Raw genomic sequence first — 115,343 nt, 5'->3', positions numbered from 1 at the left:
TTTGTTAAGTGCCTTTGCACCGTGGGCTGTAACCCTATCATTAGTATTAGGGGGTGTTTATTTGGCTTTTGAAGGGGCAGAAAAAATATATGAATTTTTGGTGCCTCACAAACACGCTACAAAGGATGCTGAAAACGTAAATATATCAGCAGAAGATCAATTACTTCTCGAAAAAAAGAAAATAAAATCGGCCATTTTCACTGATTTCATTTTGTCTGTTGAAATTGTCATTATTGCTTTAGGGACTGTTCTAGGAAAACCTATTTTGTTTCAAGTACTGGTAGTAACTATTGTAGCTTTAATAGCAACTGTAGGAGTTTATGGAATTGTGGCACTTATTGTTAGAATGGATGATTTAGGATACAGGCTTATTCGTTTTAGTAGTAAAGAAAAAAGTGTTTCAAAATTTATAGGAACCTTTTTAGTTAGAGCACTTCCAGTAGTTATTAAAAGCTTATCCATTATAGGGACTATTGCTTTAATTTTAGTAGCAGGAGGTATTTTTGTTCATAATATTGAATTTTTCCATCACTTCTTGGAGGTGCTACCCTCTTTTATAAAAGATTTTATAGTTGGTTTATTGGTAGGCTTTGTAGCACTTTTAATGGTGAAGTTATTTAAAGCTGTAAAAAAGAAACTATTTAAGAATAAAGAAGTAGAAAATTAAGTTAAACGAAGAAATTTAAGTTTTTTAGCTACTTTCTTTTGGATTTTTATTTTTTGGGTTGCGTTTGGCTTTTTTCAAACCTTCGTTTAGCATCCATTCAATTTGGCCATTCGTGCTGCGGAATTCATCCGCAGCCCATTTTTCTATAGCTTTGAGCATATCTTCATTTATTCGCAATGCAAAAGCCTTCTTTTTAGCCATTTGAGTTATTAATTATTTTAAAGACGTTGTAAAATACAAATGTATTGTTTATTGATTTAAAGTACCAGTATTTAGAACAGGAGAAGCGTCTTTATCACCACAAAGTATGACCATGAGATTACTAACCATAGCTGCTTTTCGTTCCTCATCTAAATCTACTATCTCTTTCTTTCCTAATTCTTCGAGAGCCATTTCAACCATGCTTACGGCGCCTTGTACAATTTTATGTCTGGCAGCTACTATGGCTGTAGCTTGTTGACGTTTTAACATGGCGTTTGCAATTTCTTGAGCATAAGCTAAATAGCCAATTCTTGCTTCTAATACCTCAATACCAGCAATAGACAAACGTTCATCAATTTCTTTTTCTAACGTTTCACTAACTTCATTAACACTAGAACGCAATGTAATGTCCTCAGTATGTCCTTCATCTGCAAAATTATCATAAGGGTACATACTTGCTAGTTTACGAACAGCAGCATCAGTTTGCACACGAACAAAGTTTTCATAATTATCTACATCAAAGGCTGCTTTATAAGTATCTTGAACCCTCCAAACCAAAATTGTACTAATCATGATGGGGTTACCAAGCTTGTCGTTCACTTTTAACCGTTCACTATCAAAGTTCCTGGCCCGTAGTGATATTTTCTTTTTTGTATAAAAAGGGTTTATCCAATAGAAACCATTTTTATTAATAGTACCTACATATTTTCCGAAAAGTAATAATACCCTTGAATTGTTTGGTTGTACCATTATAAAACCTGGTGCAATTAAAATAGCAATGATTATAGATAAAATAAAAACGAGACTTTCAGTTATAATAAGAGCAGCTATACCCCCAAAAAACATAATAAAAAAGACGAATAGCATCAGATATCCGTTGGCAGGTGTTATATTTTTTTCTTCTTTCATGATTTGTGTTTTGATTTAAAATGATATTATTTTGATATCATAAAGATATAATTAATGTTTTGATATATCAAAATATTTTACACAAAATGTTTTGCTCACAAATAGATTCGTAGCAATAATTAAAAATTTATATAAAGTAGAAAAAATGAAATGTGAAAAGAGAGTCCCTTAATAAAATTTATTCCTGTATCTAGGAACGAGGGAAACCCTTTATTTCAATATGCGGGGTATTTTTACAGTAGTAATAGCAAGTAATACACTAAAAAAGCAAAAAATAATCAAAATAATACTTTAGAGAGTCTATCTAATCTCTAATTTTCTTCTTACGAAGCTCAAAGTTTTGACCTAAATACACCTTTCGAACCATTTCATCACTAGCCAGTTCTTCAGGTTTACCAGCTTTAAGAATACTACCTTCAAACATTAAATATGTTCTATCTGTAATAGCAAGGGTTTCTTGTACGTTATGATCTGTAATTAAAATACCAATATTTTTTTTAGTAAGCTGTGCTACAATGCGCTGTATATCTTCAACGGCTACGGGGTCTACCCCAGCAAAAGGTTCATCTAATAATATAAAGCTAGGGTCGGTAGCTAGAGCTCGGGCAATCTCTGTACGCCGACGTTCCCCTCCCGATAATAAATCACCGCGGCTTTTACGAATATGACCTAAGCCAAACTCTTCGATGAGCGATTCCATTTTATCATGTTGTTCCTTCTTGCTAAGCTTAGTAAGTTGTAAAACACTTAAAATATTATCTTCAATACTTAGTTTTCTAAAAACAGAAGCTTCTTGTGCTAAATAACCAATACCGTTTTGTGCACGTTTGTACATAGGGTATTTTGTGATCTCAGTGTTATCTATAAAAATATGACCGCCATTGGGCTTTATCAAGCCAACAATCATATAAAAAGATGTGGTTTTTCCAGCACCATTAGGTCCCAAAAGACCAACTATTTCACCTTGGTTTACTTCAAGAGAGACATCCTTAACCACTTTTCGTCCACTGTAGGACTTCATTAAATTTTCGGCTTTTAAAATCATAAGTTATATACTGAACGCTAAAAATAGTAAAATCATATACACTATTATAGCAGATGTTTGAATTTTATTAGTGAAACTCAATCTTGAAAAGTTGCGAAGCAATATCTCCAAAATTGTAAATTGAACTAATCCTGCTTTTCGAGTGGGATCTTTGGGTTTAAGGCCTTGAAGTTTGCTTCGGGAATTTTTTCTATATAATGCCTCGTGAACTAGTTCCAAGGTTATTGTCTTTGTCCTAAAACATTTATTATTTCTTAGCTTCCAGGGCATCCCAAAACTCATAGGCACGACGTAAATGAGGAATAACAATAGTGCCTCCAACTAATGTTGCTATGCTTAAAGCCTCAACCACTTCTTCTTTTTTTAATCCAATTTTATAACTGGTTTCCATGTGGTATTTTATACAATCGTCACAACGTAGAACCGTAGAAGCTACCAACCCCAAAAGTTCTTTGGTTTTAACATCTAAAGCCCCTTCTGCATAAGCATTGGTGTCCAAATTAAAAATACGTTTTATTACTTTATTGTTATCTGCTAAAATTTTATCGTTCATTTTAGAACGATACGCATTAAATTCGTTAACGATATCAGACATGTTGTTTTTCTTTTCTTTTTTGATTTCTAATAACAATTTTAGAAATATAAATACTCACTTGATATAAAATTATAATTGGGATAGCTACAATAACCTGACTGGCAATATCTGGAGGTGTAATAATTGCAGACAAAATTAATACAATAACCAAGGCATATTTTCTGTATTTTTTTAAGAATTCTGGTGTTACTAATCCTATTTTGGTTAAAAAATAAATAATAATAGGGAGTTCGAAAATTAGCCCAGAAGCTAGTGCGGAAGCCCTAACAAGTCCAATGTACGAACTAATGTCAATTTGATTATCAACTTTTGCAGAAATGCTGTAGTTGGCCAAAAAGTTAATTGACAAAGGCGTAACGATGTAATAACCAAATAATACACCTATAAAGAATAGGAAAGATGAAATAACAATAAACCCTCTGGAGTGTTTACGCTCGTTAGAATGCAGCCCAGGACTAATAAATTTCCATAATTGATAAATAACATATGGAAAAGAAATAATGAAACCTCCTAAAATTGCGGTCCATATATCTGCCGAAAATTGCCCAGCCATGGTTCTGTTTTGTATGATCAAGGGAATTTTATCATTACAAAAAGTGGTTTCTATATTTATAAAAGTAGCTGTTCTACATAGAAAATCATAAGTCGGAAAACTCATGTCCAATGGTGCAAAAATAATAGTATCGAAAATAAAACGACTAAAAATAAATGCTAAAGTAGCTACTATGATAACTGCTAAGCAGATTCTAATTAAATGCCACCTTAAATCTTCAAGATGATCTAAAAAAGACATCTCATTTATATCTTTTTTTGCCATTATATAATACCTTCTTTTATTAGATCATGTAAATGAATTACTCCAGCATAGTTCCCATTTTCTTCAACAAGCAATTGGGAAATACCATTGGTTTCCATAACTTCTAAAGCTTCAATAGCCATAGCTTCAGCATTAATACGCTTTGGATTGGCGCTCATGATATCCTTGGCGGTTAGCGAAGAGAAATCGTCTACCTTACTCAACATCCTACGTAAATCGCCATCTGTAATAATACCTGCGATTTTATCATTTTCTACAACCGCAGTAACGCCTAGCATTTTTTCAGTAATTTCTATGATAATATCTTTTATGTTTGTTGTTGGAACCACTTTCGGTTTTTCGTTTACCGATGATATATCTTGAACGCGCAAATAGAGTTTTTTCCCTAAGGCACCACCAGGGTGGTACTTTGCAAAATCATTACTGGAGAAACCACGTAATTCCAATAAACAGACAGCTAAGGCATCACCAATAACTAGCTGGGCCGTTGTGCTTGTTGTTGGAGCTAAGTTATTTGGACACGCTTCTTTTTCAACATAAGCATTTAGAATATAATTAGCTTGTTGTCCTAAAAAGGAGTCTTTGTTACCAGTTATGGCAATCATTTTATTGTTGGCACTTTTTATTAATGGTACTAAAACTTTAATTTCTGGAGTATTTCCACTTTTAGAAATACAAATAACAACATCATCTTTTAGAATAAGTCCTAGGTCGCCATGGATAGCATCTGCAGCATGCATGAAAATTGAGGGTGTACCAGTAGAATTTAGCGTGGCTACAATTTTGTTGGCAATAATGGCACTTTTTCCAATACCTGTAATAATTACACGGCCTTTAGAGTTATAAATAAGCTGTACGGCCTCTGCAAAATCATCGGTTATTAAACCAGCTAAATTTGAAATGGCCTGACTCTCCGCTTCAACAGTTAGTTTTGCGGTTTGTATAATTGAATTTTTGCTATTCAAAATTTATGTCTTTTTAGTTGATGCTTTTAAAGATTTTCTTATCTTTAATGGTATTCAAATTAAATTTTGTTGTAATTTGGGTTTTCGTTACAAAACTAACGAAAAAAAAATGAGGGGATCTCTAAATACACTATTAAATTAATAAGTGAAGTTTTGATATTTTAGTGTGTGATAATAGTAAATAAATTTTTATACAATTCATGTTATTAGCTAAAAGTGACTTGCACTCTGCTCTTAAAAAATATTTTGGATTTAATCAATTCAAGGGCTTGCAAGAAGATGTTGTCGAAAGTGTTTTATCAAAGAATCATACGTTTGTAATTATGCCAACAGGCGGCGGGAAGTCGTTATGCTACCAGTTGCCAGCGTTAATGCAAGATGGCACAGCCATTGTCGTATCACCGTTAATAGCTTTAATGAAAAACCAAGTAGATGCCATTCGGGGCATTTCAAATGAAGAAGGTGTTGCCCATGTGTTAAATTCTTCATTAAATAAAACCGAGGTAAAACGTGTTAAAGAAGATATAGTAAATGGTGTTACAAAATTATTATATGTTGCACCAGAATCTCTAACTAAAGAGGAAAATGTCGAGTTTTTACGTTCTGTGAAGATATCTTTTATGGCGATTGATGAAGCACACTGTATTAGTGAATGGGGACATGATTTTAGACCAGAATATAGGAATTTGCGCCATATTATTGCTAGGATAGGGGATCGTATTCCTATTATTGGTTTAACAGCAACTGCCACGCCAAAAGTTCAGGAAGATATTATAAAGAATTTAGGCATTAGTAATGCAAAAACCTTTAAGGCTTCTTTTAACAGGCCTAATCTATATTATGAAGTTAGACCAAAGACAAAGCATGTAGATGCCGATATCATTCGATTTATAAAACAGAATGAAGGCAAATCGGGTATTGTATATTGCTTAAGTAGAAAACGCGTTGAAGAACTAGCCCAAGTATTACAGGTAAACGGTATTAAAGCAGTGCCATATCATGCTGGCTTGGATGCAAAATCGAGATCTAGTTACCAAGATAAGTTCCTTATGGAAGATGTCGATGTAGTTGTAGCTACGATTGCTTTTGGTATGGGAATAGATAAGCCAGATGTCCGTTTTGTCATTCATCATGATATTCCAAAGAGTATTGAAAGTTATTATCAGGAAACAGGAAGAGCAGGGCGTGATGGTGGTGAAGGACATTGCTTAGCCTATTATGCTTATAAGGACATTGAAAAATTAGAAAAATTCATGTCGGGTAAGCCTGTAGCTGAACAAGAAATCGGACAAGCGCTATTGCAAGAGGTGATTGCGTTTGCTGAAACATCCATCTCTAGAAGAAAATTTATTTTACATTATTTTGGAGAAGAATTTGATAATGCAACTGGCGAAGGTGGAGATATGGATGATAATGTAAGGCACCCAAAAAAGAAACATGAAGCTAAAGAAAGTGTTGTCGTATTATTGGAAACAATAGATAAAACCAACGAAAAATATAAGTCTAAAGATCTTGTAAATGTTATTGTTGGTAAAGAGAATGCCTTAATTAATTCGCATAAAACCAATGAACAACCGTTTTTTGGAAAAGGAAAAGATAAAGACAACAAATATTGGATGGCTTTGTTGAGACAAGTATTGGTTGCTGGCTTTCTTAGAAAGGATATTGAAACGTATGGCGTTATAAAATTAAGTAAATCGGGTAAGTCTTTTATAAAGAGTCCGACGTCGTTTATGATGACAGAAGATCATATATTTGAAGGTGAACAGGAAGATGGCACAATTATTACTGCTGCAAAAAGTGGAGGTGCTGTAGCAGATGAAATATTAATGGGAATGCTTAAAGATTTGCGTAAAAAGAATGCAAAAAAGATGGGGGTTCCTCCATTTGTTATTTTTCAAGACCCTTCACTTGAAGATATGGCTTTAAAATATCCTGTTGACCTAGCTGAACTATCAAATGTTCATGGAGTTGGAGAAGGTAAAGCAAAAAAATACGGTAAAGATTTTGTAGCATTGATTTCTAAATATGTTGAAGAAAACGACGTGGTTCGCCCAGACGATTTGGTGGTAAAATCAACTGGAACTAATTCAGCTAATAAGTTATATATCATTCAAAATATAGATAGAAAATTACCTTTAGAGGATATTGCATCGTCAAAAGGCATGTCTATGGAAGAATTCATTAAAGAAATGGAAGCTATTGTCTATTCTGGAACTAAGTTGAATATCAGTTACTGGATTGATGATGTTTTAGATGAAGACCAGCAAGAAGAAATCCATGAATATTTTATGGAATCTGAATCTGATAATATAGATGCCGCTATTGAAGAATTTGATGGAGATTATGATGATGAAGAGCTGCGTTTGTATCGTATTAAGTTTATTAGTGAAGTGGCGAATTAGATTTCGGTATATAAAATATACAGTAGACAGTACTCAGTATATAGGTCGTTAATCTATTTAATAAAATACTCTATTGCTCTGTTTGTGACAAATACCTCTTCGAGAATCTTAGTTTGATAACATTTATTATTCATTAATAATCAGACTTAAAAATTCATAAATCATAATTCTTAATTCGTAAAACCTAGTTATCTTTGCACTTTCTTAAAAATTAGAACAATGCAAGACGGTTTATACGCAAAATTTAATACAACTAAAGGAGAAATTCTTGTTGCTTTAGAATATCAAAAAACACCAGGTACGGTTGGTAACTTTGTGGCTTTAGCAGAAGGTAATCTTGAAAATAAAGTAAAACCTCAAGGAACACCCTATTACAATGGTTTAAAATTCCATAGAGTGATTCCAGATTTTATGATACAGGGAGGATGTCCACAAGGTTCAGGTTCTGGAAATCCAGGATATCAATTTGACGATGAATTCCACCCAGATTTAAAACATGATGGGCCTGGGGTTTTATCAATGGCAAATGCAGGACCTGGAACCAACGGAAGTCAGTTTTTTATTACACATTTAGAAACGCCATGGTTGGATAATAAGCATACAGTTTTTGGTAAGGTGACAGAAGGACAAAATGTTGTTGATGCTATAACCCAAGGTGATTCTATTGATAGTTTAGAGATAATTCGAGTAGGAAGTGATGCTGAAGCTTATAATGCTGTTGAGGCTTTTAGGACTTTCGAGGGATCCAGAGAAAAAAGATTGGCAGAGGCTAAACAAGCAGCTGAAGCAGAATTAGACAAAATAGCCGCAGGTTTTAATAAAACAGAGAGTGGATTGCGTTATCAAATAATTCAAGAAGGAAACGGGGCAAATGCAGAGACAGGTAAAACAGTATCTGTTCATTATAAAGGACAATTGGCAGATGGCACTGTTTTCGATTCTTCGTATAAACGTAACCAACCAATTGATTTTCCTTTAGGCGTTGGTCAAGTTATTCCTGGATGGGATGAAGGCATTGGTTTATTAAAAATAGGAGATAAAGCACGTTTTGTAATACCAAGTCATTTAGGATATGGAAGTAGAGGTGCTGGCGGTGTTATACCTCCAGATGCAACGCTTATTTTTGATGTTGAGTTAATGGATGTAAAATAATAGAAAATAAATTTTTAGTCCTTGGTACAACATTAAGGATCTTAAAATAGTACAAAGGCATCTAATTTTTTAGATGCTTTTTTTATGGAATTAATTGGGGGTTTTAATTTCAGTATACTGATAAACGAGCTCATTAAAGTCTATAAAATAATTTACTCAAAATATTGATTGGTATTTTTTATATTTGTTTAATGACGGAACAACAATTAGAAAAGCTTAAATATCCCATTGGGCAGTTTGAATGTCCGCAGAATGTCACCGAACAGGATATTAAGAATTGGATTGCCATTTTAGAACATTTTCCAAACCGATTGGAAAACCTTGTTAAAAACTTAACGGACGATCAATTGGATACCGTGTATAGACCTGATGGTTGGACTATAAGACAGGTGGTACACCATGTATCAGATAGTCACCATCATAGTTATACCAGATTTAAATGGGCATTAACGGAGGACAAGCCGCTTATAAAAGCTTATTTCGAAGATAGATGGGCCGAGCTTGTAGATTCTAAATCAGCTCCGATAGATATGTCAATAAACCATATAAAAGCGATACATTTTAAGCTTGTTTATCTATTGAGAACATTATCTCAAGATGATTTGAATAAATCTTTTGTACATCCAGAAACAAAATCAGAAATATTATTAAGCTATAATATCGGAAATTATGCTTGGCATAGCAACCATCATTATGCTCATATAGAGAATTTAATGAAGCAAAATCATTGGATTTAAATTAGTCATGATTAGGCCTTTAAACTTAAATGATACCAAAGAACTTCTGGATATTTACAATTATTATGTATTGAATTCTATAGCTACTTTTGATGATGAGGTTTTATCCCTAGATACTTTTAAAGAAAAAATTACACGTATAAGTACCAATTATCCGTTTATTGTTTTTGAAGAAGACAATAAAATCTTAGGATATGCTTATGGAAGTAAATGGCGTCCGAAGCCTGCATATAAGCATACTGTTGAGTCGACGGTATATGTAAAACATGATGTCTTAGGAAAACAGGTAGGTACTAAGCTATATACAGAGCTATTATCTCAATTAAAAAAACAAAATTATCATATCGTTTTAGGAGGGTTAACATTGCCAAATGACGCCAGTGTGAGGCTTCATGAGAAATTTGGGTTCGAACAGGTAGCTCATTTTAAAGAGGTAGGGCTAAAATTTGGTAAGTGGCTTGATGTTGGCTTTTGGCAATTACGCTTTTAGGTGTTTATCCATTTAATATTGCAACCAATACTAGGTTTTTGTTGAGTAGTATTGTCCCTATTTTCAATTAAACAGTCTAAAGCATTTCTTAAATCATTTCCTGTGAGTGCAATTTCATTGCCTGGACGAGAGTCGTCTAATTGTCCTCTATAAGCTAACTTTAAATTACTATCAAACACATAAAAATCAGGGGTACATGCTGCATCATAAGCCTTTGCAATCTCCTGTGTTTCGTCATATAGATAAGGAAACGGATAGGCTTCATTTTTAGCATGAATGGTCATGTTCTCTGGGCTGTCTTGTGGGTAGTTTACAACATCGTTGCTAGAAATGGCAATAAAACTAATGCCCTTTTCGGCATATGAATTTGCAATTGAAACTATTTCAGGGTTTACGTGAATAACAAAAGGGCAATGATTACATATAAACATAATTACCGTAGCACTGGTTCCTTTTAATTGAGTAAGTGATAAGTGTTTACCAGATATAGTATCAAATAAATTAAACACAGGAGCTTGAGTCCCTAAAGGAAGCATATTGGATGGAGTTCTAGCCATGAAATTTAAGTTTCACCAAAGTTCGTAATTTATTGTCAAATAAGCTTTAAAATGACTACAGAAATTGTTTTTTGCTTTTTGTATATGTTATTTAAATAAAGTGTTATTAAATTTATGATCCATCATTATTAAAATCCATTTAGCAAATTGTATTTTTGAAAAATGAGCAATACAATAACTTTTGAAGATTTCACTAAAGTAGATTTACGAATAGGAACTATTATTGAAGTTAATGATTTCCCTGAAGCAAGAAACCCTGCTTATCAACTAACTATTGATTTCGGTGATCTGGGCATTAAAAGATCATCTGCACAAATTACAACGCTTTATAAAAAAGAGGACTTACTAAAAAAACAAATAGTAGCGGTTGTAAATTTTCCTAAAAAGCAAATTGCCAAGTTTATGAGTGAATGTTTGGTATTAGGAGCAGTAAATGGTAAAGATGTGATACTTTTAAATTCAGAGAATCGAGTAAAAAATGGTACACCAGTAGCTTAATTAATAAAGAATAGGGACAAAAAAACCGCAACAATATTGTTACGGTTTTCCATGATGACTCAGTTTGTTTAGTTTAGTTTATATGTCATCGAAATCTACATCAGTAAAACTTTCGGCAGATTTATGTGAGTCACCATTAGTTGATGATACTTCTGTATTTTCAACTTCGTAGCTCTTTTTAAAATCTTTTTGGTGACGCTCGCTAATAACTTCGTTACCTTTCTTTTCTATAATATAATCAGTCATTTCGGCTAATATATCTTTAAATTCAGAAAAGTCTTCTTTGTAAATATATATCTTATGCTTCTTGTAGTGAAATGATCCATCATCGTTTGTGAACTTTTTACTCTCAGTAATAGTTAAGTAATAATCGTCCGCTTTAGTGGCCCTTACATCAAAGAAGTAGGTACGTCTTCCTGCTCTTAATACTTTCGAAAAAATCTCTTCTCTCTCCATCATATCATTATTGTTCATAGTGTATAGAAATTTGTTTAGTTATCGTTATTTATTATCAAAAATCTAAAAAAAACCGATACTAACCAACAAATTAGGAAGTTTCTTTTTTAAATGTTGTTTTATTTCATTAAATAAAAAAGAACAAAAAGTTATTAGATTGGGGTTTAGTTCGTTCAAGATTCGTTTGAAGTGGTTTCGCTCAATTGTTTTAAGAATAGATGTTTGTAGTACCCATCTATATTTATAAGCGTTTCATGTGTGCCTTCTTGAACAATTTCACCATCATCCAGTACAATAATTTTGTCGGCATTTTTGGCAGATGAAACTCTGTGGCTAACAATAATTGTTGTTTTGCCTTTTGAAATTTTATTAAGATTTTTTAATATTTTTTCTTCAGTCTCTGTATCAACGGCAGACAGACAATCATCAAAAAGTAATATTTTAGGCGATTTTATAATGGCTCTGGCAATAGATACGCGTTGCTTTTGTCCACCAGAAAGTGTTATACCTCGTTCACCTAAAATGGTATCGTAACCTTTATTGAATTTAGCAATGTTTTTGTGTACCTGCGCATTTTTCGCTGCTTGAATAACGTCATCATCCGTGGCGTTTTCTTTTCCAAACTTAATATTGTTCTTTATGGTATCGGAGAATAAAAAAGCATCTTGAGGTACATAGCCAATACTATCTCTTAAATTGTTCAAATTAAGTTTATCTATTTGTATACCATTAATAGTAATCGAACCTTCATTAATATCATAAAGTCTACCAATTAAGTCTAAAATCGTGGATTTTCCAGATCCAGTTTTACCTATAATTGCTAGTGTTTCTCCCGATTTGATATTAAAACTAACCCCTTTTAACGCTTGAATATTTGTATCATCGTAAGTAAAAGTAACATTATTGAAACGAATATCACCAGTAATTTTTGTATCTGTATTTATAGTGTTTTTAATTTCGGGTTCAATTTTTAAAAATTCGTTGATTCGTTTCTGCGATGCTTCAGCCTGTTGTACAATCGAAGTGACCCAACCTACTGTAGCCACTGGCCACGTAAGCATATTTACGTAAATAATGAATTCTGCAATAATACCAATACTTTCAATTTCTCCATTGATATATTGCATGCCACCAATATAGATTACCAATAGATTACTTGCACCAATAAGTAAAATCATCATTGGAAAAAACCAAGCCTGAACTTTGGCTAAACTTATTTGTTTTTCTTTACTCTTCGAAGCAAGTGAATTAAAATTTGTTGATGTTTGTGGCTCAATACCATAGGCTTTAATTACCGAAATGCCGCTAAAAGATTCTTGGGTATATGTAGAAAGTTTAGACAAGTATTCCTGAACAATGGTGCTACGTTTATGTATTTCCTTACTGAGCTTATATATAATGACAGAGAGAATGGGTAATGGTATTATTGTGTATAGTGTTAATTTTGGTGAGGCATTAACCATATAAATAATAACAACAACAAACAATGTAAAAGTATTAATACTATACATGATAGCGGGCCCTGCATACATACGCACCCTCATAACATCTTCGGTGATACGGTTCATTAAATCCCCTGTTCTATTCTTTTTATAAAAATTTAAAGACAGCTTTTGGTATTGGTCATAAATTTCATTTTTTAAATCGAATTCAATATAACGTGATACATTAATTATGGTTTGGCGCATAAAAAAGGTGAGTATGCCGCCTATTATTGCAGCTCCGATAATATAAAGAATAGCTTCTATTAACTCAGCTTTAAAAACCTCTTTGGTAATCAATCCATCTAAAGCCCTTTCTACCAAAATAAAAACTTGTTTGACATAGCGCGGAGTAAAAAGTAGAAAAATTCTAGCTACAACAGTAATTACCATACCTATTAAAAGGTGTGTTTTATATTTTAAAAAGTACTTATTTAGATGTTGTAATTCTTTCATTTACCTAGTCGTATCGGGAGAGCAAATATAATGTATTAATAAGAATAAAATAGAAGTATATATTACAGGTAATTGTTAAATATAGTTTAAAATATTATTCTAATAATAAAAAGAAAATATGAAGTTACTTTTCAAAATAATATTATTTTTGCAGCGGAAAAACAATGAAACACTTTCATATTTTTTAATTTAAGTTCTTTGTAATTATGCTAAATAGAAGACATATTCGTGTAAAAGTAATGCAAACTCTGTATGCCTTTAAGGGAGGCGAGAGTGACGATTTTACTAAAGATCAGAAATTCTTATTATTTAGTATAGATAATATGTACAACTTGTACCTCTTATTAATTTCGCTGCTGCTTGAAGTTCAAAAAAGAGCTGAAGACGATTTACAAAAAAAACAAAAAAAGCATTTAGCGACAAAGGAAGACAAAGATCCCAACAAAAAGTTTATAAATAACCAATTGCTTAAATCTCTGAGAGAGAATTTACAATTGAAAGACCAATTGGACCTTCATAAAATAACTAATTGGGAATTGGATGGTGAATACGTAGATGTTATTTTTAGAGCGATTACCAAAAGTGACCTGTATAAGGATTATATGAAAACCAGGGTTTCCGACTTTAAAGAGGATAAAGAATTTATTGTTGATGTGTTTAAGGACATCATTGCGCCTAATGAAAAACTTTATGAGTACTTAGAGGATAAAAACTTAACTTGGTTGGATGATCTTCCAACAGTAAATACAACTATTTTGAAATTGTTGAGAAAAGTAAAGACAAGTTCACCCGAACATTATTTTACACCCAAATTGTATAAAGATTCGGATGATCAGAAGTATGCAATTGATTTGTTCAAAAAAACACTTTTAAATAGATCGTTAATCAACAAGGAGATTGAAAAGAAAACCAAAAATTGGGACTCAGATCGTATTGCTGATGTCGATTATGTATTATTGCAAATGGCAATTAATGAATTAAAAAACTTTCCATCTATACCAGTAAAAGTGACTATTAATGAATATTTAGAAATAGCCAAAGAATATTCTACACCAAAAAGCAGCATATTTATAAATGGTATTCTAGATAAATTGGTTAAAGAGTACGATGCTGGAGGGAAATTAAATAAAATAGGGAGAGGGCTTATGTAATCTTCTGAACTTGTTTTGATTTTTTAGGAAATAGAAAAAGTCAAGATAAGTTCTTTGTTAAGAAGTTAATAAAAGTTTTTAATAGATTAAATAATTACTATTTTTACATCACAAATGACAAAAAATTTAACAATGAAAAAAATAATATTAGGATTAAGTACATTATGCTTAATCGCATTTACTTCTTGTAAAGAAAATGCAGCTAATAAAATTGATGACAAAAATGTAGCTGAAGCAGCAGTAAGAGATGCGAGCTCATCTAAGTTTCCCGTAATTGAGTTTGATAAGAAAGAACATGATTTTGGTGAAATCGAATCTAAAACAAAAGTTACTACGGTTTTTAACTATAAAAATACAGGAGACGCTCCTTTAGTTATTACAGATATTAAAAGTACTTGTGGATGTACGGTGCCCCAAGATTGGAGTAGAGAGCCTCTAGAGCCAGGAGCATCAGGTAAATTTTCTGTTCAATTTAATGGAAGTGGAACCAATAAAGTTTCTAAAACAATAACGGTTACGGCAAATACGGAAAAGGGATCAGAAACTGTAAAAATTACAGCTTTTGTAAAGCCAGATCCGAATGCAGCCAAAAAACCAGCAACAACAACATCAACAATTCAAGTAAAATAAGATGGGAGAAGGAGGAATAAGCGCATTTATGCCATTTATATTAATGTTTGTAGTTGTATATTTCTTTATGATTGCACCACAAATGAAACGTGCAAAAAAAGAAAAGAAATTTGCAGCCGAATTAAAAAAAGGAGATAGAGTCATTACTAAAAGTGGCCTACATGGTAAAGTCTTGGAGCTAAATGATAAGGATGGGAGCTGTGTTATAGAGACTATGTCTGGTAAAATGAAGTATGAACGCTCGGCTATTTCTATGGAAATGAGTATGAAACTAAATGCACCAGCAAAAAAATAAGATACTTTTTTGAGTATATAAAACAAAAGAGCTTCCAAACAGGAAGCTCTTTTGTTTTTAGGACGAGACGAGGTCTGTATTTTTCTATTTAGCTAAGGGGCTAATGATTTCTACGTTTTGAAATGCGATAGCACCTCTAATCACACCAGATATAACATCTTGCAAAGCTTCAATGATTTGCATTTTTAACTCACTTTTATGATAAATAATACTCACTTCTCTGGCTGGTGTGGGATCATTAAAATGATGAAGGTTTTCTTTCTCTTTATCATTTATATCCAAAGTATGTAAATAAGGTAAGAGCGTCATGCCTAATCCTTCATTTGAAAGTTTTATAAGCGTTTCTATACTACCACTTTCTAGTTGAAACTGATCATCTGTTTGGTTTTTAAATGCTTTGCAAAGGTTGATAACACCATCTCTAAAACAGTGACCATCTTCAAGTAAGAGCATATCATCAATATCTAAATCTGATACATCTATTTTTTTATGCTTATGTAACCTATGGTTTTCGGGAATATAACTTACAAAGGGTTCAAAATAAAGGACGCGTTCTTTAATGTTTTCTTCTTCTAATGGGGTCGCAGCTATAGCAGCATCTATATGTCCGTCGTTAATTTTAGAAATTATTTCTTCTGTAGCCAGTTCCTCTATCTTAAGCTTAACCTTTGGGTGTTTTTTTATAAAATTCTTTAAAAACATAGGGAGTAGGGTAGGCATAACAGTTGGTATAATACCAAGCTTAAACTCGCCACCTATAAAACCTTTTTGCTGGTCTACAATGTCTTGAATTCTATAGGACTCATTAACAATATTTCTTGCCTGGGTCACAATTTTTTTACCAACATCGGTTAATTCAATTGGTTTTTTTGTACGATCAAAAATCAATACATCCAATTGATCCTCAAGTTTTTGTATTTGCATGCTTAATGTTGGTTGCGTGACAAAACATTTTTCTGCTGCTTTGGTGAAATTCTGGTTTTCGGCAACAGCTAAAACATAGTATAATTGGGTAATTGTCATAGTCATTTTATTTAGACTACAAAAATAGAAAAACTATCAATAAAATTTATAGAAACTACTTTTAATTATAAATTAAATTTTTAGAAAAGCTTTAAAGTAAGCCTCGGGCTTTAATTTCTAAATACTTATTGATGGTATCAATGGTAAGATTTTCTGGTGTTGTTAAGATAGAATAGATACCGTATTTTTTTAATTCATTTACGATAAGACGTTTTTCAAATGCGAATTTTTCGGCAATGACTTTATCGTAAACTTGTTGTACTGTTTCTGCCTTTTCACTGATTAAAGTGCTAAGCTCTGTGTTTTTAAAAAAAATAACCACTAATAAATGACTTTTAGAAATAGCCTTTAAATATGATAATTGCCTGTTTAAGCCATCTAGTGTTTCAAAATTGGTATACATTAAAATAAGGCTTCTATGTGTAATATGGCGCTTTATACTTCCGTATAATCGACTAAAGTCACTTTCAAAGAAATCGGTATTAACATTATAGAGTGATTCTAAAATAAGCTGCATTTGCGAGCTTCTTCGTTCTGCAACAACAACATTGTCTATGTGTTTGGAAAATGAAAACATACCAGCTTTATCATGTTTTTTTAAAACAACATTACTTATTACCAGAGCGGCATTAATGGCATAATCCAAAAGACTTAGACCATTAAAAGGCATTTTCATAATACGGCCTTTATCAATAATAGAATAAACTGGTTGTGATTTTTCATCTTGAAACTGATTGACCATCAGCTGATTTTTCTTTGCTGTTGCTTTCCAGTTTATGGTGCGTAAATCATCTCCTAAAACATAGTCTTTGATTTGTTCAAATTCCATGGAATGTCCAAGACGCCTTACTTTTTTTAGACCATATTCTAACGAGTTTTTATTAATATTTAGAAGCTCAAATTTTTTTAATTGCTTAAAACTTGGATAGGTTGGCACCATAGTGCCTTCATCGAATATAAAACGCTTCGCAACTAATTTTATGACGGAGGATGCATACACATTCAAACATCCAAAATGATATTCACCACGTTCTGTTGGCTTTAAATCATACTGAATTAATCTTGATTTACGAGGCGGAATACTTTCCTTAATTTTAAAGTCTCTTACTTGAAATTGTTCAGGAACTTCATCAATAACTTCTAAATAAACTGAAATAGGATAGTTATTGCGAATGGTTAGTTTTATTTGGTTTTTATCACCGTTAGAAAACTTATCAGGAACTACTCTTGAAGCCTCAAGTTTATTTTTTCCAATAAAAACAATTAGAAAATCTAAAAAGAACAAGAGTATGAGGATTAATATGGAAAGTTGGGCTATATTAAATAATAGGGGGATGAAATAACTTAAAGCAAATAATACAACAATGCCAATGCCTGCATAAAAAAAACGGGATTGTATGTAGAATGGTTTAAATAATTTCAAAATTTGTTAAAAGTTAAAAGTTAAAAGTTAAAAGTTTTAGTTGCTCCTCCCTCTGAATGATATTGTGTTGTTTATTTTGACCACTTACCACTTACCACTTACCACTGCAAACTAACGGGGTATTTCAACAGTTTCAATAATTTGTTTTATAATTTGCTTGCTAGAAACCCCTTCCATTTCACGTTCTGGTGTTACAATTACTCTATGGTGTAAAACAGGGATAGCTGCACGTTTTATATCTTCTGGAGTTACAAAATCACGCCCAGACATAGCAGCAAATGCTTTACTGGACTTTAATATGGCAATGGATGCTCTTGGTGATGCCCCTAAATATAGGAATTGATTATTGCGCGTCGCAACAATGAGTTCTGCAATGTATTTAAGTAAATGTTTTTCTACTAGAATCTGGCTCACTAAATTCTGATATTTTACTATTTGATCAGCTGTAAGGAATGATGTCAGGGCTTCTGTTTTTGGTCTATCTTTTAATTCATGCTCTCTGGAAAGTATTTCTATTTCTTCATCTAGATTAGGATAATTAACATCAATCTTAAATAAGAAACGGTCTAATTGTGCTTCAGGTAACCTATAGGTGCCTTCTTGCTCTACAGGGTTTTGAGTTGCCAAAACCATAAAAGGTGCATCCAATTTAAATTTATTGCCGTCAATCGTAATTTGCTGTTCTTCCATGACTTCAAATAAAGCGGCTTGTGTTTTGGCAGGAGCTCTGTTGATTTCATCAATAAGGACCATATTTGAGAAAATAGGGCCTTTTTTAAATTCGAATTCCGATTTTTTTAAATTAAAAACAGAAGTTCCTAAAATATCACTTGGCATTAAATCTGGTGTAAATTGAATACGGCTAAAGTCTACACTCAATGATTTAGCCAATAGCTTCGCTGTAACGGTTTTTGCAACCCCAGGAACACCTTCTATAAGGGAGTGGCCTTTAGCCAAAAGCGATGCAATGAGCATATCGACCATATCTTTTTGTCCAACAATAATTTTACCGACTTCTTGTTTTATTTTATTGACACTTTGTTGAAGTTCAGATAAATCCAAACGATTTTGAAATTGTAAATCATTATTGTTTTCCAAAGCACTACTATCAATTGAAGATATAGTGTCAGATTTCGGTAAAAAATCTTGATGGTCTTGAGATTCTCTATTTTCGTCCATAATTATGTGGTATAAAAAGCTTCAATATGCTTGTTTAATTTGATTAGGTTTTCTTCAAAAAACTCGTTTTTTGATCTTAGCCAGTTAATATAATTGATTAATTTTTTAACAACCTCTTTTTTCTTACCAGTTTTAGCAGCCAATCGCTCTATAAACTCATCGTTTAATGCGGATGTGTCTAAATTAAAATCGGTTCTTATTTTTTCTAAAAAATACGTTATTTTTTTATCAATTAGGTTTTTATGATCTTGGGTTTCAAAATATAAGTTAGATACCGTTTTAACGAATGCTATGGTTGTGTTTTGCAGTGGTTTTATAATTTTTATAATACGTTGTCTACGTTTTGCATTAAATATCATGAATAAAATACCAAAAATTACGGCAGTATACCATGCCCATCTAAACGATAACTGTTCTAAAAACCAACTTAAATTCGATTCTTTTTCAACATCTCCATCATAGCCTGTTTGGATTTTGGCGTACGAATCAAAATACACATTGTTTTCTGGTAAATAGGAAATGAGTCCCTCTACATATTTGTAACGTTCTTCTTTTAAAAGGTTATAATTTGTAAAAGCTTTAGGTTCAAGATGTAAGTAAATGTTTCCTTTTCCAAAAGGAACATGAATAAAATTAACATGTTTGTAATCGATTTTTGAATGCCCGAGTACATGATAATTTATAGTATCGAACCGAGCAAAATAGTAATCACCTTCATTTTTATCAATAATTGTACTTTCTATATCAATATATTTAAGTGATTGGTATGAAATACTATCCTTTTCATTTAAAATATAATCAACATCGATATTTAGGGTATCATGAATTTTTTGTGAAAAATAATAATCAGATATAAATAAGGTGTTCCCAGCGTCAGCAAAATTTAATAATTCATCTACCGAATCGTTTTCCAAATAATCAGAATTACCAATTATAATAAAGCTCCCTTCTGCAACATGTTCTCCATAGCTGTCTTCAGAATTTGCTCTTAAATAGCTACCAGGTTGGTGGAAAACGGTTCTAACTTTATAATCTTTAAAAAGATTTGGCAATTCTTTATAAAATACACTAATCCCATAGGGCTTGTTACTTTTTTCATTAAAAGATTCTTCCCAATCAACTGTTTTGGTTCTTTGAATACCTATGGCAACAGATGCCGTAACGACTAAAGAAACAATTATTATAAGGACAGGCAAAATTTTCTTCATTATTTTACCTGATTTAAAAGTGTTAGAAAATTGCCCTTGGCCTTTGTGTATTGCTCTATATCCACTGCAAATTTGCCATACCAGATATAGTTGTATAAATACGAAGTATATGCAAACTTTTCGTGGAATGGTTTTTCGCTTATCTCATTTAGATACTCACTGTTGGTTTTGTCGTCTTCAAATTTTATATGATTTTTTAAGCTAAGTGTTTTTAAGACCAATAGGTAGTAATATCTAATAGCGAGTCTATAATTATGATCATTTTCGGCTTTTTTTATTAAAGCGTGTATGTCGGCATGTTCAATATTTTCTGCCGTGATATCATCATATGTATTAAGTGTTTTGGTGTTCCTTGATGAAAACAATCCAGAGCCTCCTTCATTTAGTAAGATATAAACCAAATAACCAACAGCAATACCTATAGCAAGATAAAATAGCCAACTCAGAGGTCCTAAGTTTATGGTTATGCCATCTCGGTTATTCTTTTCTTTTAGTTTTGGCTTCCCATTTTTATAATCTTCATAATTCCCAGAGCCTTGAGGTGTTTTAGTGACTATTTTTTTTCCTTCGTAATTATATTTGCTACTAGAATATCGATTTTTAAAATTCTCATCAAATTCCCTTATTTGCTCAGGTTCTTGTAAGAAGGTAAGACTAGAAGTTGTTTGATAACAATAAACCATAAAAAACCAAAAAAATGCAATATGTAATCTGTTCGTTTTCAACTAAGAGATGGGGATATTATTTGTGGTTGGGTGATTTCTTTTTGAACTTTAAAAGGGTAAATTAAATAATAATAGCTAATAATACTTAGGGTAATTAATATAATACCAGTTGATAGCCAATTGGGCATAATGTTAGAATACCGCGTGATAAAGCCTTCTAGGAATCCAGCAGAAAAAGTAAAAGGGAACGTACTTATTAAAATTTTTATACCCGTTTTTGCGCCTTGTTTAAATGAAGTGTATCTGGAATGTGTAGCAGGAAATAAAATACTGGCTCCGAGAATAAGTCCAGCAGCAGCTTCAATGACGATGGCAAAAATTTCCATGGCTCCATGTATCCAAATGCCTCGAACGCTTTCCCACAAAACACCTTTTTCATAAAAAAAATACTGAAAAGAACCAAGCATGATACAGTTTTTAAACATGATATAAAGTGTCCCAATTCCTAAAAAAACGCCTAATACAAAAGCGATAATACCGACACGTAAATTGTTTATGGTAATGCCAATAAAGCTCCCCCAATTACTCCCGCTTTTATAAACAGCTACAGGATCTCCCGCTTCTATATTTTCTATAGACATGTCCACATAGTTATCTCCCAGTACAGAGCGTACAAATTCACCATCATTAGCAGCGGAAATGACACCAATAAAAGTAAATGCGAAAAATACAATAAAAGCAATGTAGATAAATTTACGGTATTGATAACAGATGAGAGGCACTTCGGTTTTCCAAAACCCCAAAAATCTATTTGTATCTTCTCGTTTTGTTTTATAAATTTTTTGAAACGCTTTAGCAGCTAACTGATTAAGATATATAATGACCTTACTTTTAGGGTAGTAAGTTTGCGCATACGCTAAATCGTTTATTAAGTGGATGTATTGTGAGGCTAGTTCGTCAGGGTCTTCGAAGTCATTATTAAAGACTGCTTTTTCAAAACTTAACCATTTTTCTTTATTTTGCTTGATAAATGAAACTTCCCTCATATATTTGATAAATTAAAATATAAAATGTCAGAGTTACAAATTAACACGACCCAAAATGTGAAAATAACGTTCAATGCTGCAGGTGGTGGAGAAAGATTGTTAGCATTTATTATTGATACAGCTATCAAAATTGGGTATTTACTTATTTTAAATAAAATATTTGGGGCGTTTGAGGGGATGGATGAATGGTCCCAAATAGGTATCAATACGATATTAAGTTTTCCTGTAATGTTTTATACATTGGCTTTAGAATCTTTTTTTCAAGGTCAAACCATTGGCAAGCGTGTACTTAAAATTAGAGTTGTTAAGATTGATGGGTATCAGGCATCCTTATCTGATTATGTTGTACGATGGTTTTTTAGAATTGTTGATGTTTATATTTTCGGATTGGGCTTTTTCGTCATGTTGTTTAGTAAAAAAACACAGCGGTTAGGTGATATGGCGGCAGGAACAGCTGTTATTACATTAAAAGATCACGTGAATATTAGCCACACTATTTTAGAGAATTTAAGACAAGACTATAAACCAACTTATCCTAATGTTATTAGATTGTCTGATAATGATGCCCGTATTATAAAAGATACGTTTACTACAGCAAGACTTTCAAAAGATTATGAGACCTTAATAAAATTAAGGTCTAAGATAATAGAAGTTGTTGGAATAAAGGAAGTGAAGCAACAAACAGACATACAATTTATTGATGTCATTTTAAAAGACTATAATTTTTATACCCAAGATATGTAAGCAGAGAACCACTTTTTCTTTTTCAGAAAAAGTGAGTGAATCGCTTACCCAGAGCGCAGTCGAAGGGTTCCAAGAATTGGTAAAGAAATATTTAAGAACCACTTTTCCTTTTTTTCGGAAAAAGTGAGTGAATCGCTTACCTAGAGCGTAGTCGAAGGGTCTTAAGAATAGGTAAAAGAATATTTAAGAACCACTTTTTCTTTTTCAGAAAAAATGAATAAGTCGCTTACCCTGGATTGTTTGACTTAGTTGAAGACAAACTAAGTTAAATGAAAGTTTTCAATTTTATATGGCATTAGGCTCATTGAACTTTAACAGGTTTAGTACGCTCTCCTAATATGGTAATAAGATGTTAGCATTGTTTTATAAGTCCGTTTATAGAGACAAATTATATTGATAATAAAATATAAAAAAGAATAATTTGTCACCTAAATTAATACCGAAAGCCCCCCTTCAAATCATTAAAAAACATAGAACTTGTAATATTTATTTAGCAAAGGAAAACAATTAAAATAGAGACAGTTATTATTCAAAATAAATTTTAGAATATTTATAAAAATTAGGTTTAAACATTTTGATTCTTAAAATAATATTTTTTTGTCAAGCATCATAATAGTTATAAAAACAACCATGTGATGTCCTGAAGTTTTTGATAATTATGAATACAATAAAATGAGAAGGTTCTTGTGAGTAACAATACCAATATTAAGCATATTAATTTAATGAATAGAAAATGTCTACATCCAAAGAAATAAGAATCACAACATTTTTCATCTATAGATTTTTAGGTAAAAGATTATGCGTATTGTTTTTCTTGTATTTGAGTACTTTATATATCTCAGCCCAAAACAAACTTCCAGAATATTCTACAGCAGGGTTCTTTGAGGTTGAAAATTCAGGAAGAAAAGCCTATAATTTCAATGTAGGTTGGAGATTTATTAAGAGCGATATAAAAAATGCACAAGAAATAGGTTTTGATGATTCCTCATGGGAAATAGTCAATGTACCTCATGGCCTGGAATCCCTACCTGTAGAAGCTAGTGGGGGTGTGAATTATCAAGGCCCTGCTTGGTATAGAAAGCATTTTAGCCTGAATCCAGAAATGAAAGGAAAAATACTGATACTACATTTTGAAGGCGTTATGGGTAAATCTAAGGTATATCTTAACGGAATACTGTTAAAAGAACATTTTGGAGGGTATTTACCTATTGTAATTGATATATCCAACCATGTTTCCTTTAATACAAAAAATGTAATCGCCATACGAACCGATAATTCTGATGACGGTATCTATCCGCCAGGTAAACCACAAAGCACACTAGATTTTTCATACTTTGGAGGTATCTACCGAGATGCTTGGTTGATAAGTACCAATAAAGCACATATTACAGATGCCAATTTAATAGATAAAGTAGCTGATGGTGGCGTTTTTGTACGTTATGAAAATTTAAGCAAGCAACAGGTAGATGTAGTCATTAGAACCAATGTAGAGAATCAACACAACAAAAAACAAAATTTAACATTGGTTGCTGAAATCAAAGATAAAGTAAACAAAACCGTTGCTACAGTAACCAATACGCTTTCTATATCCAGAGGTAAAAACAGAACAGTTTCCCAACGTATTAAAGTATTAGAGCCAAATTTATGGACACCAGACATCCCATATTTATACGATTTGGTGTTGACCATAAAAAACAAAAAAGGAGAAATTGTTGACGGCTATCGAAAACGAATTGGGATTAGAACCATCCACTTTGATGATGAAAAAGGCTTTTTTCTTAATGGGGAACATTATTCGCATAAATTATTGGGAGCCAACAGGCACCAAGATTTTGCTATTATAGGTAATGCGCTGCCAAATGCGTTACATTGGCGTGATGTTAAAAAGTTGCGCGATGCAGGTTTCCGTATCATAAGGAACGCCCATTATCCACAAGACCCCGCATTTATGGATGCTTGCGACGAACTAGGAATGTTCATTATAGATGCCACACCTGGTTGGCAGTTTTGGAACAAAGCCCCCATTTTTGAAAAAAGAGTGTATAGCGATATTCGTCAAATGGTTCGTCGTGATAGAAATCATCCATCCGTTATTATGTGGGAGCCTATATTGAATGAAACTCACTATCCAGATCATTTTGCCAAAAACGTACATGATATTGTTCATGAAGAATATCCATATCCTGGTGCGTTTACTGCTTGTGACCATAGTGCTAAAGGAAGCGAACATTTTGACATTGTTTACCGTGGTGCCCCAAAATATGATAAGAAAACAGGAGAATTACAAAGTTTCAATTACACGGGCTATTGGGAAAAAATGAAGGAAGAACTTCCTAAACAAGCCTTTTTTACAAGAGAATGGGGCGATAATGTAGATGATTGGTCGTCACATAATTCTCCTAGTAGAGCGAGTCGCAATTGGGGAGAGCGTCCGCAAATAGTGCAAGCATTACATTATGCTAAACCCATAGATTACGATTTTTACAATCTGGAACGTTTATATTTTCCCTTACCAAAATATATTGGAGGTACCATTTGGCATTCCTTCGATCACCAACGGGGATATAATCCTGTTCCCTTTTATGGCGGTATTATGGATGCGTTTAGGCAACCCAAGTATGCCTACCACATGTTTACCAGCCAAAGAGACCCAGATCTTGAACTAAACCACGCAAAAAGCGGCCCTTATATTTATTTAGCACATGAACTTACACCATTTTCATCACCGGATGTTGTGGTATTTAGCAATTGCGATGAAGTTAGGCTAACATTCTGTGGAGAAGAACCTATCACACTTAAAGCAGATAAGGATAATATTCAAATTCCACATCCGTATTATGTTTTTAAAGACGCATATAATTTTATGACGCTTAAGAAACTACATCGGACAAGGCGCTTTTCAGAGGCGTATATGTTGGTGGAAGGGTTAAAAGATGGCCAAGTAATTGTGTCGCATAAAAGACAACCTTCAAAGAAAGCAACCAAACTTGTTTTACATCTAGACAATGAAAACATGCCACTAATAGCAAACGGTAGTGATGTGGTTGCAGTGGTGGCTTCCATAGTAGATGAAGACGGTATCATAAAACGATTGAACAATGAATACATCCAATTTGAAATTGAAGGAGAAGGGCGTATTATAGGTGAAAACGATTTTAGCATCAATCCTAGTAAAGTAGAATGGGGAACAGCGCCTATATTGGTACAAACTACCAACAAAGCAGGTAAGATAAAAGTAAAGGCAAAATTGTTCTTTGAAGGTATTAACAAAGCAGTAGGCGGAGATATTGAGTTTGAAAGTATTGAAAACGAAGAAAATATGATTTACTCTGAATTGCCAACTAAAAAAGCAGTAGCAAAAGAAGAGACCCTTATAGATACTGAAGAAGTTAAGCTACTGCAAGAAAAATTACGAAAAACCGAAATAGAATTACGTGATTTACAGATGAAACAGGTAGAAAAAGACCAAGATGAAATTGAAAAAAAACGCTTAGGAAAAGATAATTAATAACGTTACGAAACAGTATTAGAAAATGTTAAGAACAGCCAACACTAAAAAAAAGACGTCAATAGTAATGTCAACAATATTATTTTTGACCGTATTAACCGTCTATGCCCAAACACGATCGAGGATTTATGATCAATATGTTCAAGAACCTAAAAAATCACCACTAATAGACTTTTCAAAAGCAGGTTATGCTTATGGCGAGCAAGACTTTCAATATCCTGGAAGTATTATCGATGTTACTAGTAAAGACATCTACCCTAATACAGGAGAAGACCTTACTAAAAAGGTTCAAGCTTTAATAGATGAGACTGGAAAAAATGGAGGAGGAGTACTATACTTTCCTAAAGGGAAATATACATTCAATACCAATCCAAATAACGTAGATTTTTTAAAGATAGACTACGATAATATCGTCATACGCGGAGAAGGGCAAGGAGAGGAAGGTACTATTTTTTATAATTCCACAAGTCTATTAAATAAAGAGCCTAATCCGTGGCTATCTCCAACATTAATTCGATACGGATATAAAATACAGGGTGTAGACCATTTTTGGGGAGCTGCACCATTAAAATATAATGGCGCAAAAATTAGTAAAAAGAGTGAGCAAAAAATTTATGAAGCTCCTAAACTTACTAGCGTAACGCACAAAGCAGTTAAAGGGAGTAAAAATTTAAGAGTAAAAAACACTACCGCTTTAAAAGCAGGTGATGTGGTATTGTTAGCTATGTACAATACCAATGGTAGCAATAAACTTATAAAAAAAGTACTTAATTATACTGATGTAGAATTAACACCAGATTTAGAATCGGCTAACAGAGCAGAGAAAGAAGGCGTAGCATCATTTCAGGCTCTGGTAGAAATAGAACGTATTATATCTGGCGACCAGATTTTATTACGTCAGCCTTTGCTTATGGATATTGATATGGAATTTCAGCCTATGCTATTATCGGCCCCTATGGTGCGCAATGTGGGAATAGAAAACCTTCGTTTTGCTTCAGCTTGGGATGGTAATTACAAACATCACGCTAATAGAGATGTGGATTATGGTTGGAACGCAGTCAATTTTTGTAGAGTGGCACATGGTTGGATGAAGAATGTTACCATAGACAATTATACCAACCCTATTTATTTGCAAGACAGTAAGAATGTTACTTTAGACTCTATTTTTATTACAGGTAAACACGGACACTCTGGTATTAAGGTATACGCGCATGCTTCAGATAACCTTATTCAAAATGTGAATATTCAAATGAATTTTTCACATGTATTGAGTGGTGAAGGGAATGCCACTAGAAATGTTTTCCGAAAAATAACAATGGACAAACAGATGGAAAGCGAAGGCGATTTTGACTTTCATGGATTTGCACACTACACTTATGGGCCTGCATCCCATAATTTATTTGAAGAGATTACAGGTTTAAGGTTTATTTACGGAGGTGGAGCGCCGCGTAATTTTCCCCATACCAGTATAAATAATGTATGGTGGAATATAGAATCTACTGATGTAAAAGGTACCAAGGAACTCTTTAAACACTGGCCTTGGAACAAAACCGATAGAATAGACCATCATATTTCTTATCCATCAAGTATCATCGCAGGCGTTAGTGCAAATGATGGTAAATTTATTATTAATGGTTCAGAAAGCAATCGTTCTGAAACATTGATTACTGTTGAGTCTTTAAATGGAAAAATCAGTCCCAAATCGCTTTACGAAGCACAGAAAAAAGCCAATTCAGGATTTAAAAACCCAATCATACCTGGGTTTTACCCAGACCCAAGTGTTTGTAGGGTAGGAGAAGATTATTACTTGGCAACAAGTACTTTTGAGTATTTTCCTGGAGTTCCCATTTTTCATAGTCGCGATTTAATTAATTGGAAAAAAATAGGACATGCCTTAACCCGTAAATCTCAAGTGGATTTGGAAGGTTGTAAAGCGTCGGGAGGTATTTATGCCCCTACGTTACGATATCACGACGGCCTTTTTTATATGGTAACCACAAACGTTACGGGAGATGGTAATTTTCTTGTGTACACGGATAACCCTTCGGGCGAATGGTCTGAACCTGTTTGGTTAGAAATAAAAGGATACGACCCTTCATTATATTGGGAGGATGGTAAATGCCATGTAACGACCTCAAACGGAAGTGCTTTAATTATGGCTGAGATAGACCTTAAAACTGGAAAAAACCTTTCGGAAGTTAGAAATGTTTGGGAAGGTACTGGCGGACGTTTTCCAGAGGCGCCCCATATCTATAAAAAAGATGGATTCTATTATATGATAGTAGCCGAAGGAGGTACGCAATACGGGCACAAAGTAACGATTGCGAGAAGTAAAAACCTCTATGGACCTTATACTTCAAACCCCGCAAATCCTATTCTAACCCATGCCGATGAACCTACTAAAAGAAATCCTATTCAAGGTACAGGGCATGCCGATTTTGTTCAAGCACATGATGGCTCTTGGTGGGCAGTAATTCTTGGTTTTAGGCCTGTAGTATACCGTCATCATGTGATGGGTCGTGAAACATGTTTAGCACCAGTAAGTTGGGAGAAAAATACATGGCCTGTAATTAATGGTACTGGTAGTATAGCTATAGACATGAAAACGCCTACGTTGCCTTTAAAACCATTTCTAAAAAAAACCACCAAGGATGATTTAGATGGTCCGTTGGATTTAGACTGGAATTTTATAAGAAATCCAGAAGAAGCTAATTACTCACTTTCGGCAAGAAAAGGATATTTAAGGCTAAAAGGAACCAAAGTAAAATTAGACGATATTGGTTCGCCAACTTTCATTGGACAACGGCAAACCAATTCAGAATCATCGATTACTATCTTACTTGAATTAGACGGTTCCAAAAAGGACATTAGTACGGGGTTGAGTGTTTTTATGAACAATCTGCACCATTACGATGTTATGATAAAACGTTCAAAAGGACAGCAAAAGTTGGTGCTTCGTTCTAAATTAGGAAATCTGGATTTCAATGTGTCAGAAATAGATTTTGCTCAAAATAAAGTATATCTAAAAGTAGAAACCACAGCAAGGTATTATAAATTTTCATATTCAACCGATGGGAATAATTACAAGATGCTTGGCGAATTAGATACTAGATATTTAAGCTCGGAAACTGCAGGAGGTTTTACTGGTGTGTATATTGGTTTGTTTGCGGAATCTAATAAAGGCGCTTATGTCGATTTTGATTGGATAGAAAAGAAATAAAAATATAAAATCATGAAAATCAGTTTTATAAAAGTTGTTTTTGCTGTTTTTGTAATTCAATTATTGGCGTCCTGCAACAGTACTAAAAAAGAAGCCAAAGTACAGCAAAAAAACAATACCAGCGAAGCACCAGCATCCCGTTGGCAAGATGCTTTGGTAAGTGGTAACGGAGAAATGGGCATCATGGTTCATGGAAATCCGCAGGACGAAAAAATTATTTTCAATCATGAGTTTCTATATGAATATATAGGGACAGAAAGTGTTAAACCACCAGATATTGGTGATATTATGTCCAAAGCAAAACAGTTAATTAAAGCTGAAAAATATGCCGAAGCTAAAAGTGACATATTAACACATGCTAAAACCAGGGGGTATCAGGATATTTTATGGACAGATCCTTACCATCCTGCCTGTGTATTGAACTTAAATCAAAAGTTTCAAGGTGAAGTTTCAAACTATGAACGAAGCTTAAACTATGAAAATGGTGAAATTATGATACGATGGAATGCAGGCGATTCTCAATATAGAAGAACTTCTTTTGTATCACGATCAGATAATGTGATAGCGACCCAAATTATAAGTAATAAAGAAAAAAATGTTACAGTTTCTTTTGCTTTGGCACATCAATTTGATGAAAACCAATCCAAAGCAGATAAAGAATCAGGCATTGAGAAAAATATAAAAATGTTGTTTCCAGATAGGTGGAAACAACTTAACACCCCTTTAATAGAGGATCCAGAAAGCAAAATAACGAGTAATTGGCTGTCTTTTCGAAGCAAATACCAGCTAATAGACAGAGGTTATGAAGTGCTTGTATATATTAAAAATAAAGGTGGTGTGCTTACTACCAAAGGAGATGAAATAATTATTGAAGACGCAGATGAGGTTGAAGTTTTGGCAAAAGTAATGCCTGTGGAACCTTACTCAAAATCGGTTATTGCAGATGCAAGAAAGACCATTGAAAGTATGCCTCCTTATAATATTCTTTTAAAAAAACATGCTGAGGTACACGGAGAAATGTTTAATCGTGTCACATTAAACTTGGATAAAACAGGTTTCTCAGACGGATCTAACGAAGCATTGATTACTGGACAAAAACAGCAAGATGTTATTAACACATATCTCCTGGAGAAAGTGTTCAATATGGGTATCTATGGACTAATTTCCAGTAGCGGAAAGAACCCACCCAATTTGATGGGGATTTGGAATGGAAGCTGGAGACCAAGGTGGTCTGGCGATTTTACCTTAGATGCCAATGTTAATCTTCAAATTTCAGCTGCAAACCTTGCTAATCAAAAAGAAGCTATAGATAGCTATATGACACTATTGGAACGCATTGCCCCAGATTGGGAAGTCAATGCGAAAAATCTATTTGGCTGTAGAGGTTATGTTTCTGGAACCAGAACATCAGGTAGGCACAATTTCCATACACATTTTGGTAACTGGCCAGGCAATTATTGGACAGCAGGTGCCGAATGGTTGCTCTTACCTTGTTTTGAATACTATCAATGTACAGGAGACAAAGCTTTTTTGTTGAATAGGCTTTATCCTATGATGAAGAAAACCGCTTTGTTCTATGAAGATTTTCTGGATATGTATGATGAAAATGATAAGTACTTAATAGGACCATCTTATTCTCCTGAAAATAATGCTGTATTGCCAAATGGTGAACGCATGGGGGCGGTTGCAAATGCTACTATGGATATTGCGGTAATTCGGGAATTACTTACTAACTTAATTACTATTAATAATGAATTGAATTTAAAGGAAGAAAAAGTTACGCTCTGGAAGGACATGTTACAGAAATTGCCACCCTATTTAATTAATGATGATGGAGCCTTAAAAGAATGGGCGCATCCAAATTTAGGGGAATATTATAACCATAGGCATATATCGCATCTATATCCTGTATGGCCAGGACTAGAAATTTCACCAGAAAAAGAAACACTTTTTAAGGCTGCAAATGTTGCTATTGAAAAGCGAGGAAGAGGAAACGGTAGTGCTCACGGATTAGCACATACCGCACTTATAGCAACGCGCTTAAAAAAGGCCGATTTAGTGTATGGTAATTTGTTATTTCTAATGAAAAACGATTACCTGTACAATAGTTTGGTAACCTCACACAATCCAGGAGTTATTTATAATACCGATGCGCTTCATTCTATTCCATCTGTGATTATGGAAATGTTGGTATTTTCAAAACCAGGCGTTATTGAGTTCCTGCCCGCATTATCCGAAAAGCTTTCAAAAGGCAGTATTTCAGGTGTTTTATGTAGAACACAAGCTAAAGTAGAAAACTTAGAGTGGGATATGGATGGCAAAACCATGACAGCAAAAGTATCAAGTGGAAAGCAACAAAGTATTACGTTTCAGTTACGCAAAACAATAATATCGGCAAAAGTTAATGGTAAGGTCATTAGTCCAAATGGAGATACATTTCCAGTAGATTTTGAAGCAGGCGAAACAAAAACAATTGAATTAACGTGGTAAAACGAGGATAGTATTAGGAAATTAAAATACAGTGTCAACTTAATTTAAATGGGATTAAAAAGGTGTCGGATTCAGGTATTTATATGTTGAAATAAGAGAATAACAAAATTATTGTGCGATGAGTTATGATTAGAATTTTGTTAAAACAGATTTGTTCAGGAAAGAATAGGGGTGTTCTAGTATACTTTTTTTCTTCTGTATTATGGTTAATGTCACCATTAATAGCACAAGAAAAACCCCGTTTAGTGGTGCTGGCAGATATGGGAAATGAACCTGATGAAGAACAACAGATTGTTCATTTGCTCATGTATGCCAACGAATTTGACTTAGAAGGTTTAATTGCCGTAACAGGATGGTATTTAAAACCATCTGTCAAAAATCCTTATAAACGAGTCCTGCATCCTGAATTATTTCACAAAATTATTGATGGCTATGGTCAGGTCGTTGAAAATCTATCTATGCATGTGAACGGCTGGCCAAGTACCGATTATTTACATTCCATTGTATACTCAGGGCAAACAGGTTATGGCATTGAAGCAACAGGAATAGGTTTAAAAACGGAAGGTTCTCAGCACTTAATGAAATGTTTGGAAAAAGAAGATGCGCGCCCGCTTTATATTGTGGTTAATGCAGGCTCAAATACTTTGGCTCAAGCGTTACTAAATTACGAGGCTACGCATACCAAGGAAGAATTAGAAAAGCTCATTGTAAAAGTTCGAGTGTTTGAAAATGGTGCTCAAGATAATGCGGGTGCTTGGATTTGCAATAGGTATCCCGATATACACTGGGTAAGGAGTAATTATCAAACATACAGTTATGGTGGACCTGTAAATTGGAAGTCTCCAGACCCAGGCAATATGGGGCCATATACATGGAAACCATATGCCTATTCTCCAGTAGGACAGCATCAGTGGGCACTAGAGCATATTAAAGGAAATCATGGCGTATTAGGTGCACTTTGGCCTATACGCCAAATGGAAGATGGCTATGTTGGGGCATTAGAAGGGGGGGGAACGATTCCTTGGTTGGGATTAATTCATCAGGGATTATCCAATGTAGATTATCCTTCTTGGGGTGGATGGAGTGGTCGTTTTACTTCAACTAAAAAGAAAAATGTGTGGTCTAAAAATTCAACAATTAAAAAAGATGAATTGAATTATGGGGATTTCTATGTCTATACAGAAATCGCCGATACATGGATAGATACCGAAACAGATTCCATATACAATAATATTTATACACCTATATGGCGCTGGCGACAGGCATTTTTTAATGATTTTAAAGCTAGAATGGATTGGTGTGTAAAGTCATTTAAAGACGCTAATCACAATCCGATAATAGCCATTGATGGAGAGCGTTCAGAGAAGATTTATTATAGAAAAATAAAATCTGGAGAGATACTTTCCCTAGATGCTTCAGATTCTACAGACCCAGATGGCGATGGTCTAATCTATAATTGGTGGGTGTATCCCGAGGCAGGGACTTATAAAAAGAATGTTAATATTGCGGAGAGTTGCAAACCTGTTATTAGTTTAAAGATACCAACCGATTCAAAAGGTAAAACAATACATCTTATTTTAGAAGTTAAAGACCGGAATGAAATTGTTAGTCTTAATGATTACCGGAGGGTAGTGGTTGAGGTGGAATAAGGAAATTTTAAATAGGTAAAGAGATAACCTCACTAAATTAAATTGAATTTTTTAGAAGTATTGATTAATTTATAATTTCGGCGTTTCTGATATAAATATTTTTATCAGGCCAGTCACCATCATCGGTTTCAACAGCTGCAATTTTGTCTACCACGTCCATGCCCCTTACCACCTTTCCAAAAATGGTATAATCTCCATCTAAAAAATGGGCGCCTCCCTTTTGTTGTACAATAAAGAACTCGAAAGGAGATGCTAATTTATAAGGATTGTTAATTTCACTACTGGGCATTGATACTGCACCTCTGTCGTGTTTAAAACCACGTTTTGTATCTGGCGGTAATAAGTACCTCCCAATATGGGCACGCTTTCTGGCCGTTTTTCTATCATCGCTGTTGCCAGCTTGAACAATGTAATTATTAATAACTCTGTAAAATTGTGTATCGTTAAAATATTTTTGTTTGGTTAAGAAAATAAAGTTAGAACGATGAAACTTTGTTTCGTTATACAGTAAAATATCAATGGTTCCAAAATCTGTAGTAAGGCGTACTTTATTTTCTTTATGATGCTTGTCATATTCCAGAAAAAAAGCCATAGCACTTTTTGAATTTAATTTAGGAAATTCCCTTTCTGGTTCTATAACAGTATCTTTTTTAACTGTTTTTTTCTTTTCTGTTACTGTAGCTTTAGGGATAACTTTCTTTTTAGTTTGTTTATCTTCACAATTCAGAAATAGAAAAAAAAGACACAAAAAAAATACAAGCTTCATAAATATGAATTTTGATGAATTTTTAAAATTAACTTCAAAAGTAAAGAATATAAAGCTTCCAGCCGAATCGTCACACTTTAAAATGGTCCCGCCCTTTCGAAGAGACCTTATGGAAAAACAAAAAGAAGCCATCAAAAAAGCAAAAAGAGCAGGTGTATTGGCATTGTTTTATCCAGATACCAGTAAACAAACAAAATTAGTCCTCATCTTAAGAAAAACATATCACGGGGTGCATTCGGCACAAGTAGCATTTCCAGGTGGAAAGCTGGAAAAACAAGATATCTCATTAGAAGCGGCAGCTTTAAGGGAGACATTTGAAGAAGTAGGTGTACTAATAAAGACTATAGAAGTTATTCGAAAATTATCTCAGGTTTATATCCCACCGAGTAATTTTTATGTACAACCTTTCTTAGGAATTACTAAGCATGTACCAATTTTTAATAAACAAGAAGATGAAGTGGAATCTATTATCGAAGTAGATCTGCAACACCTCTTAGATGACAGTATCTTGGTAACCAGAAAGGTGTCAACCTCTTACAGTGAGGAAGTTGAGGTTCCAGCATTTCAATTAAACGGTCATGTTGTGTGGGGAGCGACAGCCATGATGATAAGTGAAATTAAAGACTTGTTAAAACCACACATCTAGTTTAATAGTTTTGTTACTTTTGCAAAACCAACCAATTTGACGTATGATTTATGGGATTGTTTAAAAGAAATCCATTCGGACACATATTATTTTTAAAAAAATGGCTTATTAGAATTCTGGGAGCGCTAACCCATAGACGCTTTAGAGGTTTTAATGAGCTACAGATAGAAGGTTCCGAAATTATTAAAAGTTTACCAGATACGAATGTATTGTTTATTTCGAATCATCAAACGTACTTTGCCGATGTCGTTTCTATGTTTCATGTTTTTAACGCTAGTTTAAGTGGCCGTGTAGACTCTATAAAAAATGTCGGGTATTTGTGGAACCCTAAGTTGAATATTTACTACGTAGCAGCCAAAGAAACAATGAAAGCAGGTCTGTTACCAAAAATATTAGCTTATGTAGGTTCTGTTAGTATAGAACGTACCTGGAGATCTGAAGGGCAAGATGTTAACAGGCAAGTTAAGATGAGCGATATTTCTAACATAGGTAAAGCCTTAGACGATGGCTGGGTTATCACATTTCCTCAAGGAACTACAACACCCTTTAAACCTATAAGAAAAGGTACAGCTCATATTATCAAGCGGTATAAACCAATTGTAGTTCCTATTGTTATTGATGGTTTTAGGCGTTCTTTCGATAAAAAAGGATTACGAATTAAAAAGAAGAATATTTTACAATCTTTTGAAATTAAACAACCTTTAGAGATTGATTACGATAATGAAACTACCGATGAGATTGTAAAAAAAATTGAATATGCTATTGAACAACATCCATCATATTTAAAGGTGATCCCTCAAAAGGAACTGGAAGCACTCGAGGAACTTAATAAAAAGCGTGAGTGGTAGTAAAAGCTTGATTTCTTCTCATAAAAATAAGAAAAGTGAAATGCCGAAAAGAGTGTTGTAAATTCTTTTCGACATTTCACTTTTTTGCATTTCGTTATTTAAAAACTTTCCTTTTTTAGTATTATTTACACCGTGAAAGTATATTGATAAACATAAAGAGAGATTACCTGATAAATAATTGTATACGATCTGTAGCCGAATTTTCAGCAGGGATCCCACTATACCAATTGTTGTTATGACCGATGGCAAAATATGAGTAAAACCAGCCAATACTGCCTCCCAAATAATTTGTATTTCCAGACAATTCAAGACCTCCCCAACCACCATTGGGCATATCGATATTAATTGGAGTGTACCCAGGTACGGGATTGGTTCCAGATCGCCCGCTTCTGGGATCGAATGTTTGCGACCAATGATTGGTAAGGTTTAGAGTTGGATAATGCAATCGGAATTCATAATCTGTATTATTTTTTATGTCATCCAATCTACTTAATATCGAATATTTATTTGTTGTTAAACCAGGAGAACCTGTATTATGCTCGTAAGCTTCTAGGTCATTTGTCCAATAGCCTCCAGCAAGATTATGATTGAAAACAAGTGTCCATCCACCTCCATCGTTAGTCATATCGCAATAACAATCGTATGCAGGGTTGCCCCCTGTACCATCGGGGTCAATTGCGTAAATACCGTCGGTTGTAAATCCGGCGTTTAAATAATCGAGGCAATTGGCAAAATTTTGAGCTACTGTTACATCAATATTGCAAGTTAAACTAGTTCCTGCAAAGTTTAAAGTAAATGTATCGGTTTGGTTTGCTATTGGAGTACCAGAGCCTGTTAATGTTATGGTGTTAACACCTAATGAAGAAAATATTCCAGAAGCAGAAAAACGATAACCATTAACAGTGTTTGTAGTTATACTATATGTGTCGATAGAATTGACTAAGATATCTACGGTTATGGTATTGGAATTAGTCAATAGGTTGCCAGCAATATAACTTCCATGGCTAGTAATCGAACCACAATCTAGTCTGTTTGTCACAGACGCGGCCGCTCCTAAGCAACTAGACCATGCGGTACCAGTGTAAAATTGAAAACAGTTGCTATCCAGGTTGTATATAAGCAATCCTTCAGCGGGAGACGCTATGGCATCTCTTTGATTAGCTGTCATTCTTGGAAGTAAGAGACCTTGTGTTGTAGAATTAAGTTCTAAAATAGCAGAATTGTCAGGGGTTGTTGTTCCGATACCAACTTGGCCGAAACCATAATACATGCTAAACCATAGCAGTATTATGACATAAGAGTTTTTTGTCATTTTTGAAAAGGGGCTTTTTCATTTATTTCGGCCGAAAATAGAAAAAAACTTTGAAGTTTTTGACCTTAAATTCATATTTACGACGAAAAAAAAATCTGTATTCATTTGTAGAAAAAATTGTGTTTTTTTACGGAAAATTTTGTATTGATTTGTCGTTGATAACTCCTAATAACTCCACTTCAAAAATCAGGTCAAAATTCCTATTTTGCAAATCACAAATCAATAGTTAAAAAGAATAATAAGTGAAAGTCTGTATTGCTGAAAAACCAAGTGTAGCACGTGAGATTGCTTCTGTTTTAGGAGCAAATTCTAAACGTGATGGCTATTATGAGGGTAATGGTTATGCAGTAACTTATACTTTTGGGCATTTATGTACGTTGAAAGAGCCCAATGATTACAAACCATATTGGAAAAGTTGGGACTTGAACAACCTCCCTATGCTCCCTGAAAAATTTGAAACGAAAGTGGTTTCTAATTCTGGAATCCAAAAACAATTCAATATCGTAAAAAGTTTGTTTGATAAAGCAGACGTTGTTATAAACTGTGGTGATGCCGGGCAAGAAGGTGAATTGATTCAGCGTTGGGTCATGAACGAGGCTAATTACGAAGGAGAAGTAAAACGTTTGTGGATCTCCTCATTAACTACTGAAGCTATTAAAGAAGGGTTCGAAAACTTAAAACCAGCCTCAGATTACGATAATCTGTATTATGCAGGTTTTTCAAGAGCTATAGGGGACTGGTTACTTGGTATGAACGCAACGAGGTTGTATACGGTAAAGCATGGTGGGTATAAGCAAGTATTGTCGATAGGCCGTGTACAAACACCAACATTAGCCATGGTTGTTAATCGTTTTAAGGAGATTGAAAATTTTAAACCCCAACCATATTGGGAATTACAAACCTTGTATCGAGAAACATTGTTTAGCTATGAAGATGGTCGTTTTTTGAAAAAAGAGGATGGGGAAACTTTAGCCAATAAAGTAAAAGAAAGTGATTTCGAAATAATATCTATTACCAAGAAAAAAGGTAAGGAATATGCGCCAAAGCTATTCGATTTAACAGGGCTACAAGTGTATTGTAATACCAAATTTGGATTTTCGGCAGATGAAACGCTCAAAATTGTTCAGAAATTATACGAGCAAAAGGTAGTGACATATCCTAGGGTAGATACTACTTTTTTACCAACCGATATATATCCCAAGGTATCTGGTATTCTCCAAAAATTAACCAATTATTCAAAATTTACAGAGTCGTTATTAGGCAAGAAAATAAAAAAGTCTACCAAAGTTTTTAACGATAAAAAAGTAACCGACCACCATGCTATTATTCCAACGGGTATCCAGATTAATTTGCAATATAACCAGCAGCAGGTTTATGATATTATAGTTAAGCGTTTTATAGCCGTTTTTTATGATGATTGCTTAGTTGCTAATACAACAGTTATGGGCAAGGCTGCAGATGTATCTTTTAAAACTAAAGGCAAAGAGATTTTAGATAAGGGATGGCGTATTGTCTTCGAAAATCCGAATGCTAAAGAAAAAGAATCTGGTATATTGCCTACTTTTGAAAAAGGAGAAAAAGGACTGCATGAACCTTCATTTTTAGAAAAGGAAACCAAACCACCTAATCAATTTACAGAAGCTTCTTTATTACGAGCTATGGAAACAGCAGGTAAGCAGGTAGACGATGAAGATTTACGTGAATTAATGAAAGAAAATGGTATTGGAAGACCATCAACACGTGCCAATATCATTGAAACGCTTTTTAAAAGAAAATATATAAAGCGTAATAAAAAACAGGTGTTGCCTACCATTACGGGAATACAACTTGTTGCTACTATTCAAAACGACTTATTAAAATCGGCAGAGCTTACTGGGTCATGGGAAAAGCAACTAAAAGATATTGAAAAAGGTACTTTTAGTGCTGGAGCCTTTATAAAAAATATGAAACGTATGGTGGATGCTTTGGTGTATGAGGTGAGAAGCGAAACAAAACGTGCTAATATCTCTCATGCATTGGCCATAAAGAATCGCGAAGCTAAAGCGGTTAAAAAAGCTGCAGCAGGCATTACTGCAGAAAGGTGTCCAAAATGTAAGCAGGGGCATATTTTAAAAGGGAAAACGGCTTATGGGTGCAGTGCTTATAAATCGGGTTGTAATTTCGTAATGCCCTTTAGTTATGCCAATAAAAAGATTTCTGAAAAACAATATATTCGATTGCTTCAAAAAGGATCTACAGTTAATTTAAAAGGCTTTAAGACTGATTCGGGCAAAGTAGAAGGACTACTTCGTTTTGATGAAGCATTTAATTTAAAATTGGAGCCTAAAAAAAATTCCACGTCTGTTTTGTCGGCAGATAAGAAAGCGAAGTCAGATGTATTGGCATGTCCAAAATGCAAAAAAGGAACCGTTGTTAAAGGCAGTACTGCATATGGATGCAGCGATTACAAATCTGGATGTGATTTTAAAGTTACTTTTGATGATGTAAGGACTAAAATAAACGGACAGCAACCAACCAAGGAACTCGTTTATAGTATTTTAAATGGAAGTATTTAACAAACATCGGCATTTTGTAATCTACAAACCTTATGGTTATTTAAGTCAGTTTAAAAGTCATGACTCCAAGCAACAATCCAAAAAATTCTTAGGAACACTTCATGATTTCCCAGAAGGTACTATGGCTATAGGTAGATTGGATGAAAAATCTGAAGGCTTATTGTTGCTAACTACCGATGGTAAAATGAGCGATTTTATTAATAGTAGAAAGGTTGAAAAGGAATATTATGCTCAAGTAGATGGTAATATTTCAGAAGTAGCAGTCAATCAATTAAGATCTGGTGTAGAAATAGGTTTTGATGGTAAAAAATATCAAACAAAGGCATGTAAAGCTTTTAAGCTAAATAAAGTACCAAATTTACCTGAACGATCACGGAAAATTAGGGATGACAGGCACGGTCCGACATCGTGGATCTCCATCACTTTAAACGAAGGCAAATTTAGGCAGGTACGGAAAATGACCTCGGCAGTTGGTTTTCCAACATTGCGTTTAGTGCGTGTTAGAGTGGGGAATATTCATCTTAACTCCATGCACATAGGAAGTATTGTTGAAGTTGATCGATTTTTTTAAATTTCCAGTTTCTTCAGTTCTTTGTAATTGCGGTTAAGTCGTTTTAATAAAATACCATAAACAACCCAGTAGAATAATAATAAAATTCCAATTGCTATTGCTAAAAATAGGACAACCAATATTATAAATATGGCATAAAATTTAAAAGCCTCTCCATTAGCTGCTGCTTTTTCTATTTGATCTAGAATAACTTCGTTCCGATTCAACGAAATATATAAGGCAAAGAAAGTAGTAATTACTAAATAAATTAGATTAAAAGCTACGTATTGTTTTACTGTTTTTCTTGTCTTAAGAATGTTTTCCATGAGTACCTTGGCACTATCTGTGGTAGAAATTCTTCGATAATTTCTAAAAAACATATAAAAGAAAAAGGCTAAAATACCATATCCTATTACAACTAAAGAAATAAAGATGGGGTCGTTATCTAATTGGTCATAATGTTCCATACTTTTGGTACCTTTCAATAAGAAAGATATTAAGGTCCAAAAAGCAAACTCTAATAAACTAATTATAAAAATCCATTTTACTATGGAAGATGACTTCTTCAAAATCATCTTATATATTTCGTTATAAGTTAGTTTAGGATATTTGTTATCATCCTTATTCCAGTCTTTTTTTAATAAATCTAATTCATCCATATTTTAGGGATTTAATATGGTTTTAAGTTTCGTTTTTATTCTATTCATCTTCACGCGTGCATTGACTTCACTAATACCCAAAGTTTCACTAATTTCTCTGTAATCTTTGTCTTCCAAGTACAGGAAAACCAGTGCTTTTTCAATATCATTTAATTGGTGTACAGCCTTATAAAGTATTTTTAATTGTTCTTCTTCTGTATCATCATAATCTTCAGTTTTTATTTTAAATTCAACACCATTAAAATCTTGCGTATTAATAGTTCGCTTCGATTTTCTGTAAAGTGTTATGGCCGTATTTAAACCTACTCTATACATCCATGTACTAAATTTGGCATCTCCTCGAAATTTAGGGTATGCTTTCCAAAGTTGAATGGTTATTTCTTGAAATAAATCGTTGTGAGCATCATAATTATTAGTATATAAACGGCATACCTTGTGTACAATGTTTTGATGCTTTTCAAGCAATTCAACAAAATTATGTTCTAATTCTTTATTCAATGTGATGGTTTGGTTACTGTATGAGTAGCTTAAAATTTTAAAATGTTACATCTGAGTAAAAATAATATTTTAAATAGTTTAAAATGCATCTATATAGTATCTTTGTTCCATACTTTATTTTACTATGAATATTCCCGAATCTAGTTATCCCAGAGTCGTCATTATAGGTGGTGGTTTTGCAGGGATTAATTTTGCTAGAAAAATTGCAAATAAACACATACAGGTAGTTTTAATTGATAAACGAAATTATCACACGTTCCAACCACTATTATATCAAGTTTCTTCCGCTGGATTAGAACCCGATTCGATTGCATATCCGCTTCGTAAAATATTGAAGAACCATAAAAACACATTTTTTCGTTTAGCGGAAGTGGAATCTATTAATTCGGAAAAAAACGAACTCATGACTAGTATCGGTAATATAAGTTATGATTATTTGGTAATAGCTACAGGAACCAAAACCAATTATTTCGGTAATAAATCCATTGAAACTTATGGTATGCCTATGAAAAAAGTACCACAAGCATTAAATATTCGTAGTTTAATATTGCAAAATTTTGAGCAGGCAGCTATAACTCATGATAAGGAAGCACGTAAAGCTTTGTTGAATTTTGTCATTGTTGGGGGAGGGCCAACTGGGGTAGAATTAGCTGGTGCTATAGCCGAGCTTAAAAATCATATTTTACCCAGGGATTATCGTGATTTAATTCCTGAAGATATGCAAATATATTTATTGGAAGGAAGCCCACGGGTATTACCAACAATGAGCGAGCATGCATCTAAGAAAGCATCAAAATTTCTTTCTAAACTTGGTGTTTTGGTGCATTGCGATACATTTGTTAAAAATTACGATGGCAAAAGGGTAACGACCAATTCAAATTTAGAATTACAGTCGGAAACGCTGATTTGGGCCGCGGGTGTTACAGGAAACCCTGTTGAGGGGCTGCAGGCCGATGTACTTGTCGACAGGGCTAATAGATATAAAGTAAACGAGTATAACCAAGTTGAAGGTTACGATAATATTTTTGCTTTAGGAGACATTAGTCTCATGCAAACAGATGACTACCCTAACGGACATCCGCAGGTGGCACAACCAGCCATTCAACAAGGAGAACTTTTAGGAAAAAATCTAGTAAAATTGATTTCGGGTAAGCCGATGAAAAAGTTCAAATATAGAGACAAAGGATCGATGGCTACAGTAGGTCGAAATAAAGCCGTAGTTGATTTAAAACGTTTCAGGTTTGCAGGCTTTTTTGCATGGTTTGTTTGGATGTTTGTACATCTTATGGCCTTGGTCGGTTTTAGGAATAGAGTCATTGTTTTCTTCAATTGGGGGTACAATTATATTAATTTTGATAAAGCAGCACGACTTATTATACGACCCTTCAATAAGTTAAACTAACAGTTTAGGCTTTTGTTGGTTAATTTCTGACTAATATTTTAATTAAATTTTTGCTATAGTTTTTATCTGTTATTGAAGTGGTTTAAACTTTTAGGGTTTAAACGAAAATAAGTCATTTGGATCTGAATGAAGGCTTTTTTGAGTTGCATAGCAGCGTTATGGAAGGAAAAAAAGACAAAATACAGGCCTAAAAAAGCAATTTTATAGCAAATGGAAAAAGTTTATACTACTTCATTGCTTAAAATGATAAAAAACTACTCTTTTTAATTAAGAAGGAATGGATATTTAATTTAGATAAATCTCCAAAAAATATAAGTACTTATTGTCAAAAATATCTACAGATGACTTTGGGTGCTTTTTTGTAAAAATTCAATTCATCATCAAAAATTCACAGTTCGGTTATATTGAATTTATTCAGTCATAGTTCTGTTGCAAATTTGCATCATCAATTAAAAATGGACAACAGAATAATTACTCATGAAAAATATTTTAATCATCATTTTGGTATTCATATCAATTCAAATACATGCTCAAAAAACCATTAATGGAACGGTCTTCAATTCGAAAAATGTTCCGATAACAGGTGCTAATATTTATCTGGAAGGTACTTATGATGGAAGCACCACCGATGAAAATGGCATGTTTTCATTTACAACGCCCGAGGAGGGAACGCAAACTTTAATCATATCCTACTTGTCCTATGAAACATTTACCATGGTTGGGGATGTGTCTTATATGAAAGACTTGGTAGTTAAACTTCGCGATGATGTGAGTACCTTAGATGCAGTGGTTTTGTCTGCGGGAACTTTCTCAGCAGGCGATAATAGTAAAGTTAACGTATTAAAACCTTTGGATGTTGTTACAACAGCAAGTGCTTTAGGTGATTTTGTTGGCGCCTTGCAAACACTGCCAGGAACGACAACAGTGGCAGAAGATGGACGATTATTTGTACGTGGTGGTGATGCAAATGAAACACAGATTTTTATTGATGGTATCCGTGTATTTACGCCCTACACACCCACAACAAACAATGCGCCAACTCGTGGACGTTATTCACCATTTTTATTTGACGGGATTACATTTTCCACAGGTGGTTACTCGGCAGAGTTTGGTCAGGCACTATCAAGTGTATTGTTGTTAAATACTATTGATGAACCCGATCAGGAAAAAACAGATATTGGGATTATGAGTGTGGGGGCTACACTTGGCAATACCCAGAAATGGGAAAACAGCTCGTTGAGTGTAAATGCATCTTATATAAACCTAGCACCTTACAATGCCATATTTCCAAATAGGAATGATTGGATAAAACCTTTTGAAACTGCTTCAGGTGAGGCTGTTTTTAGAAAAAAAACAAATGCTGGTTTGTTTAAACTTTATGGAGCTTTTGATGCTACTAATTTTGAATTAATGCAAGAAGATATTAATAATAGCGATGGCGTTTATTTTAAATTAAATAACAATAATGTTTATGTTAACGGTTCGTATCAAGGGGCTTTAAATGATACTTGGACATTGTTTGGAGGCGTAAGTTATACGCATGCAAAAAACAATTTGAATATTATTGAAAGTGTTATTAAAGACACTGAAAACTCAATGCATGCCAAATTAAAATTTAAAAACAGAATCAGTAACCGATTGAAACTTTATTTTGGAGGGGAATACTTTGCAACCGATTTTACAGAAAACTATTCAGATAATACCATTAACAATGCTACATATGGTTACAACAATAATATAGCTGCAGTTTATGCTGAAGCTGATATTTTTATATCTAAAAAGTTAGCATTTAAATCGGGAATAAGAGGTGAGTATAGTGAGATTTTTAAAGACTTCACTCTAGCGCCAAGATTGTCTTTAGCCTATAAAACGTCTGATAAGAGCCAAATATCGTTGGCGTATGGTAATTTCTATCAAAACCCGTCAAGCAATATTCTGAAGTTTAGTCAGGATTTAAAAACTCAAAATACATCCCATTATATTTTTAATTATCAATATAATGCAGATAGAAGGTTATTTAGAGCAGAAGCCTATTACAAGAAGTATGATAATTTAGTGAAATATGATACCGAGTTTGCAAATCCTGATAGTCATTTTAATAATGAAGGGTTTGGTTTTGCCAAAGGAATCGATTTTTTTTGGAGGGATAGCAAAAGCATTAAAAATTTTGATTACTGGCTAAGCTATTCTTTATTGGACACTAAGAGAGATTATAATAACTATTTAACCAAATCGCAACCAAACTTTGCAAATACCCATAACCTATCGGTTGTTGGGAAATATTGGATTGACGATTGGAGAAGCCAGGTTGGTATAAGCTATGCCTTAGCATCTGGTAGAACTTACACAAACCCAAATGAGACAGGGTTTTTAAACAATAAAACAAAACCTTATAATAGCTTGAGTATTAATTGGGCGTATTTAATTAGTCCGCAAAAAATACTATATGCTTCTGTAAACAATGTTTTAGGGTTTAGAAATATAAATGGCTATCAGTATGCCAATACACCAGATATGAACGGTCATTTTAATAGACGTGCTTTACGACCAGCAACAGATCAATTCTTTTTTGTAGGTTTCTTTTGGACTATTAGTGAGGATAAGAAAAGTAATCAACTGGATAACTTATAAAGATTAAGGGGATGTTGATTCTTTTAGAAATTTATACAAATCAGATAGCCTTTATGAGGTTTTATTCGAAATTAAATGTTTCTTTTATAGTTTTTGAAGCCAGTAAGTTTTTTATGGATTCTAACTTGTCTGGGCTTTGTAAAAAAGGATGTTCTTGAAATAGTTTTTGATATTCGGATATTACCTCTCCCTTATAAGTTTCCAATTTTTCGTCAATTATGTTGTTAATTTTAGCAATGGTATTTTTTTGAAAATGTAAATTTATTGGATCAACATACCCCATTTTTATAAAACCTGCTGTTTTTCTGGCACAACGGCAGGGGTTACTTTTATTTATAAGGCCACATTTATTATCCATGAAATTATAAAGCTGTTTTTTTGCTCTATGGAGTTTAACCCTAAAGTTTTCCTTTGAAATTTCCATGATCTCACTGCCTATAGTATCTGTAAATTCAAACAACTCTCCAATAATGTAAATCATTCGTTGTTCTCTGTCAAGACATAGCAGCATACCTTTCATACAACTAATTTTTGCTTCTTCTACTAAAACTTTATTTTCAGCTTCGAAGGAATAGTTAGAAAGCGATTCATTTGGTAGTTGGTCAAGTCCTTGTCCGAATGCTTCAAATGTTAGAGGAATGGTTTCATTTTTTCCTCTTTTCATATTAAAGAAATGGTTTTTTACAATGCGATATATCCAGGTTTTAAATGCACTTTTTTGTTTAAATGAATCTAATTTTGTAACGATTTTTATTAAAACTTCCTGTGTTAGGTCTGCAGCCTCATCTCTATCACCAACAAAGGTTAAGCCCACATTATAAATCCAATCTTGATGTTTTTTAATAAGGCTTTCCAAAGCTTCCTTATTGCCTGCGAGAGATTGTTCTATTAAAAGAGTATCTGAAGTTGTTATGTCAAATGATTTTTTATCCATTTTAATTTTTAAAAATATAACATTTTGTCTTTGCATATACAAAGACAAAATGTTTATTAGAATGTTTTTATTTATTCATTAAAAACTGACCATGGGGATTGTCCAATATCATGAGCCATTGGCCATCTTTTTGTTTTCTTAATACAGCAACAGACAATCCGCTTTGTTCAATTTTGGTTCCGTCTGGGGCTTTTGCTGTCATTTGCCAAGGGGCTATATGTGTTGCAATGTTTCCTGTAATAAAAACTTCATGTCCACTGTAACTAAATATAGGATTTACCATAGACATACCTGTAAACATTTCTTGCAAAACGTTTGTATCTGATATTGGCGTTTCAGGTTCAAATACAACTACAGCATTGGGCTCATAGCAGGACATAACGCGATCGATATCTTTTTTTTGAAAAGCTTCTGTCATTTTTTCAATAGTACTTAATACATTTTTCTGTTCTGGTGTCATCTCTTTTGATTTTTTTATTTGAGCATTAGTAATCATTGAAGTCATACAAAATAGTGTGACCATGAGTAATTTTAAATGTGTTTTGTAAATCATAAAATTTCTTTTGTTAAATTATACGTGCTTTATAATTTAGACACAGCAGAAAGATGACCGTTACAGTAGATACGTTTTTTATATAAATCAGATACAATAGTGGGCAGAACATGAACGATTTAAAAAGCGTAACCAATATGAAGTGTTGCGAACATGGTTATGGGGGCAATGTCATACTCAGAAGCTCCTAAAGTGTTGTTCCCAGATATTTTTGATGTATAGCCTGCACCAGCCCAAGGTTTTATATATAGATTATTCTTAAATGGTTTTATGGTATAACCAAAATAAGCCATAGCAAGTATATTAGTGAATTTTTCTTTTCCATTAACATGACTGTTTTGTATTTTAAATTCTTGGACTCCGATTTGAGACCCTATAAACCATTTGTGGTTTACTTTTGAAAAATGATGTTCACCAAATAAACTATATCCTTGATTTAACCGAACATCCCATCCCTTATTCTTATTCTTGCTATTAAAATCTACAAGAAGATCTGGCATGTCCATAGCATAGGTACCAAAACCAAATAAAAGATGTTCACAATCTTTAGGTTGCAATCGTAAGTGAAAGCTATAGCCTTTGAACGCAAATGTTGCTGGATCTATTTCAATACTGATTTTTGTTTTACTATTAGCTTCTTGTGCAGATGAATAAAAGTTGATACTAAGTATCAAAACAATAGTTGCAATTCCTGTTTTTAAGTGTTTCATTTTTATATGGTTTTAATTGTTATACAATATATTTATTATATTTAGTTAAGATTAAAAAATATTAATGTCCCATTTCAATTAATACTTCTTCTATTGTTTTTTGATTCAGTATATGTTTCATTTGTTTTTCAGCATTTTCTAATAAGCCTGAAATTGATTTTTGTGCATTATTAGGTCTTTTACCTTCTGCCATAATGTTAAATGACGTTTGAAATAGCGGTTTACCAGTTTCCATGGCATTTAAAATATCAAGTATGGTGATTTGAGAAGGTTTTTTCATCAATCTGATACCGCCTTGCTTACCTTCCTTAGTCTCAACTATACCAGCAATCGAAAGGTTTTGTAAAATCTTCACCAAGGTTGGTTTCGGTATATTCAATATTTCAGAAATAGTTTTAGTAGAAAGAAATTCATATTGTCCTTGCCTTATTTTATCAGAGATAAAAATGACAACGAGCACTGCTTTAGAAAATGACAATGAATAACTCATACTATATATACTTAATATTTAGTATGCAAATATATACAACATTTTTAAATAAGCAAATATTTCTATTCAAGTTATTTCGAGATTTAAACAACTTGAATAGAAAAACTATTGACAAAAAACATAAATTTGTTTATTTTGGAAGTATGCTACTTTAAACGCATAGCGGCTAAGCAGAAGAAGCTATTGTTCAAACTACTTTTTACCATATAGGATTGCTTACAACCGTTTTAATTAGTTTTTTGTATGATTGAACAAATGTATCCAATTCAGCTTCGGTTTTATGGTCAATAACTTTGCCTTTTTTGTTCATTTTTCCTTTAACACCTTGTATTAGTAATGTGGTGTCATTTGTGAAATTGGTTTGAATGGCTTTCATAATCAATTTTAATTCTGCATGGGCTTTTACTCCACTTGCGGAAGCTGTTATCAGGCCCATTTTTTTGTTAGAAAGCACTGTTGTAGAAACACACCATTCAATAGCATTTTTTAACCCACTGGGGATGCTAAAAACATATTCTGGCGTACAAATTATTATACCGTCTGCATTTTCTATTAGATCTCGAAATACTTTTATTTTTGCTGGAATATTATCATCAGTCAACTCGGTCTTGAAATGTGGCAATTGAGCCAAGTTGTCTAAAATGGTTAAGTCGAAATCAGACTTCCCTTTTAATGCAATACTTTTCAAAATTGCAAGGCTCGAGGAGTTACTACTTGCACTCCCATTGATTCCTAAAATGTTTAGTTTTTTATTCATTTGGTTCTTGAGGTTATGGATTAATGTCTTAATATTTTTTATTCAATGTCTATTTCATCATAAATCTGTCCTTTCCAAAAGAGGGTTTTGTCAGATTCTAAAGTGTTTTTAAACTTAAAATCGAATACAGCTTTTATGATGCCTTTATTGAATAATATTTTATCTATTTTAATAGTGCCTTTTTCTAAAGGAAGAATATGCTTTGTTGAATGTCTAATGCTATTAAAGTCAATCCAAGCCGAGCAAGAATCGTTTTGAAATTCTAAAACAAGACTACTATGCGTTGAAACGTTATTTGATGATTCTCCTTTAATGATGCCGTTTTCTAATGTCTCAAATTCAATAAAATTAGTTCCTGCATATTCGTACAGATTACTTTCAGATTTTAAAGAGTGGAATATGTGTGTTGTATCAACAATTTTATAAAAAACCTGTAACGAATCTTTATAAATTTTACCCGATTCATCTTTCATTAGGTCAACTTCAGCTGGACAATCTCCATCACAGCTTAGTTGTCCAAACCTGTTTTTATATATGAATTCGGGGTAGCTCCATTTTTTCTTAAAAGAGAAGTCTCCTTTAAGGTTATTAACCCATTCAATCGGTGTTTTTTGAATAGTAATGGTTCCTTTTTTGATTGTTTTAAATGAAAATCCTACCAAGGTTAAAAACAATATGATTACAATTTTCGTCTTCATGTGTAAGTTTATATAACACCTAGCGTATATATATACGTTAAAATTGCGTGTGAGGTTTATGAATGAATGAATTTTTAATAAAACCACTATTTATAGTGATAGATTGAATAATTATAAAATATACATTTACTTACTAAAATATAGTAACCTACTTATGTCTTACCTATCAGAAACAATTTCAGATTTAGAAAAAGAACATCAAACAGCTTTAAGTTCTGCTCGAGAAAAAATGTTGACAGATATAAATGATGCCCAAGCCTTGGGAAATCGTCAACAAATGGAAGAAGCAAGTATTACTTTTCAAAATATAGCGTCAGAATTAGCAGAAAAATTCACTAAAAGAATTGAAGAGATTAATGCAATGAACCTGAAAGCTGTAACAGATAATGTACCACAAATTTATAGTAATGATAGAGCCGATATAGACCTAAATTTATTGGTATATGATGGTGATAGGGATTATGTTATTGATTTTGAAAAAGATGAATTAATACAAAGTACCTTAGAAAGAATTAATCAGAATAATGGCAAATTTAAGTCGCGTAAGCACCTGTTAAAGTCAAGTTTAAGACTAACAAAAACCTTAGCTCCTGTACTTCATGAAATTGGTGAGCATTGTAAAATAGTACTAAAGCTCAAAGGGGATATCGAGTTTTTTGTTTACCAAGGTGATATGTTTAATGCATCTTGTTACCCACCAGATGATGATAAATTATATATTATTTTATCTTCTGGGATTTTAGAACGCTTCTCTAAAGATGAATTAGCTTTTGTGGTAGGGCATGAAATTGGCCATGTACTTTTTGAGCACTTTAATTATCCCGTTAGACAGATTTTAGATGAAGGTAATGATGATTTAGCTCCAATCCATGCCATGAAATTGTATGCTTGGAATAGAAACGCAGAAATAAGTGCGGATAGAGCAGGGCTATTATGTTGTCAAAGTTTTGAAGCTGCTGGGCGTACTTTCTTTAAATTATCGTCTGGAGTTACTACAGACTCTTTAGACTTTCAACTAAATGAATACATAGGTCAGTTTGCAGATTTAGAAGAGGTTTTAAATGATGCCACTCATGACCCTTCAGATTGGTATACAACGCATCCTTTTAGTCCGTTACGAATCAAAGCTTTAGAGCTTTTTAATAAAAGTGAAACCTATGCTGCTTTTAATGAAGCTATAACAGGTGAAATTACTGAAGAAGCCATGGAGACAGAAATTAAGCGTATTATGTCGTTAATGGAACCAGAAAATTTAGAAGGTGATAGCGAACAATCAGAAAAAATACAGCGTTTTATGTTCCTTAGTGGCTATTTAATTGCTGAAGCAGATGGTGTTGTAGATGATTCCGAAATTCAAGCGTTAAGCTCCATTGTAGCTCCTAAAGTTTTTGCGAACTGCATCATAACTGTTAAAGAACTTGAAAGAGGAGAAATGATACGTGAGGTACAAACACTTGCTCAAGATCTGGATGTTGTATTATCTGTTATGCAAAAGCTTAATATGCTTAGAGATTTATCTATTATATCTTACGCAGATGGTGTCATTGATGAAAGTGAGGTACAGGTTTTATATAATCTGGCTAGGACGCTATACATTAATCCAGATTTTATAGACCGCATTATAAGTGATGCGCAAGGTGTAAATAATTAACGGGTTCGTTTTATTTACATGTAGTACTGTTGAAAATAAAGATAAATAGGTCTCGCTTTAAATAACCATAAAGGTTTCAGAGCGAGACATTTTTTATATAGTGTATGTCTGCTCATCATTTTGCAAAGTTTTGTCTGGCTTCCCTTAAGCGCTTAATTTAAAAAAATACTTTCCATTTTCATTTTTTAGAATTAGTATAAGGTTTAATATCTTTTCAAGTGAAGTTCTAAAGGAAACTATATATTGTTTTCTTGGTAGGTTTCTGAAGTTTTTATTGCATCCTAAGTCTTGGAACAAGACTATTGTCATTTCAGGTTATTTTAAGAAAAAACGCTCTAGTTATACTTTTTTATAAGTAAAGTGTAATTAATATATAAACAGTTTTCAATTAGTATCACATGTTTAAAATATGACATTGTTAAAATATATTGATTTTTTTGAGATATGATAAATGTCATAGTTGTTTTTGTGATAATATGATAATTTTAAACTAGTAATTAATGATAGTATTAACTATCAATAAATATTAGGGTCATGGAAGCTAAAAAGAATCCAAAATTGGAAATAAGTAGAAACAGTAGTATCTATTTTGCTATAGGTCTTAACATCATGTTACTTTTTTCTTGGCAAGCTTTAGAATATAAAACTTACGAAAAAGATGATGTGGTTATAGATCTCTTAGAAGTAGAAACTGAGCTGCAGGAGGATATTCCTATTGTTAATGTGAACACCCCGCCACCGCCACCGCCACCAGTAGCTGTTCAGCAATCTATTCAAATTGTTGACGATGTTGAAGAGATAGAAGAAACTATTATTGAAAGTACTGAAACATCACAAGAAGAAGCTATACGAGATATCGTTGAGGTAAGTGACGTAGAGGTAGAGGAAGTAGAGGAAGAAGTACAAGTGGCTTTTGCCGTTATAGAAAATGTACCTGTTTTTCCTGGATGTGAAGGACAATCAAAAAAGAAAATGAAAGATTGTTTTCAACAGAAAATGCAGGAGCATGTGATTAAAAATTTTGAATACCCGCAAGAAGCTTTAGATTTAGGGATACAGGGACGTGTATCAATAATATTCATCATAGATTCTAATGGGCATATAACTGGAGTGAAATCTAGAGGGCCAGATAAAATTTTAGAAGAAGAAGCTGAACGTATTATTGGATTATTACCTAAGATGAAACCAGGTACCCAGCGTGGTAAACCAGTAAAAGTAGCTTATGCATTGCCTATATTCTTTAAGTTTAATGAGGGATAACAATAAGGGTTAATAAATAGTTGGATATAAATATGTAAACTAAGGTTTGAAAAAACATTTAAACGTTTTTTCAAACCTTAGTTTTATAGAATAGACACTATCCCTTAATTATTACATTTTTAACCTATCCAGCTTTTCTTGGGAGTAGTCATTGCCCCCATTCGTCTCCATAGCTTTGGTATAGGCATCAATCGCTTTTTTATTTTCGTTTTGTGCAACATAGTAATCACCTAAAGAATCATAAACATTCGAGCTATTTGGAAAATTCTCAACATTTAATTTAAAAAAGGCTAAAGCCTTGTCGTTCTTTTCTTGATTCATAAATCCATAGCCTAATTGATTTACCAAATCTTCACTAGGAGGCACAGTATAACCAAACTTTTCGGATATAGTTTTATAATGCTCATTAATAATTTTTAAAGCTTTTTTTGTCGATGTTTTTTTATCAATTATAATATTAAATTTCTCTCCTATGTTGTACCACGAAAAAAGAAAATGAAAAGCATCGTATTCTGTAATTAGTGGCACACTACCGTGCGTATCTTTATCATAATATTTATAATCAAAATTTAATTTATTTTTAGATTCGGGAACAATGGCTTTACAGAATTTTAAAATAGCACGGATATGATTAGTTCTTTCACCTGTATCACCCTCAACAGTGTTAATTGAATGCTCTGTATTCATTATAGTATTGGCAATTCCAATAAAAAGTGATTTGTTTTCAAATGATTTTGAACTTAAGGTATTAGTGGCCTCGTTTAAAACGCGACGATTGTCCCACCATAAACTCGGGTCTATAGCAATAAAGTTGTTAAAAAGGTGCGGACGTTTAAGAAGTATGTTAATGGCTGTTAAGCCTCCCAGAGAATGCCCTATAAGTGTGCGGTATTGGTTTACAGGATACTTATTATTTATATACGGTATGAGTTCGTTTTCTAAGAAATCCATAAATTTTATACCCCCACCAGATGTATTGGGACGTTTGCCATTTTCAACATGTGTAGGTGTTAAATCACGCATTCTATCTGTATTGGGGATAGCCACTACAATCATTTTAGGAACTTTAGTGGTACCGTTTATAGAGCTCATCTGTCTTAGCATACCTGTAACAGAAACAAAATGTGCATCACCATCTAATAAATAAATTACAGGGTATTTTTCTTTTGACCCTTTTAGGGTATTAGGTACATGAACCCAAATTTTCCGTTGTTCGTTAAGTACATTAGATTGTAAACTATCTATAGAGCCTATAACAATTTTATTTTCAAGAGTCATAATTTGGGCATGGTTCATATTTAAAAAGCTCCCAAATATTAGGGTTATAAAGAGAAGGAGTGATTTTTTCATGCCAGATTTTTTAATAGATATCTACTAATTTAATAACTTTTAAGTATGTGTGGTTAAGGTTTAACATTTCATCTGTAAAAAATAACAGTTCGGTAAGTTGGTTTTTAAAAATAAGTAGTAGGATAAGATATTTACCTCATAATTAATTTAATATAAATACAAATACATGAAACATCTAATCATTATTACAACACTATTGGTTTCAGGATTTATACATTCTCAAACTAATTATGAAAAAGGTATGCAAAAGGCTTTCGAACTTTGGGGAAGCAATAATCCGATCGAAGCGTCAAATATGTTCGAACGTATAGCGAAGGCAGAATCGGATAATTGGCTGCCATCGTATTATGCTGCTCAAATTAATATTACTAGCAGTTTTGGAGAAAAAGATGAAAAGAAGCTAACGGCACAATTAAAAAAAGCTCAGGATTTAATTAATGATGCTACAGCTATCTCAAAAGACAATCCAGAAATTTTAGTGATGCAAGCATTGTTACACACAGCGTGGGTGGCTTTTGACGGTGCTACATATGGAGCAACTTTATCTGGAAAGGTAGTTGAACTATATGCTAGAGCATCACAAATTGCACCAAAAAATCCAAGAGTTGTTTATTGTCAGGCAGAATGGAACATGGGGAGTGCACGCTATTTTGGACAAGACACAACACCATTTTGTAAAGATCTGGAAAGAGCCATAGAACTTTTTGTTAACTTTAAGCCAGAAACACCATTTCACCCTAATTGGGGTAAAGAACGCGCTGCTCAAGTATTAGCATCTTGCAGAAAATAATTTAGATCTTATAAAAAAGGTTATGACAAAATCAATTAAGAATATCTTTATCATATTTGTTATTGGATGTATCATTTTTGTGATAAGCAATTTCCTATCAGATGATGGATTTCATTTCAATAGTCTTAATGAATTTTTAATTGAATTTGTTTTTAATCAATTATACTCTTTTGTTCTGGGGTTTTCCAATATGTACTTCTTCAATTATTTTAATGGGCTTAATTGGAAAAAAGGACAAGTAGCTAAGCGCATTATACTAGGAATTATAGGGTCTACTGTTGTTACGTTAATTGGCCTGTTTGTACTGAGAATGATTACGGCTTTAAGCCTTAAAGGAGAATCACTTTATGAATTTATTGCTAATGAAACGTTTAAATCGTATCAATTTGGATTATGGGTAACCTTAACTCTTGTTATTATTTTTCATGTTTTTTACATCTATAATAAGTATCAACAAAATAGGATAAAAGAGCAAAAGGTTATAGCTGGAACTGCAAGTGCTAAATTTGATGCCTTAAAAAATCAGTTAGATCCACATTTCTTATTCAATAGTTTAAATGTACTAACCAGTTTAATAGAAGAAAATCCAGATAATGCCCAGAAGTTTACCACCTCTTTATCTAAAGTATACCGTTATGTTTTGGAACAGAAAGATAAAGAGTTGGTAACTGTTGATGAAGAATTACAATTTGCAAAAACTTATATGTCTTTGGTGAAAATGCGTTTTGAAGACAGCATCGTTTTTGATATGCCAGAAAAAGCATTCAATCCAGAAAGTAAAGTAGTGCCGTTATCATTACAATTACTTTTAGAAAATGCCGTGAAACATAATATGGTAATGTCTAGTAAACCTTTGCACATAAAAATTTATGAAAGCAAGGGTAATTTGGTTGTCGAAAACAATTTACAACCCAAACAAATAGTAAAAAAGAGTAGTGGCGTGGGGCTTAATAATATAAAACAGCGCTACGATTTATTAACGAATAGAAAAGTAAACATTAATAAAGAAGCAAATAGCTTTGCAGTAGCTATACCAATGCTTACAAAACAAATTATAGTCATGAGATCACGATCAACACCAGAAATGGACGATAGTTATGTGCGAGCGCGTAACCATGTAGAAGAACTTAAAGGGTTTTATTATAGCCTAATATCATATTGTTTAGTTATTCCGTTTTTAATATTTATTAACTATAGAACGTCTTGGGGTTTTCAATGGTTTTGGTTTCCAATGTTCGGTTGGGGTATTGGTTTGGCCATTCAGGCTTTTAGGGTTTTTGTCAATGACGGCGCTTTTGGTAGAAACTGGGAAAAACGTAAAATAGAGGAGTATATGCGGGAAGAAGAAGATAATAGACATTGGAAATAAAAATAAGGAAGTCATGAAAAAAATACCAGATTCAGAAATAGAAAGTAAATATTTAAGAGCACGTAAAAAAGTAGAAGACATTAAAGGCTTTTATTATAATTTAATAGCGTATTGCTTGGTAATTCCTTTTTTAGCTTTTGTTAATTATAAAACAAGTTGGGGATATCAATGGTTTTGGTTTCCAATGGCAGGTTGGGGAGTAGGTTTAGGCTTCCATGCATATCATGTATTTGTAGATACAGGTATTTTAGGGCGTAGATGGGAAGAAAGAAAAATACAGGAGTTTATAGAAGAGGAAGAGGAAAAAATGCGTTGGGGCTAAATTTTAAGAAATGGAAAAAAGAGATCGTTATACATCAGAAGAATATAAGCGAGAAGATGCTTACTTAAGAGCTCAAAAAAGACTCAAAGAAATAAAAGGTTTTTATTGGCATGCATTCTGGTATGTGGCTGTAAATATATTTATTTTTGTTATGATTGTCATAAACTCTAACGATAGTATTTGGCATTTTGGGACGTTTTCCACACCACTCTTTTGGGGAATTGGCTTAGCCTTTCATGCTTTGAATGTATTTGGTAAAAACTTATTTTTTGGTAAAAAGTGGGAGCAACGCAAGATAAATGAGTTTTTGGATAAAGACAAAAAACGCTGGGAATGACGATGCCCATTAAATAGTGTTCCAAATCATATTTTTATTTCAATGTAAGGAGCTAGTACCGTAATAAATAATCTGTTAACCTTAAATTATTTCGATAACCAATAATAAACAAAACCAGATACAAAAATGAACGTGATCATTATTGAAGACGAGAAACCATCTGCAAGACGTTTGCAGCGCATGTTGAAAACATTGAATATGGAAGCTCAAACCTTGTTACATTCTGTTGAAGAATCGATACAATGGTTTCAAAATAATACCCATCCCGATTTAATTTTTCTCGATATTCAATTAAGTGATGGTCTGTCATTCGAAATTTTCGAATCTATAGAGATTAAAAGTGCCGTTATTTTCACTACAGCTTATGACGAGTATGCACTGCAAGCCTTTAAATTAAATAGTATAGATTATTTGTTAAAACCTATTGATGAAGATGATTTAGCAATAGCGGTAAAAAAATATCAAGAGCGTTCTCCTCAAAAGCAAGCAGTAACTTTAGATTTTAATGATATTAAAAAGCTTTTAGTAAATCCGATAGACCGAGAATATAAAAAACGCTTTTCTGTAAAGGTTGGACAGCACTTAAAACTTATCAATATTGATGATATAGAGTGCTTTTACAGCGAAAATAAAGGGACATACTTATACACCACTGAAGGTAGAAACTATCTGTTGGATACAACATTAGAGCATTTAGAAAATGAACTAGAACCTCAAACTTTTTTTAGAATTAGCCGAAAATTCTTTGTAAACATTAATGCTATAAAAGATATGGTAAGCTATACCAACTCACGTTTGCAAATAAAGTTAAACACATACCATGAACAGGAGGTTGTAGTAGCCAGAGAGCGTGTTAAAGACTTTAAGGCTTGGTTGGAATAATTGTGAAATAGAATTGAATTAGTTGCTAATCTACAGTTTGACTACAGTATTCTTGAATTTGGCTACAAATTAATTTTTGTTTCTGCTAAACTTTGCAAAAACAAAAATTATTAAAAAATGGAAAAAAATAAAATTGCATTGGTAACAGGTGGTAGTCGTGGCTTAGGGAGAGATATGGCTATAAACTTGTCTAAAAAAGGTATGGATGTTATAATTACTTATAATAGCAATAAAGAATCTGCTAATAAGGTAATTCGCGAGATTCAGAATAATGGACAAAAAGCAAAGGCTTTTCAGTTAGATGCAAGTAAAATAAAAGAGTTTGAAAGCTTTTTTGATCAAGTAACCTCTTATCTTACTACTGAATATGGAAGCCCTAATTTTGATTTCCTTATAAACAATGCTGGAACGGGGGTTAATCAGCGCATTGAAAAAACTACTGAAGTAGAATTTGACGAGATGTTAAATATTCATTTTAAAGGAGTATATTTCTTGACGCAAAAAGCCTTATCTTATATCAATAGTAAAGGCCGTATTATTAACATATCGTCTGGATTAACACGGTTTTCTTTGCCTGGATCATCTGTTTATGCCTGCATGAAAGGAGCTGTTGAAATTTTTAGTAGATATTTAGCCAAAGAATTGGGAGATAAAGGAATTACCTCTAATGTTATCGCTCCTGGTGCTATTGCTACCGATTTTGGAGGAGGCGTTAATAGGGACGATCAAGGGAAAAGAGATATTATTGCTAATATTACAGCACTGGGGAGAGTTGGAGAAGCAGAAGACATTGGTGGTGTTGTAGCTTTTCTTTGTACAGAAGAGGCACAATGGATTAATGGTCAACGCATTGAAGTTTCTGGTGGCATGTTGCTGTAAATTCGAAAGTAAAATGAAAAACAAAATACGCAAGATTGAAACTATAAGTGAATTCCACAAGATTAGGGGGATACCTAGTCCGTTGCACCCTTTGGTGAGTTTGGTTGACTATGGAGCTACGAAAATATTTCCAGAACATATTGGAGAGCATTGGATTTTTGATTTTTATTCTATTGGTGTAAAGAGAAATGTTGGAAAAGTAAGATATGGTCAGCAAAAGTATGATTTTGATCAAGGCCTAATGTCTTTCATAGCCCCTGGACAAATTCTGAGTATAGAATCTAATACAAAAGCCAATCTGAAACCATCAGGTTGGCTATTGCTCATTCATCCAGATTACCTTTGGAATTCTTCCGTTTTGAAAACAATCAAGCAATATGATTTTTTTGATTACTCAATAAATGAGGCACTTTTTATGTCTGAGAAAGAAGAAGGTGTTATTGAAGGGGTTTTTCAAAATATTAAGCAAGAAATAGAAAATAATATTGATAATTTTAGTCAGAATATCATCATAGCCCAAATAGAGTTGTTGCTCAACTATGCTCAGCGATTTTATCAACGTCAATTCATTACAAGAAAAAAAATAAGTCATCATAAATTAAATGAAGTTGAAGCGCTGCTTGATAATTATTTTAACAGTGAAGCTATCGTAGATAATGGCTTACCAACGGTTCAATATGTCGCCAATTCCCTAAATATGTCTTCGGGGTATTTAAGTAGTTTGCTTAAAAGTTTAACAGGACAAACAACACAACAGCATATACACGTTAAGCTCATTGAAAAGGCAAAAGAAAAATTATCGACAACAGATTTATCGGTTGGTGAAATTGCTTATGAGCTAGGATTTGAACATTCACAATCGTTTAGTAAATTATTTAAAACAAAAACAAATCTTTCACCTTTGGAATTTCGAGCCTCATTTAATTGATGGCTATTATTGGTAAGGTGCTATTGTTTTTTCGGTTAGCCCCATCATTTTTTATGAATTGTTTTTTATTGAGATTTGTTCCCTGGCCTTTACAAACGATAAAACAGAACGAGTAACATCTGCCTCGGTGGTTGCCCATGAGCAAACGCTTATTCTAATGACTTTTTTATCAAACCATTGAGAACCCCCACACCAACATACTCTTAACTCTTGTATCTTTTTAAGAGTCGCTTCGGTTTCAAGGTCATTATCACAAGCCACTAAAACTTGGTTGAACACCACATCGTTTAGTATATTGAATCCATATTCAGAAAGTTCTTTGGCAAATTGTACGGCTCTTAAGTGTAATCCATAAACCAATGCATCTATTCCCCGTTTTCCTAAATATTTCATGGTAGCCCAAAGCTCTACGGCTCTTGCTCTTCTGGACATTTCAGGAGTATAGAGCATACCATCTCTTTGTTCTCCATATACAACATAAGAGCCTGTTGTTTGAAGTGCAGAAACCAAAGCCTCTCTGTCTTTACATAAAACAATACCACTGTCGTATGGTGTGTTTAAGGTTTTATGACCGTCAACAGACCATGAATCTGCTTTTTCGATTCCAGCGGTTAAATATTTGAGTTTTTCCGAACCAGCAGCCCATAACCCAAAAGCGCCATCGATATGAATCCAAGCATTGGCTTTTTTCGCCATATCACATATGTCATTAAAGGCATCAAATGAACCTGAATTAACATTGCCAGCTTGAAGAAGCAGTATGGTGTTTTCATCTAGTTTTGGGATTTTTTCAAAAATGATTCTTCCCTGGTTATCGACATCTACCCATTCTATATTATCTTTTCCAAAGCCAAGTAACGCTACAGCTTTTACAACAGTTCCATGGGCATGTCTTCCTGCCACGATTCTAATTTTTGGAGCATTAATAAATCCTTTAGCATTAATATCCCAGTTTAACCTCTGAAAAATTTTAAATCTTGCAGCTGCAAGTCCACATAAAATAGCCATAGAAGATCCGCTTACAAAGCCTGCAACTGTTGTTTTGGGCAAGTTAAAAAGTTGTATTAACCACTTTTCGGCTACGGTTTCAAGTTTTGAGGTTATTGGAGACGTTACATATAAAGGTGTGTTTTGATCCCAGAAATCATTTAACCATTTTGCTGCTAAGGCAACTGGAATAATACCACCATTTACTAATCCAAAATATCGACCTCCAATTTGAGATACTGTTGCAGGCGAACCAAATTTATGGAGAGTATCTAAAACTTCTTTTGAGTTTCCCGTGTTTTCAGGAATGCCCTCATCGAATATTTTTAATTGCTCGATGGCATTTTCTGTTGGAAAAACATGTCTTTCTAACGACTTATCAGCATAATCAAATGCATATGCTTTAATTTGATTGAATATGTCTTTTTCAATCATTTCTTTCTGCATTTGTTCTTGTAAATTGTTTTCTGCCATTTTTTTGTGTTGAGTTTCAAATTTACAGAATGTTTACCTAAATAACATACGTGCTTGTTACGATAAGCAGGGAGACTTTGCTTTACCAGAGCTAGAGCTACTCAAACGACGAATGAAGCTGGAGCTTTAAAAGTACATAACAAATAAATACTTGTGACTATTGTGTTACTTTACTAAAAGTTTATAAGTTTCATTATCTAAAACCATGAAATAATAACCTTTTTCTAGATTTTTAATGGGTATAAAGTTTTCTTTAATGTTACCCTGATTAATTAGTTTTCCAGAAAAATTAAATAATTTGTATTCTTTGTCTGCTAAATAATTAATATTGGCTATATATATTTTGTCTTTTATGGGATTGGGAAATATGGATACTTTATTCTCCTTAGAATTATTTTCATTTACCGATAAGATATTGCCAAAATAAGTATCTAAATAATTTAACCTATTTTCAAGCCAATTTAACATATATAATAGATCTTGTTCACTAAATGGGTAATTAGAGTGTACTAAAGCTTCTCTTTCATAAATTTTATTGTTTAAAAGAAATTCATATTGAGTTTCAATGGCTTCAATCAAAGAAGTACTATCGAAAACATTATTTCTATATTCAAACCATTTATTTGAAATAGCTGTGGCAGAATTATTTGGATTTAATACTATAACTCTATCAATTAATCCATTAATCAATATGTCATTGGTGATGTTTTCATTATTGCCATTCCATATGGTTCCAAAACAACCATCTAGATCCCAAGGAACATAAAAGTAGGGTTCATCAGATTGATATTTAGCAAGGTAAACATTTTTTCCTGTGTTATCCGTTGCTCTTAATAGATTAAGGAATAAGAAATAATCGGAATAATTATCAAAATCAAATTCTTCCCAGATATTATCAATAAACTGGGTGTTAGAAGAATTCATTACAAAATCTGTAAACTGATATAAATTATCCCAATCTGTTATATCATCATCTTTGGGGTATTTCATTTCATAACCACCCCAAATTCTACTACTATTATCATAAGTGGGCAATCTTGTAAAATTTACAGCTCCTCCCCAAGATACGCCTTTATAAAGTTCACCTCTTATTTCGTCCTTAAAGCTTTTAAGTTTTAATTGTTTTTTATCAACTTGTTCAGAAAGATTATATATACCATTATAACCACCATTTAAAAATAGCTCCACATACTTCACATCTGCACCAGATTTAGCTTTGGACTCATCTTCTAGGTAATTGGGGGTATGTAAATCAAGCCACAATTTATTTGCAACATAACTTCTTAATCTTAAAGGCTCATTATATAAGGCATCTAGTATCCAATCATCGTCAGATCTCAGATTTCCAAATTGAACATTATGAGTGTCCTCTCCGTTGTCATCTTCCCAAAATTCCAAATCGTAAGTTTTTTTAGGGAAACTTTGTGAAAATCCACCTCTTAATTCTATGCCTATTTTAGATATTAAAATCTGTTCATTGTCAGCATAAACAAAGTTTGCAAGTGTTTTTGGTTCGTCTAAAATTGTACTGGAGCTTTCTATTGAAATAATGGGTAGTTGTGTAAAATATAATGTGTATTGATTAGCGGTGCTTGTCCCGGTAACTAAATAAGAATTTGAGTACTCCAAGGCAGTTGGTATGGAATTGAAGCTATAATCATTTTGGTTTAAAGACATAATGACTTCACTAAAGCCAGAAATATTATTATAAGTTTCAATATTTTCAATATGAGAAACTATTAAGGAGTTTGCTTCATCTATTTTAAAGTGATTTTCGGAAATATTAATGGTTAATGGTTGTGATAGTCCCAAAATTGAATTTAGCAATATTGAGAGCGTTAAAAATAAGTTCTTCATTTTAATATATAACGTTTTATAACAGTTTTGCTAACTATACAGAACATATTGGCATTTAAAGCCTAATATATAACATATAAGGCAAAAGCCATTTTTTATGGTTATTATTGAACCAGTTAAGCAAGTTACATAAAACACAGAAGAAAATACATACTTTGTTTTATTTAAAATAGGATAAAACTATTTTTTAGCAAGTTTTCTCATGACAACCCATTGCTTCAGCATATCTCTCGCATCTTGTGCAGGATAGCCTAAAACAGTCTCTCCAGCTTTTACATTATTCATAACACCAGAACCCGCACCAACGGTAGCACCAGATTCTATGGTTGTATGGTCTTTAATAGAGGCGCTGCCTCCAATAATAACACCATCTCCTAAAGTTACAGAACCCGCTAGTCCACTATGTCCAGCCATAATACATGAACGTCCCATAACACTATTATGCGCAATTTGCACCAGGTTATCTATTTTACAACCATCTCCAACAATTGTTGCGCTAAACTTGGCACGATCAACACAAGAGTTAGCACCTATTTCAACATAATGCCCAATAATAACATTACCAATTTGTGGTATTTTAACAAGTCCACGCCCATCATCGCTTGGCCGATATCCAAAGCCGTCTGCACCAATACTTACATTCGTATGAAAAATACAATGACTTCCAATAATACAGCGTTCTCGAATTACTGTTCCAGACCAAACAATGGTATTGTTCCCAATGGTAGTTTCATCAAAAACACAGACATTGGCATATAGAATAACACCACTGCCGAGTTCTACATTTTTGCCAATATAGCAGTTGGCTCCAATTTTACAACCATCTCCTATTTTTGCAGTTTCATGAATAACAGCTGTAGGGTGGATATCGGTTTCGAATTCTGGTGTAGACGGATTATAAAGTTCTAAAATTTTTGCCATGGCCAAATCGGCATTTTTTACTTTAATTAATGCCCGATTATCTCCAGGTTCGATATTTAAATTGTCATTTACAACAGCAGCGCAGGCTTTTGAGCTGGCCCAATGTTTAATATATTTTGTACTCCCTATGAAGGTTATATGATTAATACTGGCATTCTGTAATTGTTCGGGGCCATTAATTGATTGCAGGGTATGTCCTATTAATTCGCCTTTTAGAATGTCATTAATTTCATTTATCGTGTAAGATGTCATCTGTGTATTTTTGGTTAGAGGGTTAGTAGTTACTCGTAAATCTAACAGAAATAAAATAGAATCCGCCTTTTTTTGAAATCTTATCCTTGTAAAAACGAAAATATCCCGTAAAAAATAATACTTATATTACCTTTTACGGGATATTGTGCTAATAATAGTATGCTTGCGTTTAGCTACTTCTTACTTAAGACCCCATCGATTTCAAAATATTTTTCTTTCATGAGGCTTAAAGCAAAAGCTGCTGCAGAAGCTGATAATACGGAATAATCGAAAACACCTTTAATCCCTGTTGAAAAACTCATTGCCAAAGCAAAAACTAATAGCAGGTATCCGCTTAGTTTTGCAAATAATTCGGTTTTCCAACCTACTAGTAAACCTATGGCAAAAATGATTTCTGCGACTGTAGCGGTTGTTCCTAAAAAAGGAATAAGAGATTTTGGAACTATAGGGTTGATAACCTGTGTGTAATCTAAAAAGGACTGCCAATTCCCCCAAGCAGATACCTCTTTTTGCCAAAACCCGAATCTATCGGCCACAGCAGAAAGAAACCCTATGCTAATGGCTAACCTTAAAAATAATTTAATAATATTTTGATTCATAATTAATGTTCTATTTCATAGTTTCCAGGTGTGAATTGAAACACTTTCATGAGCCTGTTCCATGTATTTATTTGGGTTATGGCAAGAGATAAGTAGCAAATTTCATCTTTGTTAAAATGTTCTAATAAAGCTAGGTAATCTGCTTCAGGGATTGGTGCACTACTTATTTTTGTAACGGTTTCTGCAAATTTTAAAGCTGTTCTTTCTTTATTTGAAAAATAAGGGGTTTCTTCCCAAACGCATAAGGAAGACAAACGTAATTCTGTTTCGCCTGTATGTTTTAATTCTTTATAATGCATGTCTACACAATAAGCGCATCCATTTTTTTGAGAAACCCTAAGCTTTATAAGTTCTAAGAGTTTGTTTTCAAGAGGTGAATTAGTTAATGAGTCTTCTATAGTTCTCAAGTTTTCAAACATGCCCTTTGGGATATCGGTATAAGAAATTCGTTCCATAATGTTGTATTGTTTTTTTATTATGAGACAAAGTTAGAATGGAAAAAAATGATAAAAATTAAGATGTCTTAAGAAATAAAGATTGTTTATTTTTTTCTAAGCTCACTTAAATATTCTGGAGTGATATCAAGGTAGGAAGCTATCATGTATTGGGGCACTCTTTGAGAAAATGTTTTGAGTTCATTTATAAATATATCATACCTTTTTTTACTATTCATTTTAACATAATGCTCATTTTTACGTTCTATAGCAATAAACATTTTTTCGGTAATGATTCTAAATACACGTTCTAGTTTAGGTATGGCAGCATAGGCTTTTTCTAAATTAACTTTATTAATGGCAAGTATGGTAGTTTCTTCTAAAGCTTGGATATATAAAAGAGAAGCTTGTTCGTTAATAAAACTTTCCAGGTTGGTCATCCACCAATTTTCTATGCCAAAATGAATAATGTTTTCATTGCCCCTTTCGTCAATCTTAAATACACGTATGAGCCCTTCTATAATAAAGAATCTAGTTTTGCAAACCTCTCCTTCTTTTAAAAGAAACTCTTTTTTTTGAAATGTTTGTAGCGTTAGATAACTATAAAATAAATTCATTTCTTCTTCAGAAAAAGGAACATAACGATTTAAATACGCATGAAGCTGTTCTTTCATAGTTTAATCATCTATTCGGTTATCGTCGAAAGCTGAAGGTAATAATTTTGGAATAAATTTAATGACCAAAGGTAATAATAATGCGCCCCCTGGAAGTATGAAAATAGCAAGACTTGGTATAGATTTAAAAATATCTATAAGTTGTTCCTGTACCTTTTTTTGTTCTTCGCTGTTTAAATCTCGAACTGTAGATTGTGTTAACAAGACCATGAGCTCCTTACTATCTTTAAGTTCTTGATATAGGCGCTTGCTATTTCTTGTAATTAGCTTATTTACCATTTTACTGGAATTGTCGTAAAAGCTTTGTACGATGTTTCTAGAACTTAAAAGTGCTATATTGTCTTTGTTGGTATTGTAAAAATCATTTACTGTATCGATAGATTGATTAATGCGCGACGTATCAAGACTTAAGTCGCTGCCTAATTGGGTTAAAAACTGTTGCTCATTATCATCAATCGTCCTATCTCCCCAAGTTGCCATACAAGCTAAATCTAAAATATAATACTTCTCTTGTTTAGTTTTTATAATCTCAATAGCTTTTTTATAATTTATATGGATGTTATCTTTAAATCGCAATGAGGACTCAAAGAGCTTTATCAAACTTTCATCGTATTGATTTTTTGTGGTTTTAGAATTTAGAACATCTAAAGAAATAGTTTCTATGGCAGCTTCTAGATTTTTAATATAGCCAATTGAAATGCTATTGTTTTTTAAGAACTCTTGGTAAGCTAGAACATCTATAAATAGTAAGGCATTTATAATGAAATAATTAAAGTTTTTAGTAAGTACATTGGCATCTATTTGTACACGTTTATGAATTATTTTTTCAAGTTGCTCACGGGATTTTTTACCGCCTAATAATTCTTGAAAGAAAGATACTTTAAGTTCGTTTATGTCTGTATAAAAGTTTATAACACTATCAATAAATGGGATGTTGGAATTAGATTTATTGTGGGTATATAATAAACCTAGAAATAAATTTGTTTTACAAAGTTCATCTTCGGTAAGATCTTTTTTGTCAATAATACCTTCTACAATATCTAAATTACTTCCATATATGAAACCGCAACCCCTTAAGGCGTTATAAAATGCTTCTTCATTAAGACTAAAGAAAATATCCTTTTTTTTAAATTCCTTTAATAACTTTTTTATCCAACCTTGTGCAGACGGATTCATAGTATCAATTTTTTATGGTGTAAATGTAATGCTTTAAGCTTTTAATTTACAAATTTTCATTTTAACATAGTTTTAACAAAAATGAATATTTCCTTTTTAGAAGCATTTAAGGTGGTTTGGTTCAGTTTAAGCAATAAGCAATAAGCAATGAAAATAACATGATTTGACCATGTAAAATAAGTTCTATAGAAGTATGTATACAGGTGTAGTGACACTTTTTTAACGGATGCTTTTTAATCTGCTAAGGCTTCTATATAAAAGCCATGTGTTTTAACGATGTTAATAATATCGGTTTCTGTTATGTTATCTGTAGCTTCAATCTTGAGTACGTTATCGACATCTTCCAAATCTATAGACCATTTTAAAATATCATTGTGTTTACTAAATGTAGACTGTATGGACTTTACCTTTTCCTCTGATTTGATATTCGTTTCAAATATTAGTAAGTGCATATTAGGGGATTTAAAAAATAATTAAATTTAATGTTCTTCCGATTCTATTTCATTTGGTAGGTTTGGATTCGTTTTTCGTTCTAGGTATTGTTTATAAAGTTCATCACCTTCCTCTTTCCAAAATTCGTCATAATGTTTCCATTTTGAAAAATCACTTTTTGAACTGTTTTTATGTTTATGATTTGATTTTTTTGATGATTTACCTCCGCTTCCACACCCTCCAAGTAACAGTTTTAAGAATATAAACAACCCTACAGCTTGCCAATAGGTAAGTGTGGTTAGTCCGAAAATTTCAGGCATAAGCCAATTCCATAGCCACATAATTACAAAGCCAAATAAGATGGCTAATCCTGTAATGGCAATAGCGCCAAAGATGATCATTGCTGCAATTTCTATGGGTGATTTTCCTCTGAATTTATGGGTAAAATAGTTTTCCATGATATGTTAATTTTTTTGTTTATTAATTTCTGATTCTAATTTTTTATATAATATGCCAATGGCTCTATGTCTTCTAGACATTAATGTACCTTCGGGTATACCTGTTTCTTTCGAAATCTCTTTGTAGGTATAGCCTTCAAAATCTACCGCTATAATAATATCCCTATACCCTGGCTTCAGTTGTTTAATACTCTTTTTTAAAAGAGGCATCATATCTTCTGAGGTATGATCGTTTGTCGATTGATGGATCATTTCTGCCAACTCTGAAAATTCCCCATCAATTTCTACCTGTTCGGTTTGTTTCGTTGTTCGCATAATATCAATTATTTTGTTTTTAATTGATCTATATACAAAACCCGCTACATTATTAATAGGTGCATATCTATCAGCTCCTGTGAATAATTTTAAGGCTACATCTTGAATAATATCTTCTGCATTTCGACTGGCAGTATCTTTTATTCTATTATTCACATAAACCTTCAGAGACCGATATTCTCTACCAAAAAAATCATTAAGTTTTTTACTGTTTTCTGATTCCGAATCCATTTAAACCGTTTATAGAGGTCTTCACTTTAAGAGACGATACATTTTTAATTTATTGCATTTTATTTAAAAAATATTTAAATTTTTGTCATGTGAGGCAGAATTATTGTTTAACAAAAGGGAAGCCAGAAAAAGATGTGCTAATTATTTAATGACTAAAAAAGCCAAATAAAAAAGGTTCTTATTTGGCTTTTATTGGTATATAAAAGTGATTTTTACTTTTCCAAAGCTGTTAATTCTGCGATCTTACAAATAACTTCTGTCGCTTTAATCATACTTTCTACAGGCACGTATTCATAACGTCCATGAAAATTATGTCCACCAGCAAATATATTAGGACAAGGCAGGCCCATGTAACTTAATTGCGACCCATCTGTACCACCACGAATTGCTTTTATAAGTGGTGAGATACCAAGCTGTTTCATAGCCTTTTCGGCAATATCTACAATATGTATCACGGGTTCTACCTTTTCTTTCATATTATAATACTGATCTTTAATTTCGGTAGTAATAACCTCTCTTCCATATTGAGAGTTTAGTTCGTTGGTCAACTTTAACATCACTTCTTTACGAGCTTCGAAATGACCTCTGTCATGATCGCGGATAATATATTCTAAAATAGTTTCTTCAACATCTCCTTTCATATTGTGCAAATGGAAAAAACCTTGATACCCTTCTGTATGTTCGGGGGTTTCCAGTCGCGGTAAAGAATTAATAAATTCTTGGGCGATATACATAGAGTTAATCATTTTTCCTTTAGCATATCCAGGATGTACAATTTTACCTTTAATTTTTACTACAGCACCAGCGGCATTAAAGTTTTCGTATTCTAATTCGCCTATTTGACTGCCGTCCATAGTATAAGCCCAATCTGCCCCAAATTTTTCTACATCAAATTTATGAGCGCCTCTCCCAATTTCTTCATCGGGTGTAAAACCAACCCGTATTTTCCCATGCTTAATTTCGGGATGTTTTATTAAATACTCCATAGCCGAAACAATCTCGCAAATACCGGCTTTATCATCAGCACCTAAAAGGGTAGTGCCATCAGTAGTTATTAAAGTTTGTCCTTTGTATAACAGCAAATCTTCAAAATAGTCTGGTGATAGTATAATATTTTCGTTGGCATTTAAAACAATATCTTGACCATCATATTTTTCAATAATCTGAGGTTTTACATGGGCTCCTGTAAAATCTGGAGAAGTATCAAAATGAGAAATAAATCCAATAGTAGGTACCTCATGTTCAACATTACTGGGTAAGGTCGCCATAATGTATGCATTGTCGTCAATACTAACATCTTGCATTCCAATACTTTTAAGTTCTTCAGCCAGTTTATTTGCTAAATCCCACTGTTTTTTTGTGCTGGGTGTTGTATTTGAAGATGGATCGGATTCTGTATCAATAGTCACGTAACTTACAAATCGTTGTATGATATTTTCTTTTGAAATCATTTTAAATAAAATTTGGTATGGTTTGAGCGAAATAACACAGGGTTATTGTGGCTTTAAAAATACGATTATTAATTTTTTTTGCTTTTGAATTGTTCAATTTTTTATTTAGAAGTATTTTTGCATAAATAATACTGGATGTACAAATTACTACTTCGCCCTCTATTTTTTTTATTTGACCCTGAAAAGATTCACTATTTTACATTTTCGTTAATAAGGTTGACCTCTAAAATCCCTGGCTTTGCAGCTATCTTTAGAAGTTTATATGTGGTTGAGGATACTAAATTAGAACGGCAGTTATTCGGATTAACATTTAAAAACCCTGTAGGTCTGGCAGCTGGTTTCGATAAAAATGCCGTGTTGTACAACGAGCTGGCAAATTTTGGTTTTGGTTTTATTGAAATTGGTACGGTAACACCCAAAGGACAGGCAGGAAACCCTAAAAAAAGATTATTCAGGCTTAAAGATGATCAAGGTATCATTAACCGCATGGGTTTTAATAATGAAGGTTTGGAAGCAGCTATTTCCCAATTGAAAAAAAATAAAGGAAGATTGGTTATTGGAGGAAATATTGGGAAAAATACTAATACAAAACCTGAAGATTATACCAAGGATTATTTAGAATGCTTCAATGCTTTGCATCCTTATATTGATTATTTTGTACTTAATGTGAGTTGCCCTAATGTAGGGAGCCATGCTAAGTTAAATGATAAGGATTATTTAGAGGAACTCATTAGTGCTGTACAAAAAGCGAACACAACATTTGAGAGTGGTCATGCAAAACGTAGTCGAAGTGCAAAGCCAATTCTTCTTAAAATTGCCCCCGACTTAAATGATGGGCAATTAGATGAAATTGTAGAACTTGTGGCAGCAACAAAATTAGATGGTGTTATTGCAAGTAATACCTCTATGGACAGACGCCATTTAAAAGCCTCGAAGGACTTACTTGAAAGCATAGGCCATGGTGGTTTAAGTGGACAGCCCATAAAAGACAAAAGCACAAGGGTTATAAAATACTTATCGGATAAAAGTGAAAAGGCATTTCCGATAATAGGAGTAGGGGGGATACATTCTGCTAAAGACGCTCTTGAAAAAATAGATGCAGGTGCAGATTTAGTGCAGATCTATACAGGGTTTATTTATGAAGGACCAAGCCTTATAAAGCAGATTAATAAAGCTTTACTAAAAAGATAAGCATAAAGAAAGTTGTTTAACAAATTTTGTTTGTCGATTAGTCACAATCAAGTCTTTATGATTCTAATAACGAAACGGTTTTGCCTTCGTTACTCGTTACTTAATAATCTTTTGAACCAATTTAGAATGTTTATTATGAATAGTTAGGAAGTACGTTCCAGAGGCTAAACTACTGAGGTTAATTGATTGATTTGTAAGCGTTCCAGATAAGAATACCTGTCCGACCAAATTAGAAATTTGGTAATTAAGAACAGCTTCATTATTTAAAGATTTAATATAAAGTGTCTCATCTGTGATTGGGTTTGGATATACTTTTATACCTAATGCATTGGAAATATGTTGCTCTTCTTCGATATTTTTAATCAGAATATTGTCAATAGCAATATCTCCATCCCAACCAGTACCTCTTATGGCTCTAAAACGTACTTTTATAGTCTGATTTTCGTAAGAAGATAAATCGACAACTTTTTTAAAAAAAGCATCATTTTGATTGGCTTGTTGACTTCCAAAAAGCGCAGGAATAACATCATTAATATAACCACTGTCCGTTTTAATATCTACGTGTAACTCCCCAATGTTTTCACCAAACATATGATACGAAAATTCCAATTCGCTGTTAGGTGTTGTTATGTTAATACAGGGTGAAATAAACTCGGCTACATCACCTAATGTAGCGCCCGAAGCTTCAGCGTAAATATATGTTCCTAATGTACTATCTGGTGTGTCATCATTTAAAGGACCTGTGCCATCTGTAGCTGTTTTTCCTGTATTTGAATACCAGTTATATCCATTTTTAGAAACATCTACTGCGGACCACCCATTATCTCCAGCTATTTCAAAACCCTCAAAATCTTCTAGTAAAGGACCGATTTCTGTGCCGACTTTTATAAATTTTGAAAATGTTTTCTTAATAGTTTTGGACTTGTTGGAAACGGTAAGTGTAACATCGTATATACCTGCATCATAGGTATGCGACGGGTTTTGATCTGTATAATCAACGATACCATCAGAATCAATATCCCATTGCCAATCTGTAATATTTGAACAATTATTTTTAAAATTTACGGTTAATGTTTCTTCACAAGTCACACTGGCATCTGCAGTAAAATTGGCATTAAATGTAGGACAGGCTAAATAGTTTTTTGTAGTTTGATAAAAAGCATACATTCTGGCTAATTGCTGATCTGTAAAATGGTTTCTACACGATTTTCTGGAATAAGACATAATATTGCCCGTATCAGGGTAAAATGTATGTCCGTTCTCATCTGTTTCTACACCTGTAAACTCACAAAAGTTATTAATGTTACTGTTGGAAAGCATGGGGTCGGCTGGAGTATCACAAATACCATCGCCATCTGTATCACAATTGCTACCATCAACTAATTCGGTAGTCATTTTGCTATTATCGGGTCCGTGGGTATGTACTAGAGAGAAAAAATGTCCCAATTCATGGGCTAAAGAAGAATCGTTAGTTGCACAGCTATTTTTCATAACAATAATATCATTATGTCTTCCAATATTATTGCTATAGCCGCAAATGCTTTCTTCAGAAGTGCTCTCTAAATAGTCGGTAAAATAAATATTTATTAAACCAGCGGTATAATTTGATTCTTTTAAGTCACTTTCATTTCCTTTTTTAAAATGACAAAAGGCATCATTATCTATATAATTAATGTCATCGCACAAGAAAAACTCCATAGAGGCGTCTGCATAAATGTCATTAAGATTTTCAATAGCATTGTTAAGTTCCAAGATGCTAAGTCCGCCAGTACCATTTGAGGCTCTAATAATATGTGCTTTAATAGGAATAGAGTTAATTAGTCTAAGCGTATTATTTTTTGCAGATTTACCAAAAGCAAATGCTTTCTCATATTTTTTGATTTGTGGTTTTATACTGTTGATATACTCAAAAGATTCAGGGGATGTAACAGTGCCACAATCAGATTCTAATTTGTTTTGTCCAGAGATGAGAAATGATACCGATAGAAATATCGAAAAGAGTAAAAGTTTAGGTTTTTTATTAAAAATATGCATCGGGACAAAACATTTTTTTTCAAATGTATCCCTAAATGAAAAAGATGAATAATAAAAACGTTTAAGCGTTAATTTTATCGGTTACCTTTCAATTAGATGCTTAATTTTTAGTTGATTATCAGTTTTTGCGATCTGCTTTTGCCATCAGTAGCTTTTAAATTTAAGAGGTAAATTCCCTTATTTAAATCCGTTAGATTGGTATTTAATTTCGATAATCCTTTTTCAACTTCTATCTGTTTTACCAAGCGCCCCAATACATTATAAACTGCTATGGAACTTAATTCAATTCCTTGAATATTAGAGATTGTAATAGCTCCTTTAGTTGGGTTTGGGAATATTTTTATTGCATCGATTTTATCTAAAGCTTCGGTACTTAAAGTTGATGAGTTGTATGTAAAGGTGAGTGTTCCAATTTTTTTATCATTAAAAGGTGTCACATTCGATCGGCTTGTTATGACCCCTATAGGGTCACTTTCGAGATTACTTAATGAGTAAGTAGTACCATCTTCAGTACCAGCGTCATAAGGAAATAAATCTATCGTGAACGTTTCTTTCCAACCATTATTAACACTGTTGTTTCCAGATCTTAAATTGATGCTGTTAACAGCTATAAACCAGTCGGGACTCGGGGCTACCATAGAAGCTAAGGTAACTAAAGGATAATCTTCGTTAACTTCTAAGCTGTTTATGGTAATGGAGCCTTTAGCACTTCCTAATCCACCAGCATTAATAAATTTATCGGCATCACTACTGTTATTAACTTCAGTTTGAAACGTATTAAACCCTCCAGTTTCTGCAACAGATTCAATACCAGGAGATGCAGCAGCTCCCATCATTAAAAAAGTATTGGCCGTTTGATGTGTGGCACCTACTAAAGCAGACCAATGTGCAGAACTAGGTAAATCAATAGAACTTTGACCATCAGTTGGATTATCAGCGATAGACTCCCAAATACTTTCAAATACAACAGTATAATTAGCTGTGCTTTGACTAAAAGAAGTCAAGGAGATCAAAAAAATGAACAATAAAGTAATGTTTTTCATGGTATGGCTAATTAGAAATTAAAAATAAGGTCGTCTTATGGGAGTAAAACTTACAGATTATTTGAAAAATCTTTATTTTATGGTTGAGATGGTTTAAACTTTTTTGATAGCTTAACCAAATTAATAGTATTTTTATCCTCCTATTTTTTGACTACATGCAAAACAAAGTAAAGATTATCGAATGTCCACGGGATGCCATGCAGGGCATTAAAGACTTCATTCCTACAGAAAAAAAGGTGCAGTACATTCAATCGTTACTTCGTGTTGATTTCGATACTATAGATTTTGGAAGTTTCGTGTCTCCTAAGGCCATTCCTCAAATGGTTGATACGGCTGAGGTATTATCAAAACTTGATTTATCTAACACAAACAGCAAGTTACTCGCTATTATAGCGAACACAAGAGGCGCAGATGATGCATGTAAGCACCCAGAAATAGATTATTTAGGCTACCCGTTTTCAATTTCAGAAAACTTTCAAATGCGTAATACCCATAAAACGATTGCGCAATCTGTGGTAACGCTTTCAAATATATTAAACATTGCTAATAAATCGAACAAAGAAGTTGTGGTTTATATCTCTATGGGGTTTGGAAATCCTTATGGAGACCCATGGAATGTTGATATTGTAGGAGAGTGGACCGAAAAACTGTCAAAGATGGGTGTAAAGATTTTGTCTTTAAGTGACACTATCGGGAGTTCTAATGCAGAAAGCATTAGTTACCTGTTTTCAAACTTAATTCCTCAATACCCTAATATTGAATTTGGGGCTCATTTGCATACAACACCAAGTACCTGGTTTGAAAAAGTAGATGCAGCCTATAAAGCTGGTTGCAAACGTTTTGATGGTGCTATTCAGGGGTTTGGGGGTTGTCCCATGGCTAAAGATGAATTAACAGGTAACATGCCTACCGAAAAACTGTTGTCGTATTTTACTTCTAATAAAAACAACAGTTTAAACGCACTTAGTTTTGAAAGTGCTTATAATGAAGCTTCCAAGGTTTTTAATTTTTATCATTAATTTCTTGTTGTTGTAATTTATTGATTTTAAGTGTGTTGAAATATGTTTTTAAAGTTTATTTAAATTTAATCTAAATAAACTTTGCATAAATAATTATGAGTTTTATATTTGCAACTTCAAAACAACTATTATTTATAATAAGTCTAAATAAAAATTATTAATCTACTTAAAATGAGGAAAATAGTATTAAGCCTTTTTATAGCATCGGCATTATTACAATCATGTTCAAATGATGATAATGGAGGAAATGGACAAAACAATGTTGTCGCTCCAGCTACTTATGAATTTACAAGAAATGGAAGTTCCACTGTGAGTTTTGGCGGGCAAACAACAAGAATTCAAATGGCAGAAGAATTAGTGGCTGCTATTAAAGATAATTCGCAAACTGAGATGGCGCTAGACGCAATGTTTGCTCACGTTGAAAATGAGGATAATTTTAGCGATTCTAACCTAAATGCATCAAGTAAAAGTATTAGAAGTAAAACAGCAGCTTCGGCAGATTATTTTTCGGCTAATACAACAGACGCTAATGCCATTAAAGCAGATTTTGATAACTGGATAGCAGCGCAGGTTAGTGATGTATTCCCAAATTGGGGAACCACTGCTTCAGCAGGTAATGCAGGTAACTTACAGGAAGGTGGCGGTGGATCTACCCGTTATATCAATGCTAAAGGTTTGGAATATAATCAAGCTTTTGCTAAGTCTTTAATAGGGGCTTTAATGGTAGATCAAATGCTTAATAACTATCTAAGCCCTGCAGTTTTGGATGCAGGTTCAAATGTAGCAGATAATGATGCAAATAAAGTGGCAGATGGTAAATCATATACTACTATGGAACATAAATGGGATGAAGCATTTGGTTATTTGTACGGTAACGAAGCAGATCCTGAAGCTCCACAATTAGGCGCTGATAGCTTTTTAAACAAATACTTATCTAGAGTAGAAAACGATACAGATTTTGCAGGTATTGCTGCAGATGTTTATAATGCTTTTAAATTAGGACGTGCTGCCATTGTCGCTAAAAATTATAATGTTAGAGATGAACAAGCCGAAATAATTAGAGAAAAAATATCTCAAATCATCGGTGTTAGAGCTGTTTACTATTTGCAACAAGGAAAAACAAATTTAGGAACAGATAATGCTTCTGCATTCCATGATTTATCTGAGGGCTTTGGTTTTGTTTACAGCTTACAGTTTACAAGAAAACCAGATACAAATGCTCCTTACTTTACAAAAGTAGAGGTAGATGCTTTTATTGAAACATTAATGACAGGAAACGGTTTTTGGGATTTAACATCACAAGGTTTAGATACCATGTCAGATACCATATCAGCGAGGTTTAGCTTTACAACAGCCCAAGCTGGAAGTTAAAAAGAAAAGAATTAGTTATTATATTTTTAAAGTAGTTATTGTATTACATAATACAATAACTACTTTTAGTATTTTTGCAAAAATTATATTTTTATAAGTTATGTTCACAGTAAGAAAGATTTTTTTAGCGTTAGTAATAACTGCGTTTATTATAGGTTGCAGTTCTTCGTCTTCAGACGATGGGCCTTCTGGAAAAACAGATACTTTTAATAGGGGTGCATTATTGACGAATGTTGCAGATAATATTATTATCCCAGCTTTTCAAGATTTAAGTACGAAACTTTCTGCTTTAAAATCAGACAAAGAAACTTTTGTTACAACACCAGACCAAACAAATTTAGATGCGCTTAGAGTATCATGGTTAGCAGCTTATAAGACATGGCAGTATGTGGAGATGTTTAATATAGGTAAAGCAGAAGAAATTTTGTATTATTTTCAAATGAATGTGTATCCAGTTTCAACAACAGATGTTGAAGCAAACATAGCATCAGGTTCTTATGATTTATCACACATTAATAACAATGATGCTGTAGGTTTTCCTGCTGTAGATTATTTATTATATGGCATAGGTGCTGATGATACTGTTATTTTAGGAAAATATGCTGATGTTAAGTATAAAAATTACCTTTCTGATGTCATAGACCAAATGCTGTCATTAACAGAAATAGTATTAAATGATTGGACTAGTTCTTATAGGAGTACATTTATAAACGAAACTGGCAACACAAGCACCAGTGCCTTAAATAAGTTCATCAACGACTATGTGTTTTATTATGAAAAGGGGTTACGTGCTAATAAAATAGGAATCCCTGCAGGTAACTTTTCTGCAAACCCATTGCCTGAAAAAGTGGAAGGGGTATACAGTAAAACATTTTCAAAAGAATTAGCTTTAGAGGCCTTAAACGCTGTTCAAAATTTATTTAAAGGGAAAGCATATTCAAGTAGTGCTACAGGACAAAGTTTTAGCAGCTATTTAATAGATTTAGAAAGAATGGAGTTGGTAACTTTAATAAATTCTAGGTTTGATGGTGCCCGTCAAAAATTACAAGTGTTAAGCACAGATTTTAATTCACAAATAAATACAGATAATACAAAAATGACTGAAGCGTATGATGCCCTCCAGTTAGCTGTAGTATCCTTAAAAGTAGACATGCTCCAAGCATTTAATATCAATGTGGATTATGTAGATGCTGATGGCGATTAAAATGATAAGAATCTTAAAAAAGGTTGTCTTTATTTAGACAGCCTTTTTTTGTATGTAATGAATTTTAATATTAAAACATATTTAAGTAAAAATACCAACGCGGCACCTTTAGCAGTGTTTAGAATAGCTTTTGGTGCCATGATGTGCTTTAGTATTATTCGTTTTTGGTATCATGGTTGGATAGAAACTTTATACATACAGCCAAAATTTCATTTTTCTTATTATGGTTTTGAATGGATAAAACCGTTAGGAGGTTATACATACTTACTTTTTATTATATGTGGTGTATCAGCATTAATGGTAGCTATTGGTTTTAAATACAGGTTAGCAATTATTACCTTTTTTCTAAGTTTTACTTACATTGAGCTAATGGATAAAACCACATATTTAAATCATTATTACTTTATTAGTTTATTAAGCTTTTTAATGATTTTTTTACCAGCCAATGCGCATTTTTCGGTTGATAATATCTTAAGAAAAAAAACATATGAAAATGTTCCCAAATGGACTGTCGATAGCGTAAAACTTCTTTTAGGTATTGTTTATTTTTATGCAGGTTTGGCCAAAATAAATAGTGATTGGTTATTTAAGGCCATGCCATTAAAAATATGGTTGCCGTCTAAATACGATTTACCATTAATAGGAAATACTTTAATGCATCAAGACTGGTTTCATTTCGCGATGAGTTGGAGTGGCATGCTTTACGATTTAGCAATTCCATTTTTATTGTTATATAGAAAAACTCGGATTTTTGCTTTCGCTTTAGTACTCATATTTCACGTATTCACACGTATCTTATTTCCAATAGGAATGTTTCCGTTTATTATGATAGTATCAACACTAATTTTCTTTGATGCTCATTTACATATTAAGATTATAGGTTTTCTTAAGTATATTTTAAAAAACAGAGCTCTAAACTTTACATTGGCTATAAGATCAAATTATAACTATCAACTTAGAAAACCAGTTATTGGTTTGTTAAGTCTGTTTTTTATTATTCAGTTAATTTTTCCTTTTAGGTATGTATTATATCCAAATGAATTATTTTGGGCAGAAGAAGGTTTCCGTTTTTCATGGCGTGTCATGCTTATAGAAAAAATGGGAATTTCAACCTTTAAAATAGCAAATGCCGAAACTAACGACTTTTTTTATGTTGATAATAAAGATTTCTTAACCCCATTTCAAGAAAAACAAATGAGCTTTCAACCTGACTTCATATTAGAATACGCACATTACTTGGGAGATCATTTTACATCACAAGGCCATAAAAATGTTCAAGTTTTTGTAGAGAGTTATGTCGCATTAAATGGTAGGTTGAGTCAGCCCTTTATAGATAAAGATGTAGATTTGTACCGCGAAAAAGAATCGTTTAAACCAAAACATTGGATATTACCTTTTAAAGATGAGATTAAAGGACTGTAAACTTATTTTTGTACTTATTTTTAGTGTATCGCTTTATGCACAGCAAACCGTTAAGGGGATTGTTGTATTTTCAGAAAATAATAAACCTATTGGAGGTGTAAGTGTTTATGATAAAGATTCTGGCTTGTTAACTAGAACGAACGTAACTGGAGATTTTGAATTTCAAACGCCTAAAAAAGAAATGACCTTGATATTCTTTTCTTCTGAATATGAAATTAGAGAAGTTTCTGTAAACACTGAAAATACACAAAGTTTAAATATTATTTTAAAGGATTTAACAACAGAATTATCCGAAGTGATAATTAGTGCAAATAGACGTCGTGTTTTTGAGCTAAAACGACTCAATGACGTTGAAGAAACAGCCATTTATGCAGGTAAGAAAACAGAGGTTGTTTTAGTAGATCAATCTATGGCAAATTTAGCATCAAATAATTCAAGACAAATTTTTAGTCAGGTTGCAGGGCTAAATATTTATCAAAACGATGACGCAGGTTTACAATTAAATATTGGAGGCAGAGGCTTAGACCCCAACAGGACGGCAAACTTCAACACGAGGCAAAATGGTTATGACATTAGCGCAGATGTTTTAGGGTATCCCGAAAGTTATTATACACCAGCTTCAGAGGGTTTAGAAGAGATTCAAGTGATTCGTGGGGCAGCATCCTTGCAATATGGAACACAGTTTGGAGGTTTGGTGAATTTTAAAATGAAATCACCTAACCCTGGTAGGCCTTTAGAAATTATAACAAGAAACACCTTAGGGAGTTTTGGGTTATATACTAACTTTACGAGTGTAAGTGGTACTAAAAATAAATGGAGTTACTACACCTACTTTAATTATAAAAAAGGGGATGGTTTTAGACCTAATTCAGAATTTGAATCTAAAAACATCTTTGCACATCTAGGATATCAATTCAATGAAAAAACGTCGTTAACAGGAGAGGTTTCATACCTACGTTATTTGGCTCAACAAGGTGGTGGTTTAACAGATCAGATGTTTAATGAAAACCCATTACAAAGTAATAGATCACGAAATTGGTTTGAGGTAGATTGGTTGCTTTATAATTTAAAATTCGCTCATGAATTTTCAGAAAAAACAAATTTCACATTTAACTTTTTTGGTCTAAATGCGTCGCGTGATGCCTTAGGTTTTAGAACAAATAGGGTTAGTCAAGTGGATCCAAATACCGAACGAGATTTAATTAAAGGTGATTTCAATAATTTTGGTTTTGAGACGAGATTATTAAGTAAATACAAATTATTAAATAAAGATGCTACATTCTTGATTGGGGCAAAATACTATCAAGCAGATAATTACCAAAAACAAGGTCCAGGTAGTGATGGAGTTGGGCCGGATTTCGATTTTGCTACACGCGATTTTCCTAATTACCCTAACCAATCAGAATTTGATTTACCTAATTTAAATGTAGCTGTATTTGGAGAAAATATATTTTATGTGTCAGATAAATTTTCAGTCACTCCAGGGTTCAGATTTGAATACATTAAAACTGAAAGTGATGGGTTTTTTAAACGTATTAATACAGATGGTGCAGGGAATGTTATTTTTGAAGAAACGGTAGAAGACGATAATAATTTTGAGCGTTCATTTGTTTTACTCGGTTTAGGTTTGAGCTATAAAGCGAATTCTAATTTTGAATTTTACGGAAATATTTCTCAAAACTATCGATCTGTAACTTTTTCGGATATCAATATTACAAACCCAGCATTTTCTATAAATCCTGATATTACAGATGAAGAAGGTTTCACTGCAGATTTAGGGATTCGAGGTAACTATAAAAAATTGATATCTTATGATTTAGGTGTTTTTGGACTGTTTTATAATGGTAGAATTGGTTTTGTTCAAAAAGGATTGCCTGATGGTAGAGTTATTAGTGAACGTGGGAATGTTGGAGATGCTGTCATGTATGGGGTAGAATCGCTATTTGATTTTAATTTGAAGAAACTTCTCGGTTTAAACAATGATTTTAAACTGAATTATTTTATTAATACATCTATTATAAATTCTGAATATACGGCTTCTGAACAGTCTGGTATTAAAGGAAACCAAGTCGAGTTTATTCCAGATTTAAATTTAAAAACAGGTATACAGGGCGGTTATAAAAATGTATTAGCCAGTATTCAATACACATACTTAGGAAAACAATTTACCGATGCAACAAATTCTACAACAGCTAGTTTAAGTGGTGTAGTTGGTGAAATTCCAGAATATGATATTTTAGATTTATCATTGTCTTATAGTTACAAACAATTCAAGTTAGAAACAGGAATAAATAATGTTTTAGATAATAGTTATTTTACTAGACGAGCTACTGGATATCCTGGGCCAGGAATTATTCCATCTGCACCAAGGAATTTTTATGCTACCTTGCAACTCAAATTTTAAGTATAGAAGACATGAGAATAATAAAAAAAATATTGATTGTATTACTAATAGCTCTGATTTTAATACAGTTTTTTAGACCAGAAAAAAATGATGCAGCGTATAGAGAAGTAGTAGATTTTGAAACAGAAACTAAGGTTAGTAAAGAAGTTGCAGCGATATTAAAAGCCCAATGCTATGATTGCCATAGTAATAAATCAGAATATCCATGGTATGCAGAAGTAGCTCCCGTATCTTTTTGGATAAATCATCATATAGAAGAAGGTAATGAACATTTTAATGTTTCAAAATGGGATACTTATAATGATAAAAAAAAGGATCATAAATTAGATGAACTTATAGAAGAAATTGAAGAGGGGAAGATGCCGTTGCATTCTTATACTTGGATGCATGATGCTATGACCCAAAAAGAAAAAGAAGTATTAATAGCTTGGGCTAAAAAAGCAAGAGAAAATTATAATTTGGAATAAATAGAGGTTGATAGTCTGAGCATATTTGTTTGAAGTATAACATCAATATAATTTCTCGTATTTTTATACACTTATGCGATGGATTATATACCTCTTCATACTTATTTTTTATAACACCTTATCTGCAAAAGAGTGGAAAAGTCTCAGAGTTTATAAAAAGGAAACCCAACGAGAGTCATTATCACCTTCCGATTGGTTAAAATGCGATAGAACCAGAAATACTTTGGTTTGGAGAGAAGCTAATGTGTTTAACCTTAAAAACAATTTGCCTCAAGAATACAAAAGCATTGTACAGCGACGCGATTTTTATAAATGGTTTATAAATGAATTAAATAGGAAAAATCATGAAGTTGTTTGGGTAAAAATGGCCCATTTCATTTCAAAAAAAATGCATCTAACTGAAGTATTTCCCTATTCAATATTTTCGAAAAAGGCTATAAAAGCTTATGCAAGGCAGGGGAGCGAAACTGTTTTTAATAATGTGTTTGTAGAATTACAAAAACTTTATAATTCTCAAGCGATATTGAAAACAGAGAAAGCTTTAGAATGGGATAAAAAAATACTAAAAAGGGAACAGTATGAATGGATAGAAGCTATTTATAAAGCTATGGATTCCAGTAGCTTAAAAACCTTAGGGCGTATAGCTAAAGGCCAATTCCTATATGGTATATTTGTGCCCAAAGCTATTAGATTTAGAGGAGACCTTTCAAAAGCAGAAATGCGCTATAATTATGCTATTGAAGTACTTAAGCCATATTGCAAAAACAGATACAAATAATACATATTATCTTAGAATTTAGTTGTATATTTGCATGCAATTATAACGTAATTGCATCATGACTGCACATCAAAATAAAATTGTCGGAGAAGGATTGACCTACGATGACGTCCTTTTAGTTCCAGCATTTTCTGAAGTTCTTCCACGCGAAGTAAATATTCAAACAAAACTTACACGTAACATTACCATTAACGTACCTATTATTTCGGCAGCGATGGATACAGTTACCGAAAGTAAAATGGCTATAGCCATGGCACAAGAAGGCGGTATTGGTGTTTTACACAAGAACATGACTATTGAGGCGCAAGCTTTGAAGGTTAGAAAAGTAAAACGTGCTGAAAGTGGTATGATTTTAGACCCAGTAACCTTGCCACTTACAGCCAATGTTAAAGATGCTAAGCAAAATATGGCAGAACATAGTATTGGTGGTATTCCTATTGTTGATGATGAAGGGACTTTAAAAGGTATCGTGACCAATCGTGATTTACGTTTCGAGCATGACAGTTCAAGACCTATTGTAGAAGTCATGACAGGTGAGAACTTAGTAACTGCTGCAGTTGGTACGTCTTTAAAAGATGCAGAAAAAATTCTTCAAAATCATAAAATTGAAAAACTCCTTATTGTTGATGATAATTATAAATTATCTGGTTTAATTACCTTTAGGGATATCACAAAACTAAGTCAAAAACCAATTGCCAATAAAGATCAATACGGTCGTTTACGTGTTGCCGCGGCTATAGGGGTTACTGGCGATGCTGTTGACAGAGCTGAAGCTTTAGTAAATGCAGGTGTTGATGCGGTCGTTATCGATACGGCACATGGCCATACCAAAGGGGTGGTAGGCGTATTAAAAGAAATTAAGTCTAAATTTCCAGATTTAGAAGTTATAGTAGGTAATATTGCAACAGGTACTGCTGCAAAATACTTAGTTGAAGCAGGGGCAGATGCCGTAAAAGTTGGTATTGGACCAGGATCTATTTGTACAACGCGTGTTGTCGCGGGAGTAGGATTTCCACAGTTTTCAGCAGTTTTAGAAGTTGCCGCAGCTTTAAAAGGAACTGGAGTGCCCGTAATTGCAGACGGTGGGATTCGTTATACAGGCGATATTCCGAAGGCCATTGCAGCTGGAGCAGATACGGTGATGTTAGGATCACTATTGGCAGGAACTAAAGAGTCTCCTGGAGAAACTATTATTTACGAAGGCAGAAAGTTTAAATCATACCGTGGCATGGGATCTGTAGAAGCGATGAAACAAGGTAGTAAAGATCGCTATTTTCAGGATGTTGAAGACGATATTAAAAAATTGGTACCAGAAGGTATTGTAGGTCGTGTGCCTTATAAAGGCGATTTATATGAAAGCATTCATCAGTTTATAGGTGGTTTGCGAGCTGGTATGGGGTATTGCGGTGCTAAAGATATCGAGACACTAAAAGAAACAGGGCAGTTTGTGAAAATTACAGCAAGTGGTATTAATGAAAGTCACCCGCATGATGTAACAATTACTAAAGAATCCCCTAATTATTCGAGATAGTTTTTGTTTTACTATTTAGTGCTATTAATCCCAATATAGGACCTATAGCAAGTATTGTATAAATACTATGTGAATCTGTATAACTTCTTATACTATTTATAATTTGAATACTGATTATGGTTATTGCAAATCCAACGCAATTGACTATAGTTAGTGCCGTTCCTTTTATTTCAGGAGGTGCATTTTGTGCAACTAATGTAGAAAAAAGAGGGGAGTCGGCAATAACGACCATGCCCCAAAAACTCAGGAAAATGATAAATAAACTTTCAGATTCATTTATAAAAATAAAAGGGGACATAAGACAGCAACCACATGATAATAGTAATGCCATAAAAGCCGTTTTTTTAATGCCGATTTTTTGAGAAAGATACCCTCCTAATATACAAGCCAGTCCGCCAATACCAATAATTAGAAAAGATAAAACAGGAATATTAAAGGAAACTGCAGGATGTAAATCGCTATAAACTTTCAGCATAACAGGTGTAAACGCCCAAAAGGCATAGAGTTCCCACATGTGCCCCCAATATCCAAAGGCAGAAGAGCGAAATTTATGATTTTTGAATACATTAAAAAAAGCAAAAAGATTTAGTTTTTGACTGGGTTTTCTATATGGCCCATTAGGAACCATGATTAGCATGAGTAAGCCTCCGATTACCGAAAGACATGTAGTTATAAGTATGACAGATTTCCAGGAAAACATATTGGTAGCCCCTTTAAGTAAATGGGGCAAAGCGGTACCTAGCACCAGTGCACCTACTAGAAAACCGAGTGATTTTCCAAGACCTTCCTTGTAATAATCGGCAGCTATTTTCATACCTACGGGGTAAATACCAGCAAGAAAAAAACCAGTAAAAAAACGAAGCAGAAGTAAACTCATTAAATGATGACCGTTCCATAAAACTCCAATGTTAAATAGGGCAGAAAGCAGGGCGCTTACAAAAAACACTTTTGAAGGTGAATAGCGATCAGCTATGGTAAAAATAGCAAAAGCTAATGTCCCAGAAATAAAACCAAATTGAACAGATGATGTTAAATGGCCTAAGGCACCATCTTTTAAGTGAAAATTTACTATAAGATCGTTAATAACCCCATTGCTGGCAAACCAAAGTGATGTACACAAGAATTGAGAGATAACAATAACTATAAGTATAGTGCTTTGGTGTTTCAAATTATTTCAAGCTTTCGAAAATTTGTTTGTAATTAGCATTGTCTGGTGCTAGTTGAATAAGTTCAGAACAGGTCTTGTAAGCATCTTTACGCTGTTTTAAATTCATTTCTCCAATCAATTTTACATATAATAGGTTTTCGTTTTTAGGAAAAATGGCTAATGCTTTATTAATAATTTCTATAGATTTTTGGTTTAAATTTTCTGCTTGGAGTTTTAAGGCATAATTATAGAATGCTCGAATGTTTACAGGTTGTTTTTCACAGGCCTCAGCAAGATATTTTAAAGCATTTTTGGTATCTCCAATTTCGTTAAACAATAAGCCTAACATATAGTAAGAGTTGCTATAATCTGGTTCTATCTCAATAACCTTAAGGTAGAGATCTTTTGCTTCCTGTATGTTGCCTTGTTTATAAAGCAATAATGCCAAATTCATTCTGGATACATTATAGCGATTATCGATTTCTAAAGATCTTTTATAGGCTTCAATAGCCAAATCGGTACGACCTTTCATTTCATTATAAACAGCAATTTGATGTTGACCCGAAGCAAAATCGGCACTCATATCCAACGACTCTAAAAATTCTTTTTCAGCTTTATCAAAATTACTATTACCGCTCATATGGGCTCCCATGCTATTAAAGTATTTTACAGCAGCAATTCTTACTAACCGAATAGAATCTTTAAGTAAAGGTTCAATATCTGCATGGTAATTTTGATTCCGAATCTTTTCAAAAGAACGCACTGCTTCATGTCGCACAAGAATGGAAGAATCTTTTAAAAACTTTCTAATATCATTAAGCTCATTATATGATAATGGATTGTTTGAGTATTGGTATAGAGCTGTCGCTCTTGCTATTTCTGGAAATTTATTTTGAGATAATAATGTGTATAATGCTTGATGGTTACCGTTATACCCTTCTAAGAGGTAATTAGAAAAATGGTCTGGGCGTTTGGTACCATATTTAGAATCGATAAATTTACTGGCCCACTCGGCAGATTTGTTTTTATGGCACTCGTTACAGGCGTTAGGAGTTCCATACTTTACGGTTTGATCTGGTCGAGGTACCCTGAAACTATGATCTCGTCTATAGTCATTTCCCATGTATATTTTACCTGTCATATGACAATTTATACATTGAGCCCCTGCTGTATTTGCTTTATGATAATGGTGAGATTCACTATTATATTTAGGCTCATGACAGCTTAAACAAAGGTCGTTTCCTGTTTTTTTAAGTTTTAATGAGTGGACATCATGACAATCAACACAAGTAACATCGTTTTGATACATTTTACTTTGCATAAAAGAGCCATAAACATAATCCTCATCCTTTATTTGACCATCTAGCTCGTAAATAGGGTCAATGAGCAAGCTAGGACTGTAATGATCTAAAAAATGCCCTTTGTAATCAAATTTCTTGGTAATCTGAGACCTTCTCGAATGGCACCTGGCGCATTTTTCAATAAGACTTTTTGAAGCTAGAGATTTCCCCATATATAATTTTTGAGGCATAGCATCTTTATTAGAACTCTTGTAAAATGCTACATGATTACTGGCTGGCCCATGGCAGGCTTCACAGCTTACATTGATTTCGTTAAAAGTCGTGTTGAAAGTCTTTGTTTGAGAGTCGAAATTTTTATCAAGGTTTGTAGAATGGCAGTCTGCACAAGCAGTATTCCACCTCATGGCGCCCCCAGTCCAGTTTATCCATTCATCATGGGCTAATTCTAAATTAGGTTGTAAATGAAACCATTTGTTCTTTTCGGTATCCCAAGCGGTTATTAAACATTGGTAAGCACCATCTGGGAATTTAACAATGTATTGCTGTAAAGGGGTAACTCCAAAAGTATACACTATTTTGTAATCGTGGTAGTCACCATTCTTATCCGTAGTATTTACATAAAAATTGTTTCCTCGTTTAAAAAAAGTGCTTTTAACACCTTTGTGTATAAAGGTTTTATTGTTGAAATCACCTAAAATAGTTGTAGAGTCGGCAATTTTCATAGCCTGTTGGTGATGCGAGTGATTCCAGCTATCGTATTCCGATTTATGACATTCTATACAAGCCTCTTTACCTACAAATTTAGCATGTTCGGTTTTAAGGTGAATATTGCTTTTGGGTTGGTATTCCTGCTTCTTTTTGCAGGCACAAACCAGAAGGCAAATTATAAAGAGATAATTAATTCTTTTTTGAAAACGGCTAATTTTTTGACAATTTATAGTTTTAAAAACGCTCATCATATATTTTTTAGTTGTCATAAACTTGTCCGCGATGTGGTTTTAAAGCATCTCTTACAGGTTTCATTTTATCTTCATCAACAACTAAAAAGGCAATAGCATGTGCCTCGTTTAAGTTTTCAATACCAGTAATGGAAATATTCAGGTTTTCTATCTGGATGTACTCTTTTAAGTGAATTTCATGATGCTCAGCTATTTTTGAGGCATCGGGTCCATGAAAATCCCAAATAAGTTTTAATTTACGCATGAAAAAGGAGTCGTTAATTGAGATTCAAATATAATCTAAAAAGCGTAATAATAGCCTTTTTTAATCGTTAGTAAAACAACTTGTAATATAGGTTTATATTACTATTTTTGTAAATTATTGAATAATTTTTTCACTCCCATGCAATTAAGATATTTATTTAATTTAATATTAATCACCTTAATATTAAACGTTCAAGCACAATCTGCTCAAAAAGATGTTCTTTTTTTTGTTGATGATGAACCTGTTTATACATCAGAGTTTTTAAGAGTTTATAATAAAAATTTGGATTTGGTTCAGGACGAATCTCAAAAAGATGTTAATGAGTATCTAACACTTTTTACCAATTATAAATTAAAGCTTAAAGAGGCCAGAGCTTTAGGACTTCATGATAAACCATCGTATAAAAGAGAATTGTCTAGTTATAAAAAGCAATTAACAAAAAGTTTTATGACCGATGCGAAGGTCACAGATGCTATGGTAGCAGAAGCTTACGAACGTATTTCTTATGATATAAAAGCGAACCATATTTTAGTAAGGGTTTCAGAAAATGCAAGTCCAGAAGATACATTGGTTGCCTATAATAAAATTTTAAAGCTTCGAGATAGAACAGTAAAAGAAGACTTTGAAACTGTTAGAAAAGAAGTGCACAATGGAAAAACTGTCTTTGGAGAAGAACTGGGATACTTTTCTGGTTTTAGAATGGTCTATAAATTTGAGACGGCTGCTTTTAACACGAATGTAGGAGAGATTTCAAAACCTTTTAGAACGCGTTTTGGATATCATATCGTTCATGTTCTGGATAAACGTAAATCCAGAGGAGAATGTACCGTAGCACATATTATGCTGGTTGAAAAAAAAGGAGATTCTTTAGCTGAAAAGCCAGAAGTTAGAATACAAGAGATTTATCAAAAAATCAATCAAGGAGAAGCTTTTGATGTTTTGGCCAAACAATTTTCTGATGATAGAAATTCTGCTCCCAAAGGAGGGGAACTAAAGCCTTTTTCCAGCGGACAATTGGGAGCACCAGAATTCGAAAATGTCGCTTTTGGTTTAAATGAAGTGAATGACGTTTCCGAACCTTTTAAAACTAATTACGGCTGGCATATCGTTAAGTTAATTGCAAAAAAGCCCATTCCAACATTTGAAGCAATTAGGCCAGAATTAGAAGAAAAAGTAAAACGCGATGACCGTTCTAAATTAATAGACGCAGCGTTATATACATCATTAAAAACAAAATATAAAATTGCAAAAGAACAGCCAGCATTAGCATATTTTGAGTCTATACTTAATGATAACTATTTTAAAAGAACATGGCAGTTACCAGAAGATTTTAGTGGCGATAAGCCACTGGTTAAAATTGGTAACAAACAGTTTCTGTATAAAGATTTTGGGGACTATTTAACAAAAGCACAACGACGAGGAGAGCAAAAAGCATCATTTAATTTTATTGTTTCAAAGAAATATAAAGATTTTTTGAATAGTAATTTAGTTAAATATCAAGAAGACAATTTGGAAACTGAAAACGAAGAATTCGCCCATATTGTTAATGAGTATAGAGACGGTCTGTTATTATTTGATTTAATGGAGACAACGATTTGGAATACTGCTAAAACAGACTCTGTTGGTATTCAAGATTTTTATAACACACATAAAAATAAGTACGTATTACCAGAACGTATTGATGCTGTTATAGCCACTTCTGCAAAGCAAAAAACTTTGAAAAAGGTTATCAAATTGTTGGATAAAGACATGGCATTAGACCAAATAAAAAACCTTGTAAACAGTAAGGATAAGATTGAAGTGATGTTTACATCGGGTATCATGGACGCCGAACATCAAGCAGTTCCTAAGAACTTTCAATTTAAAAAAGGAATTTCAAAGATATATAAGCACAATGGTGCCTTTGTAGTTGTTCAAGTAAAAGAAGTACTAGAAAAAACACAACAAACTTTTGAAGAAGCTAAGGGTATAGTTATAAGTGATTATCAAGCTTTCAAAGAGGAAAATTGGCTAAAAGATTTAAGCCAAAAGTATAAGATAAAGATTAATCAAGAAGTTTTAAATAATATAAAAACTCAAATTAAAAAGTAGGCAGCTAAGTGGGGGATAAGATCATTATATTTTTTTTATTATTAACAGTGTTGTCATGTGATTTTTTCAAAAAAACAGATGAACAAGTTCCTATCGCCAGAGTCAATGAAACCTATTTGTACTATGATGATATTAAGGACTTAGTTTCTGAAGATACATCAAAAGAAGACAGTACCTTGGTTGTTCAGAATTTTATTAACCGTTGGGCGACGCAACAGTTACTTGTAGATGGAGCAGTATTTAATTTAAGTGAAGAAAAGCAGGAAACATTTAATAAATTGGTGGTTCAGTATAAAAATGATTTATATACCAAGGCGTATATAGAAGCTTTAGTAAAAAAAAACATAGATACTGTAGTTAATAAAGCAGAAGCACAAGATTATTATAACAGCAATAAAGAGGTCTTTAAATTAAATGAAGAACTTTTAAAATTTCGTTATATTCATGTAGACGAAAATATTATTGACTTTGAAAATATTAAAGAAAAATTTAAGCGTTATAATGATGATGATAAAAGGGAATTGGATTCCATATCCATACAGTTCAAATCATACTCATTAAATGATTCCATTTGGGTAAAATTGAATCAAATAATTGAAAAAATCCCAGCGGTTACCCCCGAAAATAAAAATGAATTGTTAAAAAAATCTAATTTTATACAACTCAAAGATTCATTAGGAGTATATTTGATGCAAATTAATGATGTTTTATTGAGAAATGATAATGCTCCCCTTGAGTATGTTAAACCTACCATAGATCAAATAGTTATTAATAACAGAAAGCTAGAGCTTATTAGAGAATTAGAAAAAGACATTACAAAAGATGCCATTAAAAATAAACAATTTGAAATTTACGATTAATTTGAAACATATATCAGTTTTATGCATAGCCTTACTAGTAGTAAATGTTATGTCTGCACAGGATATTACAGAAGAAGGAGAAAAAAAAGAAATCGTTAAGAAAGTAGATTCTGTGGTGCTTCAAAAAGCTAATATGCCTTTGCACGAAATAATTGAAGAAAAGGAAAAAAAAGAAGCCGTTGGGAAAATAGATTCTGTTATACCCCAAAAAGCTAAAAAAGTCGATGGTGTTGCTGCTGTTGTAGGTGATTATATTATTTTAGATTCTGATGTGCCTAGAGAAAAAGAGCAGATCATAGCAGCAGGTGGCTCGGTAGAAGGTGTTACAGATTGTCAATTATTAGGGAAATTACTAGAAAATAAATTATATGCACACCATGCCATCCAAGATAGTATTCAAGTATCTGATGCAGAGGTTCGGCAAGAAGTAGAATATACCATTCAACAATTCTTACAACAAAAGCCTGATATAGACGAACTGGTTAAGTTTTATAAGCAAGAAGACGAACAAGGTTTGAGAGATTATATCTTTGAAATAATTAAAAGCAACAAACTTTCCAATAAAATGCAGGCTAAAATTGTTGAAGAGATTGAAGTAACACCAGAAGAAGTGCGTACATTTTTTGATAAAATACCAGAAGATGAACTTCCTTTTTTTGGTACCGAGCTTAAAGTAGCCCAAATTGTTGCCAAACCAAAGGTTTCTGAAGAAGAAAAACAGAAAGTTATAGATCGCCTCAAGCAATTCAAGGCCGATGTGGTTGAAAATGGTGCTAGTTTTCGTTCTAAGGTAGTACTTTATGGAGAAGACCCAGGAATGAAACAGTCGGGCTATATTTATACATTGAACAGAAAGAAGCCCAAGATGGTAAAGGAATTTAGGCAAGTGGCTTTCTCGCTTCAGGAAGGTGAGGTGTCTGACCCTTTCGAGACCGAGTATGGCTATCATATTATATATTGTGAAAAAATTAGAGGTCAGGAATATGATGTAAGTCATATCCTATTATTCCCAAAAGTGTCAAGCGAAGCTATAAATGAAGCTAAAGAGCGTTTGGAAAAAATAAGAAAACGTATTGTCGATGGGGATATTTCGTTTGCAGATGCAGCCAAAGCATCAAGTGATGAAAAAGAAACCAGAGGAGACGGTGGTCAACTTATTAATCCAAGAACTCAGGATTATAATTTTGATTTAACAAAAATGGGACCTGAGCAATATGCCCAAATTCAAAATTTAAAAGATAATGAAGTCAGTCAAATTTTAACAGAACAAGACCGTAAAGGAAATGTTTCGTTTAAGATTATGAGAGTGACAGACAGAATTGATGAACATAAAGCAAGCTATGCGAGAGATTATTTAAAAATTAAAGAATTAGCACTTAAAGAGAAACAAATTAAAGCCATTGAAAAATGGCAAGAAGAAAAAATATTAGACACCTATATAAAAATAAGTGGAAAATTTAGAGATTGTGAGTTTTCTGGTAATTGGTTAAAAAAGTAAATATATGTCTGATGTAGCTGCTATCGAGCAATTTGTAAAACAATACAAGGATTTAAAAACAGAAATAGCCAAGGTTATTATAGGTCAAGATACCGTAGTAAACCAGATTTTAATCTCAATTTTTTCAGGAGGACATTCTTTACTTATAGGCGTTCCAGGTTTAGCAAAAACCCTAATGGTTAATACCATTGCACAAGCATTGGGGCTGGATTTTAAACGTATTCAATTCACGCCCGATTTAATGCCAAGTGATATATTAGGGAGTGAGATTTTAGATGAAGACCGTCATTTTAAATTTATAAAAGGCCCCATCTTTTCAAATATTATTTTAGCCGACGAGATTAATAGAACACCACCAAAAACGCAAGCGGCTCTTTTGGAAGCTATGCAAGAAAGAGCAGTAACAGTTGCTGGACACCATTATAAACTAAGTTTACCATATTTTGTTTTGGCAACACAAAACCCTATTGAGCAAGAAGGAACGTATCCATTACCCGAAGCGCAATTAGACCGTTTTATGTTTGCGATTAATTTAGATTATCCTTCTTTTAAAGAAGAAGTAGAAGTGGTGAAGGCAACGACTTCCGATGACCAAATAAAAGTGAATTCTTTGTTCTCAGCACAACAAATAATAGATTTTCAACACCTTATCCGTCGTATTCCTGTAGCAGATAATGTTATAGAATATGCGGTTGCTATGGTAAGCAAAACAAGACCTAACGGCAATGAAGCTACAGATTTGGTAAAAACATATATCGATTGGGGCGCAGGACCCAGAGCCTCCCAAAACCTCATTTTGGCTGCGAAAACCCATGCAGCTATTAACGGTAAATTTTCACCTGATATCGAAAATGTTCAAGCCGTAGCCAATAGTATCTTAAGACATAGAATCATTAAAAATTATAAGGCAGAAGCTGAAGGTATTTCAGAAGAAGACATTATCAAGAGTTTGTTTTAAGTGATATTAAAACAATTTATACTTCCTTTGGTAATTTTTCTAGTAGGGTTAGCGATAACCTATATAGGTGCTTTGCTGAAAATTATACACTTTGAAATTGGTTTTTTAACAGGGAATTTACTTATTGTACTAGCAACTTTTATTAAAATTTTAGCTATTGTAATTACAATAATTAAATTGATTATCATATATAATAGAAAGTAATTTGTTAAATCATTAATTTATTATAGTTTTTCTGTTAAAAATAGTAGCCATTTTATTTTTTAATACCACTATAGCAATTTCATATAATTCATTGGCGGATTCTCATTATTATTTTTAAATCTTTGCATTAAATTCGTATTTTGCGTCGCTTTTGAAATGAAATTTAATATCACTTTTTATGGCATTGTAACAGTGATATAATGAAAAGGAAAGATGTACTTTTGAAATAAGTTTAAGTGCTGTTCCTCTCAACGGATTATTGTCATGCCAATTTAACATTGAAATAACGTCTTTTATGAACTATACCGATTACATCAAGGAAATCGAAGAAAGAAAAGCTCAGGGATTACACCCTAAGCCAATTGATGGTGCTGAATTATTAAGCGAAATTATTTCGCAAATAAAAGATTCAGATAATGCACATCGCGAAGATTCTCTTAAATTCTTTATTTATAATACACTACCAGGTACCACAAGTGCTGCAGGTGTAAAAGCTAAATTTTTAAAAGAAATTATTCTTGGTGAAGCTATAGTTGAAGAAATTTCTTCTGATTTTGCTTTTGAGCAGTTATCACACATGAAAGGAGGCCCTTCTGTAGAAGTGTTATTAGATTTAGCTTTAGGAAATGATGGGGCAATAGCCCAAGAAGCTGCTAAAGTTTTAAAAACTCAGGTATTCCTTTACGAAGCAGATACAGATCGTCTAGAAGGTGCCATGAAAGCAGGAAGTGCTATTGCTAAGGAAATTATAGAGAGTTATGCACAAGCCGAATTCTTTACGAAACTACCAGAGGTAGATGAAGAAATTGAAATAGTAACTTATATTGCTGGTGTAGGTGATATATCTACAGATTTATTATCTCCAGGAGCAGATGCGCACTCACGTTCAGATAGAGAGTTGCACGGACAATGTATTTTTGAGCATAACAAAGACATGCAAAAAGAAGTGTTAGCTTTAAAAGAGCAGCATCCTGATAAGCGTGTGATGTTAATTGCAGAGAAAGGAACTATGGGAGTAGGATCTTCAAGAATGTCTGGTGTAAATAACGTAGCGTTATGGACAGGTGTTTCTTCAAGCCCTTACGTACCATTTATCAACATAGCTCCAGTAATTGCTGGTACAAATGGTATAGCACCTATCTTCTTAACAACTGTTGGTGTAACAGGCGGTATTGGTATAGACCTTAAAAACTGGGTAACTAAAAAAGATGCAGACGGTAAAACGGTTTATGATGCAGATGGAGAACCAGTACTAGAGCAAGTATACTCAGTAGAAACTGGTACTGTTCTTACCATTAATACAAAAGAAAAGAAACTATATAACGGAGACCAAGAATTAAAAGATATCTCTACAGCGTTAACACCTCCAAAAATGGAGTTTATTAAAGCTGGAGGTTCTTACGCAGTGGTTTTCGGTAAAAAATTACAAACCTTTGCTTGTAAAGCTTTAGGTATCGAGGTACCTCAAGTGTATGCGCCTTCTAAAGAAGTTTCTATTGAAGGTCAAGGTTTAACAGCAGTTGAAAAGATATTCAATAAAAATGCTGTTGGTACTACGCCAGGTAAAACATTACACACAGGATCTAACGTACGTGTAGAGGTAAATATTGTAGGGTCTCAAGATACTACAGGTTTAATGACTTCTCAGGAGTTAGAAATGATGGCAGCTACGGTAGTGTCACCTATCGTTGATGCAAGTTACCAATCTGGTTGTCATACGGCATCTGTTTGGGATGATAAGTCTAAAGCTAACATTCCTAGATTAATGCAGTTTATGAATGACTTCGGATTAATTACTGGTCGTGATCCTAAAGGAAAGTACTTCCCAATGACAGACGTCATCCACAAGGTATTAAATGATATTACAGTTGATGACTGGGATATTATTATAGGTGGAGATTCACATACACGTATGTCTAAAGGAGTCGCTTTTGGTGCAGATTCAGGAACCGTAGCATTAGCTTTAGCAACTGGTGAAGCTACCATGCCAATTCCAGAGTCAGTAAAAGTGACCTTTAAAGGAGACATGAGACCTTATATGGACTTCCGTGATGTAGTGCATGCTACACAACAACAAATGTTAAAGCAATTTGGTGGTGAAAACGTATTCCAAGGACGTATCATTGAGGTGCATATTGGAACTTTAACATCAGACCAAGCTTTTACATTTACAGACTGGACGGCTGAAATGAAAGCAAAAGCATCTATCTGTATTTCAGAAGATGATACCTTAATAGAATCTTTAGAAATTGCCAGAGATCGTATCCAAATCATGATTGATAAGGGTATGGATAATGAAAAGCAAGTGCTTCAAGGTTTAGTTGATAAAGCTAACAGAAGAATTACAGAGGTTAAAACTGGTATTAAGCCAGCATTAAAACCAGATGCAAATGCTAAATATTATGCTGAGGTGGTGATCGATTTAGATGAAATTGCGGAGCCAATGATTGCAGATCCAGATGTAAACAATGATGATCCATCTAAGCGTTATACACATGATACTATCAGACCGTTATCATACTACGGAGGTACTAAAAAAGTAGATTTAGGATTCGTAGGGTCTTGTATGGTTCATAAAGGAGATATGAAGATATTAGCGCAAATGCTTAAGAATATTGAAGCACAACAAGGAAAAGTAGTATTTAAAGCACCATTAGTAGTAGCGCCGCCAACATACAACATTGTAGATGAGTTAAAAGAAGAAGGTGATTGGGAAGTATTAGAAAAGTACTCAGGCTTTGTATTTGATGATAGTGCGCCTAAAGGATTGGCACGCACTAAATATGAAAACATGCTGTACTTAGAGCGTCCTGGTTGTAATCTTTGTATGGGTAACCAGGAAAAAGCAGAACCAGGAGATACTGTAATGGCTACTTCTACGCGTTTATTCCAAGGAAGGGTTGTAAAAGATTCAGGTGAGAAAAAAGGAGAATCTTTGTTATCATCTACGCCAGTAGTAGTGTTATCAACTATTTTAGGAAGAACACCAACTATGGAAGAATATGAATCAGCTGTTGAAGGTATTGTACTAACTAAGTTTAAGCCTTCTCAGAAAGAACTAGTGATCTAATTACAGATTCAAAAATATAAATGGAAAGCCTGAGTTTTTAACTTGGGCTTTTTTTGTGTGTCATAACAAGGCGTTGTATTGAGCTTTTCGAAATGAGATACAATGTAGCAATCTTTTTACAATAAACAGATTATATCGTCGTGAAAAAAACTCATAATGACAATATGTTTATTAAGTCTGATTAGGTTTTGCAAAAGAGTTTTGGTTTTTTTGAGAGTTTCGTTTAACGGATACATTGTTAACATTAGTTATTTCCATTTGCTCTCTAAACATATTGATTTCTTTTGAGTTACTATTTTTCAATTTATATGAATAAAATCGTTTGTGGTCAATAGACATTGATATTTCAAATGGTATTTTAATTGTACTATGCTTTAACTCTTCTTCAATTAAATGTTTGGGTACAACACTAAAACCTTGACTGTGTTTTATTGACTCTATGATATCTACATAAGATGGTAATACATATCTTGGTATAATTTTAGGTGTTGTATTGAATCTTGTTTCCCAAAACTTTTTTATATCATCTTGCTCATTATCAAAGGTGAACCAAGTTTGTTTTTGTAGCCATTTGATAAGTTGTTTTTCATCTTTTTTTAAATCTTCTGGGATTTCAATATCATTTGAGCAAATTATTATCAATTCCTCATTTTTAAAAAAAGTAAATTCATGGTCGTATTTGGAGTGCTTTTTTATTCCTACTAGCAGTTGAATCTTATCATTTTCAAGAGCTTCAACTAGTTCTTTTTCGTTACCAAAACATGTAACGATATACATGTCAAAAGAATATATTACATATTTCAGTTCTTTCCGGAAAATATCTGTGGTACAACCAATTGTTATTGCGTGGCGTTGTTTTTTTACTCTTTGGTTTGAATAATATTCTACTTTCTCTAATTCTTGCAATGGGCTCTTTATTTGAGAATAGTAAAATCTACCATATTCAGTGGGAGTTAATTTGCGTGTGGTTCTTTCAAATAATTTTTTCCCAATATGATTTTCCAGTGCGGCTAAATGTTTACTAACTCCAGGTTGAGTCATATTTAACTTTTTAGAAGCTTCTGTTATGTTTTTACATTCATATATAGAACTGAAAGTTCTCAACCACTCTAAATTAATCATAACATTAGTTATTAATTAGCTAACTAAAATAATTAAAATTGTTAATTAAGTATATCTACTTTTGAAAAAAAGAAATCATGACAAAAACATTAGTAATTAATTACACACCGAGAAACGGATCATATACAAAAATCTTATTTGATGAATTTGTTAAATTGGCTAAAGAGAAAACCAAACTAATTCACTTAGATTTAGCTGAAACTCCTCCTGATTTATTGTTGGTGGAAAATCTCAATTTGTTAATGGAATGGAACAGTGGGAAAAGAGATTTTTCAGAATCAGAACTTTCTCTTTTGTCAAATCATCACGGATACATAAATCAATTACTACAAGCAGATAATATTGTTGTGGCTTTTCCCATTTATAACTTTACTTTACCAGCTACAGTTAAAGCTTGGATTGATGCTATAGTAGTAAGTGATAAGACATTTTCTTTTAGGCCTGAAATAGGGTTTAAAGGCCTTTGTACTGATAAAAAAGCGTTATCTATTATTGTAAGTGGTTTTGACTACAGTAATTCTGATGATGTAAATGAATATGCTTCATCAACGATAAAACAAAATTTTGATTTTATTGGAATAACCTCAAAGCAAATTTTAGCTTTTGGTGTTGACCAAAATAGAGATCAACTAGATTCAATTTTAAATAAAGCCAAATCTGAAATTAAGGACTTGGTAGATAGTTGGTTTTTTAATTAATGCTAATGATCTTATGAATATAAATTGTATTATATATATTGTATATGTCCAATGTTAAACGAAATTAGCTGAAAATTATGATTAATTCAAGTGATTAGTATAACACTTAAAAACGATAATTGTTTTTTATAAAATCTCTAAAATTATACTTTTCAGTCCCTAATATATTTTTTTAATATTAGTGCAGCACAATGTCCTCCAAATCCAAAACTATTACTCAAAGCATAATTGATTTCTTTAGTTGATTTTTTACCAAGTGATAAATTGATTTCATTGGGTATATTTTCATCTATTTCTGTGGTATTTATTGTTGGAGGAACGATACCAGTATTTACAGAGAGGCATGTTGAAATAGCCTCTATTGCTCCAGTGCCGCCTAATAGATGCCCTGTCATAGATTTTGAGGCGCTAATTTGCAATTTATCAAGATTTGATGCAAAGAGTTTTTCAATCGCTTTTATTTCTGATAAATCCCCCAATCCAGTTGAAGTAGCGTGAGCATTGATATAATTAATTTCTTCGGGGGCAATATTTGATTCTCGTAGTCCACTTTCCATTGCCAAATAGGCACCAAGACCCTCAGGGTGTGTACCAGTTATGTGATAGGCGTCTGAGCTTTCTCCTCCTCCCATAACTTCAGCATAAATTTTTGCGCCTCTTTTTATAGCAGAATCTAAACTTTCTATTATTAAAGTGCCAGCCCCTTCACCAACAACAAATCCATCGCGATTCCTGTCAAAAGGTTTGGATGCAGAGCTATAGTTTTCATTGTTTGTAGACATAGCTTTCATTGAATTAAAACCTCCAATAGATGCTTCCGTTATAGGCGCTTCAGAACCGCCTGATATGATAATATCTGCTTTTCCCAATCGTATATAATTGAATGCCTGTATGATGCTTTGTGTTGAAGAAGCACAAGCTGTCACAGGACAATAATTTATACCTCGAAGACCATAGTTGATTGAAATTTGTCCGGATAAACCATTGGAAATAATCTTAGGTATAAAAAAAGGGTTGAATCGAGATTGAAAATTACTTTTCGTAAAATCAATGACTTCCTTTTCAAAGGTCTCAAAACCGCCAATACCGCTAGAGAATATAACACCAATTCTATTCACATTTAATTTTGAAAAATCAAGTTTCGCGTCTTTAATGGCTTCTTTTGTAGATATTAATCCATATTGACTAAATCTGTCCAGTTTTCTTGCTTCTTTTCGATCAAAAAAATCCAAAGGGTTATAATTCTTTATTTCGCAAGCGAACTGTGTTTTGAATTTTGAAGCATCAAATCGCGTTATTTTATTTGCGCCTGATACGCCATTCAAAAGATTTTTCCAGTATTCTTTAGTGTTTTTTCCAATTGGGGTAATCGCTCCCAATCCCGTTATAACTACTCTTTTCATTTATAAAGTATTGCATATACCGTAAGGTATATGAGTTATTAAATTTTTTTAGTTCTTTTTTATTTGATGTATTTCTGATTCTAAGAAGTCTATATTGTTCAATAAAATTTCAGGTTTGTTTAAGGTTTTCGACAACATAATGCTGCCCTCTACCAATGCAATCATTCGGTATGAAAAGGTTTCAGCATGAATGTTTTTTAACTCATTTTGTTCTATGCCTTCTGTTAGAATGCTAACGATTCTTTGATGCCAATTATAAATGGTTTTTATAACTTCATTTTTTAATAAATCGTTACCATCGTCAGAATCAACTGCGGTATTTAGAATAGCACAACCACCATTTTTGAAAATTGGTCTAAAAGCGGTTCTATAATGATTAAGAAAAACTAATAATTTATCGATTGCGTTATTTTCGTTACTGATTTTTTGAAGTATTTTCTCAGACTGAAATTTGAAATTGTACTTGAATGCTTCAACAGCAACTTCGTTTTTATCCTTAAAGTTACCATAAATACTACCTTTCGTTAGCCCTGTAGCATTAGTCAAATCTGATAAGTAAGTTCCTGTGTAACCTTTTTTATTGAATATAGAAGCTGTCTTTTCAATTATTAATTGTCTTGTTTTTTCCGAACGTATCATTTTACAAATATACCTTACGGTATATAAAGATGCAAATTTTTATATCTACTTGTTCATTTTTGATTTTTTTGCTGTTTTTACGATAGCAAATGTAAAGACATAACGCTATTTCAATACAGGAGAACTTCATCGATTGTTAAATGAAATCAAGTTTTTTCTTAAAAATCTAAGTAGATAGGTGTAGGCTTAATGTCATTCAGAGGGAGGAACGAATGAAGAATCTATATTTAAAATATTTTAGATTCTTCGCTGTGCTCTGAATGACAAAACAAACAATTAATTTACCGCTTTCCAATCCCTCACATATTTTGTATCTTAGAAAGCATTTTTAAAAAGACATTAAAAATTAAACAAAATAAAATTCTATGACATTTGATATCGATATGATAAAAGGTGTTTACGCAAGAATGAAAGACCGCGTAGATGCTGCCCGAGACATCGTTGGTAAACCACTAACACTCTCTGAAAAAATATTATACAACCACCTTTGGGATGGCAAAGCAACTCAAGCTTTTGTTAGAGGCAAGGACTATGTAGATTTTGCGCCAGACCGTATAGCTTGTCAAGATGCTACAGCGCAAATGGCATTGTTGCAGTTTATGCAGGCTGGTAAAAGTAAAGTAGCTGTACCAACAACCGTACATTGTGATCACTTAATTCAGGCAAAAGAAGGTGCATCGGTAGATTTAAAGCATGCCAATAATGTGAGTAGTGAAGTGTTCAATTTCCTAGAATCTGTATCTAATAAATATGGTATAGGCTTTTGGAAACCAGGCGCAGGTATCATCCACCAAGTGGTATTAGAAAATTACGCCTTTCCAGGAGGTATGATGATAGGAACCGATTCTCACACGGTAAACGCAGGAGGCTTAGGAATGGTAGCTATTGGAGTAGGTGGCGCTGATGCGGTAGACGTTATGGCTGGTATGGCTTGGGAACTGAAATTTCCGAAGCTAATAGGTGTTAAGTTAACAGGAAAACTATCAGGTTGGACAGCACCTAAAGATGTCATTTTAAAAGTGGCTGAAATTCTTACTGTAAAAGGTGGAACGGGAGCCATTGTAGAGTATTTTGGACCAGGTGCAATTGCTATGTCTTGTACAGGTAAAGGTACTATTTGTAATATGGGAGCTGAAATTGGAGCCACAACTTCAACATTTGGTTATGATGAATCCATGGATCGTTATTTGAGAGCTACAGATAGAGAAGGCGTTGCTGATGCTGCTAACGAAGTTAAAGACTATTTAACGGCAGATGCTGAAGTATATGAAAATCCAGAGCAGTATTTTGATCAAGTGATTGAAATCAACTTATCTGAATTGGGCCCATTATTAAACGGACCATTTACACCAGATTTATCTACTGAAGTAGGTTCAGCTATGACAGAGAAAGCTACAGCTAATGAATGGCCATTAAAAGTAGAGTGGGGGCTTATTGGTTCTTGTACCAATTCATCTTACGAAGACTTATCAAGAGCCTCTTCAATAGCGCAACAAGCATTAGATAAAGGCTTAAAAACAAAAGCAGAATTTGGTATCAACCCTGGTTCTGAACAAGTACGCTACACAGCAGAACGCGATGGTATTTTACAAGTATTTGAAAAACTAGATGCTAAAATATTTACAAATGCCTGTGGACCATGTATAGGGCAATGGGCCCGCTATTCAGACCCCAAAAATGCACCAAAAAATAGTATTGTACATTCGTTTAATAGAAATTTTGCAAAACGTGCTGATGGGAACCCTAATACGCATGCCTTTGTAGCTTCTCCCGAGCTAACCGCTGCTATTGCAATTGCTGGTCGTTTAGATTTTAATCCGTTAACAGACAAATTGATTAACGAAAATGGAGAAGAAGTGATGTTAGATGAACCAACAGGATGGGAATTACCACCAAAAGGGTTTGATGTAAAAGACAATGGCTATTTAAAACCATTAGAAGACGGTAGTGGCGTAAATGTGGTTGTTAATGATAGTTCAGAGCGTTTACAATTATTAACGCCATTTGTACCACTTGGAGATTCTATTACTGGTGCTAAGTTATTAATCAAAGCGTTTGGAAAATGTACAACAGACCATATTTCCATGGCAGGACCATGGTTGCGTTTTAGAGGACATTTAGATAACATTGCCAATAATACCTTAATAGGAGCAGTAAATGCCTATAATCAAAAAACAAATTTCGTTAAAAATCAATTAACAGGAGATTATGGAGGTGTACCCGATGTACAACGTGCGTATAAAGCAGCAGGGATAAAAACTATAGTAGTTGGAGATCATAACTACGGAGAAGGATCGTCAAGAGAACATGCAGCAATGCAACCACGTCATTTAGGGGTGGCCGCAGTAATTGTAAAATCTTTTGCGCGTATACACGAAACAAACTTAAAGAAACAAGGTATGCTTGGTTTAACTTTTGCAAATGAGGCTGATTATGACTTAATTCAAGAAGATGATACGTTTAACTTCTTAGATCTAAATGAATTTGCTCCAGGTAAGCAGTTAACTTTAGAAGTTGTTCATACAGATGGTAGCAAAGACGAAGTTAAATTAAACCACACTTATAACGATTCTCAAATTGAATGGTTTAAAGAAGGCTCTGCTCTTAATTTAATTAAGAAACAAAATGCTTAGAATTGTCCTTCTTGAGAAGCTGGGAACCTATAAACAAAAGAGGGTGTCTAAAAAGTCTTAGTAATTTGATTTGTCAGGTTGAGCACTTCGACTACGCTCAGTGTGCAACCTGTCGAAACCAACATTGAGTATCAGTATTTTAAAAATATTTCGACAAGCTCAATATGACATTGAACATACTTTTTAGACACCCTCTTTTGTTTCACTGTGCCTCGTGCTGAATTTATTTCAGTATTTCAGAATCTCACTAACTCGTATGCTGATATGTCTTATTTTTTTCCTTTAGAATAGCCAATTGCTTTTCTAAAAAGGTAATGGCCTGCTCGGTTTTGTAACTCGCTTTAGACCTAAAGTCTTTTAAATCTTTTTTAAATTTATCTTTACCAGATTCTGTTGCTTTTGAGACGTCCTCTTTAACTTCTGTAAAGTCCTCTATTATCTGATCCTTTATGGTTTTTCCCTCTTTTTTAAGGGTATCTCTGGTTACCTTCCCTTTTTCTGGGGCTAATAACACACCTATTCCAACACCAATTAATGCGCCTAAAATTAATGTTCCTTTATTGATAATCATTTTTTTTCTTTTAAATATTAAACCTGTTTTACTAATAAGTAGTAAAAATTACTAATTTGTTACAAACAAATTCAATGTCAGGTATTTAAGAAGGCTATAAATTATGTTAACATGCGTTTTTATATTGCAAACCTTAACTCAAAAAATAGTGTCCCTTATGGTTGGCATAAAGTTCTCAATAGTTTTTTTAATTAACCTTGGTTTTTAACCAGTTTCTTAATATCAATTAGAGTATTGTTTCTCGTTATTTTAACAATGTAAATACCTGACGGCAGATTTTGAGTATTTATAATACTTTTATCTTTAATATTAGGTAATTGCATAACAACTTTTCCAAAAATATCTGTAATACTAACATTATTATCAAAACCATCTAAACCAGATAACATTATAAACTCATCTGAAGGGTTAGGATACATTACTATTTTTTGAGTATTTAAATTTACGTCATTAGTAGATAATGATCCACTGTGGGTTAGTTCAATTATACCCCAAAAAGCATCGAAAGTTCCGATGTTTAGAGTTATTAGACCAGAATTATCGGTGTTGAGTACTAGATCTATGGGCGTGCTATTAGGCCTGTGTAGTTTAGCTCCAGTTATTGTATTAGGAAATGTAGCTTCAGGTATTTTTACAGAAATATTATTATGAGTTTGGGCCTCGTCTACACTTTGGTTGTATTTACGATTAAGTAGATGTAATACATAAGGAGCCGCATCACTCTTGGTAGATTTTCTTGGGAGAGCAGATATAAGATGATTGCTAATAGTATTACCGCTTAGCACATCTATTTTCCACGAAAGACGCTGTGTTATTGCATTTGGGTTATTAATGGAGACTACTTTAGCTCCAGCGCTGTTCAAAATAACATTTTGATCATTAGTAAGATATTGAACATCATTATCAGTAACAACTGCATCGTACGGTTCTAGTTGTTGTGTAGTAGGTGCTATTGGGCGGTCTGGATCACCAAAAATCTTTAGATCAAATGAAATGTTATCTTCTACAAGGTTCTGCAAAGTTTGACGAGCTGTAGCGCTACCATCCATACCACCTTCTAAAAGCGATGCATAAACTGAATACGCTAGTGCAACATTTGAAACAGCTTTGTAATCGTCCAGTAGCTCACTATTATCATCAATAAACTCATACAAATCTGAATAGACTTGCCACCCAGGACTCCACACAGGATATCCACCACCAAGCCATATGTTTTCTGGTATGGTAAAAATAGACCCCATAGCATAAGCCTGTGCTATCCACCCGCGGGCTTGTTTTGGGGCGCTTCTATCATATAGGGCAGCAAATGCATCTGGGTATGGAAAATAGATCAAGGTTTTGTCTAATGCTTCGGCTGCTTTGAAGTGTAACATAGTCTTAAACGGAGGGCTTTGATTTACATCATGATCGTGAAAAAATTCACCAGCCAAATAAGTTTGTCGTTCCGAAAAAATAAAGCCACGGGGTTCAACAAGGTTGGTAGTCGCTCCTATTGCAATGCCTGGCATCTTTGTATCAATGTACTCGAATAATTCCTCCATCACATCATTTAATGCCTGACGTTGAAAATAGACAAAATCATCATATAAAGGTATGTTCCCAGCAATGCTAAGCGCTTGTTGTTTATAACTGTTTAGTGTATAACCTTTACTAATCAAAAAATTACGATAATTGAAATTGTCAATATCATTAATATCTAAAGCACTTAACTCAGTTATGGTGTATTTACCCTTCAAGTATTCTCTAAAGTTATTCATTGAATGCACAGAAAAATCTCCGCCTAACCAATGTAAAGTTCTAGAAGCAGACGTTTGGGAATCGATCATCAAGTGGGTGATTGGAGCAAGATCTATCCGATCAACCTGATACTTCAACCATTCCAAAAACTCAGGACCATGATGACTCTGCCAGCTATGGGCGTGTCCATTGTGTATCGTACCCGTCCAAAGGATATTGTTACCATTTAAGTCCTGTGCCCAGTATGCTCCAGGATCGTTCATGAAGTCAATCATCCATTTCCATCCCCAGTCAAACTCAAGACGTCCAAAAAAATATTCACCGTTTGATACACGGTTACTTACATCTGCGGCCCAGTTATTCATTTCCACATCTGAATCAATGCCATTATGTAGCATATGTCCCCAGAAAATGCCATCTGCTTTATATTTATCATAATTAAAAGGTGTAGCGCTAGATTTCTGAGTAAACAGAATCATAGATTTTTTAATAGGTGTATTTTGTGCATTTATATTTAATGAAAAGAATGTTATAAGAGAAAAGATAACTCTGTAGACGGGAAGAGAATTTTTCATAGCAATATTAATTTGGTTACAAGTTAATTAAAAAAATGAATATAGTATAAGTTGGTTTATGTTTGAGTGTTTGTGAATCAGAAAGATACCTGTATTGAGCTTTGCGTTTTGAGCTAAATGATACTTCTGTTTTTTATTTTTAAATGGACCAAAATTTTAAAATTTTAATTTCTTTTCTAGACTCTCAAAATTGTATTTTTACAAAAACTAAAAAGATGAATTCCAGACAAGACCAGCTTAAAGCTTTTGATAGATTGTTAACCATTATGGATGAATTGAGAGAGCAGTGTCCGTGGGATAAAAAGCAAACCATGGAGACATTACGTCATTTAACCATTGAAGAAACCTACGAACTTGGAGATGCTATTTTAGATAATGATCTGGATGAAATAAAAAAAGAGTTGGGAGATGTATTACTGCACATTGTTTTTTATTCGAAAATAGGGAGTGAAACAAATGATTTTGATATTGCAGATGTTTGTCATAGTATTTGTGAGAAGTTAATTAGCAGACATCCACATATTTATGGTGATGTTAAAGTTGAGGGTGAAGAAGATGTAAAAAGAAACTGGGAAAATTTAAAGCTAAAAGAAGGTAAAAAGAGTGTTTTAGAAGGCGTGCCTAAAAGTTTACCTGCATTGGTAAAAGCTAATAGAATACAAGAAAAAGTTGCTGGCGTTGGTTTTGATTGGGAAGCACCCAATCAAGTTTGGGAAAAAGTAGAGGAGGAGTTAGCAGAATTTAAAACAGAAGTACAATCTGGGGATCAAGATGCCATGGAAAGTGAATTTGGAGATGTTATGTTCTCCATGGTCAACTATGCCAGATTTTTAAATATCAATCCAGAAAATGCCTTAGAACGGACTAACAAAAAGTTCTCCAAGCGTTTTCAATACCTTGAAGAAAAAGCCCAAGTTATTAATAAGCCTTTAAAGGATATGTCCTTAGCAGAAATGGACGTTTTTTGGGAGGAAGCAAAATCGTTATAATCCTTAGGGTTTACAGTAGTATATTAACATTTTATCCTTCTTAAACTATCATTTAGTATATAAAGTTGAATGCCTAAGAATATATTTGATTAAATCGTATGTTTTTAGAATAAGTACCCCGTTTTTTGATCGAGTAAAAGCAGGGGTATATACCATATACGTGAGGGGTAAAACGAAATGTATAACTACTAAATTAGAGATTTTTATTCTCGGATTTCCTAAATTTTTCACACCTAATAATGACGGAGATAATGACACATGTCAGGTAAAAGGCTTAAAAACGGATTTTTCTAATAGATCGATTATGAATGTTTATGATAGATGTGGTAAGCTGATTAAGCAATTAAATGCCAAAAGCAGTGTACAGGAAGGTAGGTTTTATGATAGTAAGTTACCACAACATCAGACTCTATTATGTTTACTACACAGCTAATAGATCAAACAGGGGTTGAACGTATTTATCACGGACACTTCAGTCTTAATAATTAACGAAAAATAACTAGTATAGATCTTTAATTTTTTGAAGTTTGCTTTTCCAAAGTTTTAAAGCGTCCTTATGTGTATCAATATTATGATGAACCTCTTTTACAAGTGGGTTGTCATCATCTACATTGGTGAAAAACTGTAGGTTATTTTCTAATTGATTAATTTTACTTTTTACTTCATCAATTTTTTTACGAATAAAAGAACGCTCATTGTCTAAATTTCTGTGATCATCATCAGATGTGTTAATGTTGTCAAGTTTGTTTTCGAACTTGATCATTTCAATCTCATTTTTATCCATTTCTAAGCTGGCAAGTAAACCATCTATGGTTTTTTGGAATTTACCTTCTATGTATCGTTTATCATTAGGGACTTTTCCAAAAGTCCTCCATGCTGTAATCTGTTCTTTTATAGTTGCTAGATTTTCATCTTTAGTACCAGTTAATTTTAAATCTTTCAGGGTATTTAAGAAATCATTCTTTTTATTGAAAGCATCTATATTTTCTTGATTTGCAGCATTTCTTTTGGCATGTAACTTATCAAAATAGCTGTTACAGGCAGATTTAAATTGTTTCCAAATTTTATCACTATCTTTTCTGGGCACATGACCAATTTTTTTCCAATCACTCTGAATCTTTTTCATTAAAGGTGTTGTTGCCTCAAAATCGTCACTATCTTTATTGTCTTCGGCTATTTTTATTAACTCTAATTTTTGTTGTAGGTTTTTATACTGTTCTTTTTTAAGCCCTTTGTAAAAAGCATTCTTTTGTCTATTAAAAGTACGTACAGATTCTTTGAACTTAGCCCAAGTGCTTTCATTTACTTTTATAGGCACTTTTCCTGCATTGAAAAAGGCATTGCGCAATGCTTCAATTTCTTTAATTTTCTTTTGCCAAGCACTGTGGGATTTGCTTTCTTGGTTATTTATAGCTTCTATGTCTGCTATAATTTGAAGTTTAACTTCAAGGTTTTTTTCATAAACCTTATCTATTTCTTGATAGTATAATTGTCGCTTGTCATTAATAATTTTTGTGGCGACTTTAAAGCGTCCCCAGATTTCTTCTCTGTGTTCTCTGGCTACAGGTCCAAGTTCTTCTTTCCACATTTTATGCAATTCTTGAAGTTCTCTAAAAGCACGCATAACGTTATCATCTTGGGCTAGCTCTTCAGCACGCTTAATAATCATTAACTTTTTCTCTAAGTTATGTTTGAAATCTAAATCGCGTAAGTCCCTATTTAAATGCAAGAAGTCGTAAAACATCTCGACATGATGATGATAACTATTCCAAGCATTATTGTACTTGTCCCTTGGAATAGGACCAGTGTTACGCCAGCGCTCCTGCAATTCTTTAAAATGCTTATAGGTCGTATTTATATTCTCTTCCAAGTTAATTAAGCCTTTTAACTCTTCAATAATCTCTAACTTGTCTGCTAAATTTTGTTTTAAGTTTTTTTCTAAACTTTGATAATGTTCATTGAGCCTTTTTCGATATTCCTTGTAAGCTTCTTTAAACCTTTTTTGGACGGGAGATGAGTAATAAAAATCTATTTCGTTACCACCATCATTTAAAAATTCTTCTTTTTTCTCATCTATAAGGGCTTGAAACTTGGTTTTAAACGCTGTATTTATTTTATCAACATGAGATTTTATAGCTTGTACTTTTTCGTTTTTTAAAAGCTTTTCAAGTTCGATAGCCAATGCTTCTAAAGACATGGTATCATATTCCTTAACCTCGATGGTATGCCGCTCTTTATTGCCTTCGTCTTCGGCGTCTTCAGCATTGGACTCTTCTATTTCATTAATAACTTCATCCTCTTCCTTCTCTGTTTCTACAGCTTTAGATTCTGTATCGGTCTCAACATTTTCGTTTGCATTTGGTTTTTCAATGTCTTCATTTGGAGCTTCGTCAACTGTTGTGTTGGCATTAACTGCTTCCTCAGAATTGACAGCATTTGCTGCCTGTTCCGCTTCATTTAATTCTAATGAAGAATCATTCGTTAAGTCATTATCAGATTGACTTACAATAGATTTATCTTCGTTATTTTCTTCCAGATCTTGCAGTTTATTAATATCAGACATTTTAAAAAATGTTAAGGTTCATCAAATTTCTTTAGACTTTAAAGATACTAACAAGTCTCATTATTTACAAAGATTAAGTAAGCCTTTTAACGATTGTAGGATTGTTATTACTATATGTTCCATATAGACCAGGCCTTTTCTGCTTGCAATTTTAACATATTGAGTCCATTAATGGTTACGGCATTATTTTGCTTACCCAGTTTTAAAAACTTGGTTTCATCTGGATTGTATATTAAATCGAATAAAATATGCTTATCTGTTATGGCTTGATACGGAATATTTGGACAATCCTCAATATTTGGAAAAGTACCTAGAGGTGTACAGTTTATTATTAATTGATGGTTTTTTATAGCATTTTCAGTCAAAGAATCGTAAGTAAAACCAATACCTTCAGATTGTTTTCTTGAAACATATTGGTACACAACACCTAATTTTTTTAAACTGTAAGCAATGGCTTTGCTAGCGCCTCCAGTCCCTAGAATCAAAGCGCTTTTATGATGTGGTTTTAGAAAAGGCTCGATAGATTTTTTAAAGCCATAACAATCAGTGTTATAGCCTACTAATTTGCCTTTTTTGGTGACTTTTATAGTGTTTACAGCACCTATCGCTTTTGCTTTTTTACTTACTTTATCGAGATAAGGGATAACAACTTCTTTGTATGGTATGGTGACATTTAAACCTTTGATATTTGAAGTGTTTTTTATGATTGAAGGAAATAAGTCGATTGCTTCTATATCAAAATTCTCATAGGTTGTATCAGTTATCTTTTCATCTTCGAATTTCTTTTTAAAATATGTTTTTGAAAATGAGTAAGCTATATTTTTACCTAAAAGTCCTAATTTATTCATGTGTTTTTCTAGTTTTTTGTCCATACCATTCTAAAGCTAATACAATAGCAATTCCGAAACAAACAAATGCAATGGCATAATATGTTTCGGTATTAAATTCGGGAATGAAACGCTTATAATTTTCTATTATTTTTTGGCCGGTCGAATCCAAAATAAAAAGACCATCCGTATCCATTTTATAGATGGTTTTTTTCCATGGCCATACAACGCCCAGTGACCCGATAATAAAACCTATAATGGCAGATATTGTGACATTTTTATAATGTTTTAAGATATAACTTAAGGCATGAGAGAAGGTTACCAGACCTGTTACGGACCCTAATGTAAAAACGGCTAAAACTTTAAGCATTCTAATACGTTCTGTATTATCAATAAAAGTGAAATCTCCACCCAAGGCTTCATAAAAAGTGTCATAAAGAGCATTTACCGAATCTACTAATAGTAAAACATAGTTTCCTAGTAAAATGAGTATAAAAGAACCTGAAAACCCAGGTAGTGTCATACCGGACACACTTATAATACCACAAAAAAACACAAACCAAAGGTTGTCATTTTCTTTTGCAGGATTAAAAAAACTAATACTTAAACCAACCATAACTCCTATGGCTAACGAGGTGTACGTTTTGTAATTCCAATCTTTAAAATCTTTGTTAATGTAGTAAATGGATCCGATAATCATTCCAAAGAAAACACTCCAAACGAAAAGCTCATAATGTTTTATTAAATAATCCAGAACTTTAGAAATGCTAAAATAACTAATTACCATTCCCAAAAAGAGTAGACTTAAAAAGCGACCGTTTATATAATTAAAAAAACTTTTAAACCGTCCGTTGATAAATAATTTAAACGCTTTACCATTTACTTTTTTGAGCGAATAAATAAACTCTTCGTAAAACCCAGCCACAAAAGCAACAACGCCTCCAGAAACACCAGGAACTTTGTTGGCAGCTCCCATGCCTAATCCTTTTAGGATGAGAAAAATTTTATCGGTAAGTGTCCTGGTACTTTCCATTTATTGTTTTTTTGAACCTACTTTTTCCAGAATAAAAATAGTTAAAAAGCCAATAATCATTAAAATGACAGCAAAAGCAAGTTGGCTTTCACCATCGAAAGAAAAAGGAGAAACACTTTCTTGTAAAACAGGTGTTTTTATGCCTTTGGAATTTGTGTGCCACGTTAAGGTCTTTTTCCATGGCCATACTTTATTCAACGATCCAAAAATAAAACCAGTAAGCAATGCCAATGTGATGTTATGGTAATGTTTGAAAAGCCATTTTAAAATATGACTAAAACTAAGTAAGCCTACAAGGGCTCCACTAGTAAAAATGAATACCTTTTTTATGTCTATATCATGTATGGCATCACTTAGTGCTTTATATGCTCCCAGAATTATTAGTATAAAGGATCCCGAAATACCAGGCAATATCATGGCGCAAATAGCTATGCTTCCTGCAAAGAATAAAAATAAGGAACTCTCGTTGTTTGCTAAAACAGGAAGTCTAGTAATGTAAAATGCAATACCAGTACCAATAATTAATGCTATGATAACAGTTATGTTCCATTTAGAAATTTGTTTACCGACAAAATAAATACTGGCGACTATAAGCCCAAAAAAGAAAGACCAAATTAAAATAGGATGATTCTCTAACAAATACTTGGCAAGCTTCATAAACGACACAAAACTTATTATAATACCTGTTGTTAATGCCAGTAAAAAGTTTCCATTTAATTGTTTCCAAAAAGCATAGATGCCTTTACTGAAAAGTGTTTTGAAAAGGGAAATATTTATGTTGCTTATAGATGAAATCAATTCCTCGTAAATACCAGATATAAATGCAATTGTACCACCTGAAACACCTGGGACAGCATCGGCAGCGCCCATAGCTAAACCTTTTAAGGAAATAATAAAATAATCGATGAGACGTCTTTGCATATTCTGATTTTTAAACTGAAACCAAAGGTATACATTTTAATGAACATTCATGATTAAAAATGTGATCAGAAATTAGAAATAATAGCGTGTATATAAGACCTGACTATTAAGAAAGTGTTATCCAGAAAGAAGTTAGCTTACAGATTTGTTTTTAGCAATGTTTTTACTAATATTCTGTTAGAAACCTCAGGAAAAAGCTCTTCAATTATAAAAGCATACTCTTCATTGGAAACAATACCGTTTTTTAGATGAAACGTGCCTTTGTCGATTTCATTTATAGAAAAGTACAAGCCCGCTAGACGATATTCCAGCTCTGCATTTTCAGGATAAAATTCTAAAGCCTGTTCAAAATTATAAATAGCAGCTTGCGATTCACCGAGTTTGATCAGTATATCGCCACGAGAGAGCCAGGTATTAAGCTCATAATTGCCTAATTCCAGCGTTTTTTTGAATCCGCGCTCTGCTTCTTCATAAAAATGAAGTCGCTGGTTAATTTGCGAGTATAATTTCCAGTAGATCACATTTTCAGGATCTATATTTAGAGCTTTGTTAATATAATAAAGTGCTTTTTGATAATTCTTTTGCCTGTTATAATACTTTGTTATAGCAATCCACCCTTTGTCTAATAAAGGATCTTCATGAACAGTTTTGTAATAATATTGAACTGCCAAATCATCATTTTTTAATTTTTCATGACAATGCCCTATGTGTAATAAAGCAAACGATGTTGGTTCATCTAGTTCTAATGAGATGCTATAATTTTCAATGGCATCGTCATAGCGTTTTAATTCTTCAAGCACTTTCCCTTTTTCCAGATAAGCACCTACAAAAGTGTCGTCTGAGATAACAGCAAAATCAAATGCAGCCAGTGCTTTTTTATACTTTTTTAAGGTAAAATATTGTTTACCTAATTGATGCCATGCGACTTCGCAATATGGATTTTTATCTAGAAACGTGTTTAAATAAGAAATGGCTTCTTCGTTCTGACCTAGAAATTCAAAGCAATATATCACATTATAGAGCGCAGAGTAATCATCTAAATCTTGCTCCAAACATTTCATGAAATATGTTTTTGCATTTTCAAATTGGTCTAAGAAAAGATATTCCATGCCAATTAAAGAATACAAGTCGATAACATCATCTGTTAGCTCCAATGCTTTTTTTAATACATCTATCGCTTGTTGGTGCTCATCTTTTTTAGATAATATGTTAGCTTTTTGAATGTAGATTTCCTCATTCATGGGATCTAAGCTATAAAGTTCATTTAATAAAGTATCTGCTTCAACTAGTTTGTCTTCGAAGACATAAACTTCAACCTTAAAGAGCTTTAGATTAATGGAGGTTGTGTGCTGGTCTAAACCTAATTTGATAGCTTTTTTTGCTAAGGCTATTTTTCCTCGGTTTAAATAGTAGTGAATGATGTTTTCAAACTCTTCAGAATCGAAAAACAAAACATGATTTGTTTTTAACATCGATTCAAATTTTGATAGAGGCAAATTGTTGTTGTCATTATGACTAAACTCCATAAGCACTTTTGTAAATTTCTACTAGAATAAATTTAAGCTTCTATTTGTCTTTATTACGATAAATTAATTAAATGTTTTTAACAAAGTAATCAACAACGATGCCTTTTAAATGTTTTTTAGATTCTTCTGTTTTGATTTTCAGAAAGTTGGGCTAGTGGTTTTGATTGTGTATTTCGTCTAAAATTTCAATGATTATGGCGCAGCCTTTGGTGATTTCTTCGTTAGAAATGGTTAAAGGCGGTGTAATTCTTATGGCTTTAGGTTCAAAAAGAAGCCAAAAAAGTATTAAACCCTTCTCTTGGCTTTTAAGAATTAGCGCGTTTGTTATCTTTTCTGAAGTGGTAATTATGGCAAGCATGAGCCCTTTTCCTCTAATTTCTTTAATTAGTGGGTGGACTAAAAGTTGACGAAATAACGTTTCTTTTTCTAAGGCTTCACTCATTAGATGCCCTCCAGTTATTTCTTTTAAGGTTGCCAGGGCAGATGCAGCAATAACTGGATGCCCACCAAAGGTCGTAATATGCCCTAATTTGGGTTTGTCTTGCAATACATCCATGAGTTTGCCAGAGGCTGTAAAGGCACCTATAGGCATTCCGCCACCTAAACCTTTGCCTGTAACTAAAATATCTGGAATACAATTGTAATGTTCAAACCCGAAAAGTTTACCTGTTCTACCTATACCAGGTTGTATCTCATCTAAAATTAAAAGAGCACCAACGGTATCACAGCAGTTCCTTACCTTTTCTAAATATGCGTTTTGTGGTTCTATAAAACCAGCACCACCTTGTATGGTTTCCAAAATAACGCAGGCTGTATTGGTAGTAATGTATTCTAAATTAGAAGCATCGTTAAATGTAATAAATTGCACATCTGGTAATAAAGGCCTAAATGCCTGTTTTCTTTCCTCAAAGCCCATCACGCTCATAGCTCCCATTGTGTTACCATGATATGCGTTGTGCGCTGCTATAATTTCACTTCTGCCAGTGGCTCGTTTGGCTAGTTTTAGGGCGCCTTCAATGGCTTCGGTACCAGAATTAGTTAAATATGTTTTTTCTAAAGGATCGGGGAGGTTATTGGCTAATAGTTTAGTGAGTTCTACAGCTGGTTTTTGTATGTATTCTCCATATACCATAACATGTAAATAAGCATCCAATTGCTTTTTAATTGCATGGGTAACTTTGGGATGGTTATGACCTAAAGGACAAGCAGACACCCCAGCAACAAAATCCAGATAAGCTTTATTTTTGGTATCATAAATATAAGAACCGATAGCATGAGAAATCTCCATAGCCAATGGGTGCGGCGTTGTTTGTGCTTGATATCTAAAAAAATCGGACTTCATTGTTACCTACTTAAATCGCTGGGAGTACCGAGTTTTTCTTTCGATTTTTTTATCATTTTCGGACTTAAAAGCTTTTTTTCTTTTTTAACTGACTTAGGTGTTGCTGGTTTAGGAATATGTCTTGCGGCTTTTGATGGTTCTTTCTTATTGTTTTTAGCCCGATTATCTGCATCTTTAATACGCTTCAGCATGTCTTCATCAAAAAACTCATCTTGCGGGACATAATCTTCCAGTCCTTTTATAACAGGTAAAACCAGAGGTGGGTCGT

At 33.2% G+C, this 115,343-nt stretch carries 101 protein-coding genes (2 of these 101 cut by a window edge); 47 read left to right on the top strand and 54 right to left on the bottom strand.

The window, feature by feature from the left end; genetic code table 11:
* Positions 1–667, top strand: partial view of a DUF808 domain-containing protein gene (locus tag HHX25_RS02335; protein ID WP_169669665.1) — the 3' portion only. It extends 227 nt beyond the left edge of the window; 667 of the gene's 894 nt are visible here — the last part of the coding sequence; the start codon falls outside the window, past its left edge; its stop codon occupies positions 665–667.
* 24 nt (positions 668–691) lie between these two features.
* Here the strand turns inward: HHX25_RS02335 and HHX25_RS02330 are convergent, their stop codons facing one another.
* The 6 genes from HHX25_RS02330 to HHX25_RS02305 form a co-directional block, all read right to left on the bottom strand.
* Complete coding sequence (locus HHX25_RS02330; RefSeq protein WP_169669663.1) at positions 692–868, bottom strand: Arc family DNA binding domain-containing protein; 177 nt, start codon at positions 866–868, stop codon at positions 692–694.
* A gap of 48 nt (positions 869–916) precedes the next feature.
* Entirely contained in the window at positions 917–1,777 is an 861-nt protein-coding gene (locus HHX25_RS02325; protein WP_169669661.1) for an SPFH domain-containing protein, read from the bottom strand.
* Between the two features lie 304 nt (positions 1,778–2,081).
* A complete protein-coding gene (lptB, locus tag HHX25_RS02320; RefSeq protein ID WP_169669659.1) occupies positions 2,082–2,822 on the bottom strand; it encodes an LPS export ABC transporter ATP-binding protein in 741 nt (246 codons plus the stop codon).
* A gap of 247 nt (positions 2,823–3,069) precedes the next feature.
* A complete protein-coding gene (locus tag HHX25_RS02315; RefSeq protein WP_169669657.1) occupies positions 3,070–3,417 on the bottom strand; it encodes a carboxymuconolactone decarboxylase family protein in 348 nt (115 codons plus the stop codon).
* Positions 3,410–4,234 carry a twin-arginine translocase subunit TatC gene (tatC, locus tag HHX25_RS02310; protein ID WP_169669655.1) on the bottom strand — a complete coding sequence of 275 codons (825 nt, stop codon included), beginning with the start codon at positions 4,232–4,234 and terminating at the stop codon, positions 3,410–3,412. Before tatC ends, HHX25_RS02315 begins: the two co-directional genes overlap by 8 nt.
* Positions 4,234–5,199: a KpsF/GutQ family sugar-phosphate isomerase gene (locus tag HHX25_RS02305; protein ID WP_169669653.1), complete on the bottom strand. Its 966-nt coding sequence runs from the start codon at positions 5,197–5,199 to the stop codon at positions 4,234–4,236. The genes tatC and HHX25_RS02305 overlap by 1 nt, the downstream gene beginning before the upstream one ends.
* Before the next feature lie 200 nt (positions 5,200–5,399).
* Here HHX25_RS02305 and HHX25_RS02300 point away from each other — a divergent pair, with 200 nt between their 5' ends.
* The 4 genes from HHX25_RS02300 (at position 5,400) to HHX25_RS02285 (ending at position 9,983) form a co-directional block, all read left to right on the top strand.
* A complete protein-coding gene (locus HHX25_RS02300) occupies positions 5,400–7,604 on the top strand; it encodes an ATP-dependent DNA helicase RecQ (protein ID WP_169669651.1) in 2,205 nt (734 codons plus the stop codon).
* 219 nt (positions 7,605–7,823) lie between these two features.
* Positions 7,824–8,756: a peptidylprolyl isomerase gene (locus HHX25_RS02295; RefSeq protein ID WP_169669649.1), complete on the top strand. Its 933-nt coding sequence runs from the start codon at positions 7,824–7,826 to the stop codon at positions 8,754–8,756.
* A 191-nt stretch (positions 8,757–8,947) separates the two neighbouring features.
* Positions 8,948–9,493: a YfiT family bacillithiol transferase gene (locus tag HHX25_RS02290; RefSeq protein ID WP_169669647.1), complete on the top strand. Its 546-nt coding sequence runs from the start codon at positions 8,948–8,950 to the stop codon at positions 9,491–9,493.
* A gap of 7 nt (positions 9,494–9,500) precedes the next feature.
* On the top strand, positions 9,501–9,983 hold the full coding sequence (locus HHX25_RS02285) for a GNAT family N-acetyltransferase (RefSeq protein WP_169669646.1): 483 nt from the start codon (positions 9,501–9,503) through the stop codon (positions 9,981–9,983).
* Here the strand turns inward: HHX25_RS02285 and HHX25_RS02280 are convergent.
* Positions 9,980–10,540: a thioredoxin family protein gene (locus HHX25_RS02280; protein ID WP_169669644.1), complete on the bottom strand. Its 561-nt coding sequence runs from the start codon at positions 10,538–10,540 to the stop codon at positions 9,980–9,982. The genes HHX25_RS02285 and HHX25_RS02280 overlap by 4 nt on opposite strands.
* A 162-nt stretch (positions 10,541–10,702) precedes the next feature.
* Here HHX25_RS02280 and HHX25_RS02275 point away from each other — a divergent pair, with 162 nt between their 5' ends.
* Positions 10,703–11,038 (top strand): tRNA-binding protein, encoded by a 336-nt coding sequence (locus tag HHX25_RS02275; RefSeq protein ID WP_169669642.1) that lies wholly within the window; start codon positions 10,703–10,705, stop codon positions 11,036–11,038.
* Positions 11,039–11,116: 78 nt separating this feature from the next.
* On the opposite strand, the gene HHX25_RS02270 is transcribed toward HHX25_RS02275, so the two are convergent.
* Both HHX25_RS02270 and HHX25_RS02265 read right to left on the bottom strand, forming a co-directional pair.
* Positions 11,117–11,512 carry a PUR family DNA/RNA-binding protein gene (locus HHX25_RS02270; protein WP_169669640.1) on the bottom strand — a complete coding sequence of 132 codons (396 nt, stop codon included), beginning with the start codon at positions 11,510–11,512 and terminating at the stop codon, positions 11,117–11,119.
* Positions 11,513–11,667: 155 nt separating this feature from the next.
* Positions 11,668–13,431 carry an ABC transporter ATP-binding protein gene (locus HHX25_RS02265; protein WP_169669638.1) on the bottom strand — a complete coding sequence of 588 codons (1,764 nt, stop codon included), beginning with the start codon at positions 13,429–13,431 and terminating at the stop codon, positions 11,668–11,670.
* A 206-nt stretch (positions 13,432–13,637) separates the two neighbouring features.
* On the opposite strand from HHX25_RS02265, the gene nusB reads away from it, so the two are divergent.
* The 3 genes from nusB to yajC all read left to right on the top strand — a co-directional run bounded on the left by nusB (position 13,638) and on the right by yajC (position 15,507).
* A complete protein-coding gene (gene nusB / locus HHX25_RS02260) occupies positions 13,638–14,582 on the top strand; it encodes a transcription antitermination factor NusB (RefSeq protein ID WP_240964203.1) in 945 nt (314 codons plus the stop codon).
* 132 nt (positions 14,583–14,714) lie between these two features.
* A complete protein-coding gene (locus HHX25_RS02255; protein ID WP_169669636.1) occupies positions 14,715–15,212 on the top strand; it encodes a DUF1573 domain-containing protein in 498 nt (165 codons plus the stop codon).
* Position 15,213: 1 nt separating this feature from the next.
* Entirely contained in the window at positions 15,214–15,507 is a 294-nt protein-coding gene (yajC, locus tag HHX25_RS02250; protein ID WP_169669634.1) for a preprotein translocase subunit YajC, read from the top strand.
* Between the two features lie 84 nt (positions 15,508–15,591).
* Here the strand turns inward: yajC and HHX25_RS02245 are convergent, their stop codons facing one another.
* From HHX25_RS02245 to HHX25_RS02220, 6 genes are all read right to left on the bottom strand, one after another.
* Positions 15,592–16,530: a LysR substrate-binding domain-containing protein gene (locus tag HHX25_RS02245; protein WP_169669632.1), complete on the bottom strand. Its 939-nt coding sequence runs from the start codon at positions 16,528–16,530 to the stop codon at positions 15,592–15,594.
* Between the two features lie 91 nt (positions 16,531–16,621).
* On the bottom strand, positions 16,622–17,953 hold the full coding sequence (locus HHX25_RS02240; protein ID WP_205957976.1) for a DUF58 domain-containing protein: 1,332 nt from the start codon (positions 17,951–17,953) through the stop codon (positions 16,622–16,624).
* Between the two features lie 111 nt (positions 17,954–18,064).
* Positions 18,065–19,132, bottom strand: a complete 1,068-nt coding sequence (locus tag HHX25_RS02235; protein ID WP_169669630.1) for an AAA family ATPase — start codon at positions 19,130–19,132, stop codon at positions 18,065–18,067.
* Positions 19,133–19,134: 2 nt separating this feature from the next.
* The gene (locus tag HHX25_RS02230) at positions 19,135–20,340 is read right to left on the bottom strand and encodes a DUF4350 domain-containing protein (RefSeq protein ID WP_169669628.1); all 1,206 of its coding nucleotides are present in this window, start codon (positions 20,338–20,340) and stop codon (positions 19,135–19,137) included.
* The gene (locus tag HHX25_RS02225; RefSeq protein ID WP_169669626.1) at positions 20,340–21,023 is read right to left on the bottom strand and encodes a hypothetical protein; all 684 of its coding nucleotides are present in this window, start codon (positions 21,021–21,023) and stop codon (positions 20,340–20,342) included. Before HHX25_RS02225 ends, HHX25_RS02230 begins: the two co-directional genes overlap by 1 nt.
* A 38-nt stretch (positions 21,024–21,061) precedes the next feature.
* Complete coding sequence (locus HHX25_RS02220) at positions 21,062–22,051, bottom strand: stage II sporulation protein M (RefSeq protein WP_169669624.1); 990 nt, start codon at positions 22,049–22,051, stop codon at positions 21,062–21,064.
* 24 nt (positions 22,052–22,075) lie between these two features.
* Between HHX25_RS02220 and HHX25_RS02215 the strand changes: the two genes are divergently transcribed.
* The 5 genes from HHX25_RS02215 to HHX25_RS02195 all read left to right on the top strand — a co-directional run bounded on the left by HHX25_RS02215 (position 22,076) and on the right by HHX25_RS02195 (position 33,662).
* Positions 22,076–22,795 (top strand): RDD family protein, encoded by a 720-nt coding sequence (locus tag HHX25_RS02215; RefSeq protein WP_169669622.1) that lies wholly within the window; start codon positions 22,076–22,078, stop codon positions 22,793–22,795.
* A 733-nt stretch (positions 22,796–23,528) separates the two neighbouring features.
* Positions 23,529–26,303, top strand: coding sequence for a glycoside hydrolase family 2 protein (locus HHX25_RS02210; RefSeq protein ID WP_169669620.1), 2,775 nt, complete (start codon positions 23,529–23,531; stop codon positions 26,301–26,303).
* Between the two features lie 67 nt (positions 26,304–26,370).
* Positions 26,371–29,523, top strand: a complete 3,153-nt coding sequence (locus tag HHX25_RS02205) for a family 43 glycosylhydrolase (protein ID WP_169669617.1) — start codon at positions 26,371–26,373, stop codon at positions 29,521–29,523.
* A 12-nt stretch (positions 29,524–29,535) separates the two neighbouring features.
* Positions 29,536–32,013 carry a glycosyl hydrolase family 95 catalytic domain-containing protein gene (locus HHX25_RS02200; RefSeq protein WP_169669615.1) on the top strand — a complete coding sequence of 826 codons (2,478 nt, stop codon included), beginning with the start codon at positions 29,536–29,538 and terminating at the stop codon, positions 32,011–32,013.
* A 209-nt stretch (positions 32,014–32,222) separates the two neighbouring features.
* Entirely contained in the window at positions 32,223–33,662 is a 1,440-nt protein-coding gene (locus HHX25_RS02195) for a nucleoside hydrolase-like domain-containing protein (RefSeq protein ID WP_169669613.1), read from the top strand.
* 64 nt (positions 33,663–33,726) lie between these two features.
* Here HHX25_RS02195 and HHX25_RS02190 read toward each other — a convergent pair whose 3' ends face one another.
* Positions 33,727–34,428 (bottom strand): peptidylprolyl isomerase, encoded by a 702-nt coding sequence (locus HHX25_RS02190; protein WP_169669611.1) that lies wholly within the window; start codon positions 34,426–34,428, stop codon positions 33,727–33,729.
* A 109-nt stretch (positions 34,429–34,537) separates the two neighbouring features.
* On the opposite strand from HHX25_RS02190, the gene HHX25_RS02185 reads away from it, so the two are divergent.
* Together HHX25_RS02185 and HHX25_RS02180 are read left to right on the top strand one after the other, a co-directional pair.
* Positions 34,538–35,074: an NUDIX hydrolase gene (locus HHX25_RS02185; RefSeq protein ID WP_317169049.1), complete on the top strand. Its 537-nt coding sequence runs from the start codon at positions 34,538–34,540 to the stop codon at positions 35,072–35,074.
* A 50-nt stretch (positions 35,075–35,124) separates the two neighbouring features.
* Positions 35,125–35,922, top strand: coding sequence for a lysophospholipid acyltransferase family protein (locus HHX25_RS02180; RefSeq protein ID WP_169669607.1), 798 nt, complete (start codon positions 35,125–35,127; stop codon positions 35,920–35,922).
* Positions 35,923–36,085: 163 nt separating this feature from the next.
* On the opposite strand, the gene HHX25_RS02175 is transcribed toward HHX25_RS02180, so the two are convergent.
* Entirely contained in the window at positions 36,086–37,234 is a 1,149-nt protein-coding gene (locus tag HHX25_RS02175) for a fibrinogen-like YCDxxxxGGGW domain-containing protein (RefSeq protein ID WP_169669605.1), read from the bottom strand.
* 242 nt (positions 37,235–37,476) lie between these two features.
* Here HHX25_RS02175 and HHX25_RS02170 point away from each other — a divergent pair, with 242 nt between their 5' ends.
* Together HHX25_RS02170 and HHX25_RS02165 are read left to right on the top strand one after the other, a co-directional pair.
* Positions 37,477–39,789 carry a type IA DNA topoisomerase gene (locus tag HHX25_RS02170; protein ID WP_169669603.1) on the top strand — a complete coding sequence of 771 codons (2,313 nt, stop codon included), beginning with the start codon at positions 37,477–37,479 and terminating at the stop codon, positions 39,787–39,789.
* Positions 39,776–40,360: a pseudouridine synthase gene (locus HHX25_RS02165; RefSeq protein WP_169669601.1), complete on the top strand. Its 585-nt coding sequence runs from the start codon at positions 39,776–39,778 to the stop codon at positions 40,358–40,360. The genes HHX25_RS02170 and HHX25_RS02165 overlap by 14 nt, the downstream gene beginning before the upstream one ends.
* Here HHX25_RS02165 and HHX25_RS02160 read toward each other — a convergent pair.
* Entirely contained in the window at positions 40,357–40,998 is a 642-nt protein-coding gene (locus tag HHX25_RS02160) for a hypothetical protein (protein ID WP_169669599.1), read from the bottom strand. The two genes, HHX25_RS02165 and HHX25_RS02160, sit on opposite strands and share 4 nt — an antisense overlap.
* A 3-nt stretch (positions 40,999–41,001) precedes the next feature.
* Positions 41,002–41,496, bottom strand: a complete 495-nt coding sequence (locus HHX25_RS02155) for an RNA polymerase sigma factor (RefSeq protein WP_169669597.1) — start codon at positions 41,494–41,496, stop codon at positions 41,002–41,004.
* A gap of 124 nt (positions 41,497–41,620) precedes the next feature.
* Here HHX25_RS02155 and HHX25_RS02150 point away from each other — a divergent pair, with 124 nt between their 5' ends.
* Both HHX25_RS02150 and HHX25_RS02145 read left to right on the top strand, forming a co-directional pair.
* Positions 41,621–42,898, top strand: a complete 1,278-nt coding sequence (locus HHX25_RS02150) for an NAD(P)/FAD-dependent oxidoreductase (RefSeq protein ID WP_169669595.1) — start codon at positions 41,621–41,623, stop codon at positions 42,896–42,898.
* Between the two features lie 477 nt (positions 42,899–43,375).
* The gene (locus HHX25_RS02145) at positions 43,376–45,529 is read left to right on the top strand and encodes a TonB-dependent receptor (protein WP_169669593.1); all 2,154 of its coding nucleotides are present in this window, start codon (positions 43,376–43,378) and stop codon (positions 45,527–45,529) included.
* A gap of 61 nt (positions 45,530–45,590) precedes the next feature.
* Here HHX25_RS02145 and HHX25_RS02140 read toward each other — a convergent pair whose 3' ends face one another.
* From HHX25_RS02140 to HHX25_RS02115, 6 genes are all read right to left on the bottom strand, one after another.
* A complete protein-coding gene (locus HHX25_RS02140) occupies positions 45,591–46,463 on the bottom strand; it encodes an RNA polymerase sigma factor (RefSeq protein WP_169669591.1) in 873 nt (290 codons plus the stop codon).
* Positions 46,464–46,530: 67 nt separating this feature from the next.
* A complete protein-coding gene (locus tag HHX25_RS02135; protein ID WP_169669589.1) occupies positions 46,531–46,986 on the bottom strand; it encodes a YybH family protein in 456 nt (151 codons plus the stop codon).
* A 149-nt stretch (positions 46,987–47,135) separates the two neighbouring features.
* Positions 47,136–47,726 carry a hypothetical protein gene (locus HHX25_RS02130; protein ID WP_169669587.1) on the bottom strand — a complete coding sequence of 197 codons (591 nt, stop codon included), beginning with the start codon at positions 47,724–47,726 and terminating at the stop codon, positions 47,136–47,138.
* A gap of 61 nt (positions 47,727–47,787) precedes the next feature.
* Entirely contained in the window at positions 47,788–48,216 is a 429-nt protein-coding gene (locus tag HHX25_RS02125; RefSeq protein WP_169669585.1) for an RrF2 family transcriptional regulator, read from the bottom strand.
* Between the two features lie 199 nt (positions 48,217–48,415).
* Entirely contained in the window at positions 48,416–48,973 is a 558-nt protein-coding gene (locus HHX25_RS02120) for an NADPH-dependent FMN reductase (RefSeq protein WP_169669583.1), read from the bottom strand.
* A gap of 38 nt (positions 48,974–49,011) precedes the next feature.
* Positions 49,012–49,671 carry a hypothetical protein gene (locus HHX25_RS02115; RefSeq protein ID WP_169669581.1) on the bottom strand — a complete coding sequence of 220 codons (660 nt, stop codon included), beginning with the start codon at positions 49,669–49,671 and terminating at the stop codon, positions 49,012–49,014.
* Between the two features lie 154 nt (positions 49,672–49,825).
* On the opposite strand from HHX25_RS02115, the gene HHX25_RS02110 reads away from it, so the two are divergent.
* Together HHX25_RS02110 and HHX25_RS02105 are read left to right on the top strand one after the other, a co-directional pair.
* The gene (locus tag HHX25_RS02110; RefSeq protein ID WP_169669579.1) at positions 49,826–51,322 is read left to right on the top strand and encodes a M48 family metallopeptidase; all 1,497 of its coding nucleotides are present in this window, start codon (positions 49,826–49,828) and stop codon (positions 51,320–51,322) included.
* A 534-nt stretch (positions 51,323–51,856) separates the two neighbouring features.
* On the top strand, positions 51,857–52,582 hold the full coding sequence (locus HHX25_RS02105; protein WP_169669576.1) for an energy transducer TonB: 726 nt from the start codon (positions 51,857–51,859) through the stop codon (positions 52,580–52,582).
* A 111-nt stretch (positions 52,583–52,693) separates the two neighbouring features.
* Here the strand turns inward: HHX25_RS02105 and HHX25_RS02100 are convergent, their stop codons facing one another.
* Positions 52,694–53,932, bottom strand: coding sequence for an alpha/beta hydrolase-fold protein (locus tag HHX25_RS02100; protein WP_169669574.1), 1,239 nt, complete (start codon positions 53,930–53,932; stop codon positions 52,694–52,696).
* A gap of 166 nt (positions 53,933–54,098) precedes the next feature.
* On the opposite strand from HHX25_RS02100, the gene HHX25_RS02095 reads away from it, so the two are divergent.
* From HHX25_RS02095 to HHX25_RS02065, 7 genes are all read left to right on the top strand, one after another.
* Positions 54,099–54,722 carry a hypothetical protein gene (locus HHX25_RS02095; RefSeq protein ID WP_169669572.1) on the top strand — a complete coding sequence of 208 codons (624 nt, stop codon included), beginning with the start codon at positions 54,099–54,101 and terminating at the stop codon, positions 54,720–54,722.
* Between the two features lie 22 nt (positions 54,723–54,744).
* Positions 54,745–56,091: a 2TM domain-containing protein gene (locus HHX25_RS02090; protein WP_169669570.1), complete on the top strand. Its 1,347-nt coding sequence runs from the start codon at positions 54,745–54,747 to the stop codon at positions 56,089–56,091.
* Positions 56,092–56,104: 13 nt separating this feature from the next.
* Complete coding sequence (locus HHX25_RS02085; protein WP_169669568.1) at positions 56,105–56,413, top strand: 2TM domain-containing protein; 309 nt, start codon at positions 56,105–56,107, stop codon at positions 56,411–56,413.
* Between the two features lie 10 nt (positions 56,414–56,423).
* Positions 56,424–56,750, top strand: a complete 327-nt coding sequence (locus tag HHX25_RS02080) for a 2TM domain-containing protein (protein WP_169669566.1) — start codon at positions 56,424–56,426, stop codon at positions 56,748–56,750.
* Positions 56,751–56,876: 126 nt separating this feature from the next.
* On the top strand, positions 56,877–57,632 hold the full coding sequence (locus HHX25_RS02075; protein WP_169669565.1) for a LytR/AlgR family response regulator transcription factor: 756 nt from the start codon (positions 56,877–56,879) through the stop codon (positions 57,630–57,632).
* 117 nt (positions 57,633–57,749) lie between these two features.
* Complete coding sequence (locus HHX25_RS02070) at positions 57,750–58,511, top strand: SDR family oxidoreductase (RefSeq protein ID WP_169669564.1); 762 nt, start codon at positions 57,750–57,752, stop codon at positions 58,509–58,511.
* 13 nt (positions 58,512–58,524) lie between these two features.
* Positions 58,525–59,439, top strand: coding sequence for a helix-turn-helix domain-containing protein (locus HHX25_RS02065; protein ID WP_169669562.1), 915 nt, complete (start codon positions 58,525–58,527; stop codon positions 59,437–59,439).
* Between the two features lie 51 nt (positions 59,440–59,490).
* Here the strand turns inward: HHX25_RS02065 and HHX25_RS02060 are convergent, their stop codons facing one another.
* The 11 genes from HHX25_RS02060 to pepT all read right to left on the bottom strand — a co-directional run bounded on the left by HHX25_RS02060 (position 59,491) and on the right by pepT (position 69,700).
* On the bottom strand, positions 59,491–60,900 hold the full coding sequence (locus HHX25_RS02060) for a pyridoxal phosphate-dependent decarboxylase family protein (protein WP_169669560.1): 1,410 nt from the start codon (positions 60,898–60,900) through the stop codon (positions 59,491–59,493).
* Positions 60,901–61,065: 165 nt separating this feature from the next.
* Complete coding sequence (locus HHX25_RS02055) at positions 61,066–62,757, bottom strand: CotH kinase family protein (protein WP_169669557.1); 1,692 nt, start codon at positions 62,755–62,757, stop codon at positions 61,066–61,068.
* A 180-nt stretch (positions 62,758–62,937) separates the two neighbouring features.
* Positions 62,938–63,930, bottom strand: a complete 993-nt coding sequence (gene lpxD, locus HHX25_RS02050; protein WP_169669556.1) for a UDP-3-O-(3-hydroxymyristoyl)glucosamine N-acyltransferase — start codon at positions 63,928–63,930, stop codon at positions 62,938–62,940.
* A gap of 173 nt (positions 63,931–64,103) precedes the next feature.
* Positions 64,104–64,529: a DoxX family protein gene (locus HHX25_RS02045; RefSeq protein WP_169669554.1), complete on the bottom strand. Its 426-nt coding sequence runs from the start codon at positions 64,527–64,529 to the stop codon at positions 64,104–64,106.
* Positions 64,530–64,531: 2 nt separating this feature from the next.
* Positions 64,532–64,984, bottom strand: coding sequence for a carboxymuconolactone decarboxylase family protein (locus HHX25_RS02040; protein ID WP_169669552.1), 453 nt, complete (start codon positions 64,982–64,984; stop codon positions 64,532–64,534).
* A gap of 86 nt (positions 64,985–65,070) precedes the next feature.
* Positions 65,071–65,637, bottom strand: a complete 567-nt coding sequence (locus tag HHX25_RS02035) for a Crp/Fnr family transcriptional regulator (RefSeq protein ID WP_169669550.1) — start codon at positions 65,635–65,637, stop codon at positions 65,071–65,073.
* Positions 65,638–65,640: 3 nt separating this feature from the next.
* On the bottom strand, positions 65,641–66,813 hold the full coding sequence (locus HHX25_RS02030) for an LETM1-related biofilm-associated protein (RefSeq protein WP_169669548.1): 1,173 nt from the start codon (positions 66,811–66,813) through the stop codon (positions 65,641–65,643).
* Positions 66,814–67,046: 233 nt separating this feature from the next.
* Positions 67,047–67,265, bottom strand: coding sequence for a hypothetical protein (locus HHX25_RS02025; protein WP_169669546.1), 219 nt, complete (start codon positions 67,263–67,265; stop codon positions 67,047–67,049).
* 27 nt (positions 67,266–67,292) lie between these two features.
* On the bottom strand, positions 67,293–67,703 hold the full coding sequence (locus HHX25_RS02020; RefSeq protein WP_169669544.1) for a hypothetical protein: 411 nt from the start codon (positions 67,701–67,703) through the stop codon (positions 67,293–67,295).
* Between the two features lie 6 nt (positions 67,704–67,709).
* Positions 67,710–68,249, bottom strand: coding sequence for an RNA polymerase sigma factor (locus HHX25_RS02015; protein WP_169669542.1), 540 nt, complete (start codon positions 68,247–68,249; stop codon positions 67,710–67,712).
* 212 nt (positions 68,250–68,461) lie between these two features.
* A complete protein-coding gene (pepT, locus tag HHX25_RS02010; RefSeq protein ID WP_169669540.1) occupies positions 68,462–69,700 on the bottom strand; it encodes a peptidase T in 1,239 nt (412 codons plus the stop codon).
* 135 nt (positions 69,701–69,835) lie between these two features.
* Between pepT and HHX25_RS02005 the strand changes: the two genes are divergently transcribed.
* Positions 69,836–70,891, top strand: coding sequence for a quinone-dependent dihydroorotate dehydrogenase (locus HHX25_RS02005; protein ID WP_169669538.1), 1,056 nt, complete (start codon positions 69,836–69,838; stop codon positions 70,889–70,891).
* Positions 70,892–70,987: 96 nt separating this feature from the next.
* On the opposite strand, the gene HHX25_RS02000 is transcribed toward HHX25_RS02005, so the two are convergent.
* The gene (locus HHX25_RS02000; RefSeq protein WP_169669536.1) at positions 70,988–72,925 is read right to left on the bottom strand and encodes a T9SS-dependent choice-of-anchor J family protein; all 1,938 of its coding nucleotides are present in this window, start codon (positions 72,923–72,925) and stop codon (positions 70,988–70,990) included.
* Positions 72,926–73,032: 107 nt separating this feature from the next.
* Positions 73,033–73,968: a T9SS type A sorting domain-containing protein gene (locus tag HHX25_RS01995; RefSeq protein WP_169669533.1), complete on the bottom strand. Its 936-nt coding sequence runs from the start codon at positions 73,966–73,968 to the stop codon at positions 73,033–73,035.
* A gap of 155 nt (positions 73,969–74,123) precedes the next feature.
* Here HHX25_RS01995 and HHX25_RS01990 point away from each other — a divergent pair, with 155 nt between their 5' ends.
* From HHX25_RS01990 to guaB, 8 genes are all read left to right on the top strand, one after another.
* Positions 74,124–74,987: a hydroxymethylglutaryl-CoA lyase gene (locus HHX25_RS01990; RefSeq protein ID WP_205957975.1), complete on the top strand. Its 864-nt coding sequence runs from the start codon at positions 74,124–74,126 to the stop codon at positions 74,985–74,987.
* Between the two features lie 171 nt (positions 74,988–75,158).
* Positions 75,159–76,358, top strand: coding sequence for a DUF4856 domain-containing protein (locus tag HHX25_RS01985; protein ID WP_169669531.1), 1,200 nt, complete (start codon positions 75,159–75,161; stop codon positions 76,356–76,358).
* 100 nt (positions 76,359–76,458) lie between these two features.
* Positions 76,459–77,562, top strand: coding sequence for an imelysin family protein (locus tag HHX25_RS01980; protein WP_169669529.1), 1,104 nt, complete (start codon positions 76,459–76,461; stop codon positions 77,560–77,562).
* 57 nt (positions 77,563–77,619) lie between these two features.
* Positions 77,620–78,984 (top strand): HTTM domain-containing protein, encoded by a 1,365-nt coding sequence (locus tag HHX25_RS01975; protein WP_205957974.1) that lies wholly within the window; start codon positions 77,620–77,622, stop codon positions 78,982–78,984.
* Positions 78,965–81,388 carry a TonB-dependent receptor domain-containing protein gene (locus HHX25_RS01970; protein ID WP_169669525.1) on the top strand — a complete coding sequence of 808 codons (2,424 nt, stop codon included), beginning with the start codon at positions 78,965–78,967 and terminating at the stop codon, positions 81,386–81,388. Before HHX25_RS01975 ends, HHX25_RS01970 begins: the two co-directional genes overlap by 20 nt.
* A gap of 11 nt (positions 81,389–81,399) precedes the next feature.
* Complete coding sequence (locus HHX25_RS01965; RefSeq protein WP_169669523.1) at positions 81,400–81,855, top strand: heme-binding domain-containing protein; 456 nt, start codon at positions 81,400–81,402, stop codon at positions 81,853–81,855.
* A 73-nt stretch (positions 81,856–81,928) separates the two neighbouring features.
* Entirely contained in the window at positions 81,929–82,633 is a 705-nt protein-coding gene (locus tag HHX25_RS01960) for an Insecticidal toxin complex protein (protein ID WP_169669521.1), read from the top strand.
* Positions 82,634–82,691: 58 nt separating this feature from the next.
* Positions 82,692–84,164 (top strand): IMP dehydrogenase, encoded by a 1,473-nt coding sequence (gene guaB / locus HHX25_RS01955; RefSeq protein WP_169669519.1) that lies wholly within the window; start codon positions 82,692–82,694, stop codon positions 84,162–84,164.
* Here guaB and HHX25_RS01950 read toward each other — a convergent pair.
* The 3 genes from HHX25_RS01950 to HHX25_RS01940 are packed head-to-tail and all read right to left on the bottom strand — an operon-like array spanning position 84,148 to position 87,815.
* Complete coding sequence (locus tag HHX25_RS01950; protein WP_169669517.1) at positions 84,148–85,332, bottom strand: MFS transporter; 1,185 nt, start codon at positions 85,330–85,332, stop codon at positions 84,148–84,150. The genes guaB and HHX25_RS01950 overlap by 17 nt on opposite strands.
* A 1-nt stretch (position 85,333) precedes the next feature.
* The gene (locus tag HHX25_RS01945; RefSeq protein WP_169669515.1) at positions 85,334–87,589 is read right to left on the bottom strand and encodes a tetratricopeptide repeat protein; all 2,256 of its coding nucleotides are present in this window, start codon (positions 87,587–87,589) and stop codon (positions 85,334–85,336) included.
* On the bottom strand, positions 87,579–87,815 hold the full coding sequence (locus HHX25_RS01940) for a hypothetical protein (RefSeq protein ID WP_169669513.1): 237 nt from the start codon (positions 87,813–87,815) through the stop codon (positions 87,579–87,581). The genes HHX25_RS01945 and HHX25_RS01940 overlap by 11 nt, the downstream gene beginning before the upstream one ends.
* Before the next feature lie 138 nt (positions 87,816–87,953).
* On the opposite strand from HHX25_RS01940, the gene HHX25_RS01935 reads away from it, so the two are divergent.
* The 5 genes from HHX25_RS01935 to HHX25_RS01915 all read left to right on the top strand — a co-directional run bounded on the left by HHX25_RS01935 (position 87,954) and on the right by HHX25_RS01915 (position 96,496).
* Positions 87,954–89,906, top strand: a complete 1,953-nt coding sequence (locus HHX25_RS01935) for a peptidylprolyl isomerase (protein WP_169669511.1) — start codon at positions 87,954–87,956, stop codon at positions 89,904–89,906.
* An 8-nt stretch (positions 89,907–89,914) separates the two neighbouring features.
* A complete protein-coding gene (locus tag HHX25_RS01930; RefSeq protein WP_169669509.1) occupies positions 89,915–90,766 on the top strand; it encodes a peptidyl-prolyl cis-trans isomerase in 852 nt (283 codons plus the stop codon).
* Positions 90,729–92,264 carry a peptidylprolyl isomerase gene (locus HHX25_RS01925; protein WP_169669506.1) on the top strand — a complete coding sequence of 512 codons (1,536 nt, stop codon included), beginning with the start codon at positions 90,729–90,731 and terminating at the stop codon, positions 92,262–92,264. Before HHX25_RS01930 ends, HHX25_RS01925 begins: the two co-directional genes overlap by 38 nt.
* A gap of 4 nt (positions 92,265–92,268) precedes the next feature.
* A complete protein-coding gene (locus HHX25_RS01920) occupies positions 92,269–93,222 on the top strand; it encodes an AAA family ATPase (protein WP_169669505.1) in 954 nt (317 codons plus the stop codon).
* A 499-nt stretch (positions 93,223–93,721) separates the two neighbouring features.
* Positions 93,722–96,496, top strand: a complete 2,775-nt coding sequence (locus HHX25_RS01915; RefSeq protein WP_169669503.1) for a bifunctional aconitate hydratase 2/2-methylisocitrate dehydratase — start codon at positions 93,722–93,724, stop codon at positions 96,494–96,496.
* A 171-nt stretch (positions 96,497–96,667) separates the two neighbouring features.
* Here HHX25_RS01915 and HHX25_RS01910 read toward each other — a convergent pair whose 3' ends face one another.
* Complete coding sequence (locus HHX25_RS01910; RefSeq protein WP_169669501.1) at positions 96,668–97,618, bottom strand: LysR family transcriptional regulator; 951 nt, start codon at positions 97,616–97,618, stop codon at positions 96,668–96,670.
* A 77-nt stretch (positions 97,619–97,695) separates the two neighbouring features.
* Between HHX25_RS01910 and HHX25_RS01905 the strand changes: the two genes are divergently transcribed.
* Entirely contained in the window at positions 97,696–98,316 is a 621-nt protein-coding gene (locus tag HHX25_RS01905; RefSeq protein WP_169669499.1) for an NAD(P)H-dependent oxidoreductase, read from the top strand.
* 152 nt (positions 98,317–98,468) lie between these two features.
* Here the strand turns inward: HHX25_RS01905 and fabF are convergent, their stop codons facing one another.
* Together fabF and HHX25_RS01895 are read right to left on the bottom strand one after the other, a co-directional pair.
* Positions 98,469–99,719: a beta-ketoacyl-ACP synthase II gene (gene fabF / locus HHX25_RS01900; protein ID WP_169669497.1), complete on the bottom strand. Its 1,251-nt coding sequence runs from the start codon at positions 99,717–99,719 to the stop codon at positions 98,469–98,471.
* Between the two features lie 48 nt (positions 99,720–99,767).
* The gene (locus tag HHX25_RS01895; RefSeq protein WP_169669495.1) at positions 99,768–100,358 is read right to left on the bottom strand and encodes a TetR/AcrR family transcriptional regulator; all 591 of its coding nucleotides are present in this window, start codon (positions 100,356–100,358) and stop codon (positions 99,768–99,770) included.
* A gap of 365 nt (positions 100,359–100,723) precedes the next feature.
* Between HHX25_RS01895 and HHX25_RS01890 the strand changes: the two genes are divergently transcribed.
* A complete protein-coding gene (locus HHX25_RS01890) occupies positions 100,724–102,991 on the top strand; it encodes an aconitate hydratase (protein ID WP_169669493.1) in 2,268 nt (755 codons plus the stop codon).
* 247 nt (positions 102,992–103,238) lie between these two features.
* Here HHX25_RS01890 and HHX25_RS01885 read toward each other — a convergent pair whose 3' ends face one another.
* Both HHX25_RS01885 and HHX25_RS01880 read right to left on the bottom strand, forming a co-directional pair.
* A complete protein-coding gene (locus HHX25_RS01885; protein ID WP_169669491.1) occupies positions 103,239–103,562 on the bottom strand; it encodes a YtxH domain-containing protein in 324 nt (107 codons plus the stop codon).
* Positions 103,563–103,753: 191 nt separating this feature from the next.
* Positions 103,754–105,874, bottom strand: a complete 2,121-nt coding sequence (locus tag HHX25_RS01880; protein WP_169669489.1) for a T9SS type A sorting domain-containing protein — start codon at positions 105,872–105,874, stop codon at positions 103,754–103,756.
* Between the two features lie 215 nt (positions 105,875–106,089).
* Here HHX25_RS01880 and mazG point away from each other — a divergent pair, with 215 nt between their 5' ends.
* On the top strand, positions 106,090–106,863 hold the full coding sequence (gene mazG, locus HHX25_RS01875) for a nucleoside triphosphate pyrophosphohydrolase (protein WP_169669487.1): 774 nt from the start codon (positions 106,090–106,092) through the stop codon (positions 106,861–106,863).
* Positions 106,864–107,023: 160 nt separating this feature from the next.
* Positions 107,024–107,296, top strand: coding sequence for a T9SS type B sorting domain-containing protein (locus HHX25_RS21520; protein ID WP_394352853.1), 273 nt, complete (start codon positions 107,024–107,026; stop codon positions 107,294–107,296).
* A 66-nt stretch (positions 107,297–107,362) separates the two neighbouring features.
* Here the strand turns inward: HHX25_RS21520 and HHX25_RS01865 are convergent, their stop codons facing one another.
* The 7 genes from HHX25_RS01865 to HHX25_RS01835 form a co-directional block, all read right to left on the bottom strand.
* Complete coding sequence (locus HHX25_RS01865; RefSeq protein ID WP_205957973.1) at positions 107,363–109,426, bottom strand: DUF349 domain-containing protein; 2,064 nt, start codon at positions 109,424–109,426, stop codon at positions 107,363–107,365.
* Positions 109,427–109,536: 110 nt separating this feature from the next.
* The gene (locus HHX25_RS01860) at positions 109,537–110,274 is read right to left on the bottom strand and encodes a shikimate dehydrogenase family protein (RefSeq protein ID WP_169669483.1); all 738 of its coding nucleotides are present in this window, start codon (positions 110,272–110,274) and stop codon (positions 109,537–109,539) included.
* The gene (locus HHX25_RS01855; protein ID WP_169669481.1) at positions 110,267–111,286 is read right to left on the bottom strand and encodes a DUF368 domain-containing protein; all 1,020 of its coding nucleotides are present in this window, start codon (positions 111,284–111,286) and stop codon (positions 110,267–110,269) included. Before HHX25_RS01855 ends, HHX25_RS01860 begins: the two co-directional genes overlap by 8 nt.
* Positions 111,287–112,207, bottom strand: coding sequence for a DUF368 domain-containing protein (locus HHX25_RS01850; protein WP_169669479.1), 921 nt, complete (start codon positions 112,205–112,207; stop codon positions 111,287–111,289). It abuts the gene before it with no gap.
* A gap of 137 nt (positions 112,208–112,344) precedes the next feature.
* Positions 112,345–113,733, bottom strand: a complete 1,389-nt coding sequence (locus HHX25_RS01845) for a tetratricopeptide repeat protein (protein WP_169669477.1) — start codon at positions 113,731–113,733, stop codon at positions 112,345–112,347.
* 151 nt (positions 113,734–113,884) lie between these two features.
* Positions 113,885–115,075: an aspartate aminotransferase family protein gene (locus HHX25_RS01840; protein WP_169669475.1), complete on the bottom strand. Its 1,191-nt coding sequence runs from the start codon at positions 115,073–115,075 to the stop codon at positions 113,885–113,887.
* A 2-nt stretch (positions 115,076–115,077) separates the two neighbouring features.
* On the bottom strand, positions 115,078–115,343 hold the 3' portion of the coding sequence (locus HHX25_RS01835) for an OstA-like protein (protein ID WP_169669473.1). Its footprint extends 1,570 nt past the window's final position; only the last 266 of its 1,836 coding nucleotides appear in the window; the start codon falls outside the window, past its right edge; it ends in the stop codon at positions 115,078–115,080.

This window comes from Flavivirga algicola (assembly GCF_012910715.1).
GTDB lineage: Bacteria > Bacteroidota > Bacteroidia > Flavobacteriales > Flavobacteriaceae > Flavivirga > Flavivirga algicola.
Note: the sequence above shows the minus strand (reverse complement) of the source record. Positions and strands in the feature narration are given on the sequence as shown.

Bases quoted from the DNA above. Each gene is read 5' to 3' on its own strand.
- HHX25_RS02295 (WP_169669649.1), top strand. From the start codon at position 7,824: ATGCAAGACGGTTTATACGCAAAATTTAATACAACTAAAGGAGAAATT.
- HHX25_RS02075 (WP_169669565.1), top strand. From the start codon at position 56,877: ATGAACGTGATCATTATTGAAGACGAGAAACCATCTGCAAGACGTTTG.
- HHX25_RS02115 (WP_169669581.1), bottom strand. From the start codon at position 49,671: ATGAAGACGAAAATTGTAATCATATTGTTTTTAACCTTGGTAGGATTT.
- HHX25_RS02100 (WP_169669574.1), bottom strand. From the start codon at position 53,932: ATGAAAAAATCACTCCTTCTCTTTATAACCCTAATATTTGGGAGCTTT.
- HHX25_RS02080 (WP_169669566.1), top strand. From the start codon at position 56,424: ATGGAAAAAAGAGATCGTTATACATCAGAAGAATATAAGCGAGAAGAT.
- HHX25_RS02255 (WP_169669636.1), top strand. From the start codon at position 14,715: ATGAAAAAAATAATATTAGGATTAAGTACATTATGCTTAATCGCATTT.
- HHX25_RS01845 (WP_169669477.1), bottom strand. From the start codon at position 113,733: ATGGAGTTTAGTCATAATGACAACAACAATTTGCCTCTATCAAAATTT.
- HHX25_RS02290 (WP_169669647.1), top strand. From the start codon at position 8,948: ATGACGGAACAACAATTAGAAAAGCTTAAATATCCCATTGGGCAGTTT.
- HHX25_RS01885 (WP_169669491.1), bottom strand. From the start codon at position 103,562: ATGATTATCAATAAAGGAACATTAATTTTAGGCGCATTAATTGGTGTT.
- HHX25_RS02245 (WP_169669632.1), bottom strand. From the start codon at position 16,530: ATGACAATTACCCAATTATACTATGTTTTAGCTGTTGCCGAAAACCAG.
- HHX25_RS02330 (WP_169669663.1), bottom strand. From the start codon at position 868: ATGGCTAAAAAGAAGGCTTTTGCATTGCGAATAAATGAAGATATGCTC.
- HHX25_RS02105 (WP_169669576.1), top strand. From the start codon at position 51,857: ATGGAAGCTAAAAAGAATCCAAAATTGGAAATAAGTAGAAACAGTAGT.
- fabF (WP_169669497.1), bottom strand. From the start codon at position 99,719: ATGAAAAGAGTAGTTATAACGGGATTGGGAGCGATTACCCCAATTGGA.
- HHX25_RS02045 (WP_169669554.1), bottom strand. From the start codon at position 64,529: ATGAATCAAAATATTATTAAATTATTTTTAAGGTTAGCCATTAGCATA.
- HHX25_RS01995 (WP_169669533.1), bottom strand. From the start codon at position 73,968: ATGAAAAACATTACTTTATTGTTCATTTTTTTGATCTCCTTGACTTCT.
- HHX25_RS02195 (WP_169669613.1), top strand. From the start codon at position 32,223: ATGTCACCATTAATAGCACAAGAAAAACCCCGTTTAGTGGTGCTGGCA.
- HHX25_RS02130 (WP_169669587.1), bottom strand. From the start codon at position 47,726: ATGAAACACTTAAAAACAGGAATTGCAACTATTGTTTTGATACTTAGT.
- HHX25_RS02210 (WP_169669620.1), top strand. From the start codon at position 23,529: ATGTCTACATCCAAAGAAATAAGAATCACAACATTTTTCATCTATAGA.
- HHX25_RS01960 (WP_169669521.1), top strand. From the start codon at position 81,929: ATGCGATGGATTATATACCTCTTCATACTTATTTTTTATAACACCTTA.
- HHX25_RS01925 (WP_169669506.1), top strand. From the start codon at position 90,729: ATGCCATTAAAAATAAACAATTTGAAATTTACGATTAATTTGAAACAT.
- HHX25_RS01910 (WP_169669501.1), bottom strand. From the start codon at position 97,618: ATGATTAATTTAGAGTGGTTGAGAACTTTCAGTTCTATATATGAATGT.
- HHX25_RS01905 (WP_169669499.1), top strand. From the start codon at position 97,696: ATGACAAAAACATTAGTAATTAATTACACACCGAGAAACGGATCATAT.
- HHX25_RS01990 (WP_205957975.1), top strand. From the start codon at position 74,124: ATGCAAAACAAAGTAAAGATTATCGAATGTCCACGGGATGCCATGCAG.
- HHX25_RS02150 (WP_169669595.1), top strand. From the start codon at position 41,621: ATGAATATTCCCGAATCTAGTTATCCCAGAGTCGTCATTATAGGTGGT.
- HHX25_RS01975 (WP_205957974.1), top strand. From the start codon at position 77,620: ATGAATTTTAATATTAAAACATATTTAAGTAAAAATACCAACGCGGCA.
- lpxD (WP_169669556.1), bottom strand. From the start codon at position 63,930: ATGACATCTTACACGATAAATGAAATTAATGACATTCTAAAAGGCGAA.
- HHX25_RS01840 (WP_169669475.1), bottom strand. From the start codon at position 115,075: ATGAAGTCCGATTTTTTTAGATATCAAGCACAAACAACGCCGCACCCA.
- HHX25_RS02215 (WP_169669622.1), top strand. From the start codon at position 22,076: ATGTCAGAGTTACAAATTAACACGACCCAAAATGTGAAAATAACGTTC.
- HHX25_RS02315 (WP_169669657.1), bottom strand. From the start codon at position 3,417: ATGTCTGATATCGTTAACGAATTTAATGCGTATCGTTCTAAAATGAAC.
- HHX25_RS02160 (WP_169669599.1), bottom strand. From the start codon at position 40,998: ATGGATGAATTAGATTTATTAAAAAAAGACTGGAATAAGGATGATAAC.
- HHX25_RS02060 (WP_169669560.1), bottom strand. From the start codon at position 60,900: ATGGCAGAAAACAATTTACAAGAACAAATGCAGAAAGAAATGATTGAA.
- HHX25_RS01895 (WP_169669495.1), bottom strand. From the start codon at position 100,358: ATGATACGTTCGGAAAAAACAAGACAATTAATAATTGAAAAGACAGCT.
- HHX25_RS02270 (WP_169669640.1), bottom strand. From the start codon at position 11,512: ATGAACAATAATGATATGATGGAGAGAGAAGAGATTTTTTCGAAAGTA.
- HHX25_RS02275 (WP_169669642.1), top strand. From the start codon at position 10,703: ATGAGCAATACAATAACTTTTGAAGATTTCACTAAAGTAGATTTACGA.
- HHX25_RS02065 (WP_169669562.1), top strand. From the start codon at position 58,525: ATGAAAAACAAAATACGCAAGATTGAAACTATAAGTGAATTCCACAAG.
- HHX25_RS01855 (WP_169669481.1), bottom strand. From the start codon at position 111,286: ATGGAAAGTACCAGGACACTTACCGATAAAATTTTTCTCATCCTAAAA.
- HHX25_RS02140 (WP_169669591.1), bottom strand. From the start codon at position 46,463: ATGGATAAAAAATCATTTGACATAACAACTTCAGATACTCTTTTAATA.
- tatC (WP_169669655.1), bottom strand. From the start codon at position 4,234: ATGGCAAAAAAAGATATAAATGAGATGTCTTTTTTAGATCATCTTGAA.
- HHX25_RS01860 (WP_169669483.1), bottom strand. From the start codon at position 110,274: ATGAATAAATTAGGACTTTTAGGTAAAAATATAGCTTACTCATTTTCA.
- HHX25_RS02225 (WP_169669626.1), bottom strand. From the start codon at position 21,023: ATGGTTTATTGTTATCAAACAACTTCTAGTCTTACCTTCTTACAAGAA.
- HHX25_RS02125 (WP_169669585.1), bottom strand. From the start codon at position 48,216: ATGAGTTATTCATTGTCATTTTCTAAAGCAGTGCTCGTTGTCATTTTT.
- HHX25_RS02020 (WP_169669544.1), bottom strand. From the start codon at position 67,703: ATGGAAAACTATTTTACCCATAAATTCAGAGGAAAATCACCCATAGAA.
- HHX25_RS02280 (WP_169669644.1), bottom strand. From the start codon at position 10,540: ATGGCTAGAACTCCATCCAATATGCTTCCTTTAGGGACTCAAGCTCCT.
- HHX25_RS02325 (WP_169669661.1), bottom strand. From the start codon at position 1,777: ATGAAAGAAGAAAAAAATATAACACCTGCCAACGGATATCTGATGCTA.
- mazG (WP_169669487.1), top strand. From the start codon at position 106,090: ATGAATTCCAGACAAGACCAGCTTAAAGCTTTTGATAGATTGTTAACC.
- HHX25_RS02175 (WP_169669605.1), bottom strand. From the start codon at position 37,234: ATGACAAAAAACTCTTATGTCATAATACTGCTATGGTTTAGCATGTAT.
- HHX25_RS02180 (WP_169669607.1), top strand. From the start codon at position 35,125: ATGGGATTGTTTAAAAGAAATCCATTCGGACACATATTATTTTTAAAA.
- HHX25_RS01920 (WP_169669505.1), top strand. From the start codon at position 92,269: ATGTCTGATGTAGCTGCTATCGAGCAATTTGTAAAACAATACAAGGAT.
- HHX25_RS02300 (WP_169669651.1), top strand. From the start codon at position 5,400: ATGTTATTAGCTAAAAGTGACTTGCACTCTGCTCTTAAAAAATATTTT.
- HHX25_RS02265 (WP_169669638.1), bottom strand. From the start codon at position 13,431: ATGAAAGAATTACAACATCTAAATAAGTACTTTTTAAAATATAAAACA.
- HHX25_RS02085 (WP_169669568.1), top strand. From the start codon at position 56,105: ATGAAAAAAATACCAGATTCAGAAATAGAAAGTAAATATTTAAGAGCA.
- HHX25_RS02165 (WP_169669601.1), top strand. From the start codon at position 39,776: ATGGAAGTATTTAACAAACATCGGCATTTTGTAATCTACAAACCTTAT.
- HHX25_RS02235 (WP_169669630.1), bottom strand. From the start codon at position 19,132: ATGGACGAAAATAGAGAATCTCAAGACCATCAAGATTTTTTACCGAAA.
- HHX25_RS02040 (WP_169669552.1), bottom strand. From the start codon at position 64,984: ATGGAACGAATTTCTTATACCGATATCCCAAAGGGCATGTTTGAAAAC.
- HHX25_RS02120 (WP_169669583.1), bottom strand. From the start codon at position 48,973: ATGAATAAAAAACTAAACATTTTAGGAATCAATGGGAGTGCAAGTAGT.
- HHX25_RS01940 (WP_169669513.1), bottom strand. From the start codon at position 87,815: ATGCGTAAATTAAAACTTATTTGGGATTTTCATGGACCCGATGCCTCA.
- HHX25_RS02145 (WP_169669593.1), top strand. From the start codon at position 43,376: ATGAAAAATATTTTAATCATCATTTTGGTATTCATATCAATTCAAATA.
- HHX25_RS02110 (WP_169669579.1), top strand. From the start codon at position 49,826: ATGTCTTACCTATCAGAAACAATTTCAGATTTAGAAAAAGAACATCAA.
- HHX25_RS01985 (WP_169669531.1), top strand. From the start codon at position 75,159: ATGAGGAAAATAGTATTAAGCCTTTTTATAGCATCGGCATTATTACAA.
- HHX25_RS02030 (WP_169669548.1), bottom strand. From the start codon at position 66,813: ATGAATCCGTCTGCACAAGGTTGGATAAAAAAGTTATTAAAGGAATTT.
- HHX25_RS01865 (WP_205957973.1), bottom strand. From the start codon at position 109,426: ATGTCTGATATTAATAAACTGCAAGATCTGGAAGAAAATAACGAAGAT.
- yajC (WP_169669634.1), top strand. From the start codon at position 15,214: ATGGGAGAAGGAGGAATAAGCGCATTTATGCCATTTATATTAATGTTT.
- HHX25_RS02070 (WP_169669564.1), top strand. From the start codon at position 57,750: ATGGAAAAAAATAAAATTGCATTGGTAACAGGTGGTAGTCGTGGCTTA.
- pepT (WP_169669540.1), bottom strand. From the start codon at position 69,700: ATGATTTCAAAAGAAAATATCATACAACGATTTGTAAGTTACGTGACT.
- HHX25_RS02095 (WP_169669572.1), top strand. From the start codon at position 54,099: ATGAAACATCTAATCATTATTACAACACTATTGGTTTCAGGATTTATA.
- HHX25_RS02135 (WP_169669589.1), bottom strand. From the start codon at position 46,986: ATGGTCACACTATTTTGTATGACTTCAATGATTACTAATGCTCAAATA.
- HHX25_RS01850 (WP_169669479.1), bottom strand. From the start codon at position 112,207: ATGCAAAGACGTCTCATCGATTATTTTATTATTTCCTTAAAAGGTTTA.
- HHX25_RS02205 (WP_169669617.1), top strand. From the start codon at position 26,371: ATGTCAACAATATTATTTTTGACCGTATTAACCGTCTATGCCCAAACA.
- HHX25_RS02015 (WP_169669542.1), bottom strand. From the start codon at position 68,249: ATGGATTCGGAATCAGAAAACAGTAAAAAACTTAATGATTTTTTTGGT.
- HHX25_RS02220 (WP_169669624.1), bottom strand. From the start codon at position 22,051: ATGAGGGAAGTTTCATTTATCAAGCAAAATAAAGAAAAATGGTTAAGT.
- HHX25_RS02285 (WP_169669646.1), top strand. From the start codon at position 9,501: ATGATTAGGCCTTTAAACTTAAATGATACCAAAGAACTTCTGGATATT.
- guaB (WP_169669519.1), top strand. From the start codon at position 82,692: ATGACTGCACATCAAAATAAAATTGTCGGAGAAGGATTGACCTACGAT.
- HHX25_RS02035 (WP_169669550.1), bottom strand. From the start codon at position 65,637: ATGAAAGAACAGCTTCATGCGTATTTAAATCGTTATGTTCCTTTTTCT.
- HHX25_RS02025 (WP_169669546.1), bottom strand. From the start codon at position 67,265: ATGCACTTACTAATATTTGAAACGAATATCAAATCAGAGGAAAAGGTA.
- HHX25_RS02005 (WP_169669538.1), top strand. From the start codon at position 69,836: ATGTACAAATTACTACTTCGCCCTCTATTTTTTTTATTTGACCCTGAA.
- HHX25_RS01890 (WP_169669493.1), top strand. From the start codon at position 100,724: ATGACATTTGATATCGATATGATAAAAGGTGTTTACGCAAGAATGAAA.
- HHX25_RS01970 (WP_169669525.1), top strand. From the start codon at position 78,965: ATGAGATTAAAGGACTGTAAACTTATTTTTGTACTTATTTTTAGTGTA.
- HHX25_RS01915 (WP_169669503.1), top strand. From the start codon at position 93,722: ATGAACTATACCGATTACATCAAGGAAATCGAAGAAAGAAAAGCTCAG.
- lptB (WP_169669659.1), bottom strand. From the start codon at position 2,822: ATGATTTTAAAAGCCGAAAATTTAATGAAGTCCTACAGTGGACGAAAA.
- HHX25_RS01945 (WP_169669515.1), bottom strand. From the start codon at position 87,589: ATGACAACTAAAAAATATATGATGAGCGTTTTTAAAACTATAAATTGT.
- HHX25_RS01880 (WP_169669489.1), bottom strand. From the start codon at position 105,874: ATGAAAAATTCTCTTCCCGTCTACAGAGTTATCTTTTCTCTTATAACA.
- HHX25_RS02200 (WP_169669615.1), top strand. From the start codon at position 29,536: ATGAAAATCAGTTTTATAAAAGTTGTTTTTGCTGTTTTTGTAATTCAA.
- HHX25_RS02000 (WP_169669536.1), bottom strand. From the start codon at position 72,925: ATGCATATTTTTAATAAAAAACCTAAACTTTTACTCTTTTCGATATTT.
- HHX25_RS01935 (WP_169669511.1), top strand. From the start codon at position 87,954: ATGCAATTAAGATATTTATTTAATTTAATATTAATCACCTTAATATTA.
- HHX25_RS01965 (WP_169669523.1), top strand. From the start codon at position 81,400: ATGAGAATAATAAAAAAAATATTGATTGTATTACTAATAGCTCTGATT.
- nusB (WP_240964203.1), top strand. From the start codon at position 13,638: ATGCTAAATAGAAGACATATTCGTGTAAAAGTAATGCAAACTCTGTAT.
- HHX25_RS02055 (WP_169669557.1), bottom strand. From the start codon at position 62,757: ATGAAGAACTTATTTTTAACGCTCTCAATATTGCTAAATTCAATTTTG.
- HHX25_RS02090 (WP_169669570.1), top strand. From the start codon at position 54,745: ATGACAAAATCAATTAAGAATATCTTTATCATATTTGTTATTGGATGT.
- HHX25_RS02185 (WP_317169049.1), top strand. From the start codon at position 34,538: ATGGAAAAACAAAAAGAAGCCATCAAAAAAGCAAAAAGAGCAGGTGTA.
- HHX25_RS01980 (WP_169669529.1), top strand. From the start codon at position 76,459: ATGTTCACAGTAAGAAAGATTTTTTTAGCGTTAGTAATAACTGCGTTT.
- HHX25_RS02230 (WP_169669628.1), bottom strand. From the start codon at position 20,340: ATGAAGAAAATTTTGCCTGTCCTTATAATAATTGTTTCTTTAGTCGTT.
- HHX25_RS02190 (WP_169669611.1), bottom strand. From the start codon at position 34,428: ATGAAGCTTGTATTTTTTTTGTGTCTTTTTTTTCTATTTCTGAATTGT.